Genomic DNA, 115,343 nt, shown 5'->3' with positions numbered 1-115,343 from the left:
TCGACGTCTTCATGGAAGACGGCTCGACCAAGGAAGAGTGGAAGATGGTTGTCGAGACCAAGAAGATCGTCGATCCGTCGATCAAGGTCACCGCAACCTGCGTCCGCGTTCCGGTCTTCGTCGGCCATTCCGAGGCCGTGAATATCGAGTTCGAGGAATTTCTGGACGAAGACGAAGCCCGCGATATCCTGCGCGAAGCGCCGGGCATCATGGTGATCGACAAGCGCGAAGCCGGTGGCTACGTCTCGCCCATCGAGTGCGCAGGCGACTTTGCCACATTCATCAGCCGCATCCGCCAGGATTCGACCATCGAAAACGGTCTGAACCTGTGGTGCGTCAGCGACAACCTGCGCAAGGGTGCCGCCCTGAACGCGGTTCAGATCGCCGAACTGCTGGGCCGGGAAGTCCTGAAAAAGGGCTGAGGGCTCGCGAAGCTGAAAACCCCTAAGGGTCGCCCTTTGCAGGCGGCCCTTTTTTGTGCTTGCAGTCGTCCATCCGGGCTGCAACCTTTGCGGGCATATAACACCTGATTTCCGCGAGTGATTATGAGACCCCTGATTTACCTTTTGGCCCTTACGCCCACCGTCCTGCATGCTGAAACATTTTTGATCGACACCAAAGTGCGTGAGGTCACGGTTTACCCCAGAGGAGCCGACATTATCCGCACAGGAGCCTACGAAATTCCTGCTGGCAAACATCGTTTGATCTTGCAGGGCATTCCCGCGAATGACGAAAATCAGTTGTTTTCAATACAGGTTCTGACCGAAGGCCTGACACAAACCGCGTTGCTGCGACGCTTTGAAAACCTCCCGGTACAGGACCGCAAAAGCGAAGCTGTAATGCAGGCCGAGGATCGGATCGAAGCAATAGAAGATCAGATCACTGCTGTCACTGACAAGGCGAAAGCCACCCGTCTACGCGCCGAGGCTGCACGCCAATCCTTATTGTTTCTTGGTCAATTGGGACAGAATGAAGGTCTGCCTGCCGACCCAAACACGCTGCGTGAGATCACCCGCATGATTGCCGAGGAATCTCTGCGCGCCGAGCAAGAAGCCCAAACGGCTGAAATCGAAGCCCGAGGTGTCGAGCGGCAACTGGAACAGCTGGAAGAAGATTTGTTGATTGCTCAAGCTGATCTGGCTGCACTGATCCCCGAAGCTGATGACCATGTTTTCGTTGCCGTCGACGTGACCGCCGAAACAGCAACAAAAGGTGCTTTGACCGTGTCGTACATCGACTCCTATGCCGCAGAATGGTCGCCGGGATACGAGTTTCATTTGGCAACAGGCGACGCGCCCACAGTTCGGATCGACCGCAACCTCCTGATCACGCAGGACACCGGTGAAAACTGGCGCGATGTTACGATGCATGTGTCGACCATTGCCCCAACTGGACAGAACGCTGCATCATGGCTGCCTTCATTACGACATTGGATACGCGAAACACCGCCACCGCAACCAGAACGGGGAAATTTCGGGAAATTGGCAGAAGCGGTTGTCGAGGCACCTGTTGTGGTGGAAGAGACATCCATTGGCACGATACTGACCTCGTCAGTAGAAGGCACCGGCATCACTTACACTTTGCCAAATCTCATCTCGGTTTCCACTGGTTATGAGATTACCGAGGTCGCATTGGACGCAATCACCCAATCTGCCGAGGTTTTTGCGCTTGGCGTGCCCTGGCGCGATGACACGGCGTATCGGACCGCTCGGTTCACCAACCCAATGGATCAGAGGCTTCTGGAGTCTGCTGCCGCACGGTGGTTTGTAGATGATGTTCTGGTTGCTGCCGGAGACTCGCAGGAAATTGGCCCTCGGGAAGAAATCGAGATGGGGTTTGGCCCAATCCATGGTCTGACACTTTCCCGACAGATCCTGAACCGCAGCAGCGGTGACACCGGGATTATTTCGCGGTCCAATCAACGGGTCGAACAGGCTGAAATCAGTATTGAAAACCTGACGGACCAAACCTGGCCACTGCGCCTCTTGGACCGGGTTCCATATTCCGAGCAGGACGATCTGGAAATCACGTGGAACGCCAATCCGCGCCCAAATGAAGAGAATGTGGACAACCAACGCGGAATTCTGGTTTGGGAGATGGATATTGCCCCCGATCAAAAGGCAAACATCACCTTGAACCTTGAATTGAATTGGCCTGAGGGGATGGACCTGAAGTAGTTTCCAAAGACGCTCGGCTTTTGCCGTCTATTTCATCAGCCGCACCCATCAAGGCACCGACTGGACCCCAAGCAACGGCAGAGCGCTGACGGCAATCCAAATTGCCGACCAGTTGACAAATTCAGGCTTGCTTGCCAGCTAAACACAGACCTGAACGCGACGGATGGGCCAGAACAGACAACAGGTGGTGCCCTGCACAGGGCATCAGAGGCATAGTATGGGAATTTCGACCAAACGCAGAATTGGAAGATACCTGATCATAGGATGTGCAGGCATTCTGGTCGGGCTTATCCTCATCGGGTTTACCGGGCAATTCCTGGCGGTCGGAGACTCCTTTGCTCTTTTCCGCCCGCAAGCCGGCGTTCTGCTTTTGCCGTGTGCCGCGATCCTGCTGTATATGCGCGCCAGATACCTTGCATTGGTGACCCTGGCCTTTGCCGCTGTTGCTGTCGGATCAATCGCAACCAGTTTCGCTGCCCCGCCCAAGGCCTGCGACGGCCCGTGTCTGACGCTATATCAAAAGAACCTCATGAGCCGGGCATGGCCGCGGTATTCGCTGGCCGACGACATCATTGCATCCGATGCCCATATCGTGACGTTGCAGGAAGTCTCAAGTCACAACCGCGAATACATGAGCAACCTGTTCGAGCATTACCCCGAAAAGGTGATCTGTGAGTTTCGTCCCGAACAAAACGTTGCCATCCTGACAACTCTTCCGATTGTCGAAGGTTCCGGGTTCTGCCTGAAAGGTCATGGTCTTGTCGGAATACAAGTCGAAGCCCCGGACGGGTCTTTGGTCTGGATCGTATCGATCCACCTGAGCTGGCCTTTTCCTTTCGACCAATCAACCCAAAGCCGGATCATTGCAGAACGCATCGCAGGTCTGGATGGCCCGGTTCTGATTGCCGGGGATTTCAACATGGTTCCATGGGGCGCAAGCGTCCGGCGGATCGCAGCGGCAGCCGACAACCAGAGTTTTGGGGCTGTCCTGAATACGCATAATCTTGGCAGCTGGCACCTACCCTTGCCAATCGACAACCTTTTGTTCCCAAAAGGAACAACCGGAACAGTCGAACTGCGCCCCTTCATGGGATCCGACCACTTCGGCAAATTCGCGCGGTTTCGTTTGGATTGATCCGCGAGGTCCCCGCTGCCTTGGTGGGCAAACCAGAACGCATGTTGCGATCTCAAGAAGGGTCTAGGTGTTATTTTCGATCAGCACTTTCAGATTATTCAACCCGCGCTCGTAATCGCCGCCAACCCATTTATCCATCATCAACCCCATCCAGCGGGACATGGGATTGAGCCCCAGATCGGATTCGAACCCCCAAGTCACGATGGTTGCGTCACCATCGGGTTTCAGTGTGAACGAAGCCGAGGCCGTGCCCATCTGCCCAAAGTCCAGATCTGTTTTGACCAGTTGATTTTCCACGCTTTCGACGATTTCCTGCGTACCGCTGCCAACCTGTGCGTGATCCGAGCTCCAGTTCAACTTGTTGCCGACACCTTCATCGGGGCCACTGTAGCTTAGTTTCGTCTCCGGATCGCGTGACAGCCAGGGGGACCATTTCTCGGTCGCTTGCATGGAATTCACAAACGGAAAGATCACTGCGGCCGGGGCGTCGATGGTGATGCTGCGGGACACTTCCGCCTTGCCGGGCAATACGTAAGAGACTGCGACGAACAGTACAACAAGAAGGCACAACCCTGCGAGAATTCGTTTAAGCATCTTCATAGCAAGCTCCAAATTCAAACGTCATGAGTGGAGAATACGAAATAACGGCTCTGAATCAGAGCCGTATTCCGCATCATTTATTCACTTTGAACTGTCGTCAGACCGGAACGAATTTCTTCTGTATGGGATCGTAACTCTCTAACCCGCCAGCGCCGATATCGGTCCACAACCCGTGCAGGCTCAGGGTGCCCTGTTCGACCGCTGACGAGATAAACGGGAACGTCATCAGGTTTTCAAGCGACGCGACAACCGATTGACGTTCCAGCTGTCGGGCTTGTTCGAGGCTGTCTTCGATATCAGCGACAAGTTCGAATTTTGGTTTCAGAATGTCCATCCAGCGACCGACAAAGCTTTCTTTTGCGTCCAGTTGCGGCGCCTGACCCTTGCACATGTCGATACAGCCCTGAACGCCACCGCATTGCGAATGGCCAAGAACCATCAGATGCGCAACCTTGAGAGAAGTGACGGCGTACTCGATTGCTGCGCTGGTACCGTGATGATCGCCGTCCGGCGCATAGGGAGGCACCAGATTGGCGATATTGCGGTGGATAAAGAAATCGCCCTGATCCGCACCAAACATCGAAGTCACATGGACCCGGCTGTCGCAGCAGGAGATCACCATCGCCCGGGGCCGCTGCCCTTCATCTGCCAGCCGCTTGAACCAGACCTGGTTTTCCGAATACGTGGTCGCTTTCCAGCCGTGATACCGCGTGACCAGATAGCTCGGCAAAGGTTTGGCAAATTCCATTACGGTGTCCCCGTTCTTGTCGCTGATCGATCCTCTAAACCGAATTCTAGGAAAATTCGAGCAATTATCCGATTTCTCTGCAAGGTTTTGCAAAGGAATTTGCCACCAGTATCAAACCTGCGCCGTGGGGGCGTCAGAATTAGGGTGAATGTGGTGGAAAAAATAATCACGCTTGAACACAAGGAATCCGTCCGTCTGGATTCGGATCAATTAAGTGGCCTTTACCGTCAACTGGGCGACAAGAACGCGCTGGATGTGCTGTGCCGCACCATCGAAGAACTGGCAGTGCGCCTGTCGAACTGCGAACGCTTTTGGCGTCAGCGCGAGTGGGCCGACCTGCGCAAATGCGCAAGGTCGCTGGTTGCGATTTCCGAACAGGTCGGGATGACGGTTCTGGCCAGGGTTGCAGGTGACGTAGCGCAGGCCGTCGATGCCGGTGACGCGGTAGCAGCGGGCGCGACGCTGGGACGTCTGATCCGCGTTGGTGAGCGGTCGTTGACAGCCGTCTGGGACCAACAGGACCTTTCCGTCTGACAGGGGTTGCGGGCAGATTATGCGCGGCTAGTCTGTGCACAGAAACAATCTGCCGAGGCGCCCATGACTCTGTCCTTCGCCCCATCCTCTGACCCTTCCGTACCGCTTCATGTGATCGCGCAGCCGGATTTGGACGGCTGGCTTCTGGATCAGACTGAGCGCGTGCAGTCCTGGGTCGCAGCAAACGGGTTTTCCGGCGCTCTGGGGCAGGCCCTGCTTGTGCCGGCAACGAACGGCGCAATTGAATTCGCGCTGGCTGGTTACGGAACCGAAGAAAAACGTGCGCGCAAACGGTTCCCCCTTGCCGCAGCGGCCATAGCACTGCCGGAAGGCACTTACGGCATTGCTTCGGGCATTCCTGCGGATCTTTTGGAGATGGAGTGTCTTGGCTGGCTGATGACTGGCTATGTCTTCGATCGATACGCGTCCCAGACCGGAGGGTCAGCGGCATTGATTGCACCTGATGGCATCAACGCCGCCCGTATCGAGGCCATGGCAAATGCCGAGGCTCTGACGCGCGATCTGGTCAACACGCCCACTTCGGACATGGGACCGGATCAGTTGCAGCAAGCGGTCGAGGTTCTGGCGAATGAGTTCGGCGCGTCTTGCAAGGTGATCACCGGCCATGCGCTGCTGGATCAGAATTTTCCCATGATTCACACGGTGGGACGGGCCGCGGCGCAGGCCCCCCGGCTGATCGAGTTGAACTGGGGCACCAGTGGCCCCAGACTGACACTAGTGGGCAAAGGTGTATGTTTCGACACCGGCGGGCTGAATTTGAAACCGGGCGCTTCCATGGGCCTGATGAAAAAAGACATGGGCGGCGCGGCCAATGTGCTGGGACTGGCCCGGATGATCATGGCGCTGGACCTTCCCCTGCAACTGCGGATTCTGATCCCGGCCGTTGAAAACGCAGTCTCAGGCAATGCCTTTCGCCCCGGTGATATCCTGACGTCACGCAAGGGCCTGACCGTTGAAATCAACAACACCGATGCCGAAGGGCGTCTGGTTCTGGCTGATGCGCTGACTTTGGCGGATGAAGGGAATCCCGATCTGGTGATCTCGATGGCGACGCTGACCGGTGCGGCGCGCGTGGCCGTGGGCCCTGATCTGGCACCGTTCTACACCGACGACGAAAGCTGCGCGCTGGCCTTGGCACAAGCGGCCAAAACGTCTGCCGATCCGGTCTGGAGAATGCCGTTTCACACACCCTACGAGGCGATGATCGAACCCGGCATTGCCGATCTGGACAATGCCCCCTCAGGCGGGTTTGCCGGGTCTATCACCGCCGCGCTGTTTCTGCGCCGGTTCGTAGGGTCTAGCCGCTATATCCATTTTGACATTTACGCATGGCAACCCAGCAATGAACCCGGCCGCACAAAAGGCGGTCTGGGTCAGGGATCACGCGCGGTGCTGTCGGCCTTACCGGAGGTATTGGGATTATGACCAAGCGCCGCGTATCCAAACCGGTCGTCGACCTGTTGCGTGCTCCTGACGGGCCGCGTGATCGTCAATTGCTGCTGGGGGACACAGTTCACGTCAAAGAAAACCACGGCGGGTGGAGCAGGATCGTCGCAGAAAAAGACGGATATGCTGGTTGGCTGGAAACAGACCACCTGTCCGAGGATATACCTGCAACGCATTGGATCAATGCGCCCGCAACACATGCATACTTGACCCCTGATATCAAAAGCCGCGATCTCGTGTCTCTGAGTTTCGGAAGTAAAATCCACGCGACTGCCGAAACAGATCGGTTTGTGCAGACCGAATTGGGTTTTGTCCCAAAGGTTCACATGGCCCCTATTGCAGAAAAACCGCACGATCCGGTTGCCGTGGCCGAGTTGTTCCTGGGTACGCCCTATCTGTGGGGCGGCAACAGCCGGTTCGGCATCGATTGTTCAGGGCTTGTTCAGGCCGCGTTGCTGGCCTGCGGTATTCCCTGCCCCGGCGATAGCGGCGATCAGGAACAAGCCTTGGGCGCTGCCCTGTCAGCTGGAACACCTGCGCAGCGCGGGGATTTGCTGTTCTGGAAAGGTCACGTGGCCTGGGTTTCGGGCGACAACATGATTTTGCATGCGAACGCCAGCCATATGGCGGTTGTGTACGAGCTGATGGACCGGGCGATCCAGCGCATTCAGGATCAGGGCGACGGGCCTGTTACAGCGCGAAAAAGGCTCTAATCCGGGTTTACGGCCCGGATGAGCTTGCGTTCCAGCACCCGCAGGACGGCTCGCAGATCGTGGCCGCGTTTCAGGATGCGGCCATCCATACCGATGACAGAGTACATCCCCTGCCGGGATTTCAGGCGCGGGTGCTTTTCGACGCGGTAGATCGGGTGCTCAGCAGTGCGCCGGAAGATCGAGAACACCGCCATGTCGCGCAGGTTTGAGATACCATAGTCCCGCCACTCTCCGGCGGCGACCATCCGTCCATAAACGGACAGGATTTGCGACATCTCGTGCCGGTCAAAGGCCACGGGCATCTGCGCTGCGCTTGCCGAAAACCGGTTGGGAGGCTGCATGTTCATACCGCCAGCCTTGCCGGAAATTATGTTTGAATCAAGCCTGATGCGCGGTTGTCCGGCATTTACAACACAAGTGTTACCGCCGACCAACCTGACGGCAGATCAGGATTACCGGCAGCAGGCCGACCGCCAGAATGACCAGTGAGGGCACGGCGGCACCCTCAAGCCTCTCATCCGAGGCAAGCCTGTATGCCTGTACGGCCAGTGTGTCGAAGTTGAACGGGCGCATGATCAGGGTGGCAGGCAATTCCTTCATTACGTCCACAAAGACGATCAACAGCGCAGTCAGCAGCGACGGTGTCAGAATGGGCAGGTGAACGCGCCGCAATGTTCCCAGCGGTGTTTGCCCCAACGACCGGGCCGCGGCATCCATATTGGCATGAACCGTGCTTTGCCCCCCCTCATATGCGCTGAGCGCGGCAGCAAGGAATCGCACCATGTAAGCGGCGACCAGCAGCCAGATTGAACCTGTAACCAACAACCCAGTTGACACATCGAATGTCTGCCGCATCCAGGCATCCAGCGCGTTGTCAAAGCTGGCGAAAGGTACAATCAAGCCGACTGCGATGACGCCACCGGGCACGGCATATCCCAGCCGCGCCATGTAGGCCGTCGCAGACGACGCGCGCCCGGGTCTCAGACGCTGAAAGAACCCGACACAGATCGCCGCAAAGACAGTGACAACCGCGGCCGTGCCGGCAAGGGTCAGCGAGTTTTGGATGAAACTGATATAGCGCCGCGACAGCAGGTTCTGTTCCGATTCCAAACCCATCTCGACCAGTATGATAACGGGCAGCAGGAACCCGAAGATAACAGGTATGGTACATAACAAGAATGCCGCGACGGCGCGAAGACCGGTCAGATCTTCCGCCGGTTGGGCAGCATGTTTCTTTCCGGCCTGATAGTATTTTGCCTTACCGCGTTGGGTGCGCTCGGCCACAGCCATGATCAGTGCAAAGACAAGCAGGCACCACGCCAGCTGCGCCGCCGCCGCTCGGTCGGCCATGGAAAACCAGCTGGTGTAGATCCCGGTCGCAAAGGTCTGCACACCAAAATACGACACGGTTCCGAAATCGGCGATGGTTTCCATGATGGCCAGAAGCACACCACCGGCGATTGCCGGGCGCGCCATCGGCAGCGACACGCGCCGAAACGCCAGCCATGGGTTGTTGCCCAGCGCCCGCGCCGCCAGAAACGCCGTAGCACTTTGTTGCAGGAACGCAGCCCGTGCCAGAAGGTAGACATAGGGGTACAGCACCAGAATCAGCATTACTGCAGCGCCCCCGGTCGAGCGGATTTCAGGGAACCAGTAGTCGCGCGGCCCCCAACCCGTTACATCCCGCAAGGTGCTTTGAACGATACCCGGGTGATCCAGAATAAAGGTGTACGCATAGGCGAGCACATACGCCGGAAAGGCCAACGGCAAGACCAGCGCGATCTCAAGGATCCTGACACCGGGAAAGCGGGTCATCGTCACCAACCAGGCAGCGCCCGTGCCGATACTGAACGTACCCGCCGCAACCAGCACCACAAGGATCAGGGTCGTCACGGTATAGCCGGGCAACACCGTGTCCATCAGGTGCGAGATCGTATCTGTTCCGCCGGTCACCGCTGCCAAGACCACGGCCACCATGGGCAGCAGGCACGCGGCAGCCACAAGATAGGCGACAGCGGCCAACAGCCGTGTGCCGCGTACACCGCGATTGCGTGATCCGTTTTCTGAATAGTCGATCTGGGCCATCATCCCGGCTTTTGATTGGCAAAGGCTTAGGGTCTGCCTTTAATCGACCAAAATGCTCGGAAACACCAGTGCGTCGGTCAACAAATCTGCGACACAAACTGCCGCAGACCTGATTTTCACTGCTATTCGTAGACGCGTTGATCCTCAATCACCAGCCCGTCTTTGGGCAGCGAGCCGGGGGCGACGACTTCGATTGCGCCTTTCAGTTTCAGCACTTCGGCCACCGATCTGGCATATGCCGTATCATCCCCGCCTGTGCTTTCGATCTGGACAGTCATCGAATCCATCTCGCCCTGACGGGTGGCGATGACGCGGGCCTTGACGATTTCTTCATGCTTGTCGACCAACGCGGCAACCTGTTCCGGTCGCACGAACATACCTTTGATCTTGGTTGTCTGATCTGCACGCCCCATCCAACCCTTGATCCGGGTGTTCGTGCGACCGCAAGGAGAAATTCCCGGCATCACGGCGGACAGGTCGCCCGTCGCAAAGCGGATCAGCGGGTAATCGGGGTTGAGTGAGGTTACCACGACCTCACCCACCTCACCCGGCGCCACCGGAGTTCCGGTTCCCGGTGTAACAATCTCGACAATCACGTGCTCGTCGATGATCATCCCGTCGATCGCGGCGCTTTCATAAGCAATATTGCCCAGATCCGCTGTCGCGTAACATTGCAGGCACGAGATACCCCGATCGGCATATTCCTGTCGCAAAGACGGGAACAAAGCGCCTCCGCCAACGGCGGCTTTCGAGAAATGCAGTGAAACGCCCATCTCGTCCGCTTTGTCCAGAATGACTTTCAGGTAATCCGGCGTGCCTGCATAGGCCGTACAGCCAAGGTCGCGGGCGGCAGTCACCTGCAACTCGGTTTGTCCGGTTCCTGCGGGCAGAACAGCCGCGCCAACAGCGCGTGCGCCGTTTTCAAAAATCATACCGGCCGGGGTCAGGTGATACCCAAAACAGTTCTGGACGATGTCCCCTGCGCCAACACCCGCAGCATTCAGGAAACGGCCCATGCGCCACCAGTCGTGATCAGTGCTGCCCGGCTCATAGATCGGTCCGGGTGACTGGAACACATGATGGAAATGCCGCGCCGGTTTTACCGTAAATCCGCCAAACGGGGGGCGTTTGGCTTGTGCTCGGGTCAGATCCGATTTCCGCAGAACGGGCAATGTTGGCAAATCATCTGCTGACATTACATTATTAGTGTCTGATTCTGACAAATGCGACGCAAATCCAGGGGCTGACATCGCGCGTTTAATCTGCTCCACTAGTGCCCTGGCCTGATCCGAGGCGCGTTCGTCTGTCGAGCGTGTTTCGAGTGCGTCGAAATAGGTCATCGCCATATCCTCCATCCGCTCACAGCCACCTTTTGCGACGACGATAGGACCGCACATCGCGAAAGCTTTTGCGGCCCTCATCGGACATACCCAGGTAGAACTCTTTCACATCCGGGTTTTCGCGCAGGTCGGCTGCCGGGCCATCCATCACGACACGCCCGGATTCAAGAATGTAACCATAATGTGCAAAGCGCAGGGCGACGTTGGTGTTCTGCTCTGCCAGCAGAAAGGACACGCCCTCTTTTTCGTTGAGGTCCTTCACGATACTGAAAATCTCTTCGACCAGCTGCGGAGCAAGACCCATTGAGGGTTCGTCCAGCAAAATCGTCTCGGGCCGCGACATCAAGGCCCGCCCCATGGCAACCATCTGTTGTTCCCCACCCGAAGTATAGCCTGCCTGCGACCGGCGGCGTTCCTTGAGCCGGGGAAAATATGCGTAAACCATCTCAAGATCCCGCTGGACCGCAGCCGCCCCGTCTTTGCGGGTGTAGGCGCCGGTCAGCAAGTTTTCTTCGACGGTCAGGTGCTCGAAACAGTGGCGGCCTTCCATCACCTGAATGACACCCTTTTCAACCAGATCGGCCGGATCGCTTTCATGCACGTTCTGACCGCGATACTTGATCGAACCTTTGGTGACTTCTCCGCGTTCGGAATGCAGCAGGTTCGATACGGCCTTGAGCGTGGTTGTCTTGCCCGCGCCATTGCCGCCCAGCAACGCTGTGATGCCGCCCTTTGGAACGCTCAGGCTGACGCCTTTCAACACGAGGATCACGTGGTTGTAGATCACCTCGATATTATTGACCTCAAGCAGGGTTTCCGCCTGCACGTCAGTGGTTTGTGCCGCATCCAGCATCAGCGCGTTTCCTCATGCCTGCCCGTTCCGGGGCTGTTCGTGAGGAGCGGCAGGTGACCCGCCGCTCCGGTTGTCTGAACGCCAAGGATCACATCCGTGGCGCAACATGCCTTACTCGCAACGTGGCGAGATGCTGTTTTCGGTTGCGTAGGCACCGGAATCTTCTTCGATCAACGCGCCGATAACTTCGGCATCTGTCGGTTTGAAGTCCTGTACGGGGTTCCAGGCGCCAGTCGCCGCATCCCACTGAACAACACCGACAAGGCCGGGGCCGCCGTGGTTTTCGCAGGAGACCGAGAATTCAGGGCCGAACCCGGACATGCCAAGCGCTTCCATCTTGGCGTTGGTCATTTCCAGTGCTTCCATGCCGTCGCGCATCATCGACGCGTCGATATCAGCGGTTCCGTGCATTGCCTGCGCCGTTTTCACAGCCTCGGCTGCCAGCATGGCGGCGTAAAGACCACGGTTGTACTGAACTGTACCCAGCTGATCGCCGGCACCCGCAGCCTTGCCCGAGTCAACGACGTACTTTTTCAGGTCGTCATAGACAGGATAGTCCATGCCAAGGCCGGTAAAGGTCAGCGCCTTGTAACCGGTCGCTTTTTCGCCAGCAGGCTGAACGTCGAATTCCGCGCCAGACCACCAGACACCGATGAAGTTTTCCATCGGGAAACGGATGTTGGCCGCTTCCTGAACCGCAACCTGGTTCATGACGCCCCAGCCCCACATGATGACATAGTCAGGCTTTTCGCGGCGAATTTGCAGCCATTGCGACTTCTGCTCCTGGCCCGGGTGATCTACCGGCAGCAAGGACAGCTCATACCCATGCTTTTCAGCCAGAGTTTCCAGCGTCCGGATCGGTTCCTTGCCGTAAGCAGAGTTGTGATAGACCAGCGCAATCTTCTTGCCGCTCAGGTCACCGCCATTTTCATCCAGCAGATAGTTGATCGCACCGGACGCACCGTTCCAGTAGTTGGCCGGATAGTTGAACACATGGCTGAACACTTTGCCGTTCGCGGCCGAGGTCCGGCCATACCCCATCGTGTGCAACGGAATGCCGTCCGCGGTCACTTTGGGGATCAGCTGATAGGTGATACCGGTCGACAGCGGCTGATACACCAGCGCGCCTTCACCTTTGGTGGATTCATAGCATTCCACGCCTTTTTCGGTGTTATACCCGGTTTCGCATTCGATCACGTTTGCTGGTACACCGCCAATGCCACCGTCCCGCTCGTTCAGCAGCGTGAAATAGTCGGCGTAACCGTCCGCGAATGGAATACCACCGGCCGCATAGGGCCCGGTTCGATAGCTGAGCGACGGGAACACAAGATCCGCCATCGCGGGTCCTGCCGCCATCAGAGCGCTCAGCGCCACGGTTGCCAGTTTCTTGTTCATCGGGTGTCTCCTCCCTTGATTGATCCGATATTGAGTTCGGGCTTGATCACCCGTCTTTATGATTGGGCCAGCCCTCAGTGCGGGAACGGCCAGAGTCTGAGTTTCTCTTTCGCCACGCGCCACAACTGGGCCAGACCGTGGGGTTCCAGGATCAGGAACATGATGATCAGCGCGCCCACGATCACGAGCTGAAGATGGGCAACGATATCGGTCGGCCAACCCAGAAGATCGACGCCAACCAGTTTGAGCAAAACCGGCAGCAGCACCAAAAACGCCGCCCCGGCAAAAGACCCGAAAATCGAGCCTAACCCGCCGATAATCACCATGAACAGCACCAGAAACGACTTCTGGATGCCGAATGCTTCGCCCACCTCGACCGCGCCAAGATAGACGGCAAAGAACAACGCCCCGGCGATGCCCACAAAGAACGAGCTGACAGCGAAAGCGCTGATCTTGGCTTTCAACGGGTTCACCCCGATGATTTCGGCGGCGATATCCATGTCGCGGATCGCCATCCATGTCCGCCCGGTCGTGCCGCGGGTCAGGTTGCGCGCAATGATGGCGCTGAAGGTCAGGAAGATCAGGCAGAACAGGTATGTCGCCCAGGCCGGGGCGTTCGGGCCCGAGATGATAATGCCGAACACGTCACGTTCCGGTGCGTTGATCTGGCCCGAGGCCGAGTAGTTGTAGAACCACGGCACCCGGTTGAAGAGCCAGACCAGAAAGAACTGTGCCGCAAGCGTGGCCACCGCCAGATAGAACCCCTTGATCCGCAGGGAAGGCAGGCCAAACAAAACGCCTACAATCGCGGTAATGCCACCAGCCAGCAGGACATGAATGAACATGCTGACGTCTGGAAATGCGGTCATCAACTTGTAGCAGGCATAAGCACCCACCGCCATGAAGCCGCCTGTACCAAGGCTAACCTGCCCGCAATAGCCCACGAGTATGTTCAACCCAATCGCCGCGATGGCATAGATCAGAAAGGGCAGCAGCAGGGCGTTTGCCCAATAGTCGTTGATGATGAACGGAATGATCCCGAATGCCACCGCCAGAACGACATAGTACCGGTACCGGTCGAACTTGATCGGGAAAGTCTGGCTGTCATCCACGTAGGAGGTTTTGAAATCTCCGGCCTCACGATAGAACATCTGTTACTTTCCCCATTCTTCCTGCGCCCGGTTCCGGGTCGCGGCGTCCAGCTGGCTGGACCCTTTGGCATATCCGCTCGCCTCAGAGGCGCGCACCAGTTTCAGGTAGGCCAGAACACCCATGATCAGACCGGCAAAGGCCAGGATCGCGGCAATCGTCAGCTGACTGTCTGTCAGGTCATTCGAGGTCAGCGCGATATATCCAAAGGCCCAGAACCCCGCCCATGCGATCACGTTGATGATGGCGATGAGTTTGGTCATGCGTTACACCCTCTCGATGATCTTCTCGCCGAACAGACCCTGTGGTCTAAACACCAGAAAGATCAGCGCCAGCACATAGGCGAACCAGTTCTCGGTCGCGCCGCCGACCAGCGGGCCAATCGAGAATTCGAACAGCTTCTCGCCCACACCGATGATCAGACCGCCGACGATCGCACCGGGGATCGAGGTGAACCCGCCCAGCATCAACACAGGCAGCGCCTTGAGCGCGATCAGCGACAGCGAGAACTGCACGCCCGATTTGGTGCCCCACATGATCCCCGCGACCAGCGCCACGAACCCGGCCACCGACCAAACCATGACCCAGATAAAGTTGAGCGAGATCCCGACCGAAAGTGCCGCCTGATGGTCATCCGCCACAGCGCGCATGGCCCGCCCCTGCTTTGTGTACTGGCTGAAGGCCACCAGCGCCGCCACCAGAAGCGCCGCGATCACGGTTGCCACGATGTCGAGGTTGTCGATGAAGAAACCATAGCCGAAGATGTTAAAGGTGACCTCGTCAATCCACAGGTTGATGCCCTGCGGCAGACCCACATCCAGCGTCTTGATCTCGGATCCCCACATCAGGTCGGCCACGCCTTCAAGGAAATAGGCCAGACCGATCGTGGCCATGAACAGGATGATCGGCTCCTGCCCAACCAGATGCCGCATGACAAAGCGCTGCACACACCACGCCAGCAGAACCATCACGCCCATTGTCAGGATGATCGCCAGCAGGGCGGGGATGGTCCAACCGAAGTTGTAGACATGAGTGCCGAAGGTCGCGTTGATCAAATGCGCGAAAGGCACCTGCCCGTTCATGATCCCGACCAGTGTCATCGCCGCAAACAGGGCCATAACCCCTTGCGCGTAATTGAAAATCCCGGATGCTTTGTAGATCAGCACAAAGCCCAGCGCGACCAGCGCATAAAGCACCCCGGCCATCAGACCGTTAAGGATGACCTCCGTGGCAAAGATTAACTGCTCAGGCATATGTGCCTCCCCGGATATCTGCTTTGGTCTCAGTCATGGCTGACTCCCAGATAGGCGTCGATGACTTCCTGATTGTTGCGCACCTCGTCGGGCGTGCCGTCACCAATCTTCTTGCCGTAATCCATCACGACCACGCGGTCGCTCAGGTCCATCACCACGCCCATATCGTGTTCGATCAGGGCGATGGTGGTGCCGAATTCGTCATTCACGTCGAGGATAAAGCGGCTCATGTCCTCTTTCTCTTCAACGTTCATGCCCGCCATCGGTTCATCCAGCAGCAAGAGCTTTGGTTCTGCCGCCAGAGCACGCGCAAGTTCCACCCGCTTTTTCAACCCGTATGGAAGGCGCGACACGGGCGTTTTTCGGATGTGCTGGATTTCAAGGAAATCGATAATCTTCTCGACCGCCTCACGGTTTTCAACCTCTTCCGCCTCGGCCTTTCCCTTCCACCAAGCCTGCTGGAGGATGTTGGTCTGCATGAAATTCAAACGCCCTGTCATGACGTTGTCCAAAACGCTCATCCCCTCGAACAGGGCGATGTTCTGGAACGTCCGCGCGATCCCCTGCTGCGCCACCTCAAAGGGCCGCATCGCTGGGCGTTTTGATCCGTGGAACCAGACCTCGCCCTCCTGCGGGACATAGAACCCCGAGATGACGTTCAGCATCGATGATTTTCCGGCCCCATTCGGCCCGATGATGGCGCGAATCTCACCCTCGCGAATATCGAACGAGATATCCTTGATCGCCACGACGCCGCCAAAGCGCAGAGTGATGTTCTTCATCTCCATCACCACGCCGCCGATCTTGCGACCGTCTTCGGTGACATATCCTTCGGCGTTATCCAGCATCAGTCACTCCCTGACTTGCGCAAAAACGGGATGGCGGACAGGGCGATGGCCGCAGGTCGCGCGGTGCTGTGGCGGCCCTCATTCCGCTGCCACCTTGTGCTGCGCAACCGGTACAACCGGCGCGTCCACGATTTTCAGCGTTGCGCTAATCGATCCCTTGCGCCCATCCTCATAGGTCACTTCGGTCGTGGTCGAGACGCTTTCGGATCCGTCGTAAAGCGCCGCAATGATGTCGTGGAACTTCTCTTCGACAAACCCGCGCCGAACTTTCCGGGTGCGGGTCATCTCACCGTCATCAGCATCCAGTTCCTTGTGCAGCACCACAAAGCGATGCACCTGGCAACCGGACAGCATTTCATCAGCTGCTACCGATTTGTTGACCTCTTCCACATGCGCCTTGATCGTCTCTAACACACGCGGATGGCCCGCCAGTTCCTGATAGGACGCATAGGCCACGTTGTTGCGTTCCGCCCAGTTGCCGACCGCTGTCAGGTCAATATTGATGAAGGCCACACAGCGATCCTTGCCGTTTCCGAACAGAACGACCTCGAGAATATCGGGGTAGAACTTCAGCTTGTTCTCGACATATTTCGGCGCGAACATGGACCCGTCGGCCATTTTGCCCACGTCCTTGGCCCGGTCGATGATCCGCAGATGGCCCGAGCTTTCCTCGATGAACCCGGCATCACCCGTTGCCACCCAGCCTTCGGCATCTTTGGTCGATGCCGTGGAATCCGGGTTGTTGTAATATTCGACAAACACGCCGGGCGAGCGGTAATGGATCTCGCCCTTGTCGTCGATCCTGATCTCGACATCCGGCGCGGGCACGCCAACCGTGTCGGCCCGAACCTCGCCATCCGGCTGTACGGTGATGAACACGGTTGCTTCGGTCTGGCCATAAAGCTGTTTCAGGTTGATGCCCAAAGATCTATAGAAATCAAAGATTTCCGGTCCGATCGCTTCACCCGCTGTATAGCCAACCCGGAACCGGCCATAACCCAGCGTATCCTTGAGCGGCCCGTAGACCAACAGGTTACCCAGCGCGTATTTCATCCGGTCGCCAAAGCCGACGGGTTTGCCATCCAGCAACTTGCCACCCACTTTTTTGGCATGCGCCATGAAGTGATGGAACATGCGCTGCTTCAGCTTGCTCGCATCCTCCATCCGGATCATCACATTGGTTAGCTGGCTTTCAAACACGCGTGGTGGGGCGAAGAAATAGGTCGGCCCGATTTCGCGCAGGTCGGTCATCATCGTGTCGGCGCTTTCCGGGCAGTTCACGCAGAACCCGCACCAATAGGCCTGACCGATGGAAAAGATGAAATCCCCGACCCATGCCATTGGAAGATAGGAAAGGATATCTTCATCGCGGGTCAAATGGTCGAAGATCGCTGAATTCTTGGCGCTTTCGATCACGTTGCGGTTCGACAGAACCACCCCCTTGGGCTTGCCCGTTGTGCCCGAGGTATAAAGCATGACGCAGGTGTCGTTATAGGTGATCTCAGAGATGCGCTTGTCCAGCTCTGCATCAAACCGCTGATGTCCTGCCTGACCTTCGGCCATGAGGTCTTCCAGCGCGTTCATCTGGCTGTGGTCGTATTTCCGCATCCCCCGCTTGTCGGTATAGAGGATGTGCTTGATCTGGTGCACTTTTTCCTGAATCTCGATGACCTTGTCGACCTGTTCCTGATCACCGCAGACGACATATTTCGCGCCGCAATGCTCCATCACATAGGTCATCTCTTCGGCGACTGCGTCCTGATACAGAGGCACCGGAACTGCACCGACCATCTGTGCCGCGACCATGGTCCAGTAATGTGCTGGCCGGTTGCGTCCGATCACGGCAATGTGGTCACCGCGCTCAACGCCAATTTCAAGAAATCCAAGGGCGAGCGCGCGAATTTCCTTGGCCGCTTCAGCCCAGGTCCAGCATTGCCAGATCCCAAATTCTTTTTCCCGATAGGCCGGGGCATCCCCGAACTGGGTCGCGTTGCGGTGTAGAAGCGCCGGAAGGGAGTGCAACCCTTCGGCGCCCGACTGCGTCTGAGCCAATCTTTTTCTCCTCCCCATCCGGCCTCCTCAAAGCCGGAAATGGCGGATCCGGGAAAGCCCCCGGATGCCAGTGCCCCGATTTGGGACACCCGCACGATCAGCGTCAACTTTTTCCTGATGTTTTCTCAATTCTTACGAATTGTAACAGGTGCAGAAGGGTGATGTTACGTTTTGTACAATATGTACAAATGCAGACTGTTACGAGGAACCCGTTCGTCCCACGCAATTACCGTACCAAACAGGTCCTGTGTGCAGCAGGGACGCCGGACCGGCAAACAGAATTCGACCTTCGGCAGGTTGGCGCGGTTACTGATACTTAGCTTTTAATGCTGCTTTTTTAAAACGACCAACAGATGTTGAGCGCAACGTGTACAGCAACCCCAAAAGTTTCGTGTTCAAGGGCATTGTCTTATCGCGGTAAACGAGACTTGCCTCATAGGGCTTGTTGGCGTCGCAAAGTTCAATGATTTCACCTGCGGCCAAAACCATCTCTTCCATCAGGGTTTCTGCGGCTACTGCCTTGCTTGCCTCATCCTCGGAAATTGTTTTGTCTCTTTGGGACTTTCGCCGGAAATCCACAATGGCAGCGGGCACGTATTCAGTGACCCGATTTCTGAATCGCGTCATGTCAGAGCCATTGGCCTGAGTGCCGTCCGATTTGGTGTAGGAGTTGTAATCACCGTATAGGGCCAGGATCGTGCTCGTCTGGTGAAACAAAAGATCTTGCCGTGCAAAATCGAGTTCGACATAGCGATCAATTCGGGCCTGCTCTTCGATCATGACCGATACTGCAGTCTTCGCATCATCTGCTTTGGCACTATGAACCGCCAAAACAAATAAGGCCAAAATCAAAACAATCCTGGACACCCAAAGCTTTCCAACTCGACTTGCAATCATAACGAGGTACTCCTTCACCATTGAGAAAGCACTCGAACACTACCACAAATCGGCAAATAAATCCGCCAAGCCGAAATTCGGGCCGTTTGCGCCTGACGCCTTTTGAGCCCCTACAACCAATCCCGCAGGATCGGGATCAGGGGCACATCCGCGGCCGGCATGGGGTAATTGCGCAGGTCATTTGCGCGGACCCATTTCAGCGCCTGCCCCTCTTTCGACTGTGGGATGCCCTGCCATTTGCGGCAGGCGAACAGAGGCATCAGCAGGTGGAAATCATCATAGCTGTGGCTGGCGAAGGTCAGGGGGGCAAGGCACGAGGCCCAGGTGTCGATGCCCAGTTCCTCGTGCAATTCGCGGATCAGGGCGGCCTCGGGGGTTTCGCCGGGCTCGATCTTGCCGCCGGGAAACTCCCAAAGACCGGCCATGGATTTGCCCTCGGGGCGTTGGGCCAACAGCACCCGGCCCTCGATGTCGATCAGGGCGACAGCAGAGACCAACACGGTTTTCACGAGCGGTAATCCGCGTTGATCTCGATATATCCGTGCGTCAGATCGCAGGTCCAGACGGTGGAATTGCCTTCGCCCAGGCCCAGATCAACGGCGATGACCAGATCCTGACCTTTCATATAAGCGGCAGCTGCGTCTTCGCTGTAATCGGGGCTGACCCAGCCTTTTTCGGCCACAAGGATGTCGCCGAAGGAAATGCTCAGCAGGTCGCGGTCCGCCGCGGCACCGGATTTACCGATGGCCATGACGATACGACCCCAGTTCGGGTCTTCGCCCGCGATGGCGGTTTTGACCAGCGGAGAGTTGGCGATGGCAAGGCCGTGGATCTTGGCGTCAGCGTCTGTTGCGGCCCCTTTTACGCGGATTTCGACGAATTTCGTGGCACCTTCGCCATCGCGCACCACTTGCTGGGCCAGATCCAGCATCACGGCTTCCAACGCCTCGGCGAAAGCCGCGTTGCCGGTGGCGTCCACACCCGAAGCGCCGGTGGCGCACAGCAGCAGGCTGTCCGAGGTGGATGTATCGCTGTCCACGGTGATGCAGTTGAACGTCCGGTCTGTCTGCGCGCTCAGCATCGCCTGCAACGCTGATTGTTCGACCTGCGCGTCGGTGAAGATATAGACCAGCATCGTCGCCATATCTGGCGCAATCATGCCCGAACCCTTTGCAATCCCCGCAATAGAGACTGTTTTGCCATCAATTTCGACCTGCGCCACGGCCCCTTTCGGGAAGGTGTCCGTGGTCATGATCGCGCGTGCGGCGTCTTCGATCGCGTGACGGCTGAGACCCGCCTTCAGCGTTTCAAGCTTGGCAATGATGCGGTCATGAGCCAGCGGCTCACCAATCACGCCGGTGGAGGAGGTAAAGACCCGCTCGACCGGAACACCAGTCGCCTTCGAGACGGCCTGCGTCACCTCGGCCACCGAGGTCTGACCATAATGCCCGGTAAAGGCATTGGCATTGCCCGAGTTCACCAGGATCGCCGCCGGGCCATCACTGGGCCCGCCGATCTTGTCCTGACAATCCAGAACCGGTGCCGCCCGTGTGGCTGAACGGGTAAAGACCCCGGCCACAGATGTGCCCGGGTCCAGCACGGCCAGCATGACATCGGTGCGGCCCTGATATCGAACGCCCGCCGCGACGGTGGCGAACCGCACACCGTCAATTGCAGGCAAATCAGGGAAGGACGCTGGCGCCAGCGGCGAAACCTTGGTGATCTTGGCCACGGGGGTTACTCCTGAATCAGGTCCAGCTGGCGCAGAACTTCGGATCCGGCACCTTCCAGAGCGGGGCGGTCGATCTGCGCCTGCTGTGTCAGTTCATCGATGCGCGCCTGAATGGCGTTCTGCTGAACGGTCTGTGCAAGCTCTTCGCGCACGGCATCCAGCGCGGGCGCTTCGGTTTTGCGCTTGTCGTTCAGCTTGACCACATGCCAGCCGAACTGCGTCTGAACCGGGTCGGACACCTGCCCTTTTTCGAGCGCGACCACGGCTGTTTCGAATTCCGGTACCATCTGGCCCTTGCCGAACCAGCCCAGCGAGCCGCCATTGGGGCCGGACGGACCGGTGGAGTGCTCGCGCGCGAGTTCGGCGAAATCGGCGCCGTCATCAAGCTGCGCCTTGAGGTCGTTGGCCTGTTCTTCGGTCTCGACCAGAATGTGGCTGGCATCGAATTCGTCCTCACCCGCGAAATCGTTGTACTGCGCGTCGTAGGCTGCCTGAATGGCCTCATCCGTGACAACGGTATCGGTCAGGGCTGTGACGGTCTGAACCGCCAGAAGTGAGCGTTCTTCATTTTTCAGCCGCAGCGTGTTCAGTTTGTTCAGCCCATCCTGCTGTTGCCCCAGCAGTTGCTGCTGGATCAGCTGTTCCAGTACGAAGTCGAACAATACGTCATCTTCGGCCTGCTGGTACTGCGGCGGCAAGGCGGCAACGGTTGCGATCACGTGACCCAAAGTGATCTCATCCCCGTTCACACGCGCCACCACGGTGGATGCATCCGGCTGGGTTTCGGCGGCCAGCGGCAAGGCCATCATGGCGGTCAGAGCCAGCGATGGCAGAATAGTGAGGCCTTTGGGCATTGAATCATCCTATTTCCTTGCCGCGGCAGGGCGCAGCGTTGACACTCTGGAACCTGCCGCTTACATCGCTTTGAAGCCTTGGACAGGGCCGCCTTTCACCCCACGTATCTATGGGTTGCGCGCAAGGTGGGCAAGCCTGTCAAAAACCAAGACAAGAACAGATCCGCTGGAGTGAACATGCTGGGACTCGGAACGCTCGCCAAAAAGGTGTTCGGAACACCGAACGACCGCAAGATCAAGGCGACCCGCCCCCTGATCGAAAAGATCAACGCGCTGGAACCCGAGTTCGAGAAGCTGTCCGATCAGGACCTGATCGACAAGACAGAAGACCTGCGCAAACGCGCGCTGGATGGCGAAAGCCTTGACGATCTGCTGCCCGAAGCCTTTGCCAACGTGCGCGAAGGTGCCCGCCGCGCGCTGGGGCTGCGCGCCTTTGACGTACAGCTGATGGGCGGTGTGTTCCTGCATCAGGGCAACATCTCGGAAATGAAGACGGGTGAGGGCAAGACACTGGTCGCGACCTTCCCGGCGTATCTGAACGCGCTGACCGGCAAGGGCGTGCATGTGGTCACGGTGAACGAATACCTGGCCAAGCGCGACGCGGAATGGATGGGCAAGGTGTTTGCTGCCGTGGGCATGACCACCGGCGTGATCTGGTCGGGCCAGCCCGATGCAGAGAAACTGGCCGCCTATAAATGCGACATCACCTATGCCACCAACAACGAGCTGGGTTTTGACTATCTGCGCGACAATATGAAGGCCGATCTGGAGCAGGTTTACCAGAAGCACCACAATTTCGCGATTGTGGACGAGGTCGATTCGATCCTGATCGACGAGGCGCGGACGCCGCTGATCATCTCGGGCCCGGCACAGGACCGCTCGAACCTGTATACCGCCATCGATGCGCTGATCCCGAGCCTGACCGACGAACACTACACGTTGGACGAAAAGGCCCGCAACGTGACCTTCACGGATGAGGGCAACGAGTTTCTGGAGCAGCAGCTGTTGGCTGCCGGTTTGATTCCCGAAGGCCATTCGCTGTATGACCCGGAAAGCACGACCGTTGTGCATCACGTGAATCAGGGTCTGCGCGCGCACAAGCTGTTCCAGCGCGACAAGGATTACATCGTGCGCGACGGCAATGTCGTTCTGATCGACGAGTTTACCGGCCGCATGATGCCGGGCCGCCGCCTGTCCGAGGGTCTGCACCAGGCCATCGAAGCCAAGGAAAACGTGCAGATTCAACCCGAGAACGTGACGCTGGCCAGCGTGACCTTCCAGAACTATTTCCGCCTTTACGACAAGCTGGGCGGCATGACCGGGACCGCCCTGACCGAGGCCGAGGAATTTGCCGAGATTTACGGCCTGGGCGTGGTCGAGGTTCCGACCAACAAGCCGATTGCCCGTGTGGACGAGGACGATCAGGTCTATCGCACCGCCATGGAAAAATACGGCGCGATGATCGAAGAAACCAAGAAGGCGCAGGAAACGGGCCAGCCGGTCCTGCTGGGCACGACCTCGATCGAGAAATCGGAACTGCTGAGCCAGATGCTAACCAAGGAAGGCATCGCGCATAATGTTCTGAACGCCCGCCAGCACGAGCAGGAGGCGCAGATCGTTGCCGATGCCGGCCGTCTGGGCGCGGTGACCATCGCCACCAACATGGCCGGTCGCGGTACAGACATTCAGCTGGGCGGCAATGTCGAAATGAAGGTGCTGCAAGCGATGGCGGACAACCCCGAGGCTGATCCGTCAGACCTGCGTGCCGCAGAAGAAGCACGCCACGCGGAAGAAAAAGAAAAGGTTCTGGCCGCAGGAGGCCTTTATGTGATGGCGTCCGAACGCCACGAAAGTCGCCGCATCGACAACCAGCTGCGCGGCCGTTCGGGCCGTCAGGGCGATCCGGGCCGTACCGTGTTCTACCTGAGCCTTGAAGACGACCTGATGCGCATCTTTGGCTCGGAACGGCTGGACAAGGTGCTGACCACGCTGGGCATGAAAGAAGGCGAGGCAATCATTCACCCCTGGGTGAACAAGTCGCTGGAACGCGCGCAGTCCAAGGTCGAGGGCCGCAACTTCGACATGCGCAAGAACGTTCTGAAATTCGACGACGTGATGAACGATCAGCGCAAGGTGATCTTTAGCCAGCGCCGCGAAATCATGTCGGCCAATGACCTGTCCGAGATCGTCTCGGATATGCGCGAGCAGGTGATTGACGATCTCATTGACGAATACATGCCGCCGAAATCCTATGCGGATCAGTGGGATACAGACGGTCTGCATGCGGCGATCAAGGACAAGCTGACCATCGACGCCCCGGTTCAGGACTGGGCTGCCGAAGAAGGCGTGGATGACGAGCAAGTGCGGGAGCGCTTGGTTAAGGCCGCAGATGAGATGATGGCCCAGAAGGCGGTCGCCTTTGGTCCCGAAAACATGCGCAACATCGAAAAGCAGGTGCTGTTGCAGACCATCGATACCAAATGGCGCGAGCATCTGCTGACGCTGGAACATCTGCGCTCGGTCGTGGGTTTCCGCGGCTATGCCCAGCGCGATCCGCTGAACGAATACAAAAACGAAAGCTTCCAGCTGTTCGAAACCATGCTGGACGGTTTGCGGGAAACCGTGACACAGCAATTGTCGCGCGTGCGGCCACTGACCGAAGAAGAGCAGAAGGAAATGCTGGCGCAGATGGCGGCGCAACAGGCGCAGGCACAACAGGCCGTGGACAAAGCCGCAAGCCAAGCCGAGGCCAAGGCCGAAGCGGCGGCATCAGGCGATGCCCTGCCGGGGTTTGATGAGGGCGATCCGTCAACCTGGGGTAACCCGTCGCGAAACGACCTGTGCCCCTGCGGATCCGGAAAGAAGTTCAAACACTGCCACGGCAGATTGACCTAACGTTAACACCCTTTCATCACAATGAGTCCGTCTCGCGGCCACAAATTGGCCGCGATTGGTGGCGAGAGTGCAAGCTGCTCCTTCAACTGGGGAGGGTGTCTTGTTTGTAGTTCGCAACTACGTAACCATGTGCGGAACGGTCGCTTGTGCCTTGGGCATAGGCTATCTGATGCAGAACGGACCGGCTGCGCAGCAGAACCGCGCGCAGGGCAGTGTTGATGTGGCCTCCGTTGCCGATCAGTCTTCGATTCTGTCGGGGCTGGACGGTATCGTGCTGACGTCGGCTACAGTATCAGATGCCGATCCGGTCAATGTCACACCGGCACCCCGTGCTGTACCCGCGGTCCCCAGAACATCGAGTTGCAGGATCAGCGCGCACGCGACCGCAGCGCCCGGTGCCTTGGCGCACCTGTCGCTGAAAGCGCCGTGCCACAAGAATGAGCGGATTGAAATCCACCATAGCGGCCTGACTGTTAGCCAGATGACTGACGCCAGCGGCGCGCTGGACATGACGATCCCGGCCCTTTCGGAATATGCGATTTTCCTGTTTTCCTTCGAAGATGAAACAGGCACCGTCGCCACCACTCACGTCCCCGAAATCGCCGGTTTTGATCGTGTTGTCCTGCAATGGCAGGGTGATACCGAGTTGCAGATTCACGCGCTGGAATTTGGCGCCAGCTATGGCGCGGATGGCCATGTCTGGGATGACGCATCTGCCGAAGGCGCCGGTAAGGTTATGCGCTTGGGTCAATCCGATTCCGGGATTACTCAGAATATCGAAGTGTATTCTTTCCCGGCCAGTACATCTGAACAGTCGGGCACGATTGACCTGACCGTCGAGGCCGAAGTGACCGATGCAAATTGCGGCCACACGCTGAACGTGCAGTCGCTGGAGTTGTTGTCGGACCGCCGCCTGCGGTCGCGCGACATGTCTGTGACCTTGCCGGATTGTTCGCGCTCGGGCGAGTTTCTGGTGTTGAATAATCTGCTCTCAGACCTGACAATCGCGGCAAAGTAATCCGCAGGCAGGCTTGAACCTCTTATGACATTTTTCCGTGTGGCGGTGGCTGCGCTGTTTTCCGTGACGGTGGCGACCGGTGCTTTTGGGCAGGACATCACGTTGACCTCGCATGATGGCAAGGTCGAAGTGACAGGCAATCTGCTGAGCTTTGACGGTGAGTTTTATCGCGTCGATACGCAATTCGGGACGTTGACCGTGGATGGTTCCGGCGTCACATGCGAGGGACCCGCCTGCCCCAACCTGATCGATTTCGTCGCCGAAGTGCAGTTTTCCGGATCATCGGTGATGGCCGAAACGGTGCTGCCCGCCCTGATCATCGGCTTTGCCCGTCAGGAAGACCTGACCGCGACCCCCGCCCGCGTGGATGAGGACACCTTTATTTACGAGTTGCATCAGGCAGGCCGGTCGGCGCCGCTTGCGCGGTTTTTCTTTGACGTGGGCACCACGGATCGCGGGTTCAGCGACCTGATCGCAGACCGGGCGGATATCGTGATGGCCCTGCGCGAGATGCGCGAGGCCGAGCGGGAGGCTGCCGAAGCTGCGGGGTTGGGTGATCTGAAACGCTCGCGGCGATCACGGGTCATTGCACTGGATGCCATGGTCCCGGTCGTGGCCCCCGACAGCGTGATGCGACAGGTTTCGCTGGCGGATCTGGCCCGCATTCTGTCCGGCGAGGTCAGCAACTGGGCGCAGCTGGGTGGGCCGGATGCCCCTATTGCACTGCATGCGCCAGAGGCCGGGTCGGGTCTGGCGCAGGCGGTCGAGGATCAGGTTCTGAAAACCGCCGGTGTGGTGCTGACCGATACGGCGATCCGCCACAATCGCATACATGACCTGACCGCGGCTGTGGCTAAGGATCCGTTTTCCATCGGTATCGCCAGCAAGGCATCGGCCCATGGCACCCGCGCTGTGCCTTTGACTGGCGGGTGCGGGCATCCTCTGGCCGCGACCCGCCAGTCAATCAAGACCGAAGATTACCCGCTGAATATGCCCATGTTCCTGTATCTGCCGGAACGCCGCCTGCCCCGGATTGCGCGACAGTTTCTGGCCTATAGCCAAAGCCCCGAGGCACAGGTGGCGATACGTGACGCAGGATATGTGGATCAATCTGCTGAAACCCTGCCGGTTGGCGTGCAGGGGGACCGGCTTGCCAATGCGGTCGTCACCGGCGGAACTGAGGTCGGACTGGAGGAGTTGCAGCGCATGATCGAGACCTTGCGCCCGCTGTCGCGCCTGTCCCTGTCGGTCCGGTTCGAACCCGGATCGTCCCGCCCGGACGCGCAGTCGCGCGCCAATATTCAGCAACTGGCGCAAATGCTGGACGCGGGTACGTTGCAGGCGCGCAAGGTTGTGTTTGCAGGCTTCAGCGATGGGGACGGGGGTGCCGTTTCAAATGCCCGCATCGCCCTACGGCGCGCGCAAACCGTGCGAAACGCGGTTATCGCCGCGCTTGAAGCCCCGATCCCTGATAGTATCACGGTCACCGCCGAAGGATTTGGTGAAGCGATGCCCATGGCCTGCGATGACACCGAATGGGGCCGCAAGGTCAACCGGCGGGTCGAGATTTGGGTGCAGTAGCCGCTAGAGATACCCTTCGGAACGAAAGCTGAGCTCGGTCGATTTGCCGATGATCAGGTGGTCATGCAGGGTCAGCCCCAGGGCGGAGCAGGCATCCTGAATGCGGTTGGTCATGTCGATATCTGACTGTGACGGCGTTGGGTCGCCCGAAGGATGGTTGTGCACCAATATCAGGGCCGAGGCATTCAGTTCCAACGCCCGTTTCGCCACTTCGCGCGGATAGACCGGCACGTGATCCACGGTGCCTTTGGCCTGTTCCTCATCCGCGATCAGGACGTTCTTGCGATCCAGATAGAAAACGCGAAATTGCTCGGTCTCGCGATGCGCCATTGTCGTGTGGCAATAATCCAGCAGCGCGTCCCAGCTGGATATTACGTGTCGTTGCATCACCCGCGCCCGTGCCATCCGATGCGCGCAGGCTTCGAGGATTTTCAGATCGGTGATGACCGTATCACCAACGCCCTTGATCTGCCGCAGCCGTTCTTCGGGTGCTGCCAACACACGGTTGAAATCGCCAAAGGCATTCATCAATGCCCGCGCCAATGGTTTCACATCCTGCCGAGGGATGGACCGGAACAAAACCAGTTCCAGCAACTCATAATCCGGGATCGCTGCGGATCCGCCCGCCATGAACCGTTCGCGCAGCCGCTTGCGATGGTCTTTGATGTAGGAGGGTAACCGACCATTCGGCAGCGGCTGCGCTGGCGCTTCGTCCGTATCAAACAGCATGGGGGCTTCGGCAAAGGCGTCCTGTGTCATGCGTTTACCCTGACGCAGAATCACTTTCCGAAAGGTTAATGAGCCTCTCCTGCCATACGCGCGGTGGCGCGGCGGACAATCATGTGCAGAAGGATCGAAAATACGCCCAGAGTCAGCATCGCCGCAAACATCAGGTCCGTCTTGGCACGGCCATTGGCCAGCAGCATCAGATATCCCAGACCTTGCGATGAACCGACCCATTCACCGATCACGGCACCGATCGGCGCATACACCGCCGCCAGCCGCATCCCCGAGGCCAGAGACGGCAACGCCGCAGGGATACGGATGTGCCACAACACAGTGCGCTTGCTGGCCTGCATCGTGCGTGCAAGGTCCAGATACCCCTGCGGTGTCCGCATCAAACCGTCAAAAAAGGACGACGTGATCGGGAAATAGATGATCAGGACCGCCATCGCGACCTTGGACAACAGGCCATAACCCAGCCACAGGGTCAGCAACGGGGCCAGTGCAAAGACCGGCAGGGCCTGCGTGAACACCAGCATTGGCTGCACCAAAACTCGTGCGACGCGGGAATTGGCCAGCTGCAATGCAGTGACAACGCCAAGCAGCGTGCCGCAGGCAAGGCCGATAATGACCTCAATGGCTGTGATCCAGGTGTGTTCGGCAATCAGCCAGCGGTTCTGCCACCAGGTCTCGGCAACCACCACGGGGCCGGGCAGGATGAACTTTGGCAATCCGGTCAGGGTCACGGTCCCCTGCCAGATGGCAATGGCAAACAGGGTTGCTGCCAGAACAGAGAGGGACTTCATACCCCGCCCTCCCGCAGCAGCCGCAAAAGCGCGCCTTGTGTTTCCAGCGTCTGCAAATCATCGACGCTGCGCGGGGCTGGAGCAACCGGCGGATCGCACGGTGTCAGCCCGTGCTGTGTCATGACGACGATGGATTGCCCCAGACGCGCGGCCTCGCCCGGATCGTGGGTTACCAGAAGGACAGTGCGGCCCCGCAGCGCCTCGGCGGCCAGATCCTGCATATCGGCACGGGTTCGGGCATCAAGGGCTGAAAAGGGTTCATCCAGCAACACAATCGGCCGGTCTTCCATCAAGGTGCGGGCCAGTGCCACACGCTGCCGCTGCCCGCCCGAAAGCTCGGGCGGTTTCTTGGTCATATGGTCCTGCAACCGCATCCGTTCGATCAGGCGGTCACGCCGGTCAAGGTCAACTTTCTCGCCCCGCAGCCGCGCGCCCAGTGAGACGTTTTGCGCAACACTCGCCCAAGGTAGCAACAGGTCGTCCTGCGCCATATAAGCAACCCGGTCTGAAACCGACTGGCCATCGCTGGCGGTGATCCGGCCCGTGAATTCAGCCCCGGTTTCCAGCCCGGCAATCAGCCGCAAAACCGTGGTTTTGCCAACACCCGATCCACCCAGCAGACAGGTCCACGCCCCTGCGTCAAGCGTCAGGGTCAGCGGCGCGAACAGAGTCGCGCCATCGATCATGGCTGTGCCGCTGATGGTCAGATCGGGCGCCGGGGTCATGGGGTCAGACCCATCTGCCAGAAATTGACTTCCAATTCCGTGGCCGAGCGGAACGTCCTGCACAGACGATCCCAGCGAGGCGAAGTTTGGAAATCCGCCCCAATCCGCCTTGTTAGAGCCGAATCCAGCAACTCACCCACGGCCACGCAGGCGTTCTGGTAGCCCTCGTCCGCGTAGGTATCGATCCAGCCACGATAGGTCGTTGATGTTGCCTCCTCAGCCAAGCGGGTGCCTATCTCACCATATCCCATGACGCAGGGTGCAAGTGCTGCCAGAAGATCCAGCAGATCACCGCTATAGCCCGCCTCGAGAACAAAGCGGGTATAGGCCAGATTCTCGGGCCGTTCCGGCGTTGCAAACAGATCGGACTGCGAAATGCCTTCTGCTTCGCAAATACCGATATGCAGCTTCATCTCTTCGCTGATCAGGCCGTTCACGGTACGCGACGCTGCCAGCATTTCAGCATGTGTTTCCGATTTCACCACGGCCAGCGCCCAGGCGCGCGAGAAGTGTATCAGGAACACATAATCCTGACGCAGATAGTGCAGGAACGCCGGGCGTGGCAGGGTGCCGTCTTTCAGTGCTTCGACAAAAGCGTGGCGGGTGTAATCCCGCCACGGCCCCTGCGCCGCATCGCGCATCAGCGCAAAGGCTTTGCCATAATCGCTCATTGCGCGGTTACGTCGATGGCAATGTCACTGACGGGCAGGACGGTGTCGATCATGCCGCTGTCGTTCAGGAATGCCTCGAACCGGGCATAACGGCCAGCGTCAAACCCGGCGGGACGCAGGGCAAAGCGCGGCAGCGTGTCGACCCATGCGCGTGCATTCAGCTCGTCCTGCAGTTCGGGTGAAGTGGCTGAGAAGACCTCCCAGCTTTTTTCCGGGTTGTTGACGATGTACTGAGTCGCTTTTTCGGTCGCGGCCAGGAAACGGGCGATCTTGTCTTTGTCCATCGTATCGGGGTTGGCGACATAGATCAGTTCGTCATAAGACGGCACGCCTTCTTCCTCGATATAGAAACAGGTGCCGGGGCGACCTTCGATATCCATCTGGTTCAGCTCGAAGTTGCGATAGGCGCCGATCACCGCATCCACCTGACCGGTCATCAGCGAGGGTGAGAGCGAGAAATTCACGTTGATCATCTCAACATCATCCAGCGCGACGTCGTATTTGCCAAGCACGGTGCTGAGAATGGCCTCTTCCACACCGGCGACGGAAAAGCCGATTTTCTTGCCTTTGAGGTCAGCGGGCGATTTGATCGGGCCGTCTTTCAGAACCAGCAGGCAGTTCAGGGGCGTCGCGACCAGCGTGCCGACCCGTTTCAGCGGCAGCCCTTCGTGAATCTGCAAATGCAGTTGCGGCTGATAGGATACCGCCAGATCCGCCTGACCGGCAGCCACCAGACGCGGCGGCGCGGACGGGTCGGCGGGGGCAACGACTTCGACCTGCAACCCCTGCTCGGCGAAATAGCCATTTTCCTGTGCCACGATGATGGGCCCGTGGTCGGGGTTGATGAACCAGTCCAGCAGGACGGTCATCTTGTCTTCGGCCCAGGCCGGCGCGGCTGCCAGAAGGGCAAGGGCTGTCATCAGCTTTTTCATATCTCACGTTTCCTTTTCTCAGGAGGCTGAGGCCGCGACGAGGACAATCTCGCCCGGCCAAATCGGTTGGATCTTCTCGGCAGCGCGCCATGCGCGCAGCCCGGTGGCACAGCAAAGGGCGAGGCGTTGCCCCTTGTTTGGGTCTATTTTTTGTATTTCTTCGGGTGAAATGCGCGTTGCATTCGGGTGAGCCGGAACCGGAGCTTCGTTCGGGTCACGCAGTTCGATAATCTGGTCTGTCTCCCTCAACTGACTGGCGGAGAGAAAGCGGAAACAGCTTGACGGTTCCGGCGCGTCATCAAAACGAAACCCGGTGCTGCGCAGGGTTCGCGCATCATATTGCACCATCTGCCCTAGGGGTGATGGGTCAAGCCGCAAGATCAGGCTCAGCGCCATCTGCGCCTGCATGGACCCGATCACACCGACAACGGGACCCAGAACACCCGCCGTGGCGCAGCTTGCGCCACTTTCCGGTGCGTCGGGGAAAACGGCACGCAGAGAAGGCGCGCCGCCGCAAAAGCCGCCCACATATCCTGAAAGCCCTAGCACCGAGGCGCTGATCAGTGGCTTGCCTTGTGCCAGACAAGTATCCGACAGCATATAACTGACCGCATAGCTGTCGGCACAATCCAGGACAAGATCCGCCTGCGACACCAGATTGGGCGCATTTTCCCCTGTTAGAGCCTGTTTCTTGGCAATCACATCGATTTCGGCATTCAACGCACGGCATCGGTCAGCGGCGCGTTCAGCCTTTGACTGCCCGCAATCTTCTTCTGAAAACAACGTTTGGCGATGCAGATTCGACAGATCAATGATATCACCATCTACAATCGTGATGTGCCCCACTCCGGCTCCGGCCAATAGCGGCAGAAGCGGCGCGGCCAGACCACCTGCGCCGACCACCAAAACACGGGCCGCAGTCAGGCGGGCCTGTCCTTCGGCCCCAACCTCGGGCAGCAGCGTCTGGCGGGCATAGCGGCTCATCTCGTGGCCTCTATCCAAGCACGCACCCGCACTTCGGGGTCGGTGTTCAGCGTGATGTCCGTGACGGCCGAGACGATATCGGCCCCGGCTGCCAGCACCCGCGCTGCGCGCTCGACGCTCATGCCGCCAATGCCGACCAGAGGAATGTCGCCAACCCGTGCCTTCCATTCGGTCACGCGGGGCAGGCCCTGCTGATGCCATTTCATCTTTTTCAAAATGGTCGGATAGACGGGACCCAGCGCCACGTAATCGGAATCCATGGCCAAAACCCGCTCAAGCTCGTCATCGTCATGAGTGGAAACGCCCAGCTTTAGACCCGCTTTTTGGATGGCTTTCAGGTCAGCATCATCCAGATCCTCTTGACCCAGATGAACCCAGTCGCAACCCAGATCGATGGCGTGTTGCCAGTAATCGTTGATCACCAGAACCGCCCCATAGTCGCGGCACAGATCGCGCGAGGCGGCAATCTGACCGCGCACCACCTCAACCGGCTGATCCTTGATACGCAGCTGCACCAGTTTGACACCCAGGGGCAGCATCCGCCGCAGCCAGTCCGAGTGATCGAAGATCGGATAGAAACGGTCCAGCGTCATGACAGGAAGGCCTTTCCAACAACAGGGGTCGAAGGTTCGGCCATATCACGCGCCTCGATCGGGTCGGCCTGATGGGCCAATTGCCCGGCATGGATTGCCTGCGCCATCGCCTTGGCCATCAGAACGGGATCACCGGCACGGGCCACAGCGGTGTTCAACAGAACGGCGTCATAACCCAGTTCCATCGCGTGGGCCGCGTGGCTGGGCAGGCCGATCCCGGCATCCACCACCAGCGGCGTGTCAGGAAACTCGGCCCGCATCGACCGCAGGGCGTATTCGTTGTTCAGCCCACGCCCGGACCCGATGGGCGCCCCCCACGGCATCAGCACTTCACATCCCGCTTCGAGCAGGCGTTCGCCCACGATCAGATCATCGGTTGTGTAGGGAAACACCTCAAACCCGTCTTCGGTCAGGATGCGCGCGGCCTCGACCAGCTGGAACACATCCGGCTGCAAACTGTCGGTGTGGCCGATCAGTTCCAGCTTGATCCATTTGGTATCAAACACTTCGCGCGCCATATGGGCTGTGGTCACCGCCTCTTTCACCGTATGACAGCCAGCCGTATTTGGCAGGATCAGAACACCAAGCTCGCGGATCATCTGCCAGAATGTCTGCCCCGCGCCGGATTCCCGCCGCAGCGATACCGTTGCAACCGCCGCACCGCTTTCGCGAAAGGCCTGTTCCAGAATTGCAGGGCTGGGATATTGGGCTGTGCCCAGCATCAAGGGGTTCGGCAACTCGATGCCGTAGAACGTCTTCATCCTCAGCCCCCCTGCATCGGTGCGACAACTTCGATCCGGTCGCCATCGGTCAGTTTGTGCCCAATACGTAGGCTTGACGGCACGAAATCTTCGTTCACGGCGGTAGCCACACGGCCTGAGAAGCCGCATTCCAGCAACAGATCCGACAGGGTTTCGGCACGCACGTCCCGCGTCTCGCCGTTAAGCACGATCTTCATCGACCATCTCCGAATGTGTGTTGTCCAATGCCAGATCAGCGACACCCCGCGCCAATGCAGGGGCCAGCAGATAACCGTGGCGATACAGCCCATTGGCATAGATTGTCCGGCCCAAGCGCCGGATACGCGGCAGGTTGTCCGGGAAAGCAGGGCGCAGGTCGACGCCGATCTCCAGCACCTCGGCCTCGCCAAAGGCCGGGTTCACGGCATAGGCCGCGCTGAGCAGTTCCAGCATCGAACGCGCGGTGATGCGGCTGCTGTCTTCGGATTCGATCATGGTTGCGCCCAGCATGTAGACGCCATCCCCGCGCGGAACGATGTAAAGCGGCATCCGCGGATGCAATAACCGCACCGGACGCGAAAGGTTCACATCGGGGCAACGAAGAACCAGCATCTCACCCTTCACGCCGCGCAGGTCGTGCAGATATTCGCGCGCGTGCAAGCCCCGGCAGTCTATGGCGTTGTCCAGTTGCACCGGAGCCAGCTTTCGGTGGAATTCCACGCCTGCGCCTTGCAGGTGACGATGCAGATCGCGCAATGCCTGGCGAGGATCAAGGTGCGCTTCGTTTTCAAAATACAGAGCTTTGCTAAACTTGCTCAGATCAGGCTCTAATTCGATTATTTTCGCGCGATCAAACTCGCTGAACCCTTCGGTCCTGCGTGCAAACCGACGCAGGTCGGGCAGGTCACGTGCGTTGGCAACAACAAGGGTTCCACTTCTGTTTACCTGCGTTCGCTGCGCCCACCATTCGATGGCTTCCTGCCCCAGCCGCAGAACCGGTTCTTCCGCATTTTCATATTCACACCAAGGCGCCAGCATCCCACCGGCCCACCAGGAACACCCATGCGGGCCGGGCGGGCCGCCCGGATCAAAAACCTGCACCCTTGCGCCGCGTGACACAAGCTCACTGGCCACGGCCAGACCCGCAACGCCTGCACCTATGACCGACCAGGGCGTCACGCGGGCCAGATCCGATGGAAGTGGTGCACAGGGCCGTGCCCGGCACCAATCTTCAGCTCATCCGCCCGCGCGATGGCCCCTTGGAGATAATCATGCGCCTGCGCGACCGCATCCCTCAGCGGCAGGCCCCTGGCCAGACCGGCGGCGATCGATGACGACAGGGTGCATCCGGTTCCGTGGGTGTTCTTCGTGTTCTGTCGCGGGGCCTGAAACGCGGCCACGATACCTGAGGGGTCGACCAGCAGATCGTGGCAGACATCGCCGGACCCATGCCCGCCCTTCATCAAAACCGCACCTGCGCCCAGATCACACAGGGCCTGGCCTTGTGCGGCCATCTCGTCCGGTGATTGCGCCGGTGTCGCATCCAGCAAACACACCGCTTCGGGCAGATTGGGTGTCAGCACAGTCGCTGCTGGCACCATCACTTCGCGCAGCGTCCGGACCGCTTCCTGCGCCAGCAAGGCATCTCCGGATTTTGCGATCATGACGGGATCAAGAATTATGGGGCCCTTGAACGTTTCCAGACCTCGAGCCACTGTGTGAATGATCTCTGGCGTGGCAAGCATACCGATCTTAATGGCTTTCACGTCCAGATCGCTCAGCACCGCGTCGATTTGAGCAGCAATGATATCCAGAGGAAGCCCATGCACCGCAGTGACGGCTTGCGTGTTCTGCGCCGTAACAGCGGTAATGACACTAGCGCCGAATACACCCAACGCGGACATCGCTTTCAGATCGGCCTGAATCCCGGCGCCTCCGCCACTGTCAGACCCTGCAATGGTCAGGGCAATTGCCGCCATATCGTTGCTCCATCTTCTTTGGGCAACGAGGTAGGGAAAACGTCTGTGTTCATAAGACCGTTCCCTACGCCGGAATTGCCCGGATCAGGTTCGATGGGTTAGCGCGGCTGCGCCTCTCAGCCCTGATACGGGCACCCCAACGGTTGTCGTGGACAATTTCAGGGTCGACGGTCGGAATCAAGACCCAATTTGGCAAATGCATTGCCACTTTTGGTCATCTGATAAGGCCAATTGAGTGTCTTTAGGGAGTGTTTTGCGAGGCTCTGCCTCGCGCTCCGGGATATTTAGAGCCAGATGAATAACGGATCCCTGCTTCATCTGGCTGGAAATATCCCGGGGGAGGCGCCCGGAACGGGCGGCGGGGGCAGAGCCCCCGGGTAATCCTGGTTGTCAGCTTTTCATACCGTCCCAGAAGGATTTGACGGATGAGAAAAAGCTTTTTGATTCCGGGTGGTTGTCTTCGCCCAGGTCATCAAACTCGCGCAGAAGTTCTTTCTGGCGGGTGGTCAAGTTGACCGGGGTTTCAACCGCCAGTTCGATGAACATGTCGCCAACACCGCCGCCGCGCAATGCGGGCATGCCTTTGCCGCGAAGACGCATTTGCCGACCCGACTGGCTGCCAGCCGGGATCTGCACCCGCCCACGCCCGCCATCGATTGTCGGAACCTCGATCGATCCGCCCAGCGCGGCCTTGGCCATGCTGACCGGTACACGGCAATAAAGGTTTACGCTGTCGCGTTCGAACAACTTGTGATCTGACACTTCCACAAAGATGTAGAGGTCGCCCGGAGGGCCACCACGCATTCCGGCCTCGCCTTCACCCGCCAGTCGAATACGCGTTCCGGTTTCGACACCAGCGGGGATGTTGACCGACAAAGCGCGATCTTTTTCGACGCGGCCTGCACCCTTACAGGATTTGCAGGGGTTCTTGATGATCTGACCCAGACCCGAACAGGTGGGGCAAGTTCGTTCGACCGTAAAGAAGCCCTGTTGCGCCCGCACCTTGCCCATACCGGAACAGGTGGGGCAGGTTGTCGGCTCGACCCCGCCTTCTGCACCGGTTCCTTCGCAGGAGGAACAAGCCACGGCTGTAGGTACATTGATGGTTTTCTGCTGGCCCGAGAACGCCTCTTCCAGCGATACACGCAGGTTATAGCGCAGGTCAGAGCCGCGCGCGGCGCGTCGGCCGCCACCACCACGTTGCCCGCCCATGAAATCGCCGAACAGGTCGTCGAATACATCCGAGAACGCGCTGGAGAAATCGCCCTGCCCAAAGCCGCCGCCAGGCCGACCACCGCCGCCCATGCCGTTTTCAAACGCGGCGTGGCCAAAGCGGTCATAGGCCGCCTTTTTGTCGGCATCGCGCAGCACGTCATAAGCCTCGTTGGCTTCCTTGAACTGCGCCTCGGCATCCGGGTTGTCCTTGTTGCGGTCCGGATGCAACTCTTTGGCTTTCGTGCGAAAACCTTTCTTGATCTCATCCGCCGAAGCGCCCTTGGACACACCGAGCACTTCGTAATAGTCGCGTTTTGACATCAGTATTTCCTTCTGCCTCAACGTAAATAGGCCGGCCCGGCATCCGGACCGGCCCACATTGGCCCGGTTACCCGTTAGTTACGCTTTTCGTCGTCCAGATCTTCAAACTCGGCATCGACGATATCGTCATCACCATGTGCGGCATCCGCTGCGACAGGCTCGTCCTCGGCCTCTTCGGACTGCGCCTTGTAGATGGCCTCACCCAGCTTCATCGCTGCTTCGGTGACATTCTGGATGCCAGACTTGATCTTGTCGGCATTGTTGGTTTCCAGCTCGTCCTTGAGTGCGGCGATGGCCAGTTCGATGGCTTCGATCGTGGTCGGGTCGACTTTGTCGGCATGCTCTTCCATCGACTTTTCGGTCGAGTGGATGAGACTTTCCGCCTGGTTCTTGGCGTCGACTAGCTCGCGGCGTTCCTTGTCGGCTTCCGCGTTCTCTTCGGCGTCCTTGACCATCTTTTCGATGTCTTCGTCGGACAGACCGCCCGATGCCTGGATGGTGATCTTCTGTTCTTTGCCGGTGCCTTTGTCCTTGGCCGAAACCGAGACAATGCCGTTGGCGTCGATGTCGAAGGTCACCTCGATCTGGGGCATGCCGCGCGGTGCGGGCGGGATGTCTTCGAGGTTGAACTGACCCAGGATCTTGTTGTCCGCAGCCATTTCACGTTCGCCCTGGAACACGCGGATGGTCACGGCGTTCTGGTTGTCCTCGGCAGTCGAGAAGACCTGAGACTTTTTCGTCGGGATCGTGGTGTTGCGGTCGATCAGGCGAGTGAACACGCCACCCAGCGTCTCGATGCCCAGCGACAGCGGGGTCACGTCCAGCAGAACCACGTCCTTGACGTCGCCCTGAAGAACACCGGCCTGAATGGCGGCACCCATGGCAACCACTTCGTCCGGGTTCACACCCTTGTGCGGCTCTTTGCCGAAGAACTTGGTGACCTCTTCGATCACTTTCGGCATCCGGGTCATACCACCGACCAGAACAACTTCGTCCACGTCAGCGGCCGACAGACCTGCGTCTTTCAGAGCAGCCTGGCACGGCTTCATCGACTTCTTTATCAGATCACCGACCAGGGATTCCAGCTTGGCACGGGTCAGTTTCATGACCATGTGCAGCGGCTGACCGTTCGAACCCATCGAGATGAACGGCTGGTTGATCTCGGTCTGCGAGGTCGAGCTGAGTTCGATCTTGGCTTTTTCGGCGGCTTCTTTCAGACGCTGCAAGGCCATCTTGTCAGCAGACAGATCGACACCGTGTTCCTTTTTGAACTCATCCGCCAGGTAGTTGACGATGCGCATGTCAAAGTCTTCACCACCCAAGAAGGTGTCGCCGTTGGTCGATTTGACCTCGAACAGGCCGTCGTCAATTTCCAGAATGGTCACGTCGAAGGTACCGCCACCAAGGTCATAGACTGCGATGGTTTGGGTTTCCTGCTTGTCCAGACCATAGGCCAGAGCGGCAGCTGTCGGTTCGTTGATGATCCGCAGCACTTCCAGACCGGCGATTTTACCGGCGTCTTTGGTGGCCTGACGCTGTGCGTCGTTGAAGTATGCGGGAACGGTGATGACCGCCTGCGTGACTTCCTCACCCAGATAGCTTTCCGCGGTTTCCTTCATCTTACCCAGAGTGAAGGCCGAGATCTGGCTTGGGGAGTATTTTTCACCGCGGGCCTGAACCCACGCGTCGCCATTGCCACCATCAACGATGGTATAAGGCACCATTTTCTTGTCTTTTTCGACTTCGGCATCATCCACACGACGGCCGATCAGGCGCTTGACGCCAAAGATCGTGTTGTCGGGGTTGGTGACCGCCTGACGCTTTGCAGGCTGACCGACCAGTCGCTCATCTTCAGTGAAGGCGACGATCGAGGGCGTGGTCCGCGCCCCTTCGGCGTTTTCGATAACCTTCGGCTGCGAACCGTCCATGATGGCCACGCACGAGTTTGTGGTCCCGAGGTCAATCCCGATTACTTTTCCCATTTTTGCAATCCCTTTCTCTTCAAGGCGATGTCTCGACGACAGGACCCGTTACGGCATCCCGCCCCCGATCTGATGTGCGCGACAGCACTACCATCGCGCGTCCCGGCGTATATAAGGGCGAGACCTGAGGCCTGCAAGCACCGTAGAACGCAGGTTTTAGGGATTCTGATGCCTTTTTTGGCAAGGAATTGGAAAGGATTGGGGTTTCCGGAATGGCGCGATTGGTTTTGCGGGGGTTCGATATCGGGAAAGGTTATCTTGATCCTGCGGCCCAGTCGCGGGTGATCGCGGATTTGCGCCCGATTCTGAAAGCCGCGCCCCTGTTCCGACCGGTTACTCCTTCGGGCAAGGAGATGTCAGTTCGGATGACCTCGGCAGGCGATCTGGGTTGGGTGACCGACAAGGCGGGATACCGGTATCAGGATCAGCACCCCAAAGGTGGTGACTGGCCGGAAATCCCCGCCGCCATTCTGGATATCTGGCGCGATCTGGTCAGCACCGAGCGAGCGCCCGATTGCTGTTTGATCAACTACTACGGGGAAGGCGCAAAAATGGGCCTGCACCAGGACAAGGACGAGGCAGATTTTTCATGGCCCGTCCTGTCGGTTTCGCTGGGCGACGATGCCTTGTTTCGGATTGGCAGCACGACGCGCGGCGGCAAGACCGAGTCGATCTGGCTGAGCTCGGGGGATGTGGTCGTCATGGGCGGTCCGGCGCGGCTTGCCTATCACGGTGTGGATCGGATCAGGTTCGGATCCTCGCGCCTGCTGCCCAAAGGCGGGCGCATAAATCTTACGCTGCGGGTGGCGCGTTAGCGGCGCGCATTCCAGCTTTTCGAGACGTGCTGACGGGTAAAGAATTCACCCATAAGACCGATCATCAACAGGGCGATTCCAACCCAGGCCGCGTATTCCCAGCTGGTGTTTCTTGGATAATAGTTGCGGAACACGAACCCGCGGGTCTGGTCGATGATGTGAAACAGCGGGTTCCAGGCAAACATCATCAACAGCCCGCCACCCAATGCGTTCGCAATGAACATCTTGCCGGAAAACACCATGTTCAGACGGCGATATATATTGGTTAGCATCGAAACGGTCGTCGGGGCCCACGGTTTCAACGCCATGAACACAAGCCCCACCGCGCAGCCGGTAAACCAGGCCAGCACCAGCATTGCGAAGGCGCCGCCGGGGTTCTGCACCTCAAGCGGAGCAACCGCGACACTGTAGACGAACAGGATGATGAACATGGCCAGCAGGAACTTATAGAAAGTGCTGAAGGCCGCCGCGAGAATCGTGACCATTACGTTCATCGGCGAATGCAGCATCATCGGGTTATTGGAGGATCCAACCCCGGAAATCGCGCCGATCGATTGTATGTGCAACATGAACGGGAACACACCCGACAGGACATACAGCAGAAATTCGCCCCTGATCCTGGCGACCCCGCCCCGGCCCATCAGCGACATAAGCAGATAGAAGGTGACCATCATCACCAGCAATTGCACAACGTTAAGCAGGATCGCGATCACCGCATTCGGATGCTGCGCGCGCACGTTCCGCACCACCGCGTGGAACACCAGTTCCGCAGTCGTCAGTGCACCGCCCAGCAGCGTTTGATTGCGCTTGTAATAGAACACTTAAAGGGTCTTTCCTGCCTCGTCGTCCCTAACCTGGCATGAATATCTTGCCGTTCGGTAACCGTCGCATCATAAGTCGGTCACGAGTTTGGATCAACAAACCACAGGAACGGAGCATTTTTGTGACCTACGACGCGCTTATTCCCGTCATCCGGCGTCTGGCCCTTGAGGCAGGCGACAGGATCATGGAAATCTATGAGGCAGACGATTTCGACGTCAAAGTCAAATCAGACTCCAGCCCTGTGACCGAAGCGGATGAGGCAGCCGATGCGCTGATTTCAGCCGGGTTGCGTCAGGCCTTCCCCGATATCCTGCTGATCACCGAAGAACAGGCCGCCTCGCATTCCGAAAAGGGGGATACCTTTTTGATTGTCGATCCGCTGGATGGCACCAAGGAATTCATCAACCGCCGTGGCGATTTCACCGTCAACATCGCACTGGTCGAGAACGGAACGCCGACACGGGGCGTGGTCTATGCCCCAGCGCGGGGTCGCATGTTCTATACGCAGCCCGATGGTCAGGCGGTCGAGGAAACGGGCGCGTTTGACAAGGGTGCACCCGGCACCCTGACCCCAATATCAGTCTCTAACCCAGACAATTCCGCGCTTTTGGTCGTGGCGTCAAAGTCGCACCGGGATCAGGCCACCGAGGATTACATCAACAAGTATCAGGTCAGGGACAGCAAAAGCGCGGGATCGTCTCTCAAGTTCTGTTTGGTTGCGACGGGCGAGGCGGATCTTTATCCGCGGGTCGGGCGCACGATGGAGTGGGACACGGCGGCAGGGCACGCGGTACTGGCCGGGGCCGGAGGCCAGGTTGTGCGATTTGACGATCACGCGCCGCTTCTCTATGGCAAAGAGGGCTATGCGAACCCGTTTTTTATCGCGTACGCTCCGGGTGTTAAGCTGAAGGAGGCCTGATGTCAGTTCTGATCGCCATCCCCGCCCGCTATGCCTCGACCCGCTATCCGGGCAAGCCATTGGTGCCGCTGACCGGCGCGACCGGCGTTTCGATGACACTGATCGAACGGTCCTGGCGAGCAGCCACTTCTGTCGCGGGCGTGGACCGGGTTGTGGTCGCAACCGATGACAACCGCATCCGCGAACTGTCCGAAGGCTTTGGCGCTGAAGTGGTGATGACCTCGGAAAACTGCCAGAACGGCACCGAACGCTGCGCCGAGGCGCACAAGGTTCTGGGCAGCGGATATGACATCGTGGTCAACCTTCAGGGCGATGCACCCCTGACACCGCATTGGTTTGTCGAGGACCTGATCACAGGGCTGCGCGCGGCACCCGATGCTGGCGTGGCCACACCCGTCCTGCGTTGCGACGGGGACGCTTTGAACAGCCTGCTGAATGACCGCAAACATGGCCGTGTTGGCGGAACAACCGCCGTGTTCGGGCGCGACAACAGCGCGATGTATTTCTCGAAAGAGGTCGTGCCTTTCACCTCAGAAACCTATGGCGGGGATGAACCCACGCCGGTGTTTCACCACGTCGGCGTCTATGCCTATCGGCCTGATGCGTTGGCGGCCTATCCGGGCTGGCCAACGGGCCCTCTGGAAAAGCTGGAAGGTCTTGAACAGCTCAGGTTCATGGAAAATGGCCGCAAGGTTCTGTGCGTCGAGGTTGACGCCAAGGGCCGTCAGTTCTGGGAGCTGAACAACCCGCAGGACGTACCCAAGATCGAAGAGATGATGGCTGCGATGGGGCTGGAGTAGCCGGTTTTGCCCATGACGCCCCGCGGTTCCCATATCTCGATGACAGGCAATCTGAATCCAAAGGACGTTTCATGAAACCAATCCTCGTGACCGGTGGTGCCGGATATATCGGGTCGCATGCCTGCAAGGCGCTTGCGCAGGTGGGCTATGTTCCCGTGGCCTATGACAATCTGGTCACCGGCTGGCAGGATGCAGTGAAATACGGTCCGTTTGAACAGGGCGACCTGTTGGACCGGGCACGCCTGGACGAGGTATTTGCCAAGCATAAGCCGGTTGCGGTGATGCATTTTGCGGCGCTCAGCCAGGTGGGCGACGCGATGCGGCAGCCCGGGTTGTACTGGTCGAACAATGTCACCGGATCGTTGACGCTGATCGAGGCTGCGGTTGCGGCGGGCTGTCTGGATTTCGTGTTCTCGTCCACATGCGCCACTTACGGCGAGCATGACAATGTGGTGCTGGACGAGGCAACCGCCCAACACCCGCTGAACGCCTATGGTGCATCGAAGCGCGCAATCGAGGATATCCTGAGGGACTTCGAAGCGGCCCATGGGCTGCGCCATGTCATTTTCCGGTATTTCAACGTTGCTGGCGCCGATCCCGAGGGCGAAGTGGGCGAGTTTCACCGGCCTGAAACCCATCTGATCCCCCTGATGCTGGATGCGATTGATGGCAAGCGCGAGGGTTTGACCGTTTTTGGCACCGATTACGATACGCCGGACGGCACATGTATTCGCGATTATGTCCATGTCTGTGATCTGGTCGACGCACATGTTCTGGGGCTGGGCTGGTTGGAACAGGGTAAAGAAAGCAGTGTTTTCAATCTGGGCACCGGCTCGGGGTTTTCCGTGCTTGAAGTGATCGAGCATTCCAAATCCGTCACCAACCGCCCGGTGCCGTATTCGGTTGGTGCCCGACGGGCGGGCGATTGCACCAAGCTGGTGTCCGGCTCTGTCCGCGCCCAAACCGAACTGGGATGGAAGCCGAAGAGGTCAACGTTAGAGACGATGATTGCGGATGCCTGGCGCTGGCATCAGAACGGCCACTACGAGAAATGAGGCCCCGGTGACGTCCAATACGGTTCAGACACTTCCTGATATCGGTTGGCAACAGGAATACCGGTTGCGCTGGAAACGGCGACGCCTTCTTTGGCGCTCGATGCGCAGCCGACATCAACTGACCTGCCTAAATGATCAGACAAGCAGGATACGGGGCAACGATATTCTGGCCTTTACCACCTTGCGCAATGAGATTACCCGCCTACCCTGGTTCTTCCGTCACTACCGCCAGCTGGGCGTGAACCATTTTCTGATCGTCGACAACGGCAGCGATGACGGCTCGGCTGACTACCTGCAAGGGCAACCGGATGTGTCCCTTTGGCAGACCCGGTCCAGCTATCGCGGATCACGCTTTGGGCTGGACTGGCTCAGCTGGCTACAGATGCGTTACGGCCATGGCCACTGGTGCCTGATGGTCGATGCGGATGAGTTGCTGGTTTATGCCCGGCACGACCGCCATTCCCTGCATGAGCTCACAGAATGGCTGGACCGGCAGGGGCGGGTCGGGTTTGGCGCTTTGATGCTGGATCTGTATCCAAAAGGGCCGTTGGGCGGACAAACCTATGACCCGGAAACGGACCCGATCGAGGTGCTGAACTGGTTTGACGCAGGACCGTATCGCGCGCAGCGGCAAAGCCCGATGGGAAACCTGTGGGTTCAGGGCGGCGCACGCGAGCGGGTGTTTTTTGCCCAGACACAGCAGCGATCCCCGACGCTGAACAAGATCCCGCTGATGCGCTGGTCGCGGCGATATGCCTATGTAAACTCGTGCCATTCCGCCCTGCCCCGCCGCCTGAACGCAGTGTATGACGGGCCAGCCGGCGACACCCCGTCCGGCGTTCTGCTGCACACGAAATTTCTGCCGGACATTATTGAAAAATCCAAAACTGAAAAGCTGCGCCGCCAGCATTTTCATGACCCGAACCAGTTCGGCGCGTATTACGATCAGATACTCAATCAACCAGACATGTGGACCCCGCAATCGGTGCGCTATGCCGGCTGGTCGCAGTTGCTGGAGCTGGGGCTGATGCGTGACGGCGGCTGGTGTTGAAAACAAATCCAAAGGGATCAACGGCACCTTTACCACTTCCGGGGTTTAAAAAAGTTGCCTCAGAAGAGGTAGAAGTGGCATAAACCGACAATGTCCTGTCGCACCAGCGGTCGCGGCGGGTTCGGGGAAAGCTCGCGTCATAATAAAGGTTGGGCAGTCGCGTGAGCCTGTTTGATTCATACAAGATGAGATTGCGGCGCAAGCGCCGTATTCTGCGCTGCCTCAGACGTCGGCGCGAACTTAAGCCCGCCAGCAACAACACGTCTGCCATCCGCCGCGACGATATCCTGTTGATGAGCGTTGTGCGAAACGAGAAAATTCGGCTGCCCTATTTTCTGGAATATTACCGCAAACTGGGTATCGACCATTTTCTGTTCATCGACAATGACAGCGATGACGGCAGTTTTGAATTCCTGAAACAGCAGTCCGATGTATCGGTCTGGCGGACGACTACCAGCTACAAACGTGCCAGCTATGGTCTGGACTGGTCAAATTACATTCTGCGCAAATACGCGCATGGACATTGGGTTCTGAGCGTCGACCCGGATGAGTTTTTCATCTACCCCTTCTGCGACACCCGCCCGATCCGCGCCTTGACAGACTGGCTGGACGGAAGTGCCGTACGCAGCTTCGGCACCATGCTGATCGACATGTACCCCGAAGGGCCTGTCGATGCCGTAACCTATCGCGAGGGGCAGGATCCCTTTGAAATCGCACGGTGGTTCGATCCGGGGAATTACACGATCACCAAGAACCCTGATTACAAGAACCTGTGGATTCAGGGGGGCGCGCGGGCGCGGGTGTTCTTTCGCGACAAGCCATCCAAAGCCCCGGCACTGAATAAGATCCCGCTGGTCAAATGGGATCGGCGGTATGTCTATGTCAGCTCGACCCACTCGCTTTTGCCGCGCGGGCTGAATCAGGTGTACGACGAATGGGGTGGGGAAAAGGCCAGCGGTTCTTTGCTTCATGCCAAGCTGATCGACACCCTTGGCGACAAGGCACGCGAAGAATTGCAGCGCAGCCAGCACTATAGCGGTTCGGGCGAATACAAGGCCTATGCCGCACAGCTTGAAGAAAAGCCCGTATTCTGGTGCGAATGGTCTGAGGCCTATATCAACTGGCGGCAGCTTGAGATTCTGGGCCTGATGTCAAAAGGAAACTGGGCATGAGCGGTCTGGGCATCGTCATGCTGGTTCATACCTCGCTGGACCGGGCCGAACAGGTCGCGCGTCATTGGACCGCTGCCGGATGCCCGGTTGTGATCCATGTGGATCGCAAGGTGCCCGGTGAAGAATTTGCGCGATGCGTCGCGTCCTGTTCCGACAACCCCCGGATCGCATTTTCTGACCGGCATCAATGCGACTGGGGCGGGTGGGGCATCGTTGCTGCCTCACAAAGCGCGTCCGAACTGATGCTGGAGCAATTTCCGGAAACGCGCCACGTCTTCCTGTCGTCGGGGGCCTGCCTGCCGCTGCGCCCGGTTCAGGAGCTGATCGATTACCTGGCCGACCGGCCTCGTGTCGATTTCATCGAAAGCGCGACAACGTCTGATGTCAGCTGGACAATCGGCGGGTTGGATCATGAGAGGTTTACGCTACGGTTCCCGTTTTCCTGGCGAAAACAGCGCGGATTGTTCGACGCATATGTAAAGCTTCAGCGCGCGGTCGGGTTTCGCAGGAAAATCCCCGACGGTCTCGTCCCGCATATGGGCAGCCAGTGGTGGTGCCTGACCCGTCAAACACTGTCTGCCATTCTACAGGACCCCAAGCGCAAACAATATGACAGCTACTTCCGCCATGTGTGGATTCCGGATGAAAGCTATTTCCAGACATTGGCGCGGCTGTATTCTACACATATCGAGAGCCGATCCCTGACCCTGTCCAAGTTCGACTATCAGGGCCGACCGCACATTTTTTACGACGATCATCTGCAATTGCTGCGGCGATCAGACTGTTTTGTTGCCCGCAAGATCTGGCCCCGTGCGGAACGGCTGTATCAGGCGTTTCTGACCGATCAGGCCAGTGCGATGAAACCGGCAGAACCCAATCCCGGCAAGATTGACCGCGTGTTTTCCAAGGCGGTCGAGCGGCGGACACGGGGGCGTGACGGGCTTTACATGCAAAGCCGGTTTCCCCGGCACGGCAGTGAAAACGGCCTTACCTCGTCACCCTATTCCGTATTTCAGGGCTTTTCCGAACTGTTTGAAGATTTCGAAGATTGGCTGGCCGCGGCCACTGGCACACGCGTGCACGGGCATCTGTTTGGACCCGAGCGTGCGGAATTTGCAAAGGGTGAAACCATCACAAACGGTGCGCTTAGCGATTGTGCTTTGCTGCGCGATTACAATCCGACGGCCTTTCTGTCGAATCTGATCTGGAACACACGCGGCGAACGCCAGTGTTTCCAGTTCAGCCCCCGCGACACGCAGGACATCAATTGGTTTCTGGCGCGGGACAAGAATGCGCAAATCTCGGTCATCACCGGGGCCTGGGCGATTCCGCTATTCCGGTCGAACCTGAATTTTTCGGATATCCGGTGCGAGGCCGCGCGTCTGCAACAGATCGAAACCAAACAGCTTGAGGTACTGACCTCGGTCTGGACCAAAGCGCGGATGCGCAGCTGGTCTCTGGCCGATTTCATTGAAGCACCGATGGAGCCCTTGCAGACAATCCTGGACGAGATTGGCGCGCATCAGGCCAGCCACCTGACCGAAGTGCCCACCATGGTCGATCTGTCCGGGTTCGGGAAGTTCCTGCAAAACCTCAAGAACCAGGGAATGCACCCTTACCTGATGGGCGATTTTCCTTCGGACGATGTGTTCGGCCGTCAGACGAAACCCTATCGCAAACCCTATCTGGTGCAGTAATCATCCATGCCAGCCAATTTTGACTACTTCGTTGTTCTGGCTGCCATGCGCACAGGGTCGAACCTGCTTGAGGCCAATCTGAACGCGCTGGACGGGGTTTCCTGCCACGGCGAAGCCTTCAACCCGCATTTTGCCGGCAACCTGAAATCCGATACCCTTCTGGGTCTGTCGCTGGAAGACCGCGATGCAGATCCGATGCGGCTGTTGAAGGCAATCCGTTCGGCACCGGGCGACTTGAACGGTTTTCGGTATTTCCAGGACCACGATCCACGCATTCTGAAGCCAGTGCTGAACGATCCGCGCTGTGCCAAGATCATTCTCACGCGCAATCCGCTGGACAGTTTTCTGTCCCTGAAGATCGCGCGCGCCACGCAGCAATGGCTGCTGAAGAACGTGAAGCGCCGCGTCGATGCACAGGTTGCGTTCGACGGGGCCGAGTTTTCTGAGTATCTGGATCAGGTCCACAGCCACCAGCACATGTTGCGGCGGCATTTACAGAAGACCGGTCAGACTGCCTTTTTCATTACCTATGACGACCTGGCCGAGTTGGACGTTCTGAACGGTCTGGCCGCATGGCTGGGGGTTGAGGCGCGGCTGAGCAAACTTGACGATACTCTGAAACCGCAAAACCCGGCTCCTGCCGTATCGAAAGTCACCAACCCCGATGAGATGCAAGACGCCCTGTCCAAGCTGGACAGGTTCGGATTGCACCAGCCCGCCCGTTTCGAACCAAACCGGGGCGCGGCGGTGCCGCAATACGTCGCCGCAGCCAGATCAGCATTGATGTATTTGCCCATTCGCGGCGGCATAGAGCCTGTTATTGCGCAATGGATGGCCAGCCTGGATGGCTGTTCTACGGACGATCTGGTCACAAACCGGAACCGCAAGGAAATCCGCGTCTGGATGCAAGACCACCCCGGACACCGAAAGTTCACCGTGTTGCGCCACCCGTTGGCACGGGCGCATTCGGCGTTCTGCCAGTACATTCTGGATACCGGGCCGGGCAGTTACAAGATGGTCCGCAATTACCTGCGCAACCGCCTCGACCTGCCAATCCCCGGGCAGGTGCGCGACAACAATTACCCGGTCGAACAGCATCGGGATGCATTTCTGGCGTTCCTCGGATTCCTGCGCATGAACCTCAACGGTCAGACGCCGATCCGCGTTGACGGGACGTGGTGCAGCCAGTCCCGTACGCTGGATGGCATTGCCAGCTTTCTGATGCCCGACGTTATTCTGCGGGAAGAGGAGCTGATCACGGCTCTGCCGGATCTGGCCCGCTCAACAGGCCACCTCAATCCGCCTGTCCCCGGCCAGTGCGCGCAAGATGTTCCGTTTACGCTGGATCAGATCTATGACGAACAGCTTGAAGCGCTGGCATCCGAGGTCTACCAGCACGACTATGAAACATTCGGGATTGCAGCGTGGGCGCCAGTGCCCCCTAAGGGCGCAGAGTGATCAGCGTCCCCCGGTTGACCATCGCATAGATTTCTTCGATCTCGTCATTCTTGACCGCGATGCATCCCGCGGTCCAATCCGGAGTTTTCTTGGCGCGTTTGAACTCGGATCGCAGATTTGGCTGCCCGTGAATGAAGATGTCCCCACCCGGATCAACTCCCTCAGCCTTGGCCTTGGCGATGTCCTGAGAGTTGGGATACGATATCCCGATAGACAGGTGATACCGGCTGTTGGGGTTGTGCCGATCGATCAGGTAACTTCCTTCGGGCGTGCGGCCGTCTCCGCGTTTGGTTTTTGTGCCCTGCGGCGCAAACCCCAAATCCACATCATATTCCTTGAGGACTTTTTCGTGGTGCAACAAATAAAGTTTGCGCGCGCCCTTGTTGACCACCAGCGAGGTGACCTCGGGCCCATCATAAGTCAGAAAATTTGGTCGGGCTGATGCACAAGCCGAAAGGCCCAGCGTTGCCATCGCCCCCAATCCGAATGCTCGACGATCCATGTTTCACTGCCTGCTTTGTTTTTTGGGGCTTATTATGCCAAAAAATGCGAAAACTGAAATCACTTTTTGATGTTCAAGTTTTCGGTCAGATGCCGCTCGATGCTCTCCAAGCGTTCCAGAACCTCATCACGATACGCATCAGTTTTGACCTCATCCTCTGCATGGTGCGCGTCCTGCATGGAATTTACGATCAGACCCACCAATAGGTTCACCACCGCAAAGGTGGTGACCATGATGAAGGGGACGAAGAACAGCCAGGCATAGGGATAAACCTCCATCACCGGGCGGACGATCCCCATCGACCAGCTTTCCAGCGTCATGATCTGAAACAGTGTATAGGCTGACCGGCCAAGATCGCCGAACCAATCCGGGAAGGTTGCCGAGAACAGCTTGGTCGAGATCACGGCACCGATATAGAACAGAATTGCCATCAGCAGGAACACACTGGCCATTCCCGGCAGGGCCGAGATGAACCCTTCAACCACCCGGCGCAGTCTTGGCGCAACGGAAATCACGCGCAATACCCGCAGGATTCGCAGGGCTCGCAGAACGGACAGGCCTCCGGCGCTGGGAACAAGCGCAATGCCGACGATCAGGAAATCGAAATTGTTCCAACCGTTTGTGAAAAACCTGCGTCCGGTCGCGATCAGTTTCATGGTAATTTCCGCCACAAAGATCGCAAGGCACAGCTTGTCCAGCATCACGATCAGCGGCCCGGCGGCTTCCATCAGGGTCGGCGACGTCTCCATCCCTAAGAGCACTGCGTTAAAGATGATGACAGCCGTTATGAATTGCCCGAATGCAGGCGCTTCGATGATGTTCAGCAGACGCTGTCTGAAACCCATGGGTCGCTTTCTCCTGTCTGATCAAGATGCGGCGTTCAGGGTAAACCGCGCAGCAAGTTCCGTATGTGACGACCATCGAAACTGGTCAACGACCTGCACCCATTCAAGGGTATAGCCAGCGTTAACCAATATTTTTGCATCGCGCGCGAAGGTGACGGGGTTGCACGAGACATAGGCAATCACCGGGCGTCTGGCCTGTGCCAGCTCGGCCACCTGCGCCTCGGCACCGGCGCGGGGCGGGTCCAGTACGATTGCGTCAAAAGATTTCAGTTCATCCGGCATCAATGGACGACGGAACAGGTCGCGGGCCTCGGTCGTCACGCGTTTCAGACCTTGCGCCCTGCGCCAGCCCTGATCCAGCGCCTGCACCATGTCTGCCGCACCTTCTACCGCGTGAACCTCGGCTTTTTCCGCCAGCGGCAATGAGAATGTGCCGCTGCCCGCAAACAGGTCAACAATTCGTTTCGCACCCCGTGTTGCCTCGGAAACGGCCTGTAATAGAGCCTGTTCTCCGTCCTTGGTCGCCTGAAGGAAGGCACCGGGTGGTGGCGTGACGGCGGCGGCCCCAAAGCGCTGAACCGGAGCGTGGCGCATGGCGATCACTTCACCATCCCAGCTGAGCCGCGCCAGACCATGTTTTTCGGTTTCCTGCGCGAGTGCCAGTTCCAGCGGCCCATCCAGGGGCTTGCCGCCCTTGACGGCCACATCCAGCCCGCCTTCGGACAGGGTGAGCGTGACGGCCAAGACGCCCTTGCGGCTGCCGCCCAGAACCGCCAGCGCCTCGGCCACGGGAATTGCGGCGATCAGGGCCGGGTCAAGCAATAGGCAATCCGGGATTTCGGTGATCGTATCCGATGCACGTCCATGGAACCCGGCCAATGTACCTTTCTTGGTCCGCCTGACGGCAATCGTGGCGCGTCGGCGTGAGTGTTCGGGAGATGTGTGTGTCGGACGCATCGGCGCCTCAAGCCCCTGCGCGAACAGGGCGTTGCGGACAATGCTCAGCTTCCAGTCGGCGACAAACGCGTCGGAGGCGTGTTGCAGCTGACAGCCGCCGCAGGCTTTGTAATGGCGGCACGGGGCTTTCACCCGGACATCAGACGGTACTTCGACGCGGATATCGGTCAGCACCTGATCAACAAGGGTGCCGCTGACAACCTCACCCGGAAGGGTGCGCGGAGCGTAAATGGGCCCATCAGCGATGCCGTCGCCCTGATGGCCGAGCCGGGTGATTGTGTATTTCTGCGTCATGAGGGGCCTGATAGCCGGGCTTTGGGTTCAACAAAACCCTTATTCGGCAGCTTCCGCCTGAATGAAACCACCAGATTGCCGATGCCAGAACCGGGCATAAAGCCCGCCCTGATCCAAAAGATCCTCGTGCGTTCCGGTTTCCACGATTTGCCCCTGATCCAGAACGATGATCCGGTCCATCTCGCTGAGCGTCGACAATCTGTGGGCGATGGCCAGAACGGTTTTGCCCTGCATCACCCGATGAAGCGCCGATTGAATCGACGCCTCGACCTCGGAATCAAGGGCTGAGGTTGCTTCGTCCAGAACCAGAATTGGCGCATCCTTGAGAATGGCGCGTGCAAGGGCGATCCGTTGCCTTTGACCACCGCTGAGCTTTACGCCACGCTCGCCCAGATGAGCGTTATAGCCGGTGCGGCCCTGGCCGTCCTTTAAGCTCAGGATGAAGTCATGCGCTTCGGCCTTGATTGCTGCTTCGATCAACTCGGCCTCGGACGCGTCCGGGCGACCATAGAGGATGTTTTCGCGGGCAGACCGGTTGAACATCGCCGTTTCCTGCGTGACCATGCCGATCTGGCGGCGCAAACTGTCCTGCGTGACCTGCGACACGTCCTGCCCATCGATGCAAATAGCGCCGTTTTCCCTGTCATAGAGCCGAAGAAGAAGCGAAACGAGTGTTGATTTGCCCGCCCCTGAGGCACCGACAATTCCCAGCTTTTCGCCCGGTTGCACGGTGAGCGTCAGGTCCGTAACACCGCCGACGTCCCGGCCGTAAGCAAAACTGACATCTTCGAACGAGATGGATCCTTCGGTTACATCAAGATCTTTCGCGCTGCGCGCATCCTCGACCCTGTCCCGTCTGGCCAGCGTCTTCATCCCGTTTTCAATCTCACCCACATTGGCATAGAGGCCCATCAGCGTGAAGCTGACCCATCCGGTCATCTGCGAAATACGAACCGACACGGCGCCAGCGGCAACGATGTCACCCGCAGTCGCCAATCCGAACTGCCATAACCACAGCGTCGTCCCCAGCAGGAGAACAGGCAAAATACCGGCAAGCGCCATCAGGACGAACCGGAAACTGGCCGACAGCTTGCCAAACGCCAGTGATTTTTTCCGCAGCTCGACCATCGAGTGCCGCGCGGCCTGATCTTCGAAATCCGAGTGCGCAAAAAGCTTGACGGTTTTGATGTTGGTGATCGTGTCGACCACCTGCCCCGAAACCATCGCCCGCGCCCCGGCACGCGCAGCTGAGCGTATGCGAATACGCGGCAGGTACCAGCGCACCAGAAGGAAATAGACCACCAGCCAGGCTGCAAAGGGCAGCATCACTAAAGGATGAATAGACCCTAACAATAGCAAAGAGCCCGCTAGCGACGCCAACGCAAACACAATCGCACTGATCGTTTCGGACACGACCGAGGCCATGGCGTTCGACGTCTGCATCTGTTTCTGGGCAATGCGCCCGGCGAAATCATCGTCGAAATAGGTGACAGACTGGCCCAGCGTCCAGCGGTTCAGCTTGGCCAGCACCAAAGGCGTGATGTTGGGCATCACGATATAGTTGTTCGAAATCGAAGACAGCCCAAACAGGATCGGGCGCAGCAGCATGAAGAACACCACCGCCCCAAAGATCATCCACATATTCCCGGCGGTCATGAAATGCTCGGGCCCGCTGGATGTTGCCACATCGATCACACGCCCCAGAATCCACGCTGTTCCAGCCTCCATCGCGCCAGCCAGGGCCGAAAAGAACGCGGCGACAAACAGCATGGGCCACGCGCCCGAAAGGCTCCAGCGAATGAACGCCCCCAATGTCTGCGGCGGGGGCGTTTCTGTGGTCCTGAACGGATAGATGAGATCGGCAATCTTCATTCAGCGGCCTCCGGGTTCATGAAGCCGCCAGATTGCCGCGCCCAGAACTGCGCGTAAAGGCCACCCTGCGCCAATAGATCAGAATGCGCGCCCTCTTCGACGATGCGGCCCCCGTCCATCACCAGAATGCGATCCATCTGCGCAATGGTGCTGAGACGGTGGGCGATGGCGATCACGGTCTTGCCCTGCATCATTCCGTAGAGCGTTTCCTGAATTGACGCTTCGACCTCGGAATCCAGCGCCGATGTCGCCTCGTCCAGCAAAAGGATTGGTGCGTCCTTCAGGATCACCCGAGCCAGCGTTACCCGCTGCCGCTGACCACCAGACAGCTTTACGCCCCGCTCACCCACATGCGCATCATACCCGGTGCGCCCCTGCGGGTCTTGCAGGTCAAGGATGAACGCGTGCGCTTCGGCCTGTTTGGCTGCGGCAATCATCTGCGCCTCGGTCGCGTCCGGACGACCGTAAAGGATGTTGTCACGCACAGAGCGATGCAGCAACGCACTATCTTGCTGGACCATGCCGATATGGCTGCGCAGACTGTCCTGTGTGACATCCGCAATGTTCTGATTATCAATCAGAATGGCACCGCGTTCGACGTCGTAAAACCGCAAAAGCAGCTTTACCAGAGTCGATTTTCCGGCACCCGACCGCCCAATGAGACCGACTTTTTCGCCGGGCTGAATGGTCAGGTTGATGTGGTCAAGCCCTCCGGCCTCGCGCCCGTAATGGTGCGAGAGATCCCGGATCTGAATTTCTCCTCTGGTCAACCGCAGGGGTTTGGCCTCGCGCGCGTCAAGCAAGTCGATGGGCTGGGCAATGGTCTCCATCCCCTCGGCCACGATACCAAGCTGGCGGAAGAAGCTGGTCAGCGCCCACATGATCCATCCGGTCATGGCGTTCAGGCGCAGGGTCAGTGCGGTTGCTGCCGCGACGACGCCGACCGAAGCGGAACCCTGCATCCACAAGGCAATTGCCCAGCCCACGACACCCACGATCAGCACCCCGTTCAGGGTGACCAGAACCGCATCCATGATGGTGAAAATCCGCATCTCGATCTGGAATGTCCGGCGGGTTTCCTCGATCGCTTCGCGGGCATAGTCCAGCTCTTGCGGGCCATGGGCGAACATCTTGACGGAATGAATGTTGGTATAGCTGTCCACGACGCGGCCGGTAACAGTTGACCGCGCATCGGAGGCCGCCTTGGAGGCCGGCCCGACACGGTGAACCGTCCAGCGCACCAGCATCGCGTAGAACACAAACCAGATCAGCAGCGGGATCAACAGGCGCGCATCCGCTACATAAAGCAGGATCGCCGCACCGACCAGGTAGGCCAGTGAAAAGGAAATCGCGTCAAAGACCTGAAAGATCACCTCACCCGCTGCGGGCGGTGTCTGCATGATCCGGTTGGCAATCCGCCCTGCAAAATCGTTTTCGAACCAGCCAACCGACTGACGCAGAACGTGTTTATGGGCGCGCCATCGGATCAGAGTGCCAAAGTTCGGTAGGATCGTGTTGTTCAGGATCAGTACGTCGACCAGATGCAACAAAGGGCGCAGAAACAGGACAAAGGCCGCGATCAACAACAGCTCGGTCCCGTGGTTCTGCCAAACCTCGGTTGGGGTACCGCCCAACAGGTCGACGACACGACCCATATAGTAGATCAACCCGATCTCGACACCGGCGACGATAATGGAAATCAGCGCAGCCCAGACAAAGACCCGGTAGAACGGGCGCGAATAGTCCAGCAGGAACGGCCACAGCCGGGTCGGCGGCGTGTCAGCCTCATGATAGGCGACAAAAGGGTCAACAAGGTTTTCGAAATAGCGAAACATGGAGTGTGCTCCGATTGAGCAGAGAAAAAGACATGCGAAGACAGATGGCGCCTGAACACCACCCTTTACGGGGCAAGTGTCCCGGCTTTAGCCGAACCAGATCCCGTAATACATTCGCATTCCTCCATCCATATGACGGGCGCACCTAACCACAATGGGCAAAAGTTGTCATCCCCTTTTGAGACTAAACATCAGCTTGCAAGCAAGTCTTCGCGTGACAGCTCAAAACCCGACGCGATCCAGAGGCTTTCAAGCTCGGCCAGTTTCTGGCCCAGCGCCGGGCCGGTGAACCCGGGGATCAGGTCCTTGGCCTGTATCGGGAAACGCGCGGCTGCGCCTGCGTGCAGGTCCTGTCTGAAGTTTTCGGACCAGGGTTGTTCAAAGAAGGCGCACCGCAAAAGGGTTTTGTTCAACCCGCCTTCGTCACCATACCGATAGCCCAGTTCAGCCACGCTGGTGGTTGACTGCGCTTCGGTCCGCATTCCGGTCAGGCGTTGCAGTTGCGAACGGCTCAGGCGCAGGGTTGCGGCATCATCGGGCGTCGCGATAGCCGCCAGACGGCGCAGGGGGTTCGGCTCGGCACCTGCAGCATGTTCCAAAGCGACCAGCGGTGCCAGCGACCGGTCATCCGCGCCCGGCAGCAATTGCGCCAATACGCCGGTGCTGCGCATCGTCGCAATGGCCGGGGCCGGATCGGGTGCGCCCAGCAGTTTCAGCAGCTCGGCTCCGACGCGTTCCCGCGACAACGAGGTCAGCCCATCAAGATTGGCACCAATGGCAGCCAGCGCGTCCGGGTCGAAACCGGCATCCGGGTCACCATACCAGGCGTGAAACCGGAAATAGCGCAGTGACCGCAGATAGTCTTCGCGAATGCGATCTTGAGCCTCGCCGATGAACCGCACGCGCCGGGCCTGAAGGTCGGGAAGCCCGCCAAGCGGGTCTAACACGGTGCCATCTGGCAGTGCATAAAGCGCATTCATGGTAAAGTCGCGCCGCGCGGCATCTTCTTCGACGTGATCGGAAAAGGCGATGACGGCGCGGCGGCCATCAGTTTCGACGTCACGCCGGAAAGTGGTGATCTCGTGCGGGATACCGGCGCTGACCACTGTAATCGTGCCATGGTCGATACCGGTGGGGATGGCCTTGAGGCCCGCAGCCTGCGCCATCTCGACAACCTGTTCAGGCCGGGCGTCAGTGGCAATGTCGATATCCGAAACCGGCGCGCCCAGCAGCGCATTGCGCACGCACCCGCCCACAAAAAGCGCTTGCGCCCCGGATGAGGTCAGGGCGGCGCATACCTTTTGGGTCGCCGGTTCGCTGACCCAAAGTTCTTCAATCTGCATCATTCATTCACCCGTGCAGCAAGCCCGCGCAATATGCGGGCCGTCGCGCCCCATATGTAATAAGGGCCGTACGGAACTGTGTAATATCTGCGTTTCTGGCCACGCCAGCGGCGCGATTCAACCAGATAGTTCTTGGGATTCAAGAGATGCGCAAGGGGGGTCGAAAAGACTTCGTCGACTTCGCCGGGTTCCGGAACAGGTTGGAATCCCTTTCGAAGAACGGCCACCACGGGTGTAACCGTGAAAGAGGTGACTGTTTCATGCGTCGGCAGGTAACCCAGAATTTCTGGAAGATCCGCGGGAAGACCAATCTCTTCCTGTGCTTCGCGCAGGGCCGTAGCCGTGACATCTGCATCCCCTTCATCCTGTTTGCCGCCGGGGAACGCGATCTGACCCGGGTGGTGTTTGAGGGCCGAGGACCGTTTCGTCAGAATCACCCGAGGGGTGTCATCTGCAAGCGAGATTGCAACCAGAACCCCCGCCGGGCGCAGGCGACGCCCGGGCGGCAGGGAAGTGTCCGGGTTCAGGTCAAAGTCGCTGGACCCGTGACCGGGACGGCGCAGCGCCGTCCGGATCTGTTCAATCGGGTCAAGCACCCTTGCGGTCTTCGGCTTCAAAGCCAACTGTTGACGGATCGAGCACGTAATGTGCGCCGCAGAACTGGCAATCGGCAGTGACCTGACCTTCGGGCGTCGTCATCTTTTCGAGGTCCTTTGCCGAATAGATCGACAGGCTCTGCCGCACCCGGTCTTCGGAGCAGGTGCAGCCAAACTGCACGGACTGCGCATCATAGACCCGTGGCTGTTCTTCGTGGAATAGCCGGACCAACAATTCAGTCGGCGCAATTGAAGGACCGATCAACTCAAGATCCTCGACTGTGTCCAGCAGGATATTGACCCGGCCCCAGTTTTCGCCCTCTTCGCCGTCGACCAGATCGCTGGCGGTCAGAATCTCGCCATTGCCTTCCCCCGAGGCGGCGAATGGCGAGGCTTTGGGCATATGCTGCAACATGATACCACCGGCACGCCAGTGTTCATTCACGCCGGGCTCGGTCGATTTGCCAAAGCTCAGCGAGAACCGGGTTGGCAGCTGTTCGGACTGCGCAAAATAGGCCTCGGCGCAGGCGCTGAGAGAGGCCCCGGTCAGCGGAGTGATGCCCTGATAGGGCTGCGTGCCTTTGCCCTGATCTATCATGATGGCAAAGTACCCCTCGCCCACTTGGTCGAAGGGTGCTGAATTGGTTAGACGTTCACGGTCAAAGCTGGCATAGGCCCGGATCTGCGCAGGCTGGCCTTCGGTCTTGGGTGCGTAATAGTCGGTCGCAATCATGCGCACCGGCCCCTTGGACTGCACCTGCAACGACAGCTTCCAGCGCAGCGCAACCGTCTGCCCGATCAATGCGGTCAGCAGGGCCATCTCGGCCACCAGCGCTTCGACCTGTTCGGGGTAGTCATGCTGCTTCAGGATGCCATCCAGCACACCATCCAGACGAGCCACACGGCCACGCATATCCGATACATCAAGTTGAAAGGGCAGGACGGTATCGTCCCACGCGATTTTCGTTCCAAGAGACATGGGGTTTCCTTACGCGCCACAGGTTGGCATACCGGCACCATATAGGTCGAACAGATTAGGTTTTAAGGGGCCATACATGATCAGGCGGTTCGGTGAAACCCCAGAGCCGGGGCGGAAATACACGCGACGGGTCGGTGTTTACGCACTTTTGCCCCGCAGAAGTCACCTTTTGCTGACCTGCCAGACAGAACCCGGACCCGACCTGCAATTGCCCGGCGGGGGTATTGATCCGGGCGAATCACCTGTTACCGCCCTGCATCGTGAAGTCTTTGAAGAAACCGGGTGGCTTATTGCTGCACCCCGACGGATTGGCGCCTTTCGACGCTTCACCTATATGCCGGAATACGACCTGTGGGCCGAGAAGGTCTGCCTGATCTATCGCGCCCGCCCCGTACGCCGCATAGGCCCGCCGACCGAGGCGTTTCACGAAGCGTTGTGGATGGAAACCGCCGACGCCGTCGGTTTACTGGGAAATGACGGTGACCGGCATTTTGCCGAAATACACCTCGGCTCGCTTTAAGGTCCGTTATATTCAAAGAAGACGGCCGAGACGTCGTCTCCGATACCGTCTTTCGGTGACATCACTTGCGTCAAACGCCAGAACAAGTCGTCCAGAAACTCTGACCCGCCCCTTTCCGAGATGCTCTGTTGGGCCATCTGACGCAAACCGTCTTCGTCCAACAAACCGCCACCAGCCAGTTGGCATTCGGTAAACCCGTCCGAGTACAAAAGCAGCTTGTCGCCGGGCTGCATCTGCGTTTCGATTTGTTGAAAGCTCGCATCTTCGATCAATCCTATGGGCAAGCCTCCGTCACCAAGAAACTCAGCGCGGCCACCCTGCCGCAGCAGCAGGGGATACGGATGCCCGGCCTGTACCATCTTCAGATGCCCGTTGCGCAGGTCGACGATGGCGTAGACCATCGTAAAATACTCTTCGATACCTTCATCGGCCATCAGCCGGGAATTGAGCGTTTCAGCCACATGTTCTGGTGGCAGAAGTGCGTAAAACTTGTCGAACCTCCGCTCCATCGCGACGTTCTGATCGAAATGCTTGCTGGACAGATATCCCCCCAATCGCGCCGTCATCATGGCCGAGGTGATACCATGCCCGGATACGTCGATGCTGTAGAACCCCAGCCGGTTCACCCCGGGCGAGAACATCCCCACCAGATCACCGCCGATATGACCACAAGGTTTCAGCAACAAACTGACCCGCGATTTGCCGAATGTCCGGGTCAGTTCGGGAACCAGCGATTCCTGAATTTTCCGCGCCTGCATCAGGTCCTTGTCGATCGCGTCATGCGCAAGCCTGAGTTCCTTGAGCGCGGATTCGATCAGGCGGTTTTTCTGGGAGAGCTCGCGCTGCATGTCCAGAATGCGCGCACCAGCTGAAATCCGGGCGCGCAGTTCGTCCGCCTCAAGCGGCTTGATCAGAAAATCGTCGGCCCCGGCATCCAGACCGCGCGCGACTTCCTGCTTTTCGCTTTTGGATGTCAGAAGGATGAAATAGCTGTATTGATCCGTTTCCAAGGCCCGAAAGGCACAGCAGAATTCAAGGCCGCTCATCCCCGGCATGACCCAGTCGCTCAGCACAAGATCGGGCGGATTATCGGCACAAAGCGCCAAAGCGGCATGGCCTGTATCGGCCTCGATCACCTCGAACCCCCATTTCCTGAGCGAGGCCACCAGAATGCGCCGTTGCAGGCGGCTGTCATCCACTACCAGCACCGTGCGGATCGCGCCGAAATCCAGATCAGTTCTGGTTTCCTCAAGACTCGCCCCCGGCACCATTTACCCTCTGCTCTGATGAGTTTCGTCACTTATGGCGACCCTATCGCCGACTGATTTAACATCCGGTGAAGAGTGACGATTGCCGGAGCGTGACCCCGTTAACCTGCTTTTTACCGGACGCGTCTATTCAGAACCATGACCATTCATTAGCTGGTGTATAGGATGATCCACTGGGCCAGAGTCAGGCAGTTGCGGGATGAAGTCGGCCCCGAGGAATTCGATGAGGTGGTGGAGATATTTCTGGAAGAAGTGCAGGACGTGATCACCCGCCTGCGCCGCGACACCAACCGGGCCGAGCTGGAACAGAACCTGCATTTCCTGAAAGGCAGCGCGTTGAGTCTGGGGTTCGATCAATTCTCGAAACTCTGCCAGGATGGGGAACGGCAGGCCGCAGCAGGGCAAGGGGCCGAGGTTGATCTGCCGGCGCTTTTGGCCGCTTTCGACAGCTCGAAAACCATGTTTGAGGCTGAGCTGAATGAGAACCTGAGCTAGATCACGAACTGTGCCAGCGTCTCGTCCTCGGTGATGTCGGTATAGGTGAACCCGGCATCGTCCAGATGGGCAAACAGGCGCATGAAGTTTTCGGGCTTGCGGGTTTCGATCCCGATCAGAACCGAACCGAAATTGCGCGCCGATTTCTTCATGTATTCAAACCGCGCGATATCATCCTCGGGGCCGAGAATATTCAGGAACTCCTTCAGGGCACCGGGTCGCTGCGGCAGGCGCAAGATGAAGTACTTTTTCACACCGGAATACCGCTGTGCACGTTCCTTGACCTCGGGCAGGCGTTCGAAATCGAAATTGCCGCCGGATGTCAGGCAGACCACGGTCTTTCCGCGCACAAAGCTTTGGATATCGCCTACTGCCTCGATCGCCAGCGCCCCCGCAGGTTCCAGCACGATGCCTTCGACATTCAGCATCTCGATCATGGTGGTGCAGATACGATCCTCGGACAGGACCAGAACATCCGACAGGTGACGTGATTTCAACAACTCGAACGGCTTTTCACCGATCCGCCCGACCGCCGCGCCATCGACAAAGGTATCCACTCGATCCAGCGAAACAGGATGCCCCGCCGCCAGGGCTGCGCGCAGACAGGCCCCTCCGGCCGGTTCGACGAACAGGCAATGGGTGCGGTCCCCGAACCATGTGGCCACGCCGGCGGACATGCCGCCTCCGCCCACGGGAAGCACAACGTGATCGGGCGCACCGCCCATCTGCCTTTCGATTTCAACCGCCAGCGAGGCTTGCCCTTCGATCACATCGGCATCGTCAAAAGGCGACAGGAAATATCCGCCCTGCTGTACGCACCACGCCTGAGCGGCAGCAAGCGTGTCATCGAAATAGTCACCGATCAGATGAATCTCGACGTTATCCCCGCCAAATATGCGGGTTTTCTGGATTTTCTGCTGCGGAGTGGTAACCGGCATGAAGATCACGCCCCGGACGCCCAGATGCTTGCACATGAAGGCCACGCCCTGCGCGTGATTGCCCGCGCTGGCACAGACGAACAGGTCCTGCCCCTGCTGCTTGCGCATGGCGTTAAAGGCACCGCGAATCTTGTAGGAGCGCACCGGGCTCAGGTCTTCGCGCTTGAGCCAGATATCCGCCCCATAACGTTCGGACAGGTGGGCATTGCGCTGCAACGGCGTTGCCGGGAAGACAGAGCGCATCGCCTCTTCGGCGGCGCGGGCGCGGGTCATGAAGTCGGTCATGCCCGCCTCCCTGCCCCATCAGCGTGATAAGGGCAAGGAATACATATGTGTACGGGCGTCAGCGTAGTTCGCGCTTCTCGACGACAAAACCGTAAAGGGCCGTCATGATGCTGACGCCCAGCATGAGCAGAAACCATTGCGCAACTAGGAAATAGACAAAGCTGCCTATGATTGGGGCCAGAGGTGTATGTAGCAACAAATTCGGTATTGCTGTAAGAACTCCAACACAAAGTGCGGCAACAAAAATCGGCTTAGAGAACTCTTTGGTTTTGCGCCACGAATCTGGAACTTTCATAAATTCCCCAACTGCCGCAGCCGGTAACACGAGCGAAAGCCTAAACGAAATGTACGAAATGACGACACCAAGCAAAAAACCAAGAAAGGTGCCGTCATCAGTTGACACCCCGCCATCATAAAAAACGGCTGCAGGTACCAGAAAAATAAAAACAGCGACAAGACTCAGTAGAATGCTCAATGGGATAATCCGAAGAAATGCGCCGCCATAGGCCCACATACGGTCTCCGTCCCATACTGGCCACGCGAGATGTGGTTCAACGTTCTGAAGTACGTAACGATGCCAGCCTACGGCCACCCAAACCAGTACGATCAAATAGAGGACTGCGAGTACAAAGCCAGCTAGAGACACGCCCAACATCGGAGAGAGTTTATCGGTCTCCGGCAAACTTTCCGTCTGAAAAATAGTCAAAAAATAGAATGCGGTGCCTAAAACAAGAAACGGAAAAAAGCTTAATCTCAACGCGACTGATATGTTGTCCAAAAGCATTAATACCGCATGCCTAAAAATCTTGTAGCCCAGCATCCTAATACTGCCCTCTCAACCAATCCTTGTTCTCTTTCCCTCCGTTTCACCTCATTTCCCGGCCTTCGTCAACGCGCACCAACTTGCCCCCGCGTCCAAAACCCGCTAGGGGCCAATCGTTCTACGCATAAAGGGAAGTCAGATGTCCGCGCCCAAGAAAGTTGTTCTGGCCTATTCCGGTGGCCTTGATACCTCGATCATTCTGAAATGGCTGCAGACCGAGTATGGCTGTGAGGTCGTGACCTTCACTGCCGATCTGGGTCAGGGCGAGGAGCTGGAGCCCGCGCGCCAAAAGGCCGAATTGCTGGGGATCAAGCCCGAGAACATCTATATCGAGGATATCCGCGAGGAATTCGTCCGCGATTTCGTCTTCCCGATGTTCCGTGCCAATGCGCAATATGAAGGTCTGTACCTGCTGGGCACCTCGATCGCGCGGCCGCTGATCTCGAAACGCCTGATTGAGATCGCTGCCGAAACCGGTGCTGATGCCGTCGCCCATGGTGCAACCGGCAAAGGCAATGACCAGGTCCGGTTCGAACTGGCAGCATATGCGCTGAACCCCGATATCAAGGTGATCGCCCCTTGGCGCGAGTGGGATTTGACCAGCCGTACCAAGCTGCTTGAATTCGCCGAGCAGAACCAGATTCCGATTGCCAAGGACAAACGGGGTGAGGCGCCGTTCTCGGTCGATGCGAACCTGCTGCATACCTCATCCGAGGGCAAGGTTCTGGAAGACCCTGCCGATATGGCGCCCGACTATGTCTATCAGCGAACCGTCCACCCCGAGGACGCCCCGAACGAGCCTGAGTTCATCGAGATCGGCTTTGAAAAAGGCGACGCGGTCAGCATCAACGGCGAGGCGATGAGCCCGGCTACGATCCTGACCAAGCTGAACGAATACGGCGGCAAGCACGGTATTGGCCGTCTGGACCTGGTCGAAGGCCGTTTTGTAGGCATGAAGTCGCGCGGTATCTACGAGACACCCGGCGGCACCATCCTGCTGGAAGCGCACCGTGGCATTGAATCCATCACCATGGACCGTGGCGCGATGCATCTGAAAGACCAGCTGATGCCGCAATATGCGGAACTCATCTATAACGGTTTCTGGTACAGCCCCGAGCGCGAGATGCTGCAAGCCGCCATCGACAGGTCGCAAGAGCATGTCACCGGCACCGTTCGCGTGAAGCTGTACAAAGGTCTGGCCTCGACCGTGGGTCGCTGGTCGGATCATTCGCTGTACTCTGAGGCGCATGTGACCTTCGAAGAGGATGCAGGTGCGTACGATCAGAAAGATGCGGCAGGCTTTATCCAACTGAATGCGCTGCGTCTGAAACTGCTGGCTGCGCGCAACAAGCGCCTGTCCAAGTGATCGACGAAGACGATAGCGACGACGAACTCGACATGTTCATCGAGGCGCAGGACACGGTTTGGGCCGATGTCCTGCGCGAACTTGAACAGGGGCAGAAAACCAGCCACTGGATGTGGTTCGTGTTTCCGCAACTGGCCGAGCTAGGCCAATCCCATATGGCACAGCTCTACGGCATTGAAGATCTGGACGAGGCGACACGCTATCTGAACCACCCGGAACTGCGCGACCGGCTTAGGCAGGCGGCCTCGCTGATGTTGCTGCACGCAGGACGCGATGCCAGCGACATTCTGGGCGGGATTGACGCGAAAAAGCTGCGATCTTCGATGACATTGTTTTCGTCTGTGGCAGATGCTCCGCCCGAGTTTCGTGCTGTTCTGGACGCCTTCTATGGCGGTAAGCCTTGTGACCGGACGGTTCAATTCCTCGGCGCATCGTGATCAGAAGTTCCAGTTGGGTCAGCCTTGCCTGTTCGGCACCTGACGCATTACGCATTCGGAAACCGTGAAAGGACCCCGAATGCTTCAGGACATCGCCGATGGAATTCAAAAAGGGCTGAACGGCAAAAGCTTTGACGGTTCACTGAAGTTCGATTGTGGCGCGGACGGTGTGATTGTCCTGGCAGAAAATCAGGCAACAACGCAGGATCGGGACACGGATTGCACAATCCGCATCTCGCAGGAAAACCTGACCAAGCTGTTGACCGGAAAGCTGAACCCGATGACCGGCGTTGCTTTGGGCAAGCTCAAGATCTCGGGCAATATGGGTGTTGCGATGAAGCTGGGGCAACTGCTGGGCTGAATTTGCCGCAAAGCTGGCCTTTGGTCCGAGTCCAGCCAGACTGGCGGTTCCACCCGCGGTGTATCGCAGTTCCGCATCGGGATACCTGTCGCGCATGATCTGTTGCAAATGAGCGGAGGTTTCGCCCACCCATCAAATGAGCCGTATACAGGTGATCGCAGACGATAAACTCGTCTCACCAGCGCGTGACATTGCATGACAGGCAATTGCAAGGCGGTCGAACCCGCGTCAATCTCATCTTAAAAGGAGACCTGACATGATGCGGACCGCTTATTTCGAAACCGTCAGACCAGCCCTTCTGTTTACACTGATTGCATTGGCTGCCCTGTTGCGCGCGCTGCCTGCCCCGGCTGCAGGAACCGAAACGCTGACGGTGGCCGGAGGGTGTTTCTGGTGCGTGGAATCCGATTTCGAATCCGTGCCCGGCGTTATCGAGGCGGTGTCGGGGTACACCGGCGGCACATCTGCGGACCCGACATATGATCAGGTTTCAAAAGGGGAAACCGGCCATTACGAGGCGGTTCAGATCACGTTCGATCCGGCGCGGGTCTCTCGCGCATCGTTGCTGAGCATGTTTTTCCGGTCGGTTGACCCGACAGACGCCGGTGGCCAGTTCTGCGACCGGGGCGAAAGCTATCGAACTGCGATATTCGTCTCTAACACAGGAGAAAAGGCGCTGGCGGAACAAGCCAAAACAGACGCGCAGCAAGCGCTGGGGCGGACCATTGTCACCCCGGTTCTGAGCGCAGGACCCTTTTACCCCGCCGAGGCGTATCATCAGAATTATTACAAAGGCAACAAACTGGTCCTTACCCGCTTTGGACCAAAGCGTCAGCACAACGCCTACAAAGCGTATCGCAAAGCCTGTGGTCGTGACGCGCGCGTCAAGCAGCTTTGGGGCGGGGAAGCGCCATTTGCAGGGTCCTAGTCAAAGGATGCGTCACGCACTTCTTTCAGATCGGGAATGACATCCGCCGTTCCGTGCCGCATGACCATCAGGGCTGCGGCGCGGTTTGCCTGCAATATGGCCTGTTCCATTGGCATTCCGCGATCCATGCCTGCCAGCACATAGCCGGTGAAGGTGTCGCCTGCCCCTGTGGTATCCACCGCCTGCACCTTATGCGCGGGAAACTCGACCGGATCGTTGCCCTGCTGCAAGTACCTCGCGCCTTTTGAGCCGAGGGTAACGATGACATGCCGAACAGGCAGATCGGCGATGCTCAGACCGGTTTCCTGACGCAGCTGCTCGGCCTCCACCTCATTCAGGATCAGAAAATCCAGAAAAGGCAGAACGCCCTGAACGGCCTGTGCCTGAAACGGGGCTGCGGCATAACAGACGGTCAAGCCAAGCTTGCGCCCCAGCTGCGCCGCTTCGACCTGGGCATTGGTTTCATTCTGCAAGATCAGCAGATCACCGGTGTTTGCCGAGGCCAGCGCCTGCCCCAGATGGGCGGGTTCCAATGCGTGATTGGCGCCGGGATACAGGATAATCAGGTTCTCCCCCTCGGCATCCACCGCAATGATGGCGTGGCCCGTGGGAACATCCACCTCAGAGATATGGCGTGTATCCACACCATATTCTGTTAGTCGATCCTTGGCCCAGCGCCCATCGGGCCCCACGGCACCTATATGGCTGACGCGTGATCCCGCACGCGCAGCGGCCACCGACATGTTGGCCCCCTTGCCGCCCAGAAACCGATCCAGCCTACGGGCGGCCAGGGTTTCCCCCGGCGCAGGCAGATGCGGCAGGTCATAGACCATATCCGCGTTGATCGAGCCGAGATTCCAGATCGTCATGATTTATCCGATGTCGCAAGAGGCCAGAATGGCCATATTCAGAATATCGTTCGCGGTCGAGACGGTCGAGCAGATCTGGATCGGCTTGTCGATGCCTGACAGGATCGGGCCAATCACGGTGGCTCCACCCATTTCCTGCATCAGCTTGGTCGAGATTGATGCCGAATGCCGGGCCGGAACGATCAGGATATTCGCCGGACCGGTCAGGCGCGAGAACGGATAGGCCGTTTGCTGTTCGACGTTCAGGGCAACGTCCACCGTCATTTCACCCTCGTATTCAAAGTCAACGCCGCGCCGATCCAGCACAGCCGGGGCCCGGTGCATCTTTTCAGCACGTTCTGACACCGGATAGCCAAAAGTTGAGAAGCTGACAAAAGCCACGCGGGGCTCCAACCCCATATGCCGGGCAACTGCGGCCGAACGTTCGGCAATATTCGCCAGATCGTTTTCGTCAGGCCATTCATGCACCAGTGTGTCGCCAATCAGGACAATCCGGCCTTTATGCAGCAAAGCTGTCACACCGGCGGCACCATTGGCGGCATCGGCATCAAACACATGGTTGATCCGGTCGAGCACATGCGCAGACTTGCGGGTTGCGCCGGTGACCAGACCGTCACCATGCCCATGGGCCAGCATCAGCGACGAAAACACATGCCGGTCCCGTGCGGCCAGACGATGAATATCTTTGCGGTCAAAGCCCTTACGCTGCAAGCGCTGATACAGGAAGTTCGAATAGGTTTCGAGGTGCGTGGTATTGGCGGCATTCACGACCTCGATTTCGCGTACAGCGTCGCCCAGGCCCGTGGCTTCCAGTTTGGCCTTAACATCGTCTGGCCGACCCACCACAAGCGCCTTGCCGAAACCTGACCGCTGATACATGACCGCTGCGCGCAATACCCGGGGATCGTCGCCCTCGGCGAAAATCATGCGGCTTTGCGCCTGACGCGCTCGGGCGTTCAGACCGCGCAGGATGCTGGCGGTCGGGTCCATCCGGGATTTCAGACTCAGCTCATACGCGTCCATATCGATAATCGGACGGCGCGCGGCACCGGTGTCCATCCCTGCCCTGGCAACAGCCGGCGGGATGCGATGGATCAAACGCGGGTCGAACGGGGTGGGGATGATATAGTCCCGCCCAAAAGTCAGCGACTTGCCATAGGCCATGGCGACCTCATCCGGCACATCCTCGCGCGCCAGATTGGCAAGTGCGTGGGCGCAGGCGATCTTCATCTCATCATTGATGGCGCGGGCATGAATGTCCAACGCGCCTCGGAACAGGTAAGGGAAGCCCAGAACGTTATTCACCTGGTTTGGATAATCGCTGCGCCCGGTGGCAACGATCGCATCCACGCGAACCTCGTGCGCTTCTTCCGGAGTAATCTCGGGGTCGGGGTTGGCCATCGCAAAGATGACAGGATTGTCGGCCATGCTGGCAACCATATCCTGCGTGACCGCGCCTTTCACCGAAACACCCAGGAACACATCCGCCCCCTTCATCGCGTCTTCCAATGTGCGCAAGTCGGTTGTGATCGCGTGGGCCGATTTCCACTGGTTCATGCCCTCTGTCCGGCCCTGATAGATCACGCCCTTGGTATCGCAGACAATGCAGTTTTCATGCCGCGCGCCCATTGCCTTGAGCAGTTCGATACAGGCAATCCCCGCGGCACCTGCGCCATTCAGAACGATTTTCACGTCCTCGATCTTCTTGCCCGAGATATGCAGTGCGTTCAGCAGGCCCGCCGCACAGATCACGGCCGTGCCGTGCTGGTCATCGTGAAAGACGGGGATGTCCATCTCTTCCTTCAGTCGCTGTTCGATGATGAAACACTCGGGCGCCTTGATGTCTTCCAGATTGATGCCGCCAAAGGTTGGCCCCATCAGACGCACTGCACGGCAGAATTCGTCCGGGTCTTCGGTGTCCAGCTCGATATCGATCGAGTTCACGTCGGCGAACCGTTTGAACAGGACCGATTTGCCTTCCATCACCGGTTTCGAGCCCAGCGCGCCGAGGTTACCAAGGCCCAACACCGCCGTCCCGTTCGAGATTACGGCCACCAGGTTGCCCTTGTTGGTATAGTCATAGGCCGTTTCCGGGTTTTCCGCGATAGCCTCGCAGGGAACGGCCACACCCGGGCTGTAGGCCAGCGACAGATCTCGCTGCGTTGTCATGGGGACGGTGGCCTGCACCTCCCACTTGCCGGGGGTGGGGTCCAGGTGAAAGGCCAATGCCTCTTCTTTGGTGATCTTCGCTTTGGGCATCTTAAATGTCGTTTCCATGACTTCAGGGCTGACGCCTCATAGCGCAGGAGAACGCCCGCCTCAACGAGAATGAGTTTTCGGCTTTTACAGAAGATGCGGGATTTGTAAGGTCGCGCCCGGAATACGCCAAAAGGGGGCCGCTTTTGTCCACAGTCACGCCAATGATGGCGCAATACCTCGAAATCAAAGAGGCCCATCCGAATGCCCTGCTGTTTTATCGCATGGGTGATTTCTACGAGATGTTTTTCGAGGATGCCGTCAACGCTGCCGAGGCGCTGGATATCGCGCTGACCAAGCGCGGCAAGCACAATGACGAAGACATCCCGATGTGTGGCGTGCCGGTGCATTCGGCCGAAGGGTACCTTTTGACCCTGATCCGCAAGGGCTTTCGCGTTGCGGTCTGCGAACAGTTGGAAAGCCCGGCTGAAGCAAAGAAAAGAGGCTCTAAATCGGTCGTAAAACGTGATGTCGTGCGACTCGTCACGCCCGGAACACTGACCGAGGATGCGTTGCTTGAGGCGCGCCGACACAACTTTCTGGCTGCCTATGCCGAGGTCCGGGACGACGCCGCGCTTGCCTGGGCCGATATTTCGACGGGCGCGTTTCACGTGATGCCACTGACCTCGGTCCGGCTCAGCCCCGAGCTTGCCCGGCTTGCGCCCTCCGAACTGATCGTGGCCGATGGAACGCAGGAAAAGCTGAACGAAACGCTGCTTGATCTGGGGATTTCACTGACGCCGGTCGGGCGCGCCAGTTTCGACAGCACGGCGGCGGAAAAGCGCATCTGCGGGCTGTTTCACGTGGGTGCCTTGGACGCGTTCGGCAGTTTCGGCCGCGCCGAAGTGTCCGCGATGGGCGCGCTGATCGACTATCTGGAGATTACGCAAAAGGGCAAACTGCCCCTGCTGCAAACGCCGCTGAAAGAAACTGAGGATCGCGTCGTTCAGATCGACGCTGCAACGCGTCGAAACCTTGAGCTGACCCGTTCCCTATCTGGCGGGCGCGCAGGATCGCTTCTTTCTGTCGTTGACCGGACCGTTACCCCCGGCGGCGCGCGATTGCTGGAACAGCGGCTTTCAAGCCCTTCTCGAAATCTGGATGTGATCCATGCCCGGCTTGACGCAGTCAGTTTCACCGCTGGTGACAGCTTGATCGCGTCTGATCTGCGCGAAGCCTTGCGCAAAACCCCGGATCTGGACCGCGCCCTGTCGCGTTTGTCACTCGAGCGCGGCGGACCTCGTGACCTGACAGCCATTCGCAATGGCCTGACCCAGGCGGCCACGATTGCCGAAATCTGCACCGGTCAGGATTTACCGGTGTTGCTGGCAACCGCGCTTCAGAACCTTGTTGGCTTCGATGACTTGCTGACCTTGCTGGACGAGGCGTTGGTGGCCGAGCCCCCGCTTCTGACCCGCGACGGAGGCTTTATCGCGCCAGGTTTTGACGCTGAACTGGACGAGGCCCGCACCCTGCGCGACGAAGGCCGGTCCGTCATCGCCGGGTTTCAACGAAATTACGTCGAACACACCGGCATCACCTCGCTGAAAATCAAGCACAACAACGTGCTGGGCTACTTCATCGAAACCACGGCCACCCATGCCGAAAAGATGCTGAACACACCCTTTAGCGAAACCTATATCCATCGCCAGACGACAGCCAATCAGGTGCGGTTTACAACCGTCGAACTGTCCGAGATCGAAACGCGTATCCTGAACGCCGGAAATCTGGCGCTGGAGATTGAAAAGCGGCTCTATCAAAGGCTTTCTGGCGCAATACTGGACCTCGCTGCCCGATTGAATCAGGCCGCTCGCGGGCTTGCCGAACTGGACTTGACGACCGCCTTGGCTGATCTTGCACGGGGTGAAAACTGGTGCCGTCCAAAGGTTGACGGCTCTCGCGCATTCAATGTGCAGGGTGGTCGCCATCCGGTTGTGGAACACGCCCTCCGGCAGCAAAGTGGCGGTGCATTCATTTCCAATGATTGCGATCTGAGTGTCCAAGACGGTGCGGCTATATGGTTACTGACGGGTCCGAACATGGCCGGTAAATCAACCTTTCTGCGCCAGAACGCCCTGATCGCACTGCTTGCCCAAATGGGCAGCTATGTCCCGGCCGAAGAGGCGCATATCGGCGTCATCAGTCAGCTGTTCAGCCGCGTCGGAGCCTCGGACGATCTGGCGCGGGGGAGGTCGACGTTCATGGTCGAAATGGTGGAAACCGCCGCCATCCTGAATCAGGCCGATGACCGTGCATTGGTGATCCTGGACGAAATCGGCCGTGGTACCGCCACCTATGATGGCCTCTCGATTGCCTGGGCCACATTGGAACACCTGCACGCGGCCAACAAATGTCGCGCATTGTTTGCCACGCATTATCATGAGCTTACGGCTTTGGCCGGTAAACTCGAAGGTGTCGATAACGCCACCGTAGCGGTCAAAGAGTGGGATGGCGAAGTCATCTTCCTGCACGAGGTTCACAAGGGCGCGGCTGACCGGTCTTATGGGGTGCAGGTTGCGCAACTAGCCGGTTTACCCGCTTCTGTTGTCGAACGTGCCCGGATGGTTCTGGACCAGCTTGAAAAAACCGAACGCGAAGGCGGCAAACAAAAAGCGCTGATTGATGACCTGCCGCTGTTCTCAGCAGCCGCGCCGCCACCCCCGCCCGCACCGAAAACTTCGCCAGTGACCAAGATATTGGAGGGTGTCCTGCCCGACGAACTGACCCCGCGCGAAGCGCTGGATCTGATCTACAAACTGAAAGAGGCGGCCAGATCCTGACCGCCCTTCATCTTTTCAAAAAATACTCTCGCCGAAGGCTTGGCTTTGAAAAGCCAATCAGCTTGCTGGCGTTGAAGAGACCCCGACTTGAGCCGGACGCAACAGGCGGTCGTGCAGCATGAAACCCTCGGCAGACACCTGAATGATGTCCCCTGCCCGCGTGCCCGGCACCGGGGCCTCGAACATTGCTTCGTGCACATTCGGATCAAACCGGTCGCCAACCTGGGGCGTAATCACTTCGATCCCGTGTTTCTGGAACACATCCTTCAGGGCACGCATGGTCAGTTCGACGCCCTCCAGCAGCCCGGCGGCGACCTCTTTCTGCTCGTCAGTCGCGGCCTCAAGTGCGCGCTTCATGTTGTCGTAAACGGGCAGCATATCACGGGCCAGCTTGGAACCGCCATACTGCTCGGCATCGCGGCGCGCCTTGTCGCCACGTTTGCGTGCGTTCTCGGCATCGGCAAGCGCGCGCATGAATTTGTCTTTATACTCATCCCGCTCGGCGCGCAGCTCGTCCAGCTCGAGCGCCTCGTCACTGATCTCAGCAAACTCCTCGGCCAGCTCTTCCGCTTCTGCCGCCATGATATCGTCCAGAAAATCTTCGTTCTTGGGCTCTGCCATCTCTTACCCTCTAGCTCCGGTCGGATATCAGCTTGCCGACCAGTTGCGCCGTATAATCCACGATCGGCACGATCCGTCCATAATTCAGACGCGTGGGCCCGATGACCCCGACCGCACCGATTATCTTTCGATCAGCGTTCATATATGGAGACACCACCAAAGAGGAACCCGAAAGTGAGAAAAGTTTGTTCTCAGACCCAATAAAAATGCGCACACCCTCGCCGCTTTCCGTCAATTCAAGGAAATCCGCGATGTCGCGCTTGCGTTCCAGATCATCAAACAGGCTGCGAATACGCTCCAGCTCTCCGGCCTGGCCGGGTTCGTTCAACAGATTCGCCCGTCCCCGCACGATCAGACGGGCCGAGTCGGCTCCGTCTCCGTCCCAAGCGGCCAGCCCGCTTTCGACCAGCTCGCGCGCCAATACATCGATTTCCTGCTTGCGCGCTTGAATCTGTTTCTGCATCTGACGGCGTACTTCGCTAAGCGTGCGCCCCTCGATCAGAGCATTCAGAAAATTCGCGGCCTCGCGCATCGAACTGGGCGTCTGGCCGGGTGGTGGTGTGAACAGACGATTTTCGACATGGCCGTCCGAAAAGACCAGAACCACCAAAGCCTTGTCATGCCCCAAGGAAACAAACTCGATATGCTTGATTTCTGCTTCATGCTTTGGTGTCAGGACCAGCGACGCACCTTGCGTCAGGTGTGACAAAGCTGACCCGACCCGATCCAGCATTCCGCCAACATCGCCCGCGTTAGAGCCTAATGTTTCTTCCAGTTTTTGCTTGTCGTCGACGCCCAGATCGCCAACCTCAAGTAAACCGTCCACGAACATACGCAGTCCTTGCTGCGTCGGTACCCGACCCGCGCTGATATGCGGGCTGTCCAGAAGACCCAGAAACTCCAGGTCCTGCATCACATTGCGCACGGTTGCGGCACTGACCTTTTCCGACAGGCTGCGCGTCAGGGTTCGGCTTCCGACCGGCTCTCCGCTTTCCAGATAACTTTCAACGATCAGCCGGAACACCTCGCGCGACCGGTCGTTCATCTCGTCCAGAATTTTGCTCGCTTCACTCATGCGTTTTCCCCTGCTGGTTCGTCATTAAATAGCAGGCAAATGAAAGGTCAATCGGGGTTGCATCGTAATGCTGCGGGGCGGTATCCCGAACCCAGCAAACAAAGGATTTCCCATGCGACCCTCTGGAAGAGACTTAAGTGAAATGCGCGCCGTTTCAATCGAAACTGGGTTCACCAAACATGCCGAAGGTTCCTGCCTGATCAAGATGGGCGATACCCATGTGCTGTGCACCGCCACGATCGAAGATCGGGTACCCCCTTTCATCAAGGGTTCGGGGCTTGGCTGGGTCACCGCCGAATACGGTATGCTGCCCCGCGCCACCAACACCCGGATGCGGCGTGAAGCGGCCTCGGGCAAGCAAGGTGGCCGTACGGTGGAAATTCAGCGCCTGATCGGTCGCGCCCTGCGGGCCGGCGTCGACCGGGTTGCACTTGGCGAACGTCAGATCACGGTTGATTGCGATGTGATCCAGGCCGATGGCGGCACCCGCTGTGCCTCGATCACCGGCGGCTGGGTTGCTCTGCGATTGGCCGTCAACAAACTGATGAAGGCAGGTGACGTGATTTCAGATCCGCTGGTTGATCCGGTCGCCGCCGTGTCCTGCGGTATCTATGCGGGCCAGCCTGTTCTGGATCTCGACTATCCCGAAGACAGCGAGGCCGGTGTCGACGGCAACTTTATCATGACCGGGTCAGGCAAACTGATCGAGGTCCAGATGAGCGCCGAAGGTTCTGTATTCAGCCGCACCCAGATGGATCAGCTGGTGGATCTGGCGGAAAAAGGCGTTGCCGAGCTGGCCGCAGCCCAGAAAGCCGCCACCGCATGACCCGTAAGTTTGACAGCGACAGGCTTCTGGTCGCGACCCACAACAAAGGCAAGCTTGAGGAGATGGCGCATCTTCTCGAACCTTTTGGCGTGACGGTTGTGGGTGCGGCGGACATGGACCTGCCTGAACCGGAAGAGACCGAGGACACCTTTGTCGGCAACGCCCGGATCAAGGCCCACGCCGCCGCAAAGGCCACCGGGCTGCCTGCCCTGTCAGACGATTCTGGAATCACCATCGACGCGCTGGACGGCGCGCCGGGTGTTTATACCGCTGATTGGGCCGAAACCGGCAACGGTCGCGACTTCCTGATGGCGATGACCCGCGCCCATAATGAGCTTGAGGCAAAGAGCGCCCCCCACCCCCGCACCGCGCAGTTCCGCAGCACACTGGTGCTGGCCTGGCCTGATGGGCACGATGAAGTGTTTGAAGGTGTTGCCCCCGGTCATCTTGTCTGGCCCATCCGCGGCGAAGGTGGATTCGGCTATGATCCGATGTTTGTTCCCGAAGGATACGACATTACCTTTGCCGAGATGGATCGCTGGGAAAAGAACAAGATCAGCCATCGCGGACGCGCGGTTGAGAAGTTCGTGAAAGGCTGCTTTGGCGGATGATTGGCGCAACGGGGGCTTTGGCCTTTACGTGCATTGGCCTTTTTGCGAGGCCAAGTGCCCCTATTGCGACTTCAACAGCCATGTTTCCAGAAACATTGATCAAAAACAATGGCTTGACGCCTATCTGAGCGAATTGCGGCGCTCGGCCGCCGAAACCCCGGATCGGGTGCTGAACACGATTTTTTTCGGCGGTGGAACCCCGTCTCTGATGGACCCGGAAACCGTTGCCGCAGTGACCAGTGAGGCCCGTGCGCTCTGGCACCCCTCCAACACCATGGAAATCACGCTGGAGGCAAATCCCGGATCAGTCGAGGCCGGGCGGTTCGCGGCCTATCGTGATGCAGGCGTCAACCGGATATCGATGGGCGTGCAGGCGCTCAACGACGAAGACCTGCGCCGCTTGGGGCGAATTCACACTTTGGCTGAGGCCCGCGCTGCTTTTGACATCGCCCGTGATTGTTTTGAACGGGTGAGCTTTGACCTGATCTATGCCAGGCAACACCAAACGTTGGACGCCTGGCGGGCCGAGTTGAACGAAGCGCTGTCCATGGCCGTGGATCACCTGTCGCTGTATCAGCTGACAATCGAAGAAGGCACGGCTTTTGGCGATCGTTATGCTGTCGGAAAGCTGCGCGGCTTGCCCGAAGATGACAGTGCGGCCGACATGTACCTTGCAACACAAGAGATTTGCGAGAAACACGGCCTGCCCGCCTATGAGGTGTCCAACCATGCCCGCCCCGGCGCAGAGTCGCAGCACAATCTGGTCTATTGGCGTTACGGGGATTATGTCGGCATTGGTCCCGGTGCTCATGGGCGAATAACGGTGGGTGGTGAAAGAAACGCGACCGAAACCCATCTGAACCCGCAGCGTTGGCTTGACGCTGCTGCAAAGGGTGACGGAAAAAAGAAACGCTATGTCCTTTCGCCTGAAGATCAGGCGAAAGAATACCTTATGATGGGCATGAGGATATCAGAAGGACTAGATATAGATAGGTGGGAAGCCCTGTCAGGCCATCCACTTTCTGACGAAACCGTGGACCATCTGGTCGGCATTAATATGATTGAGCGTGAAAACAACAGACTCAGAGCAACACCAGCGGGGCGCGCCGTGCTGAATGCTGTAATCCGGGAATTGATGGGCTGAATATGCAGTATCTTTGGGCGGGGCTGGGATTGCTTTGCGTTGCGATGGCCGCGATTGGGGTTGTTCTGCCTCTTCTTCCAACGGTTCCGTTTTTGTTGCTGGCAGCGTTTTTCTTTGCGCGATCCTCTTCACGGTTGCACAACTGGCTACTGTCGCACCGGATTTTCGGGTCAATGATACTGGATTGGCAGAGTTCGGGCGCAATACGCCCGGCCGCAAAAAAGGCAGCAACCTTATCGGTCGCCGCCGTTTTCGGGGTGTCTTTGCTACTATCCGTTCCGCCCTTCGTGCTGATCATTCAGATCATTGTTCTGGGTGGCGTCCTGATATTTATCTGGACGCGCCCTAACGGCTGAGCTTTGCACAAAGATCGTCAAGCTGATCCAGGTTTTCATATGTCAGAACAACCTGACCGGATTCCGTTCCCGCCTTGTGGTTGATTGAGACTTTCATTGCCAGAATCGCAGACAGATCTTTTTCCAGCGCGCGTGTGTCAGCATCTTTTCCGGCATCCAGATTCCTGGATCTGGGAGCAGGTCGTGCAGTGTCGCCCTGCTGCTGTTTCTTGACCAGCGCCTCGGTAGCGCGCACAGACAGACCATCCTTGACGATCAGGTTTGCCAATTCCGAGGGATTTTCCGCCGTAATCAGCGCCCGCGCATGACCAGCCGATAATTTCCCTTCAATTACAAGAGTTTGCACGTCAATTGGCAGAGACAAAAGCCGCAACAGGTTCGCAATATGGCTGCGACTTTTCCCCAAAGCCTCGGCAAGCTTTTCCTGCGTGTGGCCAAAGCGATCCATCAACTGCCTGTATCCGGCGGCCTCTTCCACTGCGTTCAGATCAGCGCGCTGGATGTTTTCGATGATCGCAACTTCCAGTACCTCGGTATCATCGAATTCGCGCACAATCACAGGGATCTCGTGCAGCTGCGCCATCTGAGCAGCCCGCCACCGGCGTTCACCAGCGACGATTTCGTATTCTCCGACCCCTGTTGGACGTACGATCAAGGGTTGGATGATACCTTTTTCCCGAACCGACGCAGCAAGCTCATCCAATTGTTCGGGCTGAAATGTGCGTCGCGGCTGATTTGGGTTTGCCTTCAGCTTTTCAATCGGAACTTTCAGATCAGGTCTGCGCACGTCAGATGGTACTCGGTTGCCCGCCTCTGGATTAACGTCCGCCATGAGTGCGGATAATCCGCGGCCCAACCCTCTGGATTTCGCTTTCCTAGTGCTCATGTCGGCCTCCTCACCACCGCTCATGCTGCGGTCTTGTTGTTCTTGTGCATGATCTCACGGGCCAGATGCCGATACGCCATCGCACCAAGTGATCCCGAGTCATACTGCAATACCGGCAGCGCATAGGATGGCGCCTCGCTGACCCGCACATTCCTGGGTATCTTTGTTTTAAAAACCATCTCACCCAGATTGTCACGCGCATCCTTTTCGACCTGGCGGGACAAGTTGTTGCGGTTGTCATACATGGTTAACACAACACCTTCGATTCTCAGGTCTGGATTTGCGGTTTGCCGGACCTCCCGGATCGTCAACATCAATTGCGAAAGACCCTCCAACGCAAAGAACTCACTTTGCAGCGGCACAAGGACAGAATGGGCGGCAACCATCGCATTTACGGTCAAGAGGTTCAGTGACGGCGGGCAATCTATCAGGATGAAATCCAGCTCAAACGCGTCCACTGCCGTCTGACGCAGCGCATCGTGCAGCAGATAGCTGCGTTTTTCGTTGGAAATCAGCTCGATATCTGCCGAGCTCAAGTCAACCGTTGCAGGGACAACCAGAAGGTTTTCGATCTCCGTCTCCTGAACCACTGCCTCCAAGGGCGCGTCATCCAGGATGAGATCATAAGTGGTCCAATCCCGATCTTCGACCCCTAAACCGGTTGATGCATTCCCTTGTGGATCGAGGTCAACCACCAATACCCTGCAGCCAGCTTCGGCCAACCCTGCCGCTAGGTTGATTGCTGTGGTTGTTTTCCCTACTCCGCCCTTCTGATTGGCAACCGCAATTATCCGGGGTCCGGACGGTCGAGACAGATCAACCACGTGATACTCCTTTGATCTTAAGGATAACGGCCTGAGGTTCAGTTAAACTTGTAATAGCCTCAGCATCGAAATTCCATTCCTCACGCGCCTCATCCAGCTCTTTTTTCCAGTTTGCACCTTTGGGCAACAGCGCGGTCCCGTTTTCACCTAAATGCCTGTCACAGAATGATAACAATGTACGCAGATCCGCCAGCGCGCGCGCCGAAACGATGTTTGCGCCCAGGGGTTCAACCACCTCGATCCGCTTGGAAATCACTTTACACGACACGCCACATTCACGGGCGACGTTACGCAGAAAAGCTGATTTTCTCTGGTCGCTTTCCACTAGGGAGAAACTGGCGGCCGGAGCTTCCTCGGCAGCAATAATGGCGCACACCATTCCGGGGAATCCGCCACCGCTGCCAAGGTCCACCCAAGTGTCAAACGTTTCAGCGCATCGAAAAACTTGGACAGAATCCAGAATATGCCGATCCCACATGAATTCCAGACTATTGCGTGAAACAAGATTTATCCTGGGATTCCAGCGGTTCACCAGATCAACATAGATTTTCAGACGTTCGAATGTTTCACGTGAAACATTCAAGCCATCAAACTTGGAAAAATCGGCCATCACGCCTGACGCGCTCGTTGATCGCGGCGCAATTTCGCCAGGACAAGGGTGAGCGCAGCCGGTGTAACGCCTTCGACTCGGCTTGCTTGCGCTATGTTCGACGGTTTGGCCTGTGACAGTTTCTGCTTCATCTCAGAAGACAGCCCGTCCAAGCCAAAATAGTCAAATTCACGCGGGATAACATAGGATTCATCCCGCTTCATAGCCTCAACATCGCGCTTTTGCCGGTCGATATAGTTCGCATAAAGTGCGTCACGTTCGATTTGAAGCCGGATCGCCACGTCTACATCTTGTAGATCTGGTATCAATGGAAACAAGTCCTCGAAAGATGTATCCGGAAATGCCAGAATTGCCATTCCATCTCGGCGGTTTCCATCCTGGTTGACGTTGATCCCGGCTGAAAGAACTTCTTTGGGTGTGTATGTGCGAGCGGTCAGCTTGGATTTCGCTGCATCAAGCTGGCTCATTTTCTTCTCAAAATGCGCCCGACGCCTCTCTCCGACACAGCCAAGTTCCAACCCAATCGGCGTCAACCGTTGATCTGCATTATCTGCACGCAGAGACAGTCGGAACTCGGCCCTGGAGGTGAACATTCGATAAGGCTCTGCCACACCACGTGTCGTCAGGTCGTCTATCATCACGCCGATATAGCTGTCTGATCTGGTGAAAATGACCGGTTCGCGGCCCTGTACGTCCAGCGCCGCGTTAAGGCCAGCAACCATCCCTTGTGCCGCAGCTTCCTCATATCCTGTGGTTCCGTTGATCTGCCCTGCCAGATATAGTCCCGGAACGTCGGGTAGCGACAAGGACGCGGTTAAGACACGTGGGTCCACATAATCATATTCGATCGCATAGCCCGGTTGAAGAATGTCCGCCTTTTCAAGCCCTTTGATCGACCGAACGTATTCCAATTGCACGTCCTGAGGCAGTGACGTTGAAATACCGTTGGGATAAATCGTGTGATCATTGACGCCTTCGGGCTCAAGAAAAACCTGATGCGAGTCCTTATCTGCAAAGCGAACAATCTTATCTTCGATCGAAGGGCAATATCTTGGACCTATGCCATCGATTTGGCCCCCATACATCGCCGATTTTGAGAGGTTTGCTTCGATGATCTCATGCGTCTTGGCATTGGTATGTGTAATACCGCAGGAAATCTGAGGCGCGACTACCGATGTTGACAGGAAAGAAAACAAGGTCGGGTCCTCATCCCCGTCCTGTCTTTCCAAACCTGACCAGTCGATAGTGCGCCCATCCAGACGCGGCGGTGTGCCGGTTTTCAAGCGTCCCAGCGGAAGGTTATAGCTATCCAACCTCTCGGCCAGTTTTATCGACGGGCGATCTCCCATCCGCCCACCAGCCCGTGACACGTCGCCGATATGGATGACGCCGCGCAGGAAGGTTCCGGAAGTCAGAACAACGGCTTTGGCATGCACTTCCGACCCATCTCCAAGCAGGACACCGGCGACACGGTGTCCGTCCATCAGGAAGTCTACAACCTCCCCAACGATAACGGACAGGTTTTCTTGGTTGCTGATTTCGTTTTGCATTGCCGCACGATACAGGGCGCGGTCAGCCTGCGTTCTGGGACCCTGAACAGCCGGACCTTTTCGCCGGTTCAACAGTCGAAACTGAATACCAGCCTGGTCAGCGACGCGACCCATTACACCGTCCAGCGCGTCAATCTCTCGAACCAGATGTCCCTTCCCCAACCCACCGATAGCCGGGTTGCAGGACATGACGCCGATATCGGTCGCAGATAATGTCACCAAAGCGGTTTTCGCACCCATCCTGGCAGCGGCGTGCGCGGCTTCCGTACCGGCATGGCCGGCCCCAACCACGATGACATCAAAGTTTGAATGTTTCACGTGAAACAATCCTTATTTTCCCAAACAAAAGCTGGAGAAGATTTCATCCAACAGTGTCTCGACATCAATTCTGCCGACCAGAGATTCAAGCGCCCGTATGGCGGTTCTTAACTCCTCCGCAGCGATATCATACAGGTCCGGGCCTGATTCCAGAACCGTGATCGCAGCAACAAGTGAAGCCGATGCCTTGTTCATCGCAGCGCGATGGCGTTCACGCGTGGCTATACCATGTGTTGTGGTTCTTTCACTCAAGACCCACGAAATCTGGTCGACAAGCGCATTAATCCCCTGTCCTGTCTTTCCTGAAACACCTTCACTCTTATCTTCCCGCAGGTCTGCTTTGGGCAGAACATGGATATCGCCATCCTGCACAGCTACATCCAGCTCTTCCGGGACTTCGGTCAGAAAAACACGCAAGTCTGCCGCTTCTGCCCGTTTTCGAGCCAGCTCGATCCCAAGATTCTCGACGTGATCTTCGGTTTCCCGCAACCCGGCCGTATCCAGCAATGTCACCGGCAAGCCAGCCAGATCCATACGAACCTCAATCACATCCCGGGTTGTGCCTGCGAATTCCGAGGTAATTGCGGCTTCACGTCCTGCAAGCGCGTTCAACAGGGTTGATTTTCCTGCATTGGGAAGACCAACAATAGCCACTTCAAATCCGGTACGAATACGCTCGGCAATCTTCACCCCATCTGCTTCTCGACGAAGATCTGCCAGAACGCCGCTTGTCAAATCGCGGACTTCCTGCGTGACGTCGGTGGGGACGTCTTCATCAGCGAAATCGATGACGGCTTCCAGCAACGATGCCGCGCGGATCAGATCGCGCCGCCAGCGCTCGGCCAGCGTGCCAAGCTCACCGGCAAGAATGGTCTGGGCCTGCTTACGCTGTGCCTCGGTTTCCGCATCAATCAGGTCTGCCAGGCCTTCGACCTGTGTCAGATCCATCTTGCCATTTTCAAGGGCCCGGCGTGTGAATTCACCCGGGTCCGCCAGCCGCAGCCCATCGGTGTTCGACAAACAGCGCAGAACCGCATTAACCGAGGCCGTGCTGCCATGGATCTGAAGTTCTGCCACGTCTTCCCCGGTGAAACTTGCCGGTGCCTGAAAGGTCAGAACCAGACCATCATCCAGACGTGATCCGTCCTGATCCCGCAGGGTGCGCAAGACTATTCCCCGCTTGGGCAGTTCCGCGCCGCTCAGACATGCGGCTGCGGCATGCGCTTCGGGGCCAGAGAGGCGGATGACCGCCACCCCTGCTTTGCCTTGCGCGCTGGCCAAGGCGAATATCGTATCCATTCGTAGGCCTCGCGTCGCTTAAGACCTGTGTCAGGTGTTCATTGAATCGAAGAACTCGCCGTTTGTCTTCGTCTGTTTCAACTTCGACAACAGGAACTCGATTGCGTCGGTGGTGCCCATAGGATTGAGGATACGGCGCAGAACGAAGGTTTTGGCCAGATCGCCCTTGTCGACCAGCAGGTCCTCTTTCCGTGTACCGGATTTCAGGATGTCGATCGCCGGGAACACGCGTTTGTCTGCAATCTTGCGGTCCAAAACGATTTCCGAGTTACCAGTACCTTTGAATTCTTCAAAGATCACCTCGTCCATCCGGCTGCCGGTATCGATCAGCGCCGTGGCGATGATGGTCAGCGATCCGCCCTCTTCGATGTTCCGGGCCGCGCCGAAGAAACGCTTGGGCCGCTGCAGCGCGTTTGCGTCCACACCACCGGTCAGAACCTTGCCCGAGGATGGTACAACGGTGTTAAAAGCCCTACCAAGTCTTGTGATTGAGTCGAGTAGAATAACAACATCTCGTTTATGTTCGACCAGGCGCTTGGCCTTTTCAATGACCATCTCCGACACGGCCACGTGACGCGTTGCGGGCTCATCGAAGGTTGACGACACAACCTCACCCTTAACCGAGCGCTGCATGTCGGTCACTTCTTCCGGGCGTTCGTCGATCAGCAGGACGATCAGGTAACACTCCGGATGGTTCTGTTCGATCGAATGCGCGATGTTCTGCAGGATCACGGTTTTACCAGTCCGCGGCGGTGCCACGATCAGCGAACGCTGACCTTTACCGATCGGCGCAACCAGATCGATCACGCGCGCGGACTTATCCTTGATGGTGGGATCTTCGATTTCCATCTTCAGACGCTCATCCGGGTACAGAGGCGTCAGGTTGTCGAACAGGATCTTGTGCTTGGCCTTCTCGGGATCTTCAAAGTTGATCATGGTGACATTGGTCAGCGCGAAATAACGCTCATTCTCGTCCGGCGCCTTGATCTCGCCCTCGACCGTGTCCCCGGTCCGCAGTGAGTGCAGACGGATCATATCGGGCGAGACATAGATATCGTCAGGACCCGGCAGATAGTTTGCCTCGGGCGAGCGCAGAAAGCCGAACCCATCCTGTAGCACTTCCAGTACGCCATCACCGCCGACGGTCCAGCCATCATCGGCACGTTCGCGCAGAATCTGGAACATCATCTCGCCTTTGCGCATGGTCGAGGCGTTTTCGATCTCCAGCTCTTCGGCCATTGCCAGAAGGTCTTTGGGGCTTTTGGCTTTCAGGTCGGCCAAATTCAGGGATTCATTGGACATGATACATACCTTCACCGCTGAAAACGCGGCTTGAAGTGGAATTTCAGTACGGAAAATACGCCGCCCGGACGGGCGTGTTGTGATCTACATAAGCGCAGCGTCGTTCGGAGTCAAACAGGCGTTCAGAACTTCAGAATGACCGCCAGAACGATGGTAACCATCAGAATGGTCGGAACCTCGTTCATCATGCGATATTGCCGCCCAGTGAGCTTATTCTGGCCTGCCAGAAAATCCATTCTTCGGGCCATAAGCCAATGGTGGAACCAGGTCATCGCGATCACGCCCGCGCCTTTAACCCAGGGCCATGCGAAATCCCATCCGACGATCCCCGGTGTGAACACCATGATCAGCCCGCATAACCAGGTCACAACCATCGCGGGGCGCATGATCACCCGCAGCAGCTTGTCTTCCATTTCAAAGAAGATGTCTTGCGCGCCCTCTACGGCCTGCGCTTTTTCGACGTGATAAACAAACAGTCTGGGCAGATAGAACAAGCCCGCCATCCATGAGATCACGGCCATGATATGTAATGACTTCACCCACGGGTAAATCGTGAAAAGAAGGTCTGTCATGCCGGCTCCGAACGTTGTTCGGAACTCTCCCTAATAAAAAAATAAGAAAAGAAAAAGGATGATGGTTTTGTAGTGTGCTAAATATCCGTGGATTATTATTTTTACCCTAGCGTTTTCCCCAGGGGGACAAAATACCTGAGGTTCCCAGAGATTCTGTTGATAGTACAAATTATATATATAAATCAATTATTTAAGTTGGATCAGGCAAATCTGGTCTGTGGATAACCCGATGGGTATCGCTGGATACATCTGTTATCCCACGAGTTAGAGTTATCCTTGTCCCAACAGGATCAGATTTGAGCGACTCGGGGATCTTTGCCGCAAAATTCCCGGGGTTGCGTGTCAACCGGAAAACCATACAAAACACCCCAGAACTCTCATCGATTTGCACACGGGGTTTTCCACATGTCTGTCCCCATTCTTCTGGCTTCGGGATCTGTTATTCGCGCGCAACTGCTAAGGAACGCAGGTGTGCCGTTTGCGGTTCAAACGGCGCGCGTGGATGAAGAGACGGTCAAACGGGCGTTGCTGGCAGAGGATGCCGCACCACGCGATATTGCGGATACGCTGGCTGAGATCAAAGCGCGTAAGGTCAGTGACAAAAACCCCGGCGCCATGGTGATCGGTTGCGATCAGGTGCTGGATTTCGAAGGGCAGCTGCTGTCAAAGCCCGAAACCCCGGAACAGGCGTTGGCCCAACTGAAAGATATGCGCGGCAAGCGGCACATGCTTTTGTCAGCAGCTGTGATCTATCAGGATGGTGAACCGATCTGGCGGCATGTAGGGCAGGTGCGTTTGCGGATGCGGGCCAGTTCTGATGCATATCTGAAAGACTATGTTGTGCGGAACTGGGACAGCATTCGCCATGCCGTCGGAGCCTACAAGCTGGAAGAAGAAGGCGTTCGCCTGTTCGCCACCATTGACGGCGACTATTTTAACGTTTTGGGTATGCCCCTGTTAGAGCTTCTCAACTTTCTGGCTGTCAAAGGGATGATCGAGCAATGACGGACAATCTGGTTCCTTTGGCCGGAGTGATCGGGCATCCCATCGGGCATTCGCGCTCACCCAAGCTGCACGGCCATTGGTTAAAGACCTATGGGCTTGCCGGGCATTATATCCCGATGGACGTCGCCTCTGCTGATCTGGAGACTGTGCTGCGAACCCTGCCCAAAGCAGGCTTTGTCGGGGCCAACGTAACGGTTCCGCATAAAGAAGCCGCGTTGAAGATCGCAGATCATGTTTCTGACCGCGCGACTGTGATTGGTGCTGCAAATACGCTGGTGTTCCGAACTGATGGTTCGATCCACGCAGATAACACCGACGGGTACGGGTTTATGGAAAACCTGCGCAGTGGCGCACCTGACTGGAATGCGAAAGATGGCCCGGCGGTTGTGTTTGGTGCCGGGGGCGCTGCCCGTGCCGTATTGCAGGCTTTGTCTGATGCCGGAGTGCCGGAAATCCTGTTGACCAACCGGACACGCGCCCGCGCGGATCATCTGAAGGAAGAATTCGGCCAACGCATTCGAGTTATCGATTGGGTTCAGGCGGGGAATGTCATTGAAAATGCTGAACTTGTGGTCAACACAACTTCATTGGGGATGCAGGGCCAGCCAGAGCTGCGCGTGCCGTTGGACGGGTTGCAGCCCGGTGCCGTGGTAACGGACCTGGTCTATGCCCCGTTGAAAACCCGCCTGCTGCAAACCGCCGAGGAGGCCGGATGCACCACAGTCGATGGTCTTGGGATGTTGCTGCATCAGGCCGTTCCCGGATTTGAACGCTGGTTTGGTGTCCGCCCTGAGGTAGACGCAGATACGCGCGCGGCGGCTTTGGCATGAGTTTTGCGCTTGGCCTGACAGGCTCAATCGGTATGGGGAAAAGCACCACAGCGCAGATGTTCGTTGAAGAAGGGTGCGCATTGTGGGATGCGGATGCGGCGGTGCATCGGCTGTATGCCATTGGTGGAGCAGCGGTTGAACCAATGCGGGCAGCCTTTCCCGATGCGATACGTGATGGGGTGGTTAGCCGTGACGCGTTGAAACGGATCATCGCGGATGACCCGGCCACGTTGAAAACGATTGAGGCGATTGTGCATCCACTTGTCGCTGCTGACCGCGCAGAATTTCGCGAAAGCGCAACAAGCGACATTTTGGTGTTCGATATTCCACTTTTGTTTGAAACGGGCGGGGATGCAGCAATGGATGCCGTGGCCTGTGTTTCTATCCCGGCCGAAGACCAAAAACGGCGCGTGATGGAACGCGGAACAATGACCGAGGCGCAGTTCGAGCAAATCCGCGCCAAGCAGATGCCGAACGATGAAAAATGCGCACGGTCGGATTTTGTGATCGTGACCGATACTCTGGACCACGCCCGCGCGCAGGTGCAGGATGTAGTCAGGCAGATACGGGCGGGGATGGCACATGCGTGAGATTGTACTGGATACCGAAACCACCGGGTTTGATCCCGAAAGCGGGGATCGGATCGTGGAAATCGGCGCCGTTGAGCTGTGGAACCACGTTGCCACCGGTGAAACCTACCACGTCTATATCAACCCCGAACGCTCGATGCCGGAAGAGGCGTTTGGCGTGCATGGTATAGGTCCCGATCTGCTGGAAACCCCGCGCCCGCCTGAAAAGGGCGAAGTGACTCTGAAAGACAAGCCGATCTTTGCAAAGGTTGGCCATGGATTTCGCGAATTTGTTGGCGATGCGCGGTTGGTGATCCACAACGCCTCATTCGACATGAAGTTCCTGAATGCCGAGTTGAAATGGATGGGTGCCCCGCTTATCCCCATGGAGCAGGCGTTGGATACACTGGCAATTGCCCGTAAACGGTTCCCCGGTTCGCCAGCGTCACTGGATGCGCTGTGCCGTCGCTTCAATATCGACAACTCGAACCGTGTGTTGCACGGCGCGTTGCTCGACTCGGAAATTCTGGCCGAGGTTTACCTGGAATTGATCGGTGGGCGGCAGCCGGATTTTGGTCTGTCGACATCCACATCTTCTGCGGACGGCGGCAGCGATGATTGGCGAGCTACACCGCGCAGCACACCATTGCCATCCCGGATCACCGAGGATGAACGCGCAGCACATGAAGCTTTCGTGGAAAAACTGGGCGAGAACGCCTTGTGGACCCGCGCCTGATCCGGACAGGCGCGGGTCAAAACCTTACGCGTCTGCTTTTTGGGCCTGTTCGGCCTGACGGCGCATCAACTCATTGCGATAGAGCGCAACGAAATCGATATTGTCCAGGTTGACCGGCGGGAAGCCGCCATCGCGTGTGATATCGCTGACAATGCGGCGCAGGAACGGGAACAACATGCGCGGGCATTCGATCATCAGGAACGGGTGCAGCTGATCTTCCGGCACACCTTCCACGTGGAACATTCCGCAATAGTCAAGTTCACACAGGAACAAGATGTCATCCATGCCTTTGGCTTTGGATGTCAGGTTCAGCTTGATCGAAACTTCGAACTGATGGTCCGCCGCGCGTTTTTTGGCATCCAGATTCACCTGAACGGCGATTTCCGGTTGTACGTCTCCGGAAACGCCCTTTTGCGCCATCACGTTTTCAAAGGACATATCACGGATGAACTGCCCCAGAACACGCATCTGAACCTGCGGGGCGGCTTGGGCCGCAGTGTTTTCTGCAGCGTTTTCTTCGGCCATGGATCTACTCCAAAAATGAAATTCGCCACTGCTTAGCAAGTTGGGCGCGGCACCTCAATGCTGGTGGGGGCCTTCCACCCATTTCGAAGGCTTCGACGAGTCTTTTTTTGGCCGAACTTCGGTGAATTCCCCATCGATGATATCGCCCTGATCGAAAGGGTTCCCCCGGGTTTGATATCCGGGGCCCGGCCCCATCTGGAACTGAGTCACTGTAACCTTGGATTTCAGGTACCGGAAAACGGCGATGCGGATACCGGGAACTAACAACGCAAAACCAACGGCATCAGTGAAAAAACCCGGTGTCAGCAACAAAGCGCCCGACAACAGGATCATTGCCCCATGGGCCAGGGGTTCGGTCGGATCGTCCAATTCGGCAAAGGACCGTTGCAGCCGTCCAAGCGCCATGCGACCTTGTGTCCGCACCAAAACCGTGCCCAGAACCGCGGTCAGCACTACGATGGCAAGTGTCGGCCACAACCCAATCAAACCACCAACCTGAATAAACAGCGCGATTTCGATTATGGGCACCAACAAAAATGCCAAGAACAGATACATTTGCGTTATCCTTTCCCTTAGGCCGGGCTGTGGACTTGCCACTCACTGTCACCTACATAGTGGCATGAGGCCGTGTATACAAAGTCGCGGCGTTGAAAAGAGAATGAAATGAGCGACAACCCTATGATCCAGCTCCTGGTCCTGGCCGGAATTGCCATTTTCCTGATCCTGCGCCTCAAAAGCGTATTGGGCACGCGTGAAGGCTTTGAAAAACCGCCTGTGCAGCAACAGCCCGAAGCCCGTAAATCGCGCCGCGGTTTCGAGGTGATCGATGGCGGCCCGGATCATGACATTACCGACCATGTCGCCGAAGACAGCGAACAGGCGCAAACCCTGGCTGCAATGAAACGTGTCGAGCCCGGCTTCTCGGTCGGCGAGTTCGTTCAGGGTGCGCGCGGTGCGTATGAGATGATCGTGATGGGGTTTGAAAGGGGCAATCTGGATGAAATCCAGCCTTTCCTGTCGGAAGAAGTGTTCGAGACTTTCGTTTCGGTCGTGGCAGCTCGTGAAGATCAGGGCCTGACCATCGAGGCCGAATTCATCGGCGTGCGGGAAACCACCCTGACGGATGTGAAATTCGACAAGGACTCAAACCAGGCCGAAATCACGATGAAGTTCGTGGGAGAGCTGACCTCGGTCGTGCGCGATCGCGGAGGCGACATCGTCGAAGGCAACCCGAATACCGTGAAGCGCCAGAAGGACAGCTGGACCTTTGCCCGTGTCATGGGCAAGGACGATCCGAACTGGCTGCTTGTCGCCACGGACGCATGATTGCAACGCTTCGGTCGCTTTTACTGGTGGGCGCAATGACCACCGCCAGCGCTGCCGGAGCCGAGGCAACGCGATCCATTCTGTCGTTTGACGATCTGCAGGGCTGGGCGGAGGACGACCACGGCGCGGCCCTTTCCGTTTTTCTGAACACGTGCGGTGATCTGGATGACCCGGATTGGCGCGCCTTGTGTGGTGTGGCCAGAACATATGAACCGGATGCTGCCCGCGCCTTTTTCGAGTTATTTTTCCGCCCTGTTCTGGTCGAGGATGACAAAGAGGGCCTGTTTACCGGCTATTTTGAACCCGAGCTTGACGGCGCGCGTACCCGGACAGACCGTTTCAAATACCCGATCTACAAGATGCCACCCGAAGCCCGTGCGGAAGGACCATGGCTGAGCCGTCGTGACATCCTGACCGGCGATGTGATGCAGGGCCGCGGGCTAGAGATTGCCTGGGTCGACGACCCTGTCGAGCTGTTCTTTCTGCAAATTCAGGGCTCGGGGCGTATTCGATTGTCGGATGGCGGTGCGCTGCGGGTTGGATATGGTGGTGCGAATGGTCACCCCTATCGGTCGATCGGTGTCGAGTTGGTGCGACGCGGGGTTCTGGGTGCGCATGAGGTCAGCGCCCAGATGATCCGCGCCTGGGTGCGCAAGAACCCCGAGGCCGGTGCCGAGTTGCTGTTTCACAACCCGTCATACGTGTTTTTTCGCGAAGTTTCACGCGTTGCCCCTGAATTTGGACCTTTGGGGGCGATGAACCGGTCGATCACGACAATGCGCTCGATTGCGGCGGACCCCGCCTATACACCATTGGGCGCACCTGTCTGGGTGGAAAAGGACGGTGAAAACCCGTTGCGACGGCTAATGATCGCGCAGGACACAGGCGCGGCCATCAAAGGCGCGCAACGGGCGGACATCTTTTTCGGTACTGGTGAAGAAGCCGGACAGGCTGCGGGCAGGCTGAAAGATCCGGGTCGGATGGTTCTGTTGTTGCCTATTCAGCGCGCCTATGCCCTGTTGCCGGATGAATTCTGATGACCCGGCGCAAACTGACAACCGATGAGATCGAGCTTTGGCGCAAGGTCACCAAACAGGCCGAGCGTCTGCATCCGAACTGTCCTCAGACCGTCCATCCGACCACCCTGCCGAAACCCAGGCCCAGAAAAACACCAAAACCCCGGTTTGAGGTGTTTGAGCTTGGTCAGAACCTTCAGCCGAACTCGAAGCCAAACGATCTGAAACCATCGTTGACGGACGCGCTGCGTGCCGCGCCTGTTCAGATGGATATCAAGGCTTTTGGCCGGATGAAGCGCGGTAAGCTAAAGCCCGAAGGCAAGCTGGATCTTCACGGTATGCGGGTTGATACGGCCCATCCTGCGTTGATCCGTTTTATCCTGAGCGCGCAGGCACAAGGTAAACGACTGGTTCTGGTGGTAACCGGCAAGGGCAAGGACCGCGACGAACCCGGCCCAATCCCGACGCCGCGTGGCGTATTACGCAATCAAGTGCCGCATTGGCTGTCCATACCGCCGTTGGCGCAGGCGGTGATGCAGATCAACCCCGCGCATATCAGTCATGGCGGCGAGGGTGCTTATTACGTCTATCTCAGGCGAATGCGCTAAAAATCCCGACGGGCGCGGGAAATACCTGTTCGGACCAGAACGCAAACCAGCACGAAGAACACCCCAACCCAGATGAACTGTGTGTTCAGCGAAACGCCAAGGTCAATCAGAACGCCGGTCAGGCCGGGGCCGATGGCCGATCCCAGCACCATGACAGCCGCGGCCATCGCCTTGATCGCACCGATATGCCGGGTTCCGTAGAATTCGGCCCAGAATGCGCTGGGCAATGTGCTGTTTGCTCCAACGGTCAAAGCCAGGAAGACCAGCCCCAGGGTCGCGCCGCTGATCGAATTGGTTGTGCCCAGAATGACGAACCCAAGTGCGATCGGAAGCTGGTAGTAGGGCATGATCCGGGCGGTCCCCCATTTATCCAGCGCCCAGCCTGCGACAAACATGGAAAACAGAGATATTCCGGTAAAGATCGGGAATAGAGCCACCAGTTGGATATGCTGCCAACCCTTCACATCAGCCAGAAAAACCTGATGGAAAAAAAATGCGGTGATGAATGCGGATGGCCCAAGCACTGATGGCACCATAAACCAGAACAAAGGATGGAACAGAGCGTCCCGCCGGGTCCAGTGTTTTCCCTGCATTCCCGATGCTGAAAACGCGTTGGCGAGGCTTTGTGGAGTTCTCTCTTCTCGCAGCAGCCGCATCAGAACCGGAATACCCAGCGCCGTGATGCCCGCCGCGGCAACCCACAGCCAGCGCCAATCCAGATAGACCATGGCGCCAACAAAAATCAGCGGCAACAACGCCTCGCCAAGCGCATAGCCGGTGGACGCGATGGAAAGTGCTTTGCCCCGCGTAACCGTGAACCAGCGGGCCATTGCGACCACGGCGAGATGCGTGCTCATCCCCTGCCCAAATAACCGCAGCAGAAAGATCACCAGTGGTAACAGCAGCAGCCAGGTGTTCAGCGCCATTGCAATGGCGGCCAACGCCAGTCCCGCCAACACAACTGGGCCCAATACCCGTACGCGGAAGATATCCGTCAACCCTCCAGCCCAGATCATCACGATTGCAGACAGGGTCGTGCCTAACGTGTACAGCCCACCCCATGCGCCGTGGCTGAGGCCATATTCAGAGCGGATTTCACCAGCAAAGACCGAGATGAAAAAGGTTTGCCCGAAACTGGACAGAAATGTCAGCAGAACGCCGGTCGCAAGCCAGGTCGCGTTGTCCACAAGAAACCGGTGCAGGGAAACCCGCGTCACGGATTGCTCACCTGGGCCTGGCCGGTTTCAGTCAGCACGATTTCTGTTGCGCCAACAGGATTGCGCTGGCTTGGCGGTACGAGGATGTCGATCCCGCGCCGGTCATCGCGCCCAAAGGTTTCGCTGACCCGGCGCACGGAGCGGAGGATAGTCAACAGGGCTGGAGAAGTGGCGGCCACAAAATGGGAAGATTCCGCATCGCTGTTGAAGGCAGTCGTATCCACGATTTCAATCGGATATTCGGACAGTTTCTCGGCCGATCCGATATTGCCCAGCCTTTCACCATCGGCGGTTCCCCTCAGCCGGCCTGAGATGTTCAGGATCTTATCTTTCTTGGACACCATCACGACAAAAGGATCAGGAGGATTGTCGATACTGTTCATCTGCGACCGAAAAACATCCACGTCCAGATCGGGAGAGATCAGAATAACACCTTCCAGATTTCTCTTTGCCCAGCCCGGCTGTTTCAGTTCGGTTTGCCGTATCATCTCCATAGCCAGCGCGCCGCCCATTGAATGCGCCACAAGGGCCACCCGCCTGACCCCCATCGACTTGAGAAGACGAATGGTTTCCTCCAGCCCATCACGGGCAAACAACATGCTGTCCAGATCATAGGCATAACCATAGCCTGTCGCGCGGCTGGGCCATGAATAGACAAGGATTTGACCGGGAATACCGATATCATGTGACAGCTGAGCAGCCCTGAACAATGTCTCTGTCTGAGTGGAGTTATAGCCATGCACAAAAATCGTGACTTCGTCAGCCCCACTCAGCCTGTCCTTCAACTGTTGCGGCCCGCTTAGCTGATCGACCTCTGCCAGTACGAACTGCTTTCTCGGGTCAGGGTTTGCGTATGAAAATTTAAGGCTTCCCGGTGAACGGCCCGGTGGTATCGACACGGTCGTTTCCAGAAATTGCAGGCGTTCTGCGCGGCGGAATCCATACGCGCCATCGGGCTCGCGTGCACGTGTGGTGGCCGCAAAAACTGTTTCGGGAGTTCCGATTTTCAATGCAGATGGGACCGTTTCGGATACGGTCCGGTCGACGCAGGCCGCCAGCACGACCGGACACAGAATGAAGATTAAGAAACGCAGCACAGAAAGCCCCCGGAAACAAGTGCCGACACGCTACCTTATTCTAATCCCGCGTCCAGCACGGCCACGCGCAAAAGCGGCAGAAACCGGCCTGAGCGGTTACAATCTGTAACAGACCGCACCCCTACGAAACCGACCTTTGCCGGTACCGATAGCCTAGACCTCTGTGTCCTCGCCCTGCTCTTTGCGCGGCATTTCTTCGATCAGGCGTGTTTCCAGCAATTGCCCGTTTCGATACAGGATCGGATAGGCCACCGCAGCGATGTGGCTGTTGAATTCCCGGAACGCGCGCAGGGTTTCCAAGTGGATATCGCTAGTCTCAAAGCTTTCCGTACTGCCGTGCTGCAAGCGTTTGAGGTGGCGTTTGCGGCTGTCACGCTCGGCCCGTTTGATTTCGGTTTTCTCAAGGCTCAGCAGACGGGCGCTTTCCAGATCGTCCGAAATCAGAACGTTTGAGGCCAGTTTGAGGTTGGCGAGGATGCCTTCGTGCATCTCAACCAGTTCCGACCAGCCGTCTTTTGAAAATGAAGCACCTTTCTTCCGCATGTCGCCCGCCAGAACAGTCAGCCGCTTGGCAACAACGTCGCCCGCAGTTTCCAGCCGGATTGCGTATTCCATCAGGTCGCGCGCCACTTTTGCGTTCTGCTTTCCGAATGTCTCCTCGGGAATGGCGGCCACGAATTTTCGAACACCCGACAGGCAGTCGTTCACATCTTCGTCCATGTCCCTTACGGCGCGTATCTGGTCCTTGTCGCCGCTGCGGTACAATTCCAGCGACGGGCGGAACATCGACTCGACCAGATCACTCATTCGCAGCAGTTCACGCTTGAGGCTGGACAGCGCCTGGGACGGGCTGCCAGCAGTGCGTACGTCCAGCGCACTGGCCGGGCGACCTGACTGGGCCAGCGCGTTCGCAGATTTCGGGTCCGGAAAAAACTGCTCGAACGGCACTCGCAATCGCCCGCAGAACGGCAGCGCCAGCACCAGCAACGAGGCATTGAATGCCAGGTGCGCATTGACCAGCATCTGACCGCCCTGCAAATCCCCCAGAACACCGGCACGCAGTGCCGCAGTCGCCGCGAAAAGGGTGACTATCGCCCAGCTGCCGCGCAAGGCCAGGTTGGCAAAAGGTATGCGCCTGGCAGGCATCTCCATCCCCCGGCTCAGCCAAACAGGTATGAAGGCTGAACCGAAATTGGCCCCCAATACCAGCGACAGCCCGGCGGCAAACGGAATCGCGCCAATCTGGACCAGCGTCACACACATCAGGATTGCCGCGACCGAGGAATGCATGACAAAGGCCAGTGCGCCGCCGACCAGAAACGCTGTAATATAGTCGCGTGCCAGATACTCGGCGACGGCAGGCAGAAAGGCACTGTCCCGGATCGGGTCCATGGCTTCGCGCAAAAAGCGCAATGAAATCAAGATGAACGCAATCCCCATCAGGATGCGCCCCAATTGCCGGGGCCTCTTGGCCTCGGTCTTGACAAACAGATACCCGCCAACTGCCAGAAGCAAAGGTATCAGCCAACCCAGCTGGAATGACAACACCTGAATAATCAGCGCCGAACCGAGATCAGCGCCCAGCACGATTGCAAGACCGGTGGGAAAGGTCAGGAAACCTCCGGCAGCAAAACCCGATGTCAAAAGGGCAACCGCTGCCGAGCTTTGCAGAACCACCGCCATCACAATACCCACCATTGACGCCTGCGCATAATGGCTTTGGCCCGTCATGAGGCGCTGGAACGAAGCCCCATAGCTGCGCTCGATCCCAGTGCGGACCATCCGCACTGCGTAAAGCAGCAGCATCGTGGCTCCGGCCAGGCTGATGAGAAAGCTTACTATCGCCATGATCCTACCCGTTCACCAAGTCCAACATTTCCCCGTGCAGCTCGGGTGTAGCCGCTGAAATCACCCGGCCGTCAGAATTCAAGTCAAGCGGCTGACCCTGCCAATCTGTCATCACCCCACCCGCAGCTTCAACCACGGCCAGCACTGGCAGGTAATCATAGGGCTGTAGATCATAGTCGATCACAGCATCCACATGACCCGCCGCCAGCAGGGCATGGGGGTAGCAATCATAGGCGAACCGTCTGGTCTGTCCAGATTGCATCAGCCTGTCGAATAACGCCGGATGATCGCGATAGATCTTGTCCCCTTCGTTTACAAAAAGAATGGACTGATCCAGCCGCGTTTGGGCCGAAGTCGTGATCGCATGGCCATTCAACGTGGCGCCCTGGCCAAAAACGCCGGTAAACACTTCATTTATCGCTGGCATGCCGATCACGCCGATATCCGGTTTTCCGTCAACCAGATGCCCCAATAGAAATCCAAACAGCGGATGACCTGACAGGAATGACCGGGTTCCATCGATCGGGTCGATGATCCAAACCTCGCGGCACTCCTGCCCTTCGAACCCATGTTCTTCTCCAAAGACGCCGTGATCGGGGAAATACTGTTCAAGATAGGCGCGAACCTGGGATTCAACACCCTTGTCGGCCTGTGTCACCGGGCTTTCATCCGATTTGAACTCGACCCCCAGCGCGCCACGAAAATACCCCCGCGCTGCTTCGCTGGCCAGGTCAGCTATCTTTACCGCATGAGACAGCAGGTCGGCGCTTTCGTCGGTCTGTGAGGTCCTTGGATTCAGCATTCGATTCTATCCTGTTTAGCGATGAAGCGCGGGTATTGGAGGCGATAAGTTAGAAAGCCCCTTGTCGGCGTCGGTCTGGGTAAAGCCCAAACAAAAGCCTTTGGCACTCACTTTTTGTCTGAAGTGAGTCTTGCTGCATCGGGGTCCTCAAATTCCACCACAAGTTTCCACAGTAATCCCACAAAACCACCCAAATACAACAGAAAAATCTTACATTACCTCGTATTCAAGATAAATGTGTGGATTTAGAGAAATACCACGCCGACTGTTTTTTGCAGACTCAGGCCGGTTGTCTGCAAAACAGTCAAACTCCAATGTCAGAGGTCCGTTGGGGGCCGGAAAGCTTGAAAAAAGCCGTGCGTTTTTACTCGTGCTGTTTGCCCGAAGTCGATGAAGACAAGTTCCGCGTTGACCATACAGCGCGTAGAAAAGCCACCTGTTTGGCGCGTTTTCGTTTTGAAAACAAAACCAGAGGTGAAGCCACCTGCAGTAAAGCACTTATCAATGCATTCAAAAAAGGAGCCGGGCGTTTGTGTTTGCGTGCCGCGTAAACACGCGAGCGACCCATGTGCCAGGCTTTGATCGCAGCTATCTTTGGGTTTTTGGGAGAAGATTCTCCACCAATATGGGTTACTTCCGCGTCGGGAAGGAATATCAAGGGCCCCACTTGTTCATTCAAACGCAGACAGATGTCGTCATCTTCGTGGTACAAGAAGATATTTGCATCGAATCCACCGACCTTCTCGAACGCCGACTGGCGCACAAGCAACGCTGCGCCAGACAATATCGGAACCTGTAAATCAGTATCGGTTTCAATCCCGCGCAACCACTTATTACGTGGTAGCAAGACACTGGATCGTTTCAGCAACCCTTTGCCAGACTTTTGGGTAAATGCCGGATTGAATGCTGAGGCAGTTTTGTGCAGGTCTGCGCCGGCCAGCAACTTCTCCAAGCTTCCCTTCAATAAGCGCGCATCTGGGTTCAAAAACAACAAGAACTCGGTCTCGACCCCGGCCGCACCCTGGTTACACCCTACCCCAAACCCCGCGTTCTGGTCGTTTAGAATGAGTTTGGCGTTCTTGAGTTGTGCGAGCCGCTCTAGCTCTTCTAAATCGTCCGAGCCATTATCGACTAACACTATGGGAACACCATCGGGAACCGACGCCAGCATCTGAGGAAGAGTGCTGACGCTGTTGTAGGTTACACTGATAATTGTAACTCGCGGTTCCAATGCTTATCCGTACGTCGTCAGTTCGCAAATTCGATGATATTGAACTAGTTTTAATTCGTCTTTCCTTGGAAAGACTTTCCTAACAAGCCAGATCTACCTCACCTAAGTCGTCCAAATGGCATCGTCAAGTTATTGTTTGCAATCCAAATTGGCCAATGCGCTGGGTGATGATCAGTAGATTCCCCGACCTCGCCTAAGGCATTTTCGCGTTCCGCATTCCTTCAGTTTTCGTGCCATGTCCGTCGTCAGGGTTTGGAGTAGCCCCCCGAAAGTGGCCTACCAACTGGGATAGGCCTTTTGCTCTGAAACCCATTTTCCGGCCATTTTTGACTTGAGTTTTCCGCAACGAGTCCTTGGCTGGGAGAAGGAGTGGAAGCGATGAAAGCAGCGAGATTTACGGGCGCGCAGAAGGCGTTTGTTTTGAAGCAGGTTGAAGAAGGCAAGACGGTTGCTGAAGTGTGCCGTGAGGCCGGGATCAGCTCTGCGACCTACTTCCACAGGAAGAAAAGTATGCGGGTATGTTGCCATCTGAAATGCGTCGCCTGCGTGAACTGGAAGACGAGAACAGCCGTTTGAAACGGATCGTGGCCGATTTGACCCTGGATCGTGAGATGTTGCAGGAGGTCATCAAGCGAAAGCTCTGAGGTCGGATCGGAAGCGCGAGCTTATCGACGGTGTTCGGGAAGACTGGCGGGTATCTGTCAAACGCGCCTGCAAGGTGTTGCTGTTCGACAGATCGACCTACCAGTATGTTTCCCGCCGCACCGATCCGGTCGTCTTGAAACGGCGCATCAAATAGATTAGCGAGACCCGTGTTCGTTATGGATACAGGCGGGTGCACTACGTGTTGCGCCGTAAGCGTAGCCCCGATCACACGGTGCTTGGATAATTCCATGGCAAAAGATCGTTGATCCGAGACTGCTTGTGCCCATTGACGATGGCTTGAAGCGTTGCGGTCAGCCAAGCATGGGGATCGACAGCATTGAGCTTGCAAGTTTCAATGAGCGACGCGAGTCGCACAGTTTTGTGCTCCGGTATCGTGACCGGCAAAGAGGGCGTTCTTTCTGTTGAGCGCGATTGGCGGATGGTGCGCTCGACGGAACTGTTGTCCAATTCCACGCGACCGTCTTCCAAGAACTGGCAGAGGCCGTCCAGTATTTGGCAATGTATTTGAGGGCCTCTCCGAGTGGCGATTTGGCCGAGACGCGGGCACGGCTGGCGATTAGCCAAGCTTCGAAGGTTGCGATAATCGGCTTTGATCGTTCCTGTCGGACTTCCCACCGTGCCTTGGGGCTTTGGCCGCGGATATCCTTCTCGATCCGGTAAAGGGCCGTGATCTGCTTCAGTCCTTCATCGGCAATCGGTGTGGTGCCAGATAGGGAGACCTCATGCAACTCGCGTCGTGCATGGGCCCAGCAATAGGCAAGCTGCACATCCTGCGCAGGCCGCTTCAGCAGCCGGTTGTAACCCGCATAGCCATCGACTTGCAGGATGCCGGAGAAGTCGTTGAGAATATCCTCGGCATATTGGCCGGATCGGCCCGGTGCGTAGGTAAAGGCCACCCCGGTGGGTCTTCACCTCCCCAGGGGCCATCATCACGGGCGAGCGCCCAGAAGTATCCGGTTTTGGTCTTTCTCCACCCCGGATCGAGAACCGGGGCTGTGGTCTCGTCCATGAAGAGCTTCGAGGAGTTCTTCAGGTTGGCCAGCAGCGCCTCATAGACCTGGGTTAGCTCAAATGCGGCTCTGCCGACCCATGCAGCCAGCGTCGAACGGTCCAGATCAATGCCCTGACGGCTGTAGATTTGAGCTTGTCGATAGAGAGTGTCAATGAGCGTTCAAAACTGACCCGGTTTCAGCATTTAAGTTTGACCCACCCTATGTGGCGCAAAGCCCCCAGGCGGGTCGCCCTCAAATAGAGAGTCCGTCTGGGGGCTTTGTGTGCGCGACGTTTATGTTTTTCTGCGTCGCTTGCTTTGTGCGAACCGGTATGACGTGTTGCCCGTTTCGATGATGGCGCAATGATGGGTTACGCGATCCAGAAGCGCGGTTGTCATCTTGGCATCACCAAAGACCGAGACCCACTCTCCGAATTCCAGATTGGTGGTGATGATGACACTGGTCTTCTCATAGAGCTTGTTGATCAGATGGAACAGCAATGCGCCACCGGACTTGGGGAACGGGATGTAGCCCAACTCGTCGATGATGACGCAGTCCAGGGCCGAGAGTTGCCGGATGATCTTTCCTGCATTGCCCTCGGCCTGTTCCTTGACCAGCGCATTGATCAGGTCGACGGCATTGAAGAAGCGGGCCTTCTTGCCGTTGTTGATCAGCGTCGTTCCAAGCGCGATGGCGATATGGGTTTTGCCGGTTCCTGTTCCGCCTTCCAGGATGAGGTTATGCGCCTCTACGGTGAACTGGCTTGAGCAGAACGGTTCGATCTGGGTCTGGGTGACGGCCGCCGCGCCGTAGTCGAAGGTGGCGAAGTCCTTGTGGTGGGGGAACTTCGCGATGCGCATTTGATACTGGATGGAGCGCACCCGCCGCTCTACAGTCTCAGCGTCGATCAGTTGCTTTATCGCTGTGGTCAGACTTGGTGGCTTGCGCGCGGACAGCAAATCATGGGCGCAAGCTGCCATTCCATGCAGCCTCAAAGTAGTCAGTTGGTCGATGAGGGCGTTCATGCGGCAACCTCCCCAGTCGAGCACTGCGTCTCATAGCGCTTGCAGTCGGCCTCGGCCCGCAGGGTCAGCTGCGGATAGGTATAGGCGTCGCTGAACGGTGTGATGACCGGTTCCACCAACTGGTTGATCAGGTTGATGATGGCGGGCAGGCGCAGGGTGTTTTGCTCCACCGCCAGTTCGCAAGCCGTCTCGACCACCTCGATCCCGTGATCCTGGGCCAGCAGAAGCAGATCGACGAACTCCCGATCCCCGCCTTTGCCGGCCATGTAATGCTCCCTGATCCGATGCATGGCCTCGGGCAGTTGCCAGTCCACAAAGGGGACATAGTGCCATGGCTCAAAACAGCTGACATTGCGGGTGAAGCGACGTTTGTGCTCGGCGATGATCTCTTTGCCAGATACCAGCACGATCCGGCCTGCATAGACACGCAGCGACACATGTTGTCCGGCGAACCGGGAGGGCACGCTGTAGCGATTGCTGGCATATTGAACCAGGCAGGTGGAGCGGACGCGGACGGTCTTCTCCACGTAACCGTCAAAGGCCCGGCCCAGGGGACGCAGTTCGGCGCATTCGTCTTCGAATACCTCGGCAATCGTGCGATCCTGTTGCTCGGGATGGGGGCGGTTTGCCAGCTCCTCGCAGCGCAGGCGCAGCCAATCGTTCAGCGCATCGAGATCATCAAAGGCGGGTTTGGGAACAAACAACCGGCCGCGCAAAAACTGGACCTGGTTCTCAACCTGCGCCCTCTCCCAGCCGGCAGCGGGCGTACAGGCCACCGGTTCCATTACATAATGGTTCATCAAGGCCAGGAACCGAGGATGGAATATCCGGTCCTTTGAGCGCGAGACATAGGTCACCATCGTTTTGGGATTGTCGATGATCACCCGGCGCGGCACACCGCCATAGAACGCCAACGCTCGCACGAACGCATCCAGTACCATCTCCTGGGCTTCGCCAGGATAGGCCACGACAAACGGCTTGCGGCTGTGGCACAGGCGGAAATGGGCAACCTTGATCTTCTGCTCGACAGCGCCCAGCACAACCCGTTCCTCGCTCCAGTCAAATTGCAGCGCGTCACCAGCAGCAAAATACAGCGGGATAAAAACCTCGCCCGAACCGGCACCGGCCCGCTTCAGGTCCCGGACAAATCGCTGAACCGGCGAATAGGAACCGGTGTAGCCTTCCATCACCAACTGCTCATAGATCCTCGAGGCTGTTCGCCGTTGCCGACGTGGGCGCTTCATATCTTGATCGAAGAGCTCCCGAAGCCGAAGATCAAAACCGTTGCACAGCTTGTGCCGAACTGGCGGAGCCTGACGTTGGTAGCTCGGCGGGCTCTCATCCTTCAGATACTTCTTGATCGTGTTCCGCGATAACCCCGTCGCCCGCGCTACAGACCGGATGCTGCGTTCCTCAACCAATGCCCATCGTCGGATCTTCGACACGCTTTCCATCAAAAACACCTGCTCTTTCCTCCGCGCAATTTTGCGCGGATGTTAACGAAAACAGGTGGGTAAATTTTACTCGCTCATAACCCACCTAAGTGGGTCAATTTTGCATGCCGATTCACAGTAGAGAGGAAGATGGTCGGCATCCTTCGATACAATCACATGCGCCACTGTGACTTCTGTCGGCATGCCGCCCGCGATCAGATGCGCAGGGGCTGGAGCCTGGGTGATCCCGCCTTCACAAGACCGGCAAGCATACTTTGGGTGACGGGTGACAATCACGCGGAACTGGGCAGGAACGATGTCCTCTAAAGCCAGTTCGAATTGCTCGGGACAAACCTTCTCGGACTTCGCGCCAAACAGGGCCCGCTTGAAGTCAGCGACCAGTTTTTCCAACCGGACAATGCGATCTTCCTTTCGGGCGATAACACCGGTATGCACTGCAGCCAGCTTTTGTTCAGCAAGGATAATGGCCTTCAGGGCAGCAATATCGTCGGGAAGATCAGCGGCAGAACTCATGCCCGTGATCTACCAAAGCCAGCTCCAAGATACCCGCCAGAAAGACTCTGTGATTCACTCTGCCGCAGTTGGCGGACGCGCCGCCAGGGCCTTCACCTTCCACCAGTCGAGACCGGCAAACAGCGCCTCGAACTGGGCATGATTAAGCGACATCAGCTCGTCCCGGATCGCGGGCCAGGTGAAGGTCGTTTCCTCAAGCCGCTTATAAGTCATCACCATTCGGTGCCGTCCCAATACAAGAGCTTCAACCGGTCTGCCCGATTCGAGCGAAAGACAAACACAGTCCCGGTGAACGGTTCCTTGCGCAACTCGTTCTTCACCAAGGCCGCCAGCCCGTTGTGACCTTTCCGGAAGTCTACAGGGTTGGTCGCCACTACAATCCGCACCCGGTTCGACGGGAAGATCATGATCGAGCATTCAGTGCATGGGCAATCTCGGCAATGCGGAAAACTCTATGCCCAGGTGGCAGAGGGGTGGGTAGCACAGCAAAACGGGCACGGATTCTACATCCAATCGGCCCAGATCAAGGGGCCGGGTCAATTTTGGTCGCTCCCCCACCCCTAGTCAGACCAAACTTCACCTCGGTCTCTTGCCATGCAGCCGCCGATTGAGCTGACGGGCCAGTTCTCGACACAGTTTACGGGGTGACGTGAGCTTCTCTTCAAGACCTGCAAGTCTGCCCTCAAGTTCGGCAATCTCTTCTTCAAGGGTCAACACCTTGTTTTCGGCAATGAGCCTGCTCTCCTCAGACGCACGCCTATCACGCTCCTCGTCTAGAAAAAAGAACAAGTGATTTACAGGGTGTTCAATTAGGGGCGGCGGCACACAATTCTGGCTCTTAATAGCAGAAACGAGTGCATCACTGGAATGGTTTCGTTCGAAACACGCACGTGACCGACTGGCATGATCCGATAGAATTTCTGGAGATAGGCCAGCGAGTACCTCAAAAAGCTCTTCTTCCGTTTGCCAAGTCAGTGCGCCCGGATAGGCCACGTCAGCTCCGCAAAACATGCGGTGGCGATAATTCTGATGCATCAATAGGGGGATGCCTGCGGCCATAGCCTCAATTGTTGATTTCCCGCCACCTGTTGGAAAGGAACCAAGAAAAATGTCGACATTTTCGTCGATCAAAGCCTGCGCGACAGAAGGCGCGTAGGAAATAAACTTTACCCGATCAAGTGGGACGCCATTGTCTACAAAACTCTTTTCGATGGAGCTACTGAGATTGGTTGACAAGGGTCCGATATGAACGTGGGTTCCGCCCGTGGCCTTGAGGATTTTTGGCAGAAGCGATGCATAGTCGAAGGCGTAGCCATTTGTTGCAAATTTGTCCGCTCGTCCGACGGAACAACTTCTCCAGCAATGGTTTTTGTTGAACTCCCTATTTTGTACACCTACATCATTGCGCAGGATCAGGGGCCAGTAGATATTATCTGTGATCCCAAAATTGTGGCGACAATTCTCGAATGCCATATTAGCGAGATCGACGTGTCGAAACTGCTTGCAAGTCACACCAAGACTGAGGTGATGATCTGCATGGTGGACGAAGATGGTATTGGGGATACCTGCAGCCAATGCGGCGCAAAACCCGATGGTATCCTGATGATGGAAGAAGAGAAGAAGATTTTCCGGGGCCTTGTCACAAAGGTATTTACAAACACTATCCAAGCGCGCGGCACTATCCACGCCCTGCACAGTAGTCACCTCCACTTGGTTGAATGCCGCGAATTCCTCCGCAATTGCGGTATCGGCCCGGTCAAAGCAGTCCGTCAGCAATATTGTGACCGGCGAGTCGAACAGGTTTAGATTCACGATGTCCGCCATAACCTGTTCGTGGCCGCCGGCCCTAGAAAGCTCGGAGGCGATGATAACCGTGCCCGAACGATCTGCCGCATCTCGCGGGACGCTGCATTTGATTTCTTCCGCGATGTCCTGGCAGAGCGCATCCAGTTCTTCACTTCCCAATACACGGGTTATTGCGCGTGGATTAGTTAGAATTGAATCGACGAACCATCGAACACTGTCGAGCGCAGAAGCAATATCTCTGATGGCGAGCGCGTTGCGAATCTGATTTTGCAGCGTGGCCAATTCTGGCAGGGTCGTACCTCTCATGATGACTTGATAGCCTTAAGAACTCGTTCGGAAACCATGTCGACTGCCTCTAGGGGCATCTGCGGGCCACAAGGAAGGCTTAGCACTTCGTCGGCTAGCCGACGTGCGACTGGAAAGTTGTCTGGTGTAAACCCCAGATCAGCATAGGCCTCCTGCATATGCGGCGGAATCGGGTAATGGACTTGTGTGCCGATGCCTGACTTGTTCAACGCCTCTTGCAGCTGCTGTCGCTGCTGGACCCGCACTACAAAAAGGTGCCAAGCCGATTGGAAACCCTCAGGCTCAATCGGCAGGACCACACCAGGTGCATTGGCAAGCCGCTCCCGGTAGAGTGCTGCAATCTTGGCGCGATGCGCATTCCAAGCGTCAAGGTGATCAAGTTTGACTTTCAGAACAGCCGCCTGGATCGGGTCGAGCCGGCTGTTGATGCCGCGGACCTTATTCACGTATCGCTCTTGCGACCCGTAATTGCGTAGAATGCGGATGCGTTCAGCAACATCGGCGTCATTTGTCGTTACCGCCCCAGCATCGCCCAGAGCGCCAAGATTTTTGCTTGGATAGAAGCTCCACGCGACCACGTCGCCGTGTTGTCCGATCTTTTCTCCTCGATATCGCGCACCGTGTGCCTGTGCGGCATCTTCAACAACGCGCAGATTGTATCGGCGCGCAATACCCATTATCTGCCCGAGGTCGGCAGGTAGGCCGTAAAGGTGCAACGCGACGATAGCGCGTGTACGGGGCGTGATCACTGCTTCAATACGGCTTGGGTCGATATTGTGTGTCGCCATTTCTGGCTCCACCGGTACAGGTGTAGCGCCAGCAATGCTGACGCCAAGCCACGTCGCGATGTACCCATTTGAAGGCACGATCACCTCGTCGCCTTCACCGATACCCAGTGCGCGCAACCCAAGATGTAAGGCGTCCAGACCACTTGCTAGACCGACGGCATGCGCCGAGCCGCAGTATGCTGCAAAGGCGGTTTCGAAGTGATCAACTTCTTCGCCAAGGACATACCAACCTGATGCCAGAACACGAGTGACAGCTTCATTGATGTCCGATTGCAAGGTGCGATAGGCCTCGCCGAGGTCGAGGAAAGGAACCTTCATTGCAAAGCTCTTTTGAGGGCAAGGAATGTGTCGTAGTCCCGGATGTAATCAGCCTCGTCGTAATAGTCTGAAGTGAGCACAAGACAGACGGACCCCGCATCGAAATTCACCTCGGAGGCCCAGATCATCGGTGGGACATGTAGGCCTAGCCAAGGCCTATTCAGGTGGATGGTTCGTTTTGCAATACCATCATCGGCTTCAACATCAAAACTTCCCGAGAGGCAAATAAGAAACTGATGCAGTGCGCGATGAGCATGTGCACCACGACTTTCAGCAGTGGGAACGTCGTAGAGATAGAAGACGCGCCGGATGTCGAAAGGCACATGCCTTTCGGATTCAATAAAGGTCAGATTGCCTCGGACATCGGAACGCTTAGGCAGTTCTAGAATTTTTAGGTCAGAGACGTTTGGCTTCATAGGGAGTCTAGTTGAACCATGTAGAACTCATGAGCAACCCCTCCGCCACCGAATTCTGTCTTGAATCGATAAAGTCCGGCGTTAAGGACATGACCATGGTCTTCGTTGCTTGAACCGAAATCGAAGTATCGCACGCCAGCCGATTTGGCATCTTTGATTGAGGTATCGAATACTGCATCGAGAGCGGACACAGCATATCCGTCTTCGCTCGAGGCGATATACTGCGCGTGCCAGACCTGTCGCGAAGCGAACAAAAGGGTTCCTGCGACGATTTTGTCGCCTATGTGTGCTGTGCGTAGCTTAATTTCATCCGGGAATCGTCCCGCGAGATCCTTGATCTCGGTACGGGAGTGCACCGGTCGCGTCTTGTGTTTGCGTGCGAGATTGTCTTCTACCACATCCCATAACGCGTCCAGCTTCGCAATATCTGCACTGACACTCACGACGCGTCGCGCCTTTTTTAAGGACCTTTTGCGTCGACTGGAGACGGGTCTACGAAACGATAGGTCAATAGTGCTGGAGAGATCGCAGCGCTGGCGTTCCGCCCCAAGGCGGAATAGCGCATAGAGGTCGTCTGCTGCGGGTGACCGCGCATAAATGTGAGGCACCGGCTTGTAGAGCAACCGGTCACATCCGACGCTTCGGTAGTGTGCCGCAACTGCATGAAAAGCGTCAATCGCGCTTTCTCCCGTAAGTTGCCCGGCGTGAACGAACCCGCCATAAGTTGCGCCGGGATGACTGACCACAAGCGTCGCATCGTTCGGTGCGCGTGCCGCGGGAAGTATCGCGCGAAGCTGGTCTTTGTCATAAAGGAGGAGCGAAAGATCCTCGAACCTGTCGCCGTGGTAGGACAAGAAGCGACGGCTGTGCAGCAGCGTCGCGTTAACAGCAACATGGCAAAATGCGTCCCAAAGTGGGCTATCATCCAATGAAAAGGGTTTAATCACTAGGGTCATTCAGCAAGTTCCGCTACCGCAAAACCAGCGGCACCGAAGCCGTCGCCGTTGTAGAAACACCAGGTCCGGCCCTGCGCTTCGACCACAGCCGAATACATGATTGCTTTTCCGTCGAAACCACCCGGCGTGACATCAAGACCCATCTCCGTATCTTTGCGCGTCCACGAAAGTCCGTCGCTGGATTCCGCATAGCCAAGGCGGTAGGCTCCAAGCGAAGTACGGCGAATTGAATAGAAGAGCTGATAGTCGTCTGGCCCGCGCTTAACCACCCAAGGACGGCCGAACCCGTGTTCGTCGCCGTCGGTCAGTGCCATCGACACGCAGCCCCGAGAGGGCCAGGTCATGCCGTCGTCCGACTCCGCATAGCGCAAGTCGTAAACCGGCATCTGTTTTCCAGCCACGTCGATCCAACGGCTTCCCGCGACATACCACATGCGAAATTTTCCATCGTTCAGAAGCACGAACGGACCGCCGCGAAAGTACAGCTCCTCATCCGAGCGATCGAGGATGGGTGTGTTCGAATAACGCTGAAACGTCTTTCCATTGTCTTCGCTTATAGCGAGGCCGGTCATGATGCGATAGCGGATGTGATGGCAGATCTCAAACCCGGCGTAGTAGAGAAAGATACGGCCGCATGGCGCACGCACCGGACTTAGCGCCATGATGCCGTTGTCGTCGAAAGATCCGGGAATACCGGGACCGAGGACCGGGCCGTCCGATTGCCCAACCACGCGGGTAGGGTCCTCCGCCAAAACATCGACATATTGAATGTGCCCGCGGCCTTTGGAATCGAGCACAGTGACGAAGACACGCAGTGTGTCTTCGTCTATTCGGAAAGGCGTTGGACCCATCCCGTGAGTGTAGCCACCAAGCTGTTTAGTGGGTGCCCAGACGATGCCACGTTTGTTCCAAATCAAGACCGCACCTTAAACATACGCTTAGGCGTTACACGTGAGGGGGCCGGCTGTTCACCCTTGAAAAGCTGGTTTGCTTCTGTGTTCTGAAGAAGTGTGACACCCGGACCGATCCAATTATCCTCGCCAATCGTGAGATTGTTAGCAAGCGAAGCGTTCACGCCGAGGAATGAGTTTTCACCGATGTCGCAGAATCCAGAGATCACAACGTGGGAAGACACGAAGCAATTGTCGCGGATCCTGCTGTGATGCCCAATGTGGTTGCCGCTCCACAACACGACATTGTCGCCGATCTGTACGAATGGCTGGATCGTGTTGTCTTCGAAAACGAAGCAGTGTTCACCGAGAGTAACGTTGTGCCAAACCGATGCACGGCTCGATATATAGGACGCGGGTTTGAAGTGCTTTGCCTTTGCGACCTCGTAAAGGCGCGTTCGGAGGCGATTGAGCTGCGTGTAAACCAGCGCAGCGTAGAAATGCACGCGCTCGGGGTCGAAATAATCTTCGATCCTCTCAATAGGAACCACGGGTAGCCCGAACTTCGTTTCTGAAGTAAGGTATGCCTCTTCAACTGCGAAACCTTTCACCTCAAATTTCGAATCGTGTGTAAAGCATTCATAGGCGACTTCTGCGAAGGCATGGTCGCCCAAAATAACCACTTCCGATGTCTTGTCCATGCTCGCACTCTCCCGCTTCTAAGGCCGCACAATTAAGATGTCTTCACGCCGGTTTGCCATAGGGAGTTTTGGGCTCTGCGGCACGACATAGGCGTCAAAACCAGCGCTCCTTGCCCGCTGGAGCAAGCCAAAGATGGCAGCATCGTCAATTTGTCCAGGGGTTGGCACGTTGAACCGAACATCAGGTGCATCGTCCGTTTTCATGAAAGCCCGGTGAAAGTCTGCACCGGCGTCGCTTGCAAAGAACCTCTTGCGCTTCGAGATGTTGGGAATGTCACCGATCAGCAGTTGACCACCCGGCGACAGCAGACTGAGGGCCTCATCCAGGAACCTAAAAACGGACCCTTCTTCGAATGCATAATGAAGAACACTGTAACACAGGATCGCGTCGATTCGCCCTTTTTCCTCCGCAAGAAAGCTTGGGCAATTGGGGAAGAGTGTATCGATTTTTTGAATATTTTCACTGTCGGGTAGTTGGGAAAGCATCTCTTTGCCATCCAGCAGCGAAAGGGCGTGTTGGTTACGTGCGCACAAGTCAATAAGCAAGAAAGGCAGATCGCTGCAACCGGGACCTATGTCAACGACCCTCCGGGCTTTTCCCGAAAGATTCGTCAGCTTGGCGCAGATATCCAAAAAAATCTCTTCTTCTTGGCCCTCGCGATAGGTGTCCGGAAATCCAATTTTTTCATAGCGCGAAAGGTTACTGTCACTAGCCATACGCTGAAAGTCGGCAAACCCGATGTTGGAGAAATCAGTCTTGGGTGGCATTCCGCTTCTCCTTCATGTGTGCCGTCTTGGCGTGTGAATAACCACAATAAGTGCGTTCCTTAACAAAAAACTGCCGTCGCAAACAAGAGATCCTGCAATCACCCGCGGATGTATCGAAGTGCTCTCTCAATTTTTGGAACCTAGATTGAGGCCCATGATCCAGTCCCATGTCTCTTGCAGTCCGGTAAGCATGTCTGTTTCAGCAGACCAATTGAAGGTTTCAAGCGCCGCCGAACAGTCAAGGACGGAAACTGGCACATCGGTAGCGGGCGCCGGTTTAAAGCGACGTTCGAAGGCGCGTCCCGTCACATCCTCCATGGCTGCCAACAATTCTACAAGTGACGTACCGCTGCCGCTGCCGGCGTTGAAGACACCTTCTTTCCTGGAGGTGCCAGCAAGGGTGCAAAAGCGCGCCAGATCGCGAACGAAAACGTAGTCGCGCACAACTGAGCCGTCGCCCCAGACCTCCACCGCTGCGCCATTGACGATCTGGTTGAGGAACGTGGCGACTACGCCCTGAACACCGGTGTGGCCCTGTCGAGGTCCGAACGGATTCGACGCCCGTATGATGATGGGCGACAATCCCCGAGTGCGCCGGTACATTTCCAAATAGCTTTCAATTGCGACTTTAGTGATACCATAGGAGTTGATGGGGCGAAGTGGGTGCGTTTCGTCTATGGGAACGGTTTCCGTGATCCCGTAAACGGTACCGCCAGAGGAAAGGAACAGAAGTCGCGAGACGTTTGCATCCAGCATCGCTTCGACAAGTTGTTGCGTTCCTAGAAGATTCTCGCGTACGTCCCGTTTGGGATCGAGAGCCGCGGTGCTCGGAAACGTGGTGGAGACGAGGTGAAACACGGCCTCCATCCCCTCCACAGCATCGCGCACGGCAGCCTGGTCAGTGAAATCGCCGAGCCGGTATTCTACCGATGGCAAGGCCAGTCGGAAGCTTTCCTCGTTCCGGTCGAATATTCGAATTTCATGGCCGTCTCGAAGAAGGGCATCGACCACGTGAGAGCCGATGAATCCACAACCACCAAGCACTAAGATCTTCATGGGTCGTCCCGCCAAATCCATTTTGAACTGCGTCTCATCGAGTTAGCCCGCGCACATTAGTCACACCGGTGCGATAACCGAAACTCGCTGGCGCCACACCAAAGAGCCGCTCAATCGCGTGCAAGGACGAGCCGTCGTAAGGCACGGGTTCTGCCGGATAATCGTTCCACCCCAAGTTTAGCTCAAGAAATCGTTCGATCAAATCCGCGCGCGCCCAGAACATAGTACCCATCGGGTAGTTAATATGCTGCGGAAGTTTTGTTATCCCTAGTCGTTGTGCGATGTGACCGGCGATAGCCTTGTTTTTCGCCCAACCGAGAAGATTGGGATCGTCAGGATAAACTATGCCGACCTCCGGCTTCTTTGCCATAGCCGTCACAATCCGGTCGAGCATTGTCGGGTCGATCTTACCGCCTACGGTATTTTGCATTAGGAATTCGACCCAGTTCGCAACGACCTTTCGATCCTGAACATCCCCGGATTTTTTCGTGTGCAGATGCCCAACAATGTCGAAATCCGCCGCCATCTCCTGACCGAATTCAGTAAGAAACGGCGCAATATCTCGACCTCTATTCGGGACAGCTCGCAGAGCGACAACCTGCTCGTTGTAAGTGCTTATAACGTCTTTAACCAGCTCTAACTGGCTTTGCGGTGCGCTTACGAACAAGCTGGGTTTTACTTGGTTCGCAGACAAGCGCGTTAAGATGTTTCCGACTTCATCAGGGAAAAATGCGTGGATATGAAGGGCCACTTTTGTCGTACGCAACACATCCGGGTCGATGCCGCTAGTCTCATTTATAACTTCGGACTTCCAGCGCCCTTCCGGACAGCCTTCGTCAATATAGGAAATGAAGGGGTCGTTGGACAATTTCCATCCGTGTTCCTCCGCGTAGATCAGAGGATTGAAGCCTGGCACAGGTTTCCGTGAAGGTGCACCGCTCACATTTGAATTCAGGTAGTTCTTAATGTCCTGATCCTCGGTCGTCTTCTCTTTAAGTGGATTACTGAAGAAGTCCTGTCGAAATGCGCCCGACGTTTTCAACCGCTTCGCATCCCTGATAATGTTTTCCGATTTACACCCGCCCCTAACGACTAGGTTCTCCAGCCGATGGGTGTATGCCGCAAAATCGAAGGTTTCGCGCGCCAACTTCTGGCTTCGTGCCAGTACGTCCGCAAGAAGGTCAGCATCATGAGCCAACGCAACAATCTTTTCGGCCATCTCTGTCGTGTCAAGGAAGCTAGCTATACAGGCCTCTTTCAAGCCCGCGGACTCTAACAGGTCGGCTATGCCCGTCGTGCGCTCAAAGCAAACCATAGGCTTGTTCGCAACAAGCATATCGATAGCCACGTTCGGAAGTGGGTCGAGACGAGACGAAAGCAACAACAGATCCGCGGTTTTGTAGACGTGTTCGATCTCTGTCGTTGAGCGCACGATTTGCACTTGCGATTGAATCCCTGCCCGTTCGATCTGATCCGCCAAGTAGGCCGAACGCTGTGTGTCACGAACTGGATCGTAGCCGTGTCCGAACCAAACGAACCGGAAGCGTCCACCTCCGGGACCCCGAATGACCCTATTGGCCACTTCAACGAACAGATCAATCCCCTTGCGTGTTTCAATCGTACCCGCACCGATAACGACAAAGGTTTCATCCGCTGCTCCGCCAGGTCTAAGCACACTGTCTAACCAGGCCGTTTCGATCTTGTTGGGCGCTTCGTCGGCCGATTGGCTACTACACTTGCCCTGAGGCAAAATATGGACATTCACCGGCCTTTCCACCCCAAGTTCGGAAAGCACATTGTCCAAAGTTATGTCCGCGGAGAACACGACATGGTCCGCGTTCACGAGGACATCAGAGAATGCGGTCGTAGGCCGAATGTAGGTGGCAAATTCATGCAGTAGGGCGACCGACGGAATGCCTGCCGCCCTGAGGCCGGGAAGGGTGGATCTGGATTCAACACTGTTTACGAATCCGGCCCTTACACCATTCTTGGCGCAAATCTCTACAATCCTCTTTGTAATTTCAGCTTGTTTTACGGACCTACGGTTAAGTTCGAAAAACTCTACGCTCTCGGCTCGAAATTCATTAGCAAGTTCGCCACCACCAAGGGTGACGGATATAACATTGTGGTTTTTGCCAAGCTCTTTAACGAGGTTCAAAGCAAGTATTGGAGCACCTGTCCGAGTGGCATCATGACTCACAACCATAACGGTGCTGTCATGTTTCCGATTCGTCACTTTGGCTAGGGTCGAACCCCTCGAAGAGTTATCTTGGTTTTTGGTGCGTGCAAAGCTGCCGCCACCGTCTGAACTTTCGAGTGCGCCCATCTCAGCCAAATGTTGTATTGAGCGCTTGGGGTCGCGCTTTTTGGCCGAGGACAAAAAGCGCTCTCGGCGGCGTTCGGAAAACAAAGACTCCTGTCTGGCAAGCCAATAAAGAAACTTGCTTACTTGTTTGTGCTTCAGCGATTCCCAGGGCTTGTCCCGTGCTTCGGCCAATTCATAAAAAAGATTTTGGCTTTCCTGAGACGTAGTGCGCAGGTATTCAAGTTCCGCAGCTGTTCGCGACAGTTCTGCGAGAATCTCATTGCGCGAAGCTTGTGCATTCTCGGCATCCAATTCCCGCAACGTGTGGGGACCGCTTGTTTCATTGGATTTATTTTTTGACATTCAGAAATCTGCTTATGCAATAGAGTGTAATTTGGCCAGCTGAGGCCCCTAAATGGTGGAGCCAGCCCTGAACACTTATGACTACCTCAACTTTTGGTTATCCAGTTCGTCCGAAGTGGCTACGACCACGCTGGATAATCAAACAATTTCCTTCATGTGGTCGCTGATGTACGGTTGTCATACTTGATTGTTCCTCTGGATCAAGCTTTTTGAGGTCTGTGTCCTTCCAAACTGAACTGGTCAGCTGGATATCGCCAAATTATCAGATGATCGCGAAGCAAAACCTGGCGCGTCTCCACCGGGTGGGCCGGTTTGATTGTTAGTGCAATGCTGGCCTTTGGTCCATCAGCAAGGTGCTTTTCGGCGCAGGCGGACGATACCCCAATGCGCTATGCGGCCTGACGGTGTTGTAGTGGACGTGTCAATGCTCGATCCGGATTTGGATTTCCCACAAGCTGTAGAAGAATTCACCAGTCAACAGGTTGTAGCGGAACCGTGCGTTGAAGCTTTCGCAGTATTTGTTCTCCCATGGTGATCCCGGTTTGATGTAGGCCGTATTCGCCCCGACCGCCGCGATCCAGCCACATACCATCTGCGCAATGATTTCGGTCCCGCAACATATTAGGAATGATGTTGATAAAGAGGCTATGTTTGCCTGCGCGGCCATCAAATAGCGCAGCAGGCGATCATAGTCTGTTCTCGGGTCTTACGTGATTTTGCGACAAACCACCCTGCAGAGGAGACCGTCTACGACGCACAGCCAACCCTTCTTCGCGATAGAGCCGGAACAGTTTCTTGTGGTTCACCTCAAAACCTTCCCTGGCCAACAAGATGCCCAAACGACGATAGCCGAACCGACGACGCTCTTTCGCCAGTTCGTGCAGCCTTTTGCGTATTGCACCATCGCCCTGATCCCGCTTCTGATACTGAAAGACTGACCTATGCAAATCAGCCAATTCACACGCCCAACGCTCAGACAAGCCGTACCAATCCATCACATCGCGCACGGCTCGTCGCTTCACATCAGGCGTCAGTAGTTTTTTGTCGCGAGATCCCTAAGGGCTTCATTGTCCAGCATCGCATCCGCCAACATGCGCTTCAGCTTGTTGTTCTCGTCTTCCAGCGCCTGCTGCGTCTAGGCATCAGACACGTTCATGCCGCCAAACTTTGCTTTGTACCTATAGAAGGTCGCATCACTGATGCCGTATCTGCGACAATGCACCTGCGCTTTCACGCCTGCCTCATACTCTTTGATCATCCCAATGATCTGCTCATCCCAAAATCTGCGTTTCATGGTCCATCCTTTTCTTGGATGGAATTCTAGGCTCAGGACCCATTGATTTGCGCGGAGGGTCGTGATTCACGGTTCGAAAAACGAGCGGTGAACATGTCTGATCTTTTCTGGCTGACGGATGCGCATATGGCGCGTCTTGAGCCCTTCTTCCCGAAATCCCACGGCAAGCCCCGAGTCGATGATCGACGTGTTTTGAGCGGTATTATCTTCGTCAATCGCAACGGGTTACGATGGCGTGATGCGCCTACAGCCTATGGCCCGCACAAGACGCTCTACAATCGCTAGAAGCGGTGGAGCGACAAGGGTGTCTTCGCCCGGATGATGGCGGGTCTGGCTGCCGAGCACGGCGAACAGAAGACTGTCATGATCGACGCGACCTATCTCAAGGCCCACCGAACAGCGACCAGCATGGGCGTGAAAAAGGGGGGCGCGGACGCCTGATCGGACGCACCAAGGGAGGAATGAACACCAAGCTCCACGCGATTTGTGACAGTCAGGGACGTCCTCTTAATCTGTTCATCACAGCCGGGCAAGTCAGCGATTACATCGGAGCGCGGGCATTACTGAGCAGCCTGCCGAACGTCGATTGGCTGCTCGGGGATCGCGGTTATGACGCAGATTGGTTCCGGGAAGCGTTGAAAGACAAAGGGATACGCGCCTGCATCCCTGGCCGAAAACAGCGGAAGAAACCCGTCAAGTACGACAAGCGCAGATACAAACGCCGAAATCGGATCGAGATCATGTTCGGCAGGCTCAAGGATTGGCGGCGCGTGGCAACCCGATACGACCGCTGCCCAAAAGTCTTCCTCTCTGCCATCGCACTCGCCGCACTCGTCATTTACTGGCTATGAGTCCTGACCCTAGTTTTGGGTTTTGAAACCCAAGGGCATGTGCTAGAGGCGTTTCGAACCATTCAGTATCAGTTGATACTTAGATTAAGAGTTCGGCCCATTTGTGACGACCTAGTCAGCTTGGAAACTGAAATCGAAACGACAATTGGACAAGTGTGAATGAATTTACCACCGTTATGGAAAATTCAGCGAGAATTGGCGCGCGCGGGTCGCAAGCTCATGCACCTACCCGCCGAACTTCTGCGGCATGTATATCTCCGCCGGTATTACGATTGGGTGTTGTCTCGCCAAGTGAAGCGTTCTCCAGGCGCAATTTCATTTGGTTCAGAAATCGGGATATTTCTTATCTTTCCTAAAACGGGAGTCTTGCCTTCCCATCTGTATGCCTTGGAGCAGATGGTTCAGGCAGGTATTTCCCCAATCGTCGTATCCAATCTCCCGCTCAGCACGACAGATTTTGCTGAACTTACCCCTCACGCTTCACTGATTATAGAACGTCCAAACTTCGGATATGATTTTGGCGGGTACCGGGATGGCGTACTGGAGGTGGCCAATCGTTTCCCGGAGCTGACTCGGCTTTGGCTCTTAAATGATTCCGCATGGTTGGTCCCACAGCAACGCAGTTGGTTTGATGACGCCCGCGACTTAGATGTGGATTTCGCAGCAGCTACTTCCAACTTTGCGATGCCTCGGGTCGATCCGGCGAAATTTCGGGAAATTACGTGGAAGTTTCGAGTGACGCACCGAAATTTCCACTATGCTTCTTATGCACTTGGTATTGGTCCAGCCATCTTAAGAAACCCAGGTTTTGTAAAGTACTGGCGCAAACTAGAAATTCGAAATGACAAAACAAGAACGGTACGCCGTGGTGAAATTGGATTGTCACAATGGGTTTTGAAGCATGGGTATACGCATCGCGCCACATGCGAGGTTGATGCGCTTGACCGCGAATTGGCAGCCTTGACGGACAAGGAAGTCGATAGGGTTGCGCGGGAACTTATCATTCCCGGCGACGTTATTCCCGGCGACGTTGCCTTGGACGCAGTAAAAGAACAAGTTTTGAGCCTTGATGCACTTAGCGCAGAGGGGCGTTCCGACCGTATTGCATTTATCCTGACAAGCGTGTCGCGTTACGCCTGCGCCTATTGCCTGCCATCCTACACTATGTCTCATCGTGGTTTTCAGTTTCTCAAAAAGTCTCCGCTGTGGCTATCCCCGAAGGGGGCTGGGTTGATGTTGGCAATTATTTCCCGAATCCGAGGGCCGGTGGGCCAGGACATTCAACAAGAAGCATCCAAAATAGTACGCCAAGACGCGGAAACCCATATACAGTGAAGTAACAAGCTTCAGGATTCCGGCTGTGATTGGGCAAAGCAAGACTGAGCCGCTCCATGAAAACTGAACGGGATCAGTTTTTTTCAGCCGCTCTTCTCTTCTGCCGATCAGTTTGACTTAAATGTGTTTTTCCGACAGACCATGGTTGACGATCCACCGGCAAGCGCAGGGGAGCGTGCGAGACACCTTACCGCCAGTGAAAGGCATGGTGTTAAGTTGCGGGATCAGGAACCAAACCCGCTTGACTCAATTTGCGAAGTTTTCTGGAACCGCCTTACCACAGCAGATGCCGCTGGCTTAGCCTAATGACTGAGCAGGTTTTTGAGGTATTTTCCGTATTCGTTTTTGCCGAATTTGCGGGCGCGGGCTTCGAGGTCGTGGTCGTTGATCCAGCCCAGCGT

The 115,343-nt window shown here is 57.2% G+C and carries 110 protein-coding genes, 5 pseudogenes and 1 riboswitch (1 of these 116 running past the window's edge); of the genes and pseudogenes, 38 read left to right on the top strand and 77 right to left on the bottom strand.

Annotation, left to right across the window (positions count from 1 at the left end):
* The 3 genes from ACR0JI_RS06100 to ACR0JI_RS06090 form a co-directional block, all read left to right on the top strand.
* Positions 1-422: the final stretch of an aspartate-semialdehyde dehydrogenase gene (locus ACR0JI_RS06100; protein ID WP_480474325.1), read on the top strand. It extends 601 nt beyond the left edge of the window; only the last 422 of its 1,023 coding nucleotides appear in the window; its start codon lies off the left edge, out of view; it ends in the stop codon at positions 420-422.
* Positions 423-545: 123 nt separating this feature from the next.
* The gene (locus tag ACR0JI_RS06095; RefSeq protein ID WP_480493992.1) at positions 546-2,177 is read left to right on the top strand and encodes a DUF4139 domain-containing protein; all 1,632 of its coding nucleotides are present in this window, start codon (positions 546-548) and stop codon (positions 2,175-2,177) included.
* Positions 2,178-2,394: 217 nt separating this feature from the next.
* Positions 2,395-3,312: an endonuclease/exonuclease/phosphatase family protein gene (locus tag ACR0JI_RS06090; protein ID WP_480474327.1), complete on the top strand. Its 918-nt coding sequence runs from the start codon at positions 2,395-2,397 to the stop codon at positions 3,310-3,312.
* Between the two features lie 63 nt (positions 3,313-3,375).
* On the opposite strand, the gene ACR0JI_RS06085 is transcribed toward ACR0JI_RS06090, so the two are convergent.
* Positions 3,376-3,912: an SRPBCC family protein gene (locus ACR0JI_RS06085; protein WP_480493993.1), complete on the bottom strand. Its 537-nt coding sequence runs from the start codon at positions 3,910-3,912 to the stop codon at positions 3,376-3,378.
* A gap of 97 nt (positions 3,913-4,009) precedes the next feature.
* Complete coding sequence (locus tag ACR0JI_RS06080) at positions 4,010-4,660, bottom strand: carbonic anhydrase (protein ID WP_480474329.1); 651 nt, start codon at positions 4,658-4,660, stop codon at positions 4,010-4,012.
* A gap of 144 nt (positions 4,661-4,804) precedes the next feature.
* Here ACR0JI_RS06080 and ACR0JI_RS06075 point away from each other — a divergent pair, with 144 nt between their 5' ends.
* The 3 genes from ACR0JI_RS06075 (at position 4,805) to ACR0JI_RS06065 (ending at position 7,374) form a co-directional block, all read left to right on the top strand.
* The gene (locus ACR0JI_RS06075; RefSeq protein WP_480476854.1) at positions 4,805-5,194 is read left to right on the top strand and encodes a hypothetical protein; all 390 of its coding nucleotides are present in this window, start codon (positions 4,805-4,807) and stop codon (positions 5,192-5,194) included.
* 63 nt (positions 5,195-5,257) lie between these two features.
* Positions 5,258-6,640, top strand: a complete 1,383-nt coding sequence (locus ACR0JI_RS06070; protein ID WP_480493994.1) for a leucyl aminopeptidase family protein — start codon at positions 5,258-5,260, stop codon at positions 6,638-6,640.
* Positions 6,637-7,374, top strand: coding sequence for a C40 family peptidase (locus ACR0JI_RS06065; RefSeq protein WP_480474331.1), 738 nt, complete (start codon positions 6,637-6,639; stop codon positions 7,372-7,374). The genes ACR0JI_RS06070 and ACR0JI_RS06065 overlap by 4 nt, the downstream gene beginning before the upstream one ends.
* Here ACR0JI_RS06065 and ACR0JI_RS06060 read toward each other — a convergent pair.
* The 14 genes from ACR0JI_RS06060 to ACR0JI_RS05995 form a co-directional block, all read right to left on the bottom strand.
* Positions 7,371-7,721, bottom strand: coding sequence for a DUF2794 domain-containing protein (locus tag ACR0JI_RS06060; protein ID WP_480474332.1), 351 nt, complete (start codon positions 7,719-7,721; stop codon positions 7,371-7,373). The two genes, ACR0JI_RS06065 and ACR0JI_RS06060, sit on opposite strands and share 4 nt — an antisense overlap.
* Before the next feature lie 73 nt (positions 7,722-7,794).
* Positions 7,795-9,459 carry an ABC transporter permease gene (locus tag ACR0JI_RS06055; RefSeq protein WP_480474333.1) on the bottom strand — a complete coding sequence of 555 codons (1,665 nt, stop codon included), beginning with the start codon at positions 9,457-9,459 and terminating at the stop codon, positions 7,795-7,797.
* Between the two features lie 122 nt (positions 9,460-9,581).
* Positions 9,582-10,799, bottom strand: coding sequence for a phenylacetate--CoA ligase family protein (locus tag ACR0JI_RS06050; protein WP_480494049.1), 1,218 nt, complete (start codon positions 10,797-10,799; stop codon positions 9,582-9,584).
* A gap of 19 nt (positions 10,800-10,818) precedes the next feature.
* Entirely contained in the window at positions 10,819-11,652 is an 834-nt protein-coding gene (locus ACR0JI_RS06045; RefSeq protein WP_480482435.1) for an ABC transporter ATP-binding protein, read from the bottom strand.
* Between the two features lie 111 nt (positions 11,653-11,763).
* On the bottom strand, positions 11,764-13,047 hold the full coding sequence (locus ACR0JI_RS06040; RefSeq protein ID WP_267363927.1) for an ABC transporter substrate-binding protein: 1,284 nt from the start codon (positions 13,045-13,047) through the stop codon (positions 11,764-11,766).
* A 74-nt stretch (positions 13,048-13,121) separates the two neighbouring features.
* Positions 13,122-14,198, bottom strand: coding sequence for a branched-chain amino acid ABC transporter permease (locus ACR0JI_RS06035; protein WP_480482437.1), 1,077 nt, complete (start codon positions 14,196-14,198; stop codon positions 13,122-13,124).
* Positions 14,199-14,201: 3 nt separating this feature from the next.
* On the bottom strand, positions 14,202-14,459 hold the full coding sequence (locus ACR0JI_RS06030; RefSeq protein ID WP_209506939.1) for a hypothetical protein: 258 nt from the start codon (positions 14,457-14,459) through the stop codon (positions 14,202-14,204).
* A gap of 3 nt (positions 14,460-14,462) precedes the next feature.
* Complete coding sequence (locus ACR0JI_RS06025) at positions 14,463-15,449, bottom strand: branched-chain amino acid ABC transporter permease (protein WP_480474339.1); 987 nt, start codon at positions 15,447-15,449, stop codon at positions 14,463-14,465.
* Positions 15,450-15,478: 29 nt separating this feature from the next.
* Positions 15,479-16,297 (bottom strand): ABC transporter ATP-binding protein, encoded by an 819-nt coding sequence (locus ACR0JI_RS06020; protein WP_480474340.1) that lies wholly within the window; start codon positions 16,295-16,297, stop codon positions 15,479-15,481.
* 78 nt (positions 16,298-16,375) lie between these two features.
* Entirely contained in the window at positions 16,376-18,367 is a 1,992-nt protein-coding gene (locus ACR0JI_RS06015) for an AMP-binding protein (RefSeq protein ID WP_480879395.1), read from the bottom strand.
* 288 nt (positions 18,368-18,655) lie between these two features.
* Positions 18,656-19,246: a hypothetical protein gene (locus ACR0JI_RS06010; RefSeq protein ID WP_480493996.1), complete on the bottom strand. Its 591-nt coding sequence runs from the start codon at positions 19,244-19,246 to the stop codon at positions 18,656-18,658.
* A 110-nt stretch (positions 19,247-19,356) separates the two neighbouring features.
* Entirely contained in the window at positions 19,357-19,755 is a 399-nt protein-coding gene (mutT, locus tag ACR0JI_RS06005) for an 8-oxo-dGTP diphosphatase MutT (protein WP_267363933.1), read from the bottom strand.
* Positions 19,752-20,978 carry a bifunctional glutamate N-acetyltransferase/amino-acid acetyltransferase ArgJ gene (gene argJ / locus ACR0JI_RS06000; RefSeq protein WP_480493997.1) on the bottom strand — a complete coding sequence of 409 codons (1,227 nt, stop codon included), beginning with the start codon at positions 20,976-20,978 and terminating at the stop codon, positions 19,752-19,754. Before argJ ends, mutT begins: the two co-directional genes overlap by 4 nt.
* Before the next feature lie 5 nt (positions 20,979-20,983).
* Positions 20,984-21,832: a peptidylprolyl isomerase gene (locus ACR0JI_RS05995; protein ID WP_480493998.1), complete on the bottom strand. Its 849-nt coding sequence runs from the start codon at positions 21,830-21,832 to the stop codon at positions 20,984-20,986.
* Positions 21,833-22,009: 177 nt separating this feature from the next.
* Here ACR0JI_RS05995 and secA point away from each other — a divergent pair, with 177 nt between their 5' ends.
* The 3 genes from secA (at position 22,010) to ACR0JI_RS05980 (ending at position 27,326) form a co-directional block, all read left to right on the top strand.
* A complete protein-coding gene (gene secA, locus ACR0JI_RS05990) occupies positions 22,010-24,727 on the top strand; it encodes a preprotein translocase subunit SecA (protein WP_480493999.1) in 2,718 nt (905 codons plus the stop codon).
* Between the two features lie 100 nt (positions 24,728-24,827).
* Entirely contained in the window at positions 24,828-25,745 is a 918-nt protein-coding gene (locus tag ACR0JI_RS05985) for a hypothetical protein (RefSeq protein ID WP_480474346.1), read from the top strand.
* Between the two features lie 24 nt (positions 25,746-25,769).
* Positions 25,770-27,326, top strand: coding sequence for a phosphate ABC transporter substrate-binding/OmpA family protein (locus tag ACR0JI_RS05980; protein WP_480494000.1), 1,557 nt, complete (start codon positions 25,770-25,772; stop codon positions 27,324-27,326).
* Between the two features lie 3 nt (positions 27,327-27,329).
* Here the strand turns inward: ACR0JI_RS05980 and radC are convergent, their stop codons facing one another.
* The 13 genes from radC to dnaK all read right to left on the bottom strand — a co-directional run bounded on the left by radC (position 27,330) and on the right by dnaK (position 38,997).
* A complete protein-coding gene (gene radC, locus ACR0JI_RS05975; RefSeq protein ID WP_480474348.1) occupies positions 27,330-28,085 on the bottom strand; it encodes a RadC family protein in 756 nt (251 codons plus the stop codon).
* A gap of 35 nt (positions 28,086-28,120) precedes the next feature.
* Positions 28,121-28,855 carry an ABC transporter permease gene (locus ACR0JI_RS05970; RefSeq protein WP_480474349.1) on the bottom strand — a complete coding sequence of 245 codons (735 nt, stop codon included), beginning with the start codon at positions 28,853-28,855 and terminating at the stop codon, positions 28,121-28,123.
* Positions 28,852-29,580, bottom strand: coding sequence for an ABC transporter ATP-binding protein (locus ACR0JI_RS05965; protein ID WP_480474350.1), 729 nt, complete (start codon positions 29,578-29,580; stop codon positions 28,852-28,854). Before ACR0JI_RS05965 ends, ACR0JI_RS05970 begins: the two co-directional genes overlap by 4 nt.
* Positions 29,577-30,251, bottom strand: coding sequence for a thiaminase II (gene tenA / locus ACR0JI_RS05960; RefSeq protein ID WP_480474351.1), 675 nt, complete (start codon positions 30,249-30,251; stop codon positions 29,577-29,579). The genes ACR0JI_RS05965 and tenA overlap by 4 nt, the downstream gene beginning before the upstream one ends.
* Entirely contained in the window at positions 30,248-31,183 is a 936-nt protein-coding gene (locus ACR0JI_RS05955) for an ABC transporter substrate-binding protein (protein ID WP_480474352.1), read from the bottom strand. The genes tenA and ACR0JI_RS05955 overlap by 4 nt, the downstream gene beginning before the upstream one ends.
* An 18-nt stretch (positions 31,184-31,201) precedes the next feature.
* Positions 31,202-32,167 carry a ThiF family adenylyltransferase gene (locus ACR0JI_RS05950; protein WP_480494001.1) on the bottom strand — a complete coding sequence of 322 codons (966 nt, stop codon included), beginning with the start codon at positions 32,165-32,167 and terminating at the stop codon, positions 31,202-31,204.
* Positions 32,164-32,760 carry a thiamine phosphate synthase gene (locus tag ACR0JI_RS05945; protein WP_480494002.1) on the bottom strand — a complete coding sequence of 199 codons (597 nt, stop codon included), beginning with the start codon at positions 32,758-32,760 and terminating at the stop codon, positions 32,164-32,166. The genes ACR0JI_RS05950 and ACR0JI_RS05945 overlap by 4 nt, the downstream gene beginning before the upstream one ends.
* Positions 32,757-33,521 carry a thiazole synthase gene (locus tag ACR0JI_RS05940; RefSeq protein ID WP_480494003.1) on the bottom strand — a complete coding sequence of 255 codons (765 nt, stop codon included), beginning with the start codon at positions 33,519-33,521 and terminating at the stop codon, positions 32,757-32,759. Before ACR0JI_RS05940 ends, ACR0JI_RS05945 begins: the two co-directional genes overlap by 4 nt.
* Positions 33,522-33,523: 2 nt before the next feature.
* Positions 33,524-33,718: a sulfur carrier protein ThiS gene (gene thiS / locus ACR0JI_RS05935; protein ID WP_480494004.1), complete on the bottom strand. Its 195-nt coding sequence runs from the start codon at positions 33,716-33,718 to the stop codon at positions 33,524-33,526.
* On the bottom strand, positions 33,702-34,679 hold the full coding sequence (gene thiO / locus ACR0JI_RS05930; RefSeq protein WP_480494005.1) for a glycine oxidase ThiO: 978 nt from the start codon (positions 34,677-34,679) through the stop codon (positions 33,702-33,704). The genes thiS and thiO overlap by 17 nt, the downstream gene beginning before the upstream one ends.
* Positions 34,676-35,479 (bottom strand): bifunctional hydroxymethylpyrimidine kinase/phosphomethylpyrimidine kinase, encoded by an 804-nt coding sequence (gene thiD / locus ACR0JI_RS05925; protein ID WP_480474358.1) that lies wholly within the window; start codon positions 35,477-35,479, stop codon positions 34,676-34,678. Before thiD ends, thiO begins: the two co-directional genes overlap by 4 nt.
* Positions 35,480-35,523: 44 nt before the next feature.
* A riboswitch (TPP riboswitch) is annotated at positions 35,524-35,628 on the bottom strand.
* Between the two features lie 241 nt (positions 35,629-35,869).
* On the bottom strand, positions 35,870-37,015 hold the full coding sequence (gene dnaJ, locus ACR0JI_RS05920) for a molecular chaperone DnaJ (protein WP_480474359.1): 1,146 nt from the start codon (positions 37,013-37,015) through the stop codon (positions 35,870-35,872).
* 74 nt (positions 37,016-37,089) lie between these two features.
* On the bottom strand, positions 37,090-38,997 hold the full coding sequence (gene dnaK / locus ACR0JI_RS05915; protein ID WP_480474360.1) for a molecular chaperone DnaK: 1,908 nt from the start codon (positions 38,995-38,997) through the stop codon (positions 37,090-37,092).
* A 212-nt stretch (positions 38,998-39,209) separates the two neighbouring features.
* On the opposite strand from dnaK, the gene ACR0JI_RS05910 reads away from it, so the two are divergent.
* Entirely contained in the window at positions 39,210-39,812 is a 603-nt protein-coding gene (locus ACR0JI_RS05910) for an alpha-ketoglutarate-dependent dioxygenase AlkB family protein (protein ID WP_480474361.1), read from the top strand.
* Here the strand turns inward: ACR0JI_RS05910 and ACR0JI_RS05905 are convergent.
* A complete protein-coding gene (locus ACR0JI_RS05905) occupies positions 39,809-40,633 on the bottom strand; it encodes an ABC transporter permease (RefSeq protein WP_267364436.1) in 825 nt (274 codons plus the stop codon). The genes ACR0JI_RS05910 and ACR0JI_RS05905 overlap by 4 nt on opposite strands.
* A gap of 122 nt (positions 40,634-40,755) precedes the next feature.
* On the opposite strand from ACR0JI_RS05905, the gene cysQ reads away from it, so the two are divergent.
* The 7 genes from cysQ to ACR0JI_RS05870 all read left to right on the top strand — a co-directional run bounded on the left by cysQ (position 40,756) and on the right by ACR0JI_RS05870 (position 48,786).
* Positions 40,756-41,553, top strand: coding sequence for a 3'(2'),5'-bisphosphate nucleotidase CysQ (cysQ, locus tag ACR0JI_RS05900; RefSeq protein WP_480474362.1), 798 nt, complete (start codon positions 40,756-40,758; stop codon positions 41,551-41,553).
* Positions 41,553-42,353 carry a 3-deoxy-manno-octulosonate cytidylyltransferase family protein gene (locus tag ACR0JI_RS05895; protein ID WP_480494006.1) on the top strand — a complete coding sequence of 267 codons (801 nt, stop codon included), beginning with the start codon at positions 41,553-41,555 and terminating at the stop codon, positions 42,351-42,353. The genes cysQ and ACR0JI_RS05895 overlap by 1 nt, the downstream gene beginning before the upstream one ends.
* 71 nt (positions 42,354-42,424) lie before the next feature.
* A complete protein-coding gene (gene galE / locus ACR0JI_RS05890) occupies positions 42,425-43,408 on the top strand; it encodes a UDP-glucose 4-epimerase GalE (protein WP_480494007.1) in 984 nt (327 codons plus the stop codon).
* 7 nt (positions 43,409-43,415) lie between these two features.
* On the top strand, positions 43,416-44,459 hold the full coding sequence (locus tag ACR0JI_RS05885) for a glycosyltransferase family 2 protein (RefSeq protein WP_480494008.1): 1,044 nt from the start codon (positions 43,416-43,418) through the stop codon (positions 44,457-44,459).
* A gap of 185 nt (positions 44,460-44,644) precedes the next feature.
* Positions 44,645-45,631: a glycosyltransferase family 2 protein gene (locus tag ACR0JI_RS05880; protein ID WP_480494050.1), complete on the top strand. Its 987-nt coding sequence runs from the start codon at positions 44,645-44,647 to the stop codon at positions 45,629-45,631.
* Positions 45,628-47,328: a DUF5927 domain-containing protein gene (locus ACR0JI_RS05875; RefSeq protein WP_480474366.1), complete on the top strand. Its 1,701-nt coding sequence runs from the start codon at positions 45,628-45,630 to the stop codon at positions 47,326-47,328. The genes ACR0JI_RS05880 and ACR0JI_RS05875 overlap by 4 nt, the downstream gene beginning before the upstream one ends.
* Positions 47,329-47,334: 6 nt before the next feature.
* A complete protein-coding gene (locus ACR0JI_RS05870) occupies positions 47,335-48,786 on the top strand; it encodes a nodulation protein NodH (RefSeq protein ID WP_480494009.1) in 1,452 nt (483 codons plus the stop codon).
* On the opposite strand, the gene ACR0JI_RS05865 is transcribed toward ACR0JI_RS05870, so the two are convergent.
* The 8 genes from ACR0JI_RS05865 to hslO form a co-directional block, all read right to left on the bottom strand.
* Entirely contained in the window at positions 48,770-49,288 is a 519-nt protein-coding gene (locus tag ACR0JI_RS05865; protein ID WP_480474368.1) for a L,D-transpeptidase family protein, read from the bottom strand. The genes ACR0JI_RS05870 and ACR0JI_RS05865 overlap by 17 nt on opposite strands.
* 59 nt (positions 49,289-49,347) lie before the next feature.
* Positions 49,348-50,133 (bottom strand): ion transporter, encoded by a 786-nt coding sequence (locus ACR0JI_RS05860; RefSeq protein ID WP_480474369.1) that lies wholly within the window; start codon positions 50,131-50,133, stop codon positions 49,348-49,350.
* A gap of 21 nt (positions 50,134-50,154) precedes the next feature.
* Positions 50,155-51,384, bottom strand: coding sequence for a class I SAM-dependent RNA methyltransferase (locus ACR0JI_RS05855; RefSeq protein ID WP_480494010.1), 1,230 nt, complete (start codon positions 51,382-51,384; stop codon positions 50,155-50,157).
* Positions 51,385-51,423: 39 nt separating this feature from the next.
* Positions 51,424-53,256 (bottom strand): ABC transporter ATP-binding protein, encoded by a 1,833-nt coding sequence (locus tag ACR0JI_RS05850; protein WP_480494011.1) that lies wholly within the window; start codon positions 53,254-53,256, stop codon positions 51,424-51,426.
* Complete coding sequence (locus ACR0JI_RS05845; RefSeq protein ID WP_480494012.1) at positions 53,253-55,091, bottom strand: ABC transporter ATP-binding protein; 1,839 nt, start codon at positions 55,089-55,091, stop codon at positions 53,253-53,255. The genes ACR0JI_RS05850 and ACR0JI_RS05845 overlap by 4 nt, the downstream gene beginning before the upstream one ends.
* Positions 55,092-55,282: 191 nt before the next feature.
* Positions 55,283-56,437, bottom strand: a complete 1,155-nt coding sequence (locus tag ACR0JI_RS05840) for a CCA tRNA nucleotidyltransferase (RefSeq protein WP_480494013.1) — start codon at positions 56,435-56,437, stop codon at positions 55,283-55,285.
* Entirely contained in the window at positions 56,434-57,030 is a 597-nt protein-coding gene (locus ACR0JI_RS05835; protein WP_480474374.1) for a CoA pyrophosphatase, read from the bottom strand. The genes ACR0JI_RS05840 and ACR0JI_RS05835 overlap by 4 nt, the downstream gene beginning before the upstream one ends.
* A complete protein-coding gene (gene hslO, locus ACR0JI_RS05830; protein WP_480494014.1) occupies positions 57,023-58,009 on the bottom strand; it encodes an Hsp33 family molecular chaperone HslO in 987 nt (328 codons plus the stop codon). Before hslO ends, ACR0JI_RS05835 begins: the two co-directional genes overlap by 8 nt.
* A 76-nt stretch (positions 58,010-58,085) precedes the next feature.
* Here hslO and ACR0JI_RS05825 point away from each other — a divergent pair, with 76 nt between their 5' ends.
* Positions 58,086-58,529: an NUDIX hydrolase gene (locus ACR0JI_RS05825; RefSeq protein ID WP_480494015.1), complete on the top strand. Its 444-nt coding sequence runs from the start codon at positions 58,086-58,088 to the stop codon at positions 58,527-58,529.
* Here ACR0JI_RS05825 and ACR0JI_RS05820 read toward each other — a convergent pair.
* Positions 58,526-59,800: a PP2C family protein-serine/threonine phosphatase gene (locus ACR0JI_RS05820; RefSeq protein ID WP_480494016.1), complete on the bottom strand. Its 1,275-nt coding sequence runs from the start codon at positions 59,798-59,800 to the stop codon at positions 58,526-58,528. The genes ACR0JI_RS05825 and ACR0JI_RS05820 overlap by 4 nt on opposite strands.
* Before the next feature lie 162 nt (positions 59,801-59,962).
* On the opposite strand from ACR0JI_RS05820, the gene ACR0JI_RS05815 reads away from it, so the two are divergent.
* On the top strand, positions 59,963-60,292 hold the full coding sequence (locus ACR0JI_RS05815) for an Hpt domain-containing protein (protein WP_480474378.1): 330 nt from the start codon (positions 59,963-59,965) through the stop codon (positions 60,290-60,292).
* Here ACR0JI_RS05815 and ilvA read toward each other — a convergent pair.
* Both ilvA and ACR0JI_RS05805 read right to left on the bottom strand, forming a co-directional pair.
* Positions 60,289-61,515 (bottom strand): threonine ammonia-lyase IlvA, encoded by a 1,227-nt coding sequence (gene ilvA, locus ACR0JI_RS05810; protein ID WP_480494017.1) that lies wholly within the window; start codon positions 61,513-61,515, stop codon positions 60,289-60,291. The genes ACR0JI_RS05815 and ilvA overlap by 4 nt on opposite strands.
* Before the next feature lie 58 nt (positions 61,516-61,573).
* Complete coding sequence (locus ACR0JI_RS05805) at positions 61,574-62,335, bottom strand: hypothetical protein (protein ID WP_480482510.1); 762 nt, start codon at positions 62,333-62,335, stop codon at positions 61,574-61,576.
* Between the two features lie 142 nt (positions 62,336-62,477).
* Between ACR0JI_RS05805 and ACR0JI_RS05800 the strand changes: the two genes are divergently transcribed.
* The 4 genes from ACR0JI_RS05800 to msrA all read left to right on the top strand — a co-directional run bounded on the left by ACR0JI_RS05800 (position 62,478) and on the right by msrA (position 65,430).
* Entirely contained in the window at positions 62,478-63,704 is a 1,227-nt protein-coding gene (locus tag ACR0JI_RS05800; RefSeq protein ID WP_209506894.1) for an argininosuccinate synthase, read from the top strand.
* A gap of 32 nt (positions 63,705-63,736) precedes the next feature.
* Positions 63,737-64,141: a DUF1810 domain-containing protein gene (locus tag ACR0JI_RS05795; RefSeq protein ID WP_480476858.1), complete on the top strand. Its 405-nt coding sequence runs from the start codon at positions 63,737-63,739 to the stop codon at positions 64,139-64,141.
* A 79-nt stretch (positions 64,142-64,220) separates the two neighbouring features.
* The gene (locus ACR0JI_RS05790) at positions 64,221-64,502 is read left to right on the top strand and encodes an SCP2 sterol-binding domain-containing protein (RefSeq protein ID WP_480474381.1); all 282 of its coding nucleotides are present in this window, start codon (positions 64,221-64,223) and stop codon (positions 64,500-64,502) included.
* 256 nt (positions 64,503-64,758) lie between these two features.
* A complete protein-coding gene (gene msrA, locus ACR0JI_RS05785) occupies positions 64,759-65,430 on the top strand; it encodes a peptide-methionine (S)-S-oxide reductase MsrA (protein WP_480494018.1) in 672 nt (223 codons plus the stop codon).
* Here the strand turns inward: msrA and ACR0JI_RS05780 are convergent.
* A complete protein-coding gene (locus ACR0JI_RS05780) occupies positions 65,427-66,299 on the bottom strand; it encodes a ribokinase (RefSeq protein WP_480494019.1) in 873 nt (290 codons plus the stop codon). The genes msrA and ACR0JI_RS05780 overlap by 4 nt on opposite strands.
* Before the next feature lie 3 nt (positions 66,300-66,302).
* Positions 66,303-68,558, bottom strand: coding sequence for an NADP-dependent malic enzyme (locus tag ACR0JI_RS05775; protein ID WP_480494020.1), 2,256 nt, complete (start codon positions 68,556-68,558; stop codon positions 66,303-66,305).
* A gap of 161 nt (positions 68,559-68,719) precedes the next feature.
* On the opposite strand from ACR0JI_RS05775, the gene mutS reads away from it, so the two are divergent.
* Positions 68,720-71,335, top strand: coding sequence for a DNA mismatch repair protein MutS (mutS, locus tag ACR0JI_RS05770; RefSeq protein WP_480494051.1), 2,616 nt, complete (start codon positions 68,720-68,722; stop codon positions 71,333-71,335).
* Between the two features lie 57 nt (positions 71,336-71,392).
* Here mutS and ACR0JI_RS05765 read toward each other — a convergent pair whose 3' ends face one another.
* Both ACR0JI_RS05765 and hrcA read right to left on the bottom strand, forming a co-directional pair.
* Entirely contained in the window at positions 71,393-71,956 is a 564-nt protein-coding gene (locus tag ACR0JI_RS05765; protein ID WP_480494021.1) for a nucleotide exchange factor GrpE, read from the bottom strand.
* A gap of 10 nt (positions 71,957-71,966) precedes the next feature.
* On the bottom strand, positions 71,967-73,031 hold the full coding sequence (gene hrcA, locus ACR0JI_RS05760; protein WP_480494022.1) for a heat-inducible transcriptional repressor HrcA: 1,065 nt from the start codon (positions 73,029-73,031) through the stop codon (positions 71,967-71,969).
* Between the two features lie 112 nt (positions 73,032-73,143).
* Between hrcA and rph the strand changes: the two genes are divergently transcribed.
* From rph to ACR0JI_RS05740, 4 genes are read left to right on the top strand one after another with little or no spacing between them, the layout of a single operon-like run.
* Positions 73,144-73,857: a ribonuclease PH gene (gene rph / locus ACR0JI_RS05755; protein ID WP_480474386.1), complete on the top strand. Its 714-nt coding sequence runs from the start codon at positions 73,144-73,146 to the stop codon at positions 73,855-73,857.
* Positions 73,854-74,468 (top strand): RdgB/HAM1 family non-canonical purine NTP pyrophosphatase, encoded by a 615-nt coding sequence (gene rdgB / locus ACR0JI_RS05750; protein ID WP_480494023.1) that lies wholly within the window; start codon positions 73,854-73,856, stop codon positions 74,466-74,468. The genes rph and rdgB overlap by 4 nt, the downstream gene beginning before the upstream one ends.
* On the top strand, positions 74,458-75,612 hold the full coding sequence (hemW, locus tag ACR0JI_RS05745; RefSeq protein ID WP_480494024.1) for a radical SAM family heme chaperone HemW: 1,155 nt from the start codon (positions 74,458-74,460) through the stop codon (positions 75,610-75,612). The genes rdgB and hemW overlap by 11 nt, the downstream gene beginning before the upstream one ends.
* Before the next feature lie 2 nt (positions 75,613-75,614).
* Positions 75,615-75,968 carry a YbaN family protein gene (locus ACR0JI_RS05740; protein ID WP_480494025.1) on the top strand — a complete coding sequence of 118 codons (354 nt, stop codon included), beginning with the start codon at positions 75,615-75,617 and terminating at the stop codon, positions 75,966-75,968.
* Here the strand turns inward: ACR0JI_RS05740 and ACR0JI_RS05735 are convergent.
* From ACR0JI_RS05735 to ACR0JI_RS05705, 7 genes are all read right to left on the bottom strand, one after another.
* Positions 75,958-76,854 carry a ParB/RepB/Spo0J family partition protein gene (locus ACR0JI_RS05735; protein ID WP_480474390.1) on the bottom strand — a complete coding sequence of 299 codons (897 nt, stop codon included), beginning with the start codon at positions 76,852-76,854 and terminating at the stop codon, positions 75,958-75,960. The two genes, ACR0JI_RS05740 and ACR0JI_RS05735, sit on opposite strands and share 11 nt — an antisense overlap.
* A gap of 20 nt (positions 76,855-76,874) precedes the next feature.
* Positions 76,875-77,678, bottom strand: a complete 804-nt coding sequence (locus ACR0JI_RS05730; protein WP_209506882.1) for a ParA family protein — start codon at positions 77,676-77,678, stop codon at positions 76,875-76,877.
* Positions 77,671-78,288: a 16S rRNA (guanine(527)-N(7))-methyltransferase RsmG gene (rsmG, locus tag ACR0JI_RS05725; protein ID WP_480474391.1), complete on the bottom strand. Its 618-nt coding sequence runs from the start codon at positions 78,286-78,288 to the stop codon at positions 77,671-77,673. The genes ACR0JI_RS05730 and rsmG overlap by 8 nt, the downstream gene beginning before the upstream one ends.
* Complete coding sequence (mnmG, locus tag ACR0JI_RS05720) at positions 78,288-80,156, bottom strand: tRNA uridine-5-carboxymethylaminomethyl(34) synthesis enzyme MnmG (RefSeq protein ID WP_480474392.1); 1,869 nt, start codon at positions 80,154-80,156, stop codon at positions 78,288-78,290. The genes rsmG and mnmG overlap by 1 nt, the downstream gene beginning before the upstream one ends.
* A 12-nt stretch (positions 80,157-80,168) precedes the next feature.
* Entirely contained in the window at positions 80,169-81,455 is a 1,287-nt protein-coding gene (gene mnmE / locus ACR0JI_RS05715; protein WP_480494026.1) for a tRNA uridine-5-carboxymethylaminomethyl(34) synthesis GTPase MnmE, read from the bottom strand.
* A 30-nt stretch (positions 81,456-81,485) separates the two neighbouring features.
* Positions 81,486-82,757 carry a transcription termination factor Rho gene (gene rho / locus ACR0JI_RS05710; RefSeq protein WP_480494027.1) on the bottom strand — a complete coding sequence of 424 codons (1,272 nt, stop codon included), beginning with the start codon at positions 82,755-82,757 and terminating at the stop codon, positions 81,486-81,488.
* Between the two features lie 122 nt (positions 82,758-82,879).
* Entirely contained in the window at positions 82,880-83,329 is a 450-nt protein-coding gene (locus ACR0JI_RS05705) for a CopD family protein (RefSeq protein WP_480494028.1), read from the bottom strand.
* 405 nt (positions 83,330-83,734) lie between these two features.
* Between ACR0JI_RS05705 and ACR0JI_RS05700 the strand changes: the two genes are divergently transcribed.
* Genes ACR0JI_RS05700 through dnaQ form a run of 4 tightly spaced genes read left to right on the top strand, consistent with a single transcriptional unit; the run spans position 83,735 to position 86,469 of the window.
* Entirely contained in the window at positions 83,735-84,334 is a 600-nt protein-coding gene (locus tag ACR0JI_RS05700; RefSeq protein WP_480494029.1) for a Maf family protein, read from the top strand.
* Entirely contained in the window at positions 84,331-85,164 is an 834-nt protein-coding gene (locus ACR0JI_RS05695) for a shikimate dehydrogenase (protein WP_480494030.1), read from the top strand. Before ACR0JI_RS05700 ends, ACR0JI_RS05695 begins: the two co-directional genes overlap by 4 nt.
* Positions 85,161-85,754, top strand: a complete 594-nt coding sequence (gene coaE, locus ACR0JI_RS05690) for a dephospho-CoA kinase (protein ID WP_209598998.1) — start codon at positions 85,161-85,163, stop codon at positions 85,752-85,754. Before ACR0JI_RS05695 ends, coaE begins: the two co-directional genes overlap by 4 nt.
* Positions 85,747-86,469, top strand: a complete 723-nt coding sequence (gene dnaQ, locus ACR0JI_RS05685) for a DNA polymerase III subunit epsilon (RefSeq protein WP_480494031.1) — start codon at positions 85,747-85,749, stop codon at positions 86,467-86,469. The genes coaE and dnaQ overlap by 8 nt, the downstream gene beginning before the upstream one ends.
* A 24-nt stretch (positions 86,470-86,493) precedes the next feature.
* On the opposite strand, the gene secB is transcribed toward dnaQ, so the two are convergent.
* Both secB and ACR0JI_RS05675 read right to left on the bottom strand, forming a co-directional pair.
* The gene (gene secB / locus ACR0JI_RS05680; protein WP_209506872.1) at positions 86,494-86,994 is read right to left on the bottom strand and encodes a protein-export chaperone SecB; all 501 of its coding nucleotides are present in this window, start codon (positions 86,992-86,994) and stop codon (positions 86,494-86,496) included.
* A gap of 54 nt (positions 86,995-87,048) precedes the next feature.
* Positions 87,049-87,549: an FxsA family protein gene (locus ACR0JI_RS05675; protein ID WP_480474399.1), complete on the bottom strand. Its 501-nt coding sequence runs from the start codon at positions 87,547-87,549 to the stop codon at positions 87,049-87,051.
* Positions 87,550-87,657: 108 nt separating this feature from the next.
* Here ACR0JI_RS05675 and ACR0JI_RS05670 point away from each other — a divergent pair, with 108 nt between their 5' ends.
* Genes ACR0JI_RS05670 through ACR0JI_RS05660 form a run of 3 tightly spaced genes read left to right on the top strand, consistent with a single transcriptional unit; the run spans position 87,658 to position 89,944 of the window.
* On the top strand, positions 87,658-88,320 hold the full coding sequence (locus tag ACR0JI_RS05670) for a Tim44/TimA family putative adaptor protein (RefSeq protein WP_480494032.1): 663 nt from the start codon (positions 87,658-87,660) through the stop codon (positions 88,318-88,320).
* A complete protein-coding gene (gene mltA, locus ACR0JI_RS05665; protein WP_480474401.1) occupies positions 88,317-89,357 on the top strand; it encodes a murein transglycosylase A in 1,041 nt (346 codons plus the stop codon). The genes ACR0JI_RS05670 and mltA overlap by 4 nt, the downstream gene beginning before the upstream one ends.
* Complete coding sequence (locus ACR0JI_RS05660; protein WP_480494033.1) at positions 89,357-89,944, top strand: Smr/MutS family protein; 588 nt, start codon at positions 89,357-89,359, stop codon at positions 89,942-89,944. The genes mltA and ACR0JI_RS05660 overlap by 1 nt, the downstream gene beginning before the upstream one ends.
* On the opposite strand, the gene ACR0JI_RS05655 is transcribed toward ACR0JI_RS05660, so the two are convergent.
* From ACR0JI_RS05655 to ACR0JI_RS05635, 5 genes are all read right to left on the bottom strand, one after another.
* Positions 89,941-91,161 carry an MFS transporter gene (locus tag ACR0JI_RS05655; protein WP_480494034.1) on the bottom strand — a complete coding sequence of 407 codons (1,221 nt, stop codon included), beginning with the start codon at positions 91,159-91,161 and terminating at the stop codon, positions 89,941-89,943. The two genes, ACR0JI_RS05660 and ACR0JI_RS05655, sit on opposite strands and share 4 nt — an antisense overlap.
* Positions 91,158-92,258, bottom strand: a complete 1,101-nt coding sequence (locus tag ACR0JI_RS05650; protein ID WP_480474404.1) for an alpha/beta hydrolase — start codon at positions 92,256-92,258, stop codon at positions 91,158-91,160. The genes ACR0JI_RS05655 and ACR0JI_RS05650 overlap by 4 nt, the downstream gene beginning before the upstream one ends.
* A 153-nt stretch (positions 92,259-92,411) precedes the next feature.
* On the bottom strand, positions 92,412-94,106 hold the full coding sequence (locus ACR0JI_RS05645) for a Na/Pi cotransporter family protein (protein WP_480474405.1): 1,695 nt from the start codon (positions 94,104-94,106) through the stop codon (positions 92,412-92,414).
* 4 nt (positions 94,107-94,110) lie between these two features.
* Positions 94,111-94,908 (bottom strand): inositol monophosphatase family protein, encoded by a 798-nt coding sequence (locus ACR0JI_RS05640; RefSeq protein ID WP_480474406.1) that lies wholly within the window; start codon positions 94,906-94,908, stop codon positions 94,111-94,113.
* A gap of 364 nt (positions 94,909-95,272) precedes the next feature.
* Positions 95,273-96,139: a glycosyltransferase family 2 protein gene (locus ACR0JI_RS05635; protein WP_480494035.1), complete on the bottom strand. Its 867-nt coding sequence runs from the start codon at positions 96,137-96,139 to the stop codon at positions 95,273-95,275.
* A 378-nt stretch (positions 96,140-96,517) separates the two neighbouring features.
* Here ACR0JI_RS05635 and ACR0JI_RS05630 point away from each other — a divergent pair.
* Positions 96,518-96,998 (top strand): annotated as a pseudogene (locus ACR0JI_RS05630) (transposase); the annotation flags it as partial.
* 11 nt (positions 96,999-97,009) lie between these two features.
* Here ACR0JI_RS05630 and tnpC read toward each other — a convergent pair.
* From tnpC to ACR0JI_RS05540, 18 genes and pseudogenes are all read right to left on the bottom strand, one after another.
* Positions 97,010-97,961, bottom strand: a pseudogene (gene tnpC, locus ACR0JI_RS05625) (IS66 family transposase); the annotation flags it as partial.
* Between the two features lie 129 nt (positions 97,962-98,090).
* Positions 98,091-98,822: an IS21-like element helper ATPase IstB gene (gene istB / locus ACR0JI_RS05620; RefSeq protein WP_480494036.1), complete on the bottom strand. Its 732-nt coding sequence runs from the start codon at positions 98,820-98,822 to the stop codon at positions 98,091-98,093.
* Entirely contained in the window at positions 98,819-100,243 is a 1,425-nt protein-coding gene (gene istA / locus ACR0JI_RS05615; RefSeq protein WP_480879376.1) for an IS21 family transposase, read from the bottom strand. Before istA ends, istB begins: the two co-directional genes overlap by 4 nt.
* A 150-nt stretch (positions 100,244-100,393) precedes the next feature.
* Positions 100,394-100,789: pseudogene (locus ACR0JI_RS05610) on the bottom strand (transposase domain-containing protein); the annotation flags it as partial.
* A gap of 54 nt (positions 100,790-100,843) precedes the next feature.
* Complete coding sequence (gene tnpB, locus ACR0JI_RS05605; protein ID WP_480879374.1) at positions 100,844-101,008, bottom strand: IS66 family insertion sequence element accessory protein TnpB; 165 nt, start codon at positions 101,006-101,008, stop codon at positions 100,844-100,846.
* Positions 101,002-101,196, bottom strand: coding sequence for an IS66 family insertion sequence element accessory protein TnpB (gene tnpB, locus ACR0JI_RS05600; protein WP_480879372.1), 195 nt, complete (start codon positions 101,194-101,196; stop codon positions 101,002-101,004). The genes tnpB (ACR0JI_RS05605) and tnpB (ACR0JI_RS05600) overlap by 7 nt, the downstream gene beginning before the upstream one ends.
* Positions 101,197-101,365: 169 nt before the next feature.
* Positions 101,366-102,901 (bottom strand): hypothetical protein, encoded by a 1,536-nt coding sequence (locus ACR0JI_RS05595; RefSeq protein WP_480474408.1) that lies wholly within the window; start codon positions 102,899-102,901, stop codon positions 101,366-101,368.
* Positions 102,898-104,007 (bottom strand): DegT/DnrJ/EryC1/StrS family aminotransferase, encoded by a 1,110-nt coding sequence (locus tag ACR0JI_RS05590; RefSeq protein WP_480494037.1) that lies wholly within the window; start codon positions 104,005-104,007, stop codon positions 102,898-102,900. The genes ACR0JI_RS05595 and ACR0JI_RS05590 overlap by 4 nt, the downstream gene beginning before the upstream one ends.
* On the bottom strand, positions 104,004-104,423 hold the full coding sequence (locus ACR0JI_RS05585; RefSeq protein WP_209508306.1) for a sugar 3,4-ketoisomerase: 420 nt from the start codon (positions 104,421-104,423) through the stop codon (positions 104,004-104,006). Before ACR0JI_RS05585 ends, ACR0JI_RS05590 begins: the two co-directional genes overlap by 4 nt.
* Positions 104,420-105,379 carry a GNAT family N-acetyltransferase gene (locus tag ACR0JI_RS05580; protein WP_480474410.1) on the bottom strand — a complete coding sequence of 320 codons (960 nt, stop codon included), beginning with the start codon at positions 105,377-105,379 and terminating at the stop codon, positions 104,420-104,422. The genes ACR0JI_RS05585 and ACR0JI_RS05580 overlap by 4 nt, the downstream gene beginning before the upstream one ends.
* Positions 105,376-106,296, bottom strand: a complete 921-nt coding sequence (locus ACR0JI_RS05575) for a glycoside hydrolase family protein (RefSeq protein WP_480474411.1) — start codon at positions 106,294-106,296, stop codon at positions 105,376-105,378. Before ACR0JI_RS05575 ends, ACR0JI_RS05580 begins: the two co-directional genes overlap by 4 nt.
* Entirely contained in the window at positions 106,293-106,970 is a 678-nt protein-coding gene (locus ACR0JI_RS05570; RefSeq protein WP_480474412.1) for an acetyltransferase, read from the bottom strand. The genes ACR0JI_RS05575 and ACR0JI_RS05570 overlap by 4 nt, the downstream gene beginning before the upstream one ends.
* An 18-nt stretch (positions 106,971-106,988) precedes the next feature.
* Entirely contained in the window at positions 106,989-107,738 is a 750-nt protein-coding gene (locus ACR0JI_RS05565) for a hypothetical protein (RefSeq protein WP_480494038.1), read from the bottom strand.
* A 126-nt stretch (positions 107,739-107,864) separates the two neighbouring features.
* The gene (locus tag ACR0JI_RS05560) at positions 107,865-108,794 is read right to left on the bottom strand and encodes an NAD-dependent epimerase/dehydratase family protein (protein ID WP_480474414.1); all 930 of its coding nucleotides are present in this window, start codon (positions 108,792-108,794) and stop codon (positions 107,865-107,867) included.
* A 34-nt stretch (positions 108,795-108,828) separates the two neighbouring features.
* A complete protein-coding gene (locus ACR0JI_RS05555; RefSeq protein ID WP_480494039.1) occupies positions 108,829-111,462 on the bottom strand; it encodes a rhamnan synthesis F family protein in 2,634 nt (877 codons plus the stop codon).
* Positions 111,463-111,781: 319 nt separating this feature from the next.
* Positions 111,782-112,075 (bottom strand): annotated as a pseudogene (locus tag ACR0JI_RS05550) (integrase core domain-containing protein); the annotation flags it as partial.
* 73 nt (positions 112,076-112,148) lie between these two features.
* Entirely contained in the window at positions 112,149-112,484 is a 336-nt protein-coding gene (locus ACR0JI_RS05545) for an IS3 family transposase (protein WP_480494040.1), read from the bottom strand.
* A gap of 113 nt (positions 112,485-112,597) precedes the next feature.
* On the bottom strand, positions 112,598-112,756 hold the full coding sequence (locus tag ACR0JI_RS05540; RefSeq protein ID WP_480494041.1) for a transposase: 159 nt from the start codon (positions 112,754-112,756) through the stop codon (positions 112,598-112,600).
* A gap of 93 nt (positions 112,757-112,849) precedes the next feature.
* On the opposite strand from ACR0JI_RS05540, the pseudogene ACR0JI_RS05535 reads away from it, so the two are divergent.
* Together ACR0JI_RS05535 and ACR0JI_RS05530 are read left to right on the top strand one after the other, a co-directional pair.
* Positions 112,850-113,607 (top strand): annotated as a pseudogene (locus ACR0JI_RS05535) (IS5 family transposase).
* A 159-nt stretch (positions 113,608-113,766) separates the two neighbouring features.
* Positions 113,767-114,942 (top strand): rhamnan synthesis F family protein, encoded by a 1,176-nt coding sequence (locus ACR0JI_RS05530; protein ID WP_480494042.1) that lies wholly within the window; start codon positions 113,767-113,769, stop codon positions 114,940-114,942.
* Positions 114,943-115,343: the final 401 nt, after the last annotated feature.

The organism is Ruegeria sp. N10, assembly GCF_056531545.1.
This window is presented reverse-complemented; position numbering and strand designations above follow the sequence as displayed.

Coding starts and splice junctions, on each gene's coding strand:
- ACR0JI_RS06095 (WP_480493992.1), top strand. CDS start 546: ATGAGACCCCTGATTTACCTTTTGGCCCTTACGCCCACCGTCCTGCAT.
- ACR0JI_RS06090 (WP_480474327.1), top strand. CDS start 2,395: ATGGGAATTTCGACCAAACGCAGAATTGGAAGATACCTGATCATAGGA.
- ACR0JI_RS06085 (WP_480493993.1), bottom strand. CDS start 3,912: ATGAAGATGCTTAAACGAATTCTCGCAGGGTTGTGCCTTCTTGTTGTA.
- ACR0JI_RS06080 (WP_480474329.1), bottom strand. CDS start 4,660: ATGGAATTTGCCAAACCTTTGCCGAGCTATCTGGTCACGCGGTATCAC.
- ACR0JI_RS06070 (WP_480493994.1), top strand. CDS start 5,258: ATGACTCTGTCCTTCGCCCCATCCTCTGACCCTTCCGTACCGCTTCAT.
- ACR0JI_RS06065 (WP_480474331.1), top strand. CDS start 6,637: ATGACCAAGCGCCGCGTATCCAAACCGGTCGTCGACCTGTTGCGTGCT.
- ACR0JI_RS06060 (WP_480474332.1), bottom strand. CDS start 7,721: ATGAACATGCAGCCTCCCAACCGGTTTTCGGCAAGCGCAGCGCAGATG.
- ACR0JI_RS06055 (WP_480474333.1), bottom strand. CDS start 9,459: ATGGCCCAGATCGACTATTCAGAAAACGGATCACGCAATCGCGGTGTA.
- ACR0JI_RS06050 (WP_480494049.1), bottom strand. CDS start 10,799: ATGACCTATTTCGACGCACTCGAAACACGCTCGACAGACGAACGCGCC.
- ACR0JI_RS06045 (WP_480482435.1), bottom strand. CDS start 11,652: ATGCTGGATGCGGCACAAACCACTGACGTGCAGGCGGAAACCCTGCTT.
- ACR0JI_RS06040 (WP_267363927.1), bottom strand. CDS start 13,047: ATGAACAAGAAACTGGCAACCGTGGCGCTGAGCGCTCTGATGGCGGCA.
- ACR0JI_RS06035 (WP_480482437.1), bottom strand. CDS start 14,198: ATGTTCTATCGTGAGGCCGGAGATTTCAAAACCTCCTACGTGGATGAC.
- ACR0JI_RS06030 (WP_209506939.1), bottom strand. CDS start 14,459: ATGACCAAACTCATCGCCATCATCAACGTGATCGCATGGGCGGGGTTC.
- ACR0JI_RS06025 (WP_480474339.1), bottom strand. CDS start 15,449: ATGCCTGAGCAGTTAATCTTTGCCACGGAGGTCATCCTTAACGGTCTG.
- ACR0JI_RS06020 (WP_480474340.1), bottom strand. CDS start 16,297: ATGCTGGATAACGCCGAAGGATATGTCACCGAAGACGGTCGCAAGATC.
- ACR0JI_RS06015 (WP_480879395.1), bottom strand. CDS start 18,367: ATGGGGAGGAGAAAAAGATTGGCTCAGACGCAGTCGGGCGCCGAAGGG.
- ACR0JI_RS06010 (WP_480493996.1), bottom strand. CDS start 19,246: ATGATTGCAAGTCGAGTTGGAAAGCTTTGGGTGTCCAGGATTGTTTTG.
- ACR0JI_RS05995 (WP_480493998.1), bottom strand. CDS start 21,832: ATGCCCAAAGGCCTCACTATTCTGCCATCGCTGGCTCTGACCGCCATG.
- secA (WP_480493999.1), top strand. CDS start 22,010: ATGCTGGGACTCGGAACGCTCGCCAAAAAGGTGTTCGGAACACCGAAC.
- ACR0JI_RS05980 (WP_480494000.1), top strand. CDS start 25,770: ATGACATTTTTCCGTGTGGCGGTGGCTGCGCTGTTTTCCGTGACGGTG.
- radC (WP_480474348.1), bottom strand. CDS start 28,085: ATGACACAGGACGCCTTTGCCGAAGCCCCCATGCTGTTTGATACGGAC.
- ACR0JI_RS05970 (WP_480474349.1), bottom strand. CDS start 28,855: ATGAAGTCCCTCTCTGTTCTGGCAGCAACCCTGTTTGCCATTGCCATC.
- ACR0JI_RS05965 (WP_480474350.1), bottom strand. CDS start 29,580: ATGACCCCGGCGCCCGATCTGACCATCAGCGGCACAGCCATGATCGAT.
- tenA (WP_480474351.1), bottom strand. CDS start 30,251: ATGAGCGATTATGGCAAAGCCTTTGCGCTGATGCGCGATGCGGCGCAG.
- ACR0JI_RS05955 (WP_480474352.1), bottom strand. CDS start 31,183: ATGAAAAAGCTGATGACAGCCCTTGCCCTTCTGGCAGCCGCGCCGGCC.
- ACR0JI_RS05950 (WP_480494001.1), bottom strand. CDS start 32,167: ATGAGCCGCTATGCCCGCCAGACGCTGCTGCCCGAGGTTGGGGCCGAA.
- ACR0JI_RS05945 (WP_480494002.1), bottom strand. CDS start 32,760: ATGACGCTGGACCGTTTCTATCCGATCTTCGATCACTCGGACTGGCTG.
- ACR0JI_RS05940 (WP_480494003.1), bottom strand. CDS start 33,521: ATGAAGACGTTCTACGGCATCGAGTTGCCGAACCCCTTGATGCTGGGC.
- thiS (WP_480494004.1), bottom strand. CDS start 33,718: ATGAAGATCGTGCTTAACGGCGAGACGCGGGACGTGCGTGCCGAAACC.
- thiD (WP_480474358.1), bottom strand. CDS start 35,479: ATGGCGGCAATTGCCCTGACCATTGCAGGGTCTGACAGTGGCGGAGGC.
- dnaJ (WP_480474359.1), bottom strand. CDS start 37,015: ATGTCAAAACGCGACTATTACGAAGTGCTCGGTGTGTCCAAGGGCGCT.
- dnaK (WP_480474360.1), bottom strand. CDS start 38,997: ATGGGAAAAGTAATCGGGATTGACCTCGGGACCACAAACTCGTGCGTG.
- ACR0JI_RS05910 (WP_480474361.1), top strand. CDS start 39,210: ATGGCGCGATTGGTTTTGCGGGGGTTCGATATCGGGAAAGGTTATCTT.
- ACR0JI_RS05895 (WP_480494006.1), top strand. CDS start 41,553: ATGTCAGTTCTGATCGCCATCCCCGCCCGCTATGCCTCGACCCGCTAT.
- galE (WP_480494007.1), top strand. CDS start 42,425: ATGAAACCAATCCTCGTGACCGGTGGTGCCGGATATATCGGGTCGCAT.
- ACR0JI_RS05880 (WP_480494050.1), top strand. CDS start 44,645: ATGAGATTGCGGCGCAAGCGCCGTATTCTGCGCTGCCTCAGACGTCGG.
- ACR0JI_RS05875 (WP_480474366.1), top strand. CDS start 45,628: ATGAGCGGTCTGGGCATCGTCATGCTGGTTCATACCTCGCTGGACCGG.
- ACR0JI_RS05870 (WP_480494009.1), top strand. CDS start 47,335: ATGCCAGCCAATTTTGACTACTTCGTTGTTCTGGCTGCCATGCGCACA.
- ACR0JI_RS05865 (WP_480474368.1), bottom strand. CDS start 49,288: ATGGATCGTCGAGCATTCGGATTGGGGGCGATGGCAACGCTGGGCCTT.
- ACR0JI_RS05860 (WP_480474369.1), bottom strand. CDS start 50,133: ATGGGTTTCAGACAGCGTCTGCTGAACATCATCGAAGCGCCTGCATTC.
- ACR0JI_RS05855 (WP_480494010.1), bottom strand. CDS start 51,384: ATGACGCAGAAATACACAATCACCCGGCTCGGCCATCAGGGCGACGGC.
- ACR0JI_RS05850 (WP_480494011.1), bottom strand. CDS start 53,256: ATGAAGATTGCCGATCTCATCTATCCGTTCAGGACCACAGAAACGCCC.
- ACR0JI_RS05845 (WP_480494012.1), bottom strand. CDS start 55,091: ATGTTTCGCTATTTCGAAAACCTTGTTGACCCTTTTGTCGCCTATCAT.
- ACR0JI_RS05840 (WP_480494013.1), bottom strand. CDS start 56,437: ATGATGCAGATTGAAGAACTTTGGGTCAGCGAACCGGCGACCCAAAAG.
- hslO (WP_480494014.1), bottom strand. CDS start 58,009: ATGTCTCTTGGAACGAAAATCGCGTGGGACGATACCGTCCTGCCCTTT.
- ACR0JI_RS05825 (WP_480494015.1), top strand. CDS start 58,086: ATGATCAGGCGGTTCGGTGAAACCCCAGAGCCGGGGCGGAAATACACG.
- ACR0JI_RS05820 (WP_480494016.1), bottom strand. CDS start 59,800: ATGGTGCCGGGGGCGAGTCTTGAGGAAACCAGAACTGATCTGGATTTC.
- ACR0JI_RS05815 (WP_480474378.1), top strand. CDS start 59,963: ATGATCCACTGGGCCAGAGTCAGGCAGTTGCGGGATGAAGTCGGCCCC.
- ilvA (WP_480494017.1), bottom strand. CDS start 61,515: ATGACCGACTTCATGACCCGCGCCCGCGCCGCCGAAGAGGCGATGCGC.
- ACR0JI_RS05805 (WP_480482510.1), bottom strand. CDS start 62,335: ATGCTGGGCTACAAGATTTTTAGGCATGCGGTATTAATGCTTTTGGAC.
- ACR0JI_RS05800 (WP_209506894.1), top strand. CDS start 62,478: ATGTCCGCGCCCAAGAAAGTTGTTCTGGCCTATTCCGGTGGCCTTGAT.
- ACR0JI_RS05795 (WP_480476858.1), top strand. CDS start 63,737: ATGTTCATCGAGGCGCAGGACACGGTTTGGGCCGATGTCCTGCGCGAA.
- ACR0JI_RS05790 (WP_480474381.1), top strand. CDS start 64,221: ATGCTTCAGGACATCGCCGATGGAATTCAAAAAGGGCTGAACGGCAAA.
- msrA (WP_480494018.1), top strand. CDS start 64,759: ATGATGCGGACCGCTTATTTCGAAACCGTCAGACCAGCCCTTCTGTTT.
- ACR0JI_RS05780 (WP_480494019.1), bottom strand. CDS start 66,299: ATGACGATCTGGAATCTCGGCTCGATCAACGCGGATATGGTCTATGAC.
- ACR0JI_RS05775 (WP_480494020.1), bottom strand. CDS start 68,558: ATGCCCAAAGCGAAGATCACCAAAGAAGAGGCATTGGCCTTTCACCTG.
- mutS (WP_480494051.1), top strand. CDS start 68,720: ATGATGGCGCAATACCTCGAAATCAAAGAGGCCCATCCGAATGCCCTG.
- ACR0JI_RS05765 (WP_480494021.1), bottom strand. CDS start 71,956: ATGGCAGAGCCCAAGAACGAAGATTTTCTGGACGATATCATGGCGGCA.
- hrcA (WP_480494022.1), bottom strand. CDS start 73,031: ATGAGTGAAGCGAGCAAAATTCTGGACGAGATGAACGACCGGTCGCGC.
- rph (WP_480474386.1), top strand. CDS start 73,144: ATGCGACCCTCTGGAAGAGACTTAAGTGAAATGCGCGCCGTTTCAATC.
- rdgB (WP_480494023.1), top strand. CDS start 73,854: ATGACCCGTAAGTTTGACAGCGACAGGCTTCTGGTCGCGACCCACAAC.
- ACR0JI_RS05740 (WP_480494025.1), top strand. CDS start 75,615: ATGCAGTATCTTTGGGCGGGGCTGGGATTGCTTTGCGTTGCGATGGCC.
- ACR0JI_RS05735 (WP_480474390.1), bottom strand. CDS start 76,854: ATGAGCACTAGGAAAGCGAAATCCAGAGGGTTGGGCCGCGGATTATCC.
- rsmG (WP_480474391.1), bottom strand. CDS start 78,288: ATGGCCGATTTTTCCAAGTTTGATGGCTTGAATGTTTCACGTGAAACA.
- mnmE (WP_480494026.1), bottom strand. CDS start 81,455: ATGGATACGATATTCGCCTTGGCCAGCGCGCAAGGCAAAGCAGGGGTG.
- rho (WP_480494027.1), bottom strand. CDS start 82,757: ATGTCCAATGAATCCCTGAATTTGGCCGACCTGAAAGCCAAAAGCCCC.
- ACR0JI_RS05705 (WP_480494028.1), bottom strand. CDS start 83,329: ATGACAGACCTTCTTTTCACGATTTACCCGTGGGTGAAGTCATTACAT.
- ACR0JI_RS05700 (WP_480494029.1), top strand. CDS start 83,735: ATGTCTGTCCCCATTCTTCTGGCTTCGGGATCTGTTATTCGCGCGCAA.
- ACR0JI_RS05695 (WP_480494030.1), top strand. CDS start 84,331: ATGACGGACAATCTGGTTCCTTTGGCCGGAGTGATCGGGCATCCCATC.
- coaE (WP_209598998.1), top strand. CDS start 85,161: ATGAGTTTTGCGCTTGGCCTGACAGGCTCAATCGGTATGGGGAAAAGC.
- dnaQ (WP_480494031.1), top strand. CDS start 85,747: ATGCGTGAGATTGTACTGGATACCGAAACCACCGGGTTTGATCCCGAA.
- secB (WP_209506872.1), bottom strand. CDS start 86,994: ATGGCCGAAGAAAACGCTGCAGAAAACACTGCGGCCCAAGCCGCCCCG.
- ACR0JI_RS05675 (WP_480474399.1), bottom strand. CDS start 87,549: ATGTATCTGTTCTTGGCATTTTTGTTGGTGCCCATAATCGAAATCGCG.
- ACR0JI_RS05670 (WP_480494032.1), top strand. CDS start 87,658: ATGAGCGACAACCCTATGATCCAGCTCCTGGTCCTGGCCGGAATTGCC.
- mltA (WP_480474401.1), top strand. CDS start 88,317: ATGATTGCAACGCTTCGGTCGCTTTTACTGGTGGGCGCAATGACCACC.
- ACR0JI_RS05660 (WP_480494033.1), top strand. CDS start 89,357: ATGACCCGGCGCAAACTGACAACCGATGAGATCGAGCTTTGGCGCAAG.
- ACR0JI_RS05645 (WP_480474405.1), bottom strand. CDS start 94,106: ATGGCGATAGTAAGCTTTCTCATCAGCCTGGCCGGAGCCACGATGCTG.
- ACR0JI_RS05640 (WP_480474406.1), bottom strand. CDS start 94,908: ATGCTGAATCCAAGGACCTCACAGACCGACGAAAGCGCCGACCTGCTG.
- istB (WP_480494036.1), bottom strand. CDS start 98,822: ATGAACGCCCTCATCGACCAACTGACTACTTTGAGGCTGCATGGAATG.
- tnpB (WP_480879374.1), bottom strand. CDS start 101,008: ATGGTGATGACTTATAAGCGGCTTGAGGAAACGACCTTCACCTGGCCC.
- tnpB (WP_480879372.1), bottom strand. CDS start 101,196: ATGATCTTCCCGTCGAACCGGGTGCGGATTGTAGTGGCGACCAACCCT.
- ACR0JI_RS05595 (WP_480474408.1), bottom strand. CDS start 102,901: ATGAGAGGTACGACCCTGCCAGAATTGGCCACGCTGCAAAATCAGATT.
- ACR0JI_RS05590 (WP_480494037.1), bottom strand. CDS start 104,007: ATGAAGGTTCCTTTCCTCGACCTCGGCGAGGCCTATCGCACCTTGCAA.
- ACR0JI_RS05585 (WP_209508306.1), bottom strand. CDS start 104,423: ATGAAGCCAAACGTCTCTGACCTAAAAATTCTAGAACTGCCTAAGCGT.
- ACR0JI_RS05580 (WP_480474410.1), bottom strand. CDS start 105,379: ATGACCCTAGTGATTAAACCCTTTTCATTGGATGATAGCCCACTTTGG.
- ACR0JI_RS05570 (WP_480474412.1), bottom strand. CDS start 106,970: ATGGACAAGACATCGGAAGTGGTTATTTTGGGCGACCATGCCTTCGCA.
- ACR0JI_RS05565 (WP_480494038.1), bottom strand. CDS start 107,738: ATGCCACCCAAGACTGATTTCTCCAACATCGGGTTTGCCGACTTTCAG.
- ACR0JI_RS05560 (WP_480474414.1), bottom strand. CDS start 108,794: ATGAAGATCTTAGTGCTTGGTGGTTGTGGATTCATCGGCTCTCACGTG.
- ACR0JI_RS05555 (WP_480494039.1), bottom strand. CDS start 111,462: ATGTCAAAAAATAAATCCAATGAAACAAGCGGTCCCCACACGTTGCGG.
- ACR0JI_RS05540 (WP_480494041.1), bottom strand. CDS start 112,756: ATGAAACGCAGATTTTGGGATGAGCAGATCATTGGGATGATCAAAGAG.
- ACR0JI_RS05530 (WP_480494042.1), top strand. CDS start 113,767: ATGAATTTACCACCGTTATGGAAAATTCAGCGAGAATTGGCGCGCGCG.